Annotated in this window: 106 protein-coding genes, 1 other RNA gene and 1 pseudogene (2 of these 108 cut by a window edge); 76 read left to right on the top strand and 32 right to left on the bottom strand. The window is 43.4% G+C overall.

Features of this window, described 5'->3' with window-relative positions; genetic code table 11:
* On the bottom strand, positions 1 to 43 hold the start of the coding sequence (locus M3I01_RS08470; protein WP_255895361.1) for a 6-carboxytetrahydropterin synthase. Its footprint begins 836 nt before the window's first position; 43 of the gene's 879 nt are visible here — the first part of the coding sequence; the start codon lies at positions 41 to 43; the stop codon falls past the left edge of the window.
* Between the two features lie 208 nt (positions 44 to 251).
* On the opposite strand from M3I01_RS08470, the gene ffs reads away from it, so the two are divergent.
* Both ffs and M3I01_RS08480 read left to right on the top strand, forming a co-directional pair.
* Positions 252 to 348, top strand: an RNA gene (gene ffs / locus M3I01_RS08475) — signal recognition particle sRNA small type.
* 114 nt (positions 349 to 462) lie between these two features.
* Complete coding sequence (locus tag M3I01_RS08480) at positions 463 to 1,002, top strand: Tn7 transposase TnsA N-terminal domain-containing protein (protein WP_255895362.1); 540 nt, start codon at positions 463 to 465, stop codon at positions 1,000 to 1,002.
* On the opposite strand, the gene M3I01_RS08485 is transcribed toward M3I01_RS08480, so the two are convergent.
* A protein-coding gene (locus M3I01_RS08485; RefSeq protein WP_275565027.1) for an IS3 family transposase occupies positions 999 to 2,149 on the bottom strand; the annotation gives its coding sequence in 2 pieces (ribosomal slippage) (positions 999 to 1,912 and positions 1,912 to 2,149; 1,152 coding nt in all). The genes M3I01_RS08480 and M3I01_RS08485 overlap by 4 nt on opposite strands.
* 253 nt (positions 2,150 to 2,402) lie before the next feature.
* Between M3I01_RS08485 and M3I01_RS08490 the strand changes: the two genes are divergently transcribed.
* The 31 genes from M3I01_RS08490 (at position 2,403) to M3I01_RS08640 (ending at position 38,669) form a co-directional block, all read left to right on the top strand.
* Positions 2,403 to 2,558, top strand: coding sequence for an ACT domain-containing protein (locus M3I01_RS08490; RefSeq protein WP_275565097.1), 156 nt, complete (start codon positions 2,403 to 2,405; stop codon positions 2,556 to 2,558).
* Positions 2,559 to 2,856: 298 nt separating this feature from the next.
* On the top strand, positions 2,857 to 4,410 hold the full coding sequence (gene tagH / locus M3I01_RS08495) for a type VI secretion system-associated FHA domain protein TagH (RefSeq protein WP_275565028.1): 1,554 nt from the start codon (positions 2,857 to 2,859) through the stop codon (positions 4,408 to 4,410).
* Positions 4,407 to 4,913 carry a type VI secretion system lipoprotein TssJ gene (gene tssJ / locus M3I01_RS08500; protein ID WP_255895365.1) on the top strand — a complete coding sequence of 169 codons (507 nt, stop codon included), beginning with the start codon at positions 4,407 to 4,409 and terminating at the stop codon, positions 4,911 to 4,913. The genes tagH and tssJ overlap by 4 nt, the downstream gene beginning before the upstream one ends.
* Before the next feature lie 6 nt (positions 4,914 to 4,919).
* Positions 4,920 to 6,242, top strand: coding sequence for a type VI secretion system baseplate subunit TssK (gene tssK, locus M3I01_RS08505; RefSeq protein ID WP_255895366.1), 1,323 nt, complete (start codon positions 4,920 to 4,922; stop codon positions 6,240 to 6,242).
* A 23-nt stretch (positions 6,243 to 6,265) separates the two neighbouring features.
* Positions 6,266 to 7,588: a type VI secretion system protein TssL, long form gene (gene tssL, locus M3I01_RS08510; protein WP_255895367.1), complete on the top strand. Its 1,323-nt coding sequence runs from the start codon at positions 6,266 to 6,268 to the stop codon at positions 7,586 to 7,588.
* Positions 7,588 to 11,136 carry a type VI secretion system membrane subunit TssM gene (gene tssM / locus M3I01_RS08515; RefSeq protein ID WP_275565029.1) on the top strand — a complete coding sequence of 1,183 codons (3,549 nt, stop codon included), beginning with the start codon at positions 7,588 to 7,590 and terminating at the stop codon, positions 11,134 to 11,136. Before tssL ends, tssM begins: the two co-directional genes overlap by 1 nt.
* On the top strand, positions 11,136 to 11,846 hold the full coding sequence (gene tagF, locus M3I01_RS08520; protein ID WP_255895370.1) for a type VI secretion system-associated protein TagF: 711 nt from the start codon (positions 11,136 to 11,138) through the stop codon (positions 11,844 to 11,846). The genes tssM and tagF overlap by 1 nt, the downstream gene beginning before the upstream one ends.
* Positions 11,847 to 11,854: 8 nt before the next feature.
* The gene (locus M3I01_RS08525; RefSeq protein WP_255895371.1) at positions 11,855 to 12,589 is read left to right on the top strand and encodes a PP2C family protein-serine/threonine phosphatase; all 735 of its coding nucleotides are present in this window, start codon (positions 11,855 to 11,857) and stop codon (positions 12,587 to 12,589) included.
* Positions 12,590 to 12,591: 2 nt separating this feature from the next.
* On the top strand, positions 12,592 to 13,716 hold the full coding sequence (locus tag M3I01_RS08530; RefSeq protein ID WP_255895372.1) for a tetratricopeptide repeat protein: 1,125 nt from the start codon (positions 12,592 to 12,594) through the stop codon (positions 13,714 to 13,716).
* A gap of 24 nt (positions 13,717 to 13,740) precedes the next feature.
* Entirely contained in the window at positions 13,741 to 14,850 is a 1,110-nt protein-coding gene (gene tssA, locus M3I01_RS08535; RefSeq protein WP_255895373.1) for a type VI secretion system protein TssA, read from the top strand.
* A 105-nt stretch (positions 14,851 to 14,955) separates the two neighbouring features.
* Positions 14,956 to 15,468: a type VI secretion system contractile sheath small subunit gene (gene tssB / locus M3I01_RS08540; RefSeq protein WP_255895374.1), complete on the top strand. Its 513-nt coding sequence runs from the start codon at positions 14,956 to 14,958 to the stop codon at positions 15,466 to 15,468.
* A gap of 11 nt (positions 15,469 to 15,479) precedes the next feature.
* Positions 15,480 to 16,976 (top strand): type VI secretion system contractile sheath large subunit, encoded by a 1,497-nt coding sequence (gene tssC / locus M3I01_RS08545; protein ID WP_255895375.1) that lies wholly within the window; start codon positions 15,480 to 15,482, stop codon positions 16,974 to 16,976.
* A 68-nt stretch (positions 16,977 to 17,044) separates the two neighbouring features.
* On the top strand, positions 17,045 to 18,490 hold the full coding sequence (gene tssC / locus M3I01_RS08550) for a type VI secretion system contractile sheath large subunit (protein WP_255895376.1): 1,446 nt from the start codon (positions 17,045 to 17,047) through the stop codon (positions 18,488 to 18,490).
* Positions 18,491 to 18,492: 2 nt separating this feature from the next.
* A complete protein-coding gene (locus M3I01_RS08555) occupies positions 18,493 to 19,335 on the top strand; it encodes a type VI secretion system accessory protein TagJ (RefSeq protein WP_255895377.1) in 843 nt (280 codons plus the stop codon).
* Positions 19,336 to 19,347: 12 nt separating this feature from the next.
* Complete coding sequence (locus M3I01_RS08560) at positions 19,348 to 19,968, top strand: hypothetical protein (protein WP_275565030.1); 621 nt, start codon at positions 19,348 to 19,350, stop codon at positions 19,966 to 19,968.
* A gap of 55 nt (positions 19,969 to 20,023) precedes the next feature.
* The gene (locus M3I01_RS08565; RefSeq protein WP_255895380.1) at positions 20,024 to 20,326 is read left to right on the top strand and encodes a hypothetical protein; all 303 of its coding nucleotides are present in this window, start codon (positions 20,024 to 20,026) and stop codon (positions 20,324 to 20,326) included.
* Positions 20,323 to 20,568 (top strand): hypothetical protein, encoded by a 246-nt coding sequence (locus M3I01_RS08570; protein WP_255895381.1) that lies wholly within the window; start codon positions 20,323 to 20,325, stop codon positions 20,566 to 20,568. Before M3I01_RS08565 ends, M3I01_RS08570 begins: the two co-directional genes overlap by 4 nt.
* Positions 20,569 to 20,669: 101 nt before the next feature.
* Complete coding sequence (tssE, locus tag M3I01_RS08575) at positions 20,670 to 21,140, top strand: type VI secretion system baseplate subunit TssE (RefSeq protein ID WP_255895382.1); 471 nt, start codon at positions 20,670 to 20,672, stop codon at positions 21,138 to 21,140.
* On the top strand, positions 21,140 to 22,966 hold the full coding sequence (gene tssF, locus M3I01_RS08580; protein WP_255895383.1) for a type VI secretion system baseplate subunit TssF: 1,827 nt from the start codon (positions 21,140 to 21,142) through the stop codon (positions 22,964 to 22,966). The genes tssE and tssF overlap by 1 nt, the downstream gene beginning before the upstream one ends.
* A complete protein-coding gene (tssG, locus tag M3I01_RS08585; protein ID WP_255895384.1) occupies positions 22,963 to 24,051 on the top strand; it encodes a type VI secretion system baseplate subunit TssG in 1,089 nt (362 codons plus the stop codon). Before tssF ends, tssG begins: the two co-directional genes overlap by 4 nt.
* 12 nt (positions 24,052 to 24,063) lie before the next feature.
* A complete protein-coding gene (locus M3I01_RS08590; protein ID WP_255895385.1) occupies positions 24,064 to 25,731 on the top strand; it encodes a serine/threonine protein kinase in 1,668 nt (555 codons plus the stop codon).
* A complete protein-coding gene (gene tssH / locus M3I01_RS08595; RefSeq protein WP_255895386.1) occupies positions 25,728 to 28,379 on the top strand; it encodes a type VI secretion system ATPase TssH in 2,652 nt (883 codons plus the stop codon). The genes M3I01_RS08590 and tssH overlap by 4 nt, the downstream gene beginning before the upstream one ends.
* Positions 28,372 to 29,007 (top strand): hypothetical protein, encoded by a 636-nt coding sequence (locus tag M3I01_RS08600; RefSeq protein WP_255895387.1) that lies wholly within the window; start codon positions 28,372 to 28,374, stop codon positions 29,005 to 29,007. The genes tssH and M3I01_RS08600 overlap by 8 nt, the downstream gene beginning before the upstream one ends.
* 285 nt (positions 29,008 to 29,292) lie before the next feature.
* Positions 29,293 to 29,769 carry an Hcp family type VI secretion system effector gene (locus tag M3I01_RS08605; protein WP_255827558.1) on the top strand — a complete coding sequence of 159 codons (477 nt, stop codon included), beginning with the start codon at positions 29,293 to 29,295 and terminating at the stop codon, positions 29,767 to 29,769.
* 104 nt (positions 29,770 to 29,873) lie between these two features.
* The gene (locus M3I01_RS08610; RefSeq protein ID WP_275565031.1) at positions 29,874 to 32,069 is read left to right on the top strand and encodes a type VI secretion system Vgr family protein; all 2,196 of its coding nucleotides are present in this window, start codon (positions 29,874 to 29,876) and stop codon (positions 32,067 to 32,069) included.
* A gap of 5 nt (positions 32,070 to 32,074) precedes the next feature.
* Complete coding sequence (locus M3I01_RS08615; RefSeq protein WP_255895388.1) at positions 32,075 to 32,584, top strand: DUF6484 domain-containing protein; 510 nt, start codon at positions 32,075 to 32,077, stop codon at positions 32,582 to 32,584.
* Positions 32,584 to 33,678, top strand: coding sequence for a DUF2169 family type VI secretion system accessory protein (locus M3I01_RS08620; protein ID WP_275565032.1), 1,095 nt, complete (start codon positions 32,584 to 32,586; stop codon positions 33,676 to 33,678). Before M3I01_RS08615 ends, M3I01_RS08620 begins: the two co-directional genes overlap by 1 nt.
* Positions 33,675 to 34,724, top strand: coding sequence for a hypothetical protein (locus tag M3I01_RS08625; protein WP_255895390.1), 1,050 nt, complete (start codon positions 33,675 to 33,677; stop codon positions 34,722 to 34,724). The genes M3I01_RS08620 and M3I01_RS08625 overlap by 4 nt, the downstream gene beginning before the upstream one ends.
* Positions 34,717 to 36,366, top strand: coding sequence for a PAAR-like domain-containing protein (locus M3I01_RS08630; protein ID WP_255895391.1), 1,650 nt, complete (start codon positions 34,717 to 34,719; stop codon positions 36,364 to 36,366). Before M3I01_RS08625 ends, M3I01_RS08630 begins: the two co-directional genes overlap by 8 nt.
* Positions 36,367 to 36,368: 2 nt before the next feature.
* Positions 36,369 to 37,457: a hypothetical protein gene (locus tag M3I01_RS08635; RefSeq protein WP_275565033.1), complete on the top strand. Its 1,089-nt coding sequence runs from the start codon at positions 36,369 to 36,371 to the stop codon at positions 37,455 to 37,457.
* Positions 37,458 to 38,669, top strand: coding sequence for a hypothetical protein (locus M3I01_RS08640; RefSeq protein ID WP_255895394.1), 1,212 nt, complete (start codon positions 37,458 to 37,460; stop codon positions 38,667 to 38,669).
* A 99-nt stretch (positions 38,670 to 38,768) separates the two neighbouring features.
* Here M3I01_RS08640 and M3I01_RS08645 read toward each other — a convergent pair whose 3' ends face one another.
* Entirely contained in the window at positions 38,769 to 39,716 is a 948-nt protein-coding gene (locus tag M3I01_RS08645; RefSeq protein ID WP_255895063.1) for an IS30 family transposase, read from the bottom strand.
* A 123-nt stretch (positions 39,717 to 39,839) separates the two neighbouring features.
* On the opposite strand from M3I01_RS08645, the gene M3I01_RS08650 reads away from it, so the two are divergent.
* The 3 genes and pseudogenes from M3I01_RS08650 to M3I01_RS08660 form a co-directional block, all read left to right on the top strand.
* A complete protein-coding gene (locus tag M3I01_RS08650; RefSeq protein WP_275565034.1) occupies positions 39,840 to 40,721 on the top strand; it encodes a hypothetical protein in 882 nt (293 codons plus the stop codon).
* Positions 40,722 to 40,747: 26 nt separating this feature from the next.
* The gene (locus M3I01_RS08655; protein WP_255895396.1) at positions 40,748 to 41,278 is read left to right on the top strand and encodes a hypothetical protein; all 531 of its coding nucleotides are present in this window, start codon (positions 40,748 to 40,750) and stop codon (positions 41,276 to 41,278) included.
* Between the two features lie 93 nt (positions 41,279 to 41,371).
* A pseudogene (locus M3I01_RS08660) lies at positions 41,372 to 42,294 on the top strand (IS30 family transposase); the annotation flags it as partial.
* A gap of 97 nt (positions 42,295 to 42,391) precedes the next feature.
* On the opposite strand, the gene M3I01_RS08665 reads toward M3I01_RS08660, so the two are convergent.
* The 5 genes from M3I01_RS08665 to M3I01_RS08685 all read right to left on the bottom strand — a co-directional run bounded on the left by M3I01_RS08665 (position 42,392) and on the right by M3I01_RS08685 (position 46,251).
* On the bottom strand, positions 42,392 to 42,778 hold the full coding sequence (locus tag M3I01_RS08665; protein WP_255895397.1) for a DUF6463 family protein: 387 nt from the start codon (positions 42,776 to 42,778) through the stop codon (positions 42,392 to 42,394).
* 24 nt (positions 42,779 to 42,802) lie between these two features.
* Positions 42,803 to 43,420, bottom strand: coding sequence for a TetR/AcrR family transcriptional regulator (locus M3I01_RS08670; RefSeq protein WP_255895398.1), 618 nt, complete (start codon positions 43,418 to 43,420; stop codon positions 42,803 to 42,805).
* Positions 43,417 to 43,929, bottom strand: a complete 513-nt coding sequence (locus tag M3I01_RS08675) for a DUF2867 domain-containing protein (protein WP_255895399.1) — start codon at positions 43,927 to 43,929, stop codon at positions 43,417 to 43,419. Before M3I01_RS08675 ends, M3I01_RS08670 begins: the two co-directional genes overlap by 4 nt.
* A 573-nt stretch (positions 43,930 to 44,502) precedes the next feature.
* Complete coding sequence (locus M3I01_RS08680) at positions 44,503 to 45,243, bottom strand: MipA/OmpV family protein (RefSeq protein WP_255895400.1); 741 nt, start codon at positions 45,241 to 45,243, stop codon at positions 44,503 to 44,505.
* Positions 45,244 to 45,387: 144 nt separating this feature from the next.
* Positions 45,388 to 46,251: a sterol desaturase family protein gene (locus M3I01_RS08685; RefSeq protein ID WP_255895401.1), complete on the bottom strand. Its 864-nt coding sequence runs from the start codon at positions 46,249 to 46,251 to the stop codon at positions 45,388 to 45,390.
* Positions 46,252 to 46,531: 280 nt separating this feature from the next.
* Between M3I01_RS08685 and M3I01_RS08690 the strand changes: the two genes are divergently transcribed.
* Together M3I01_RS08690 and M3I01_RS08695 are read left to right on the top strand one after the other, a co-directional pair.
* Positions 46,532 to 47,143: a TetR/AcrR family transcriptional regulator gene (locus tag M3I01_RS08690; RefSeq protein ID WP_275565035.1), complete on the top strand. Its 612-nt coding sequence runs from the start codon at positions 46,532 to 46,534 to the stop codon at positions 47,141 to 47,143.
* A 215-nt stretch (positions 47,144 to 47,358) separates the two neighbouring features.
* Positions 47,359 to 48,081 (top strand): substrate-binding periplasmic protein, encoded by a 723-nt coding sequence (locus M3I01_RS08695; RefSeq protein ID WP_255895403.1) that lies wholly within the window; start codon positions 47,359 to 47,361, stop codon positions 48,079 to 48,081.
* A 161-nt stretch (positions 48,082 to 48,242) separates the two neighbouring features.
* Here M3I01_RS08695 and M3I01_RS08700 read toward each other — a convergent pair whose 3' ends face one another.
* Complete coding sequence (locus M3I01_RS08700) at positions 48,243 to 48,674, bottom strand: Lrp/AsnC family transcriptional regulator (protein WP_255895404.1); 432 nt, start codon at positions 48,672 to 48,674, stop codon at positions 48,243 to 48,245.
* Positions 48,675 to 48,846: 172 nt separating this feature from the next.
* Between M3I01_RS08700 and ctlX the strand changes: the two genes are divergently transcribed.
* A complete protein-coding gene (ctlX, locus tag M3I01_RS08705; RefSeq protein ID WP_255895405.1) occupies positions 48,847 to 49,767 on the top strand; it encodes a citrulline utilization hydrolase CtlX in 921 nt (306 codons plus the stop codon).
* A gap of 77 nt (positions 49,768 to 49,844) precedes the next feature.
* Here the strand turns inward: ctlX and M3I01_RS08710 are convergent, their stop codons facing one another.
* The 3 genes from M3I01_RS08710 to M3I01_RS08720 form a co-directional block, all read right to left on the bottom strand.
* Complete coding sequence (locus M3I01_RS08710; RefSeq protein WP_255895406.1) at positions 49,845 to 50,213, bottom strand: methionine-R-sulfoxide reductase; 369 nt, start codon at positions 50,211 to 50,213, stop codon at positions 49,845 to 49,847.
* Positions 50,214 to 50,369: 156 nt separating this feature from the next.
* Positions 50,370 to 50,771 carry a GFA family protein gene (locus M3I01_RS08715; RefSeq protein ID WP_255895407.1) on the bottom strand — a complete coding sequence of 134 codons (402 nt, stop codon included), beginning with the start codon at positions 50,769 to 50,771 and terminating at the stop codon, positions 50,370 to 50,372.
* A gap of 182 nt (positions 50,772 to 50,953) precedes the next feature.
* The gene (locus tag M3I01_RS08720) at positions 50,954 to 51,817 is read right to left on the bottom strand and encodes a helix-turn-helix domain-containing protein (protein WP_255895408.1); all 864 of its coding nucleotides are present in this window, start codon (positions 51,815 to 51,817) and stop codon (positions 50,954 to 50,956) included.
* 150 nt (positions 51,818 to 51,967) lie between these two features.
* On the opposite strand from M3I01_RS08720, the gene M3I01_RS08725 reads away from it, so the two are divergent.
* The 8 genes from M3I01_RS08725 to M3I01_RS08760 all read left to right on the top strand — a co-directional run bounded on the left by M3I01_RS08725 (position 51,968) and on the right by M3I01_RS08760 (position 60,895).
* Complete coding sequence (locus tag M3I01_RS08725) at positions 51,968 to 52,912, top strand: phytanoyl-CoA dioxygenase family protein (protein ID WP_275565036.1); 945 nt, start codon at positions 51,968 to 51,970, stop codon at positions 52,910 to 52,912.
* A 325-nt stretch (positions 52,913 to 53,237) separates the two neighbouring features.
* A complete protein-coding gene (locus M3I01_RS08730; protein ID WP_255895410.1) occupies positions 53,238 to 54,257 on the top strand; it encodes a LacI family DNA-binding transcriptional regulator in 1,020 nt (339 codons plus the stop codon).
* Between the two features lie 335 nt (positions 54,258 to 54,592).
* Positions 54,593 to 55,648, top strand: coding sequence for an ABC transporter substrate-binding protein (locus M3I01_RS08735; RefSeq protein WP_255895411.1), 1,056 nt, complete (start codon positions 54,593 to 54,595; stop codon positions 55,646 to 55,648).
* Positions 55,649 to 55,732: 84 nt separating this feature from the next.
* Positions 55,733 to 56,551: an ATP-binding cassette domain-containing protein gene (locus M3I01_RS08740; RefSeq protein WP_255895412.1), complete on the top strand. Its 819-nt coding sequence runs from the start codon at positions 55,733 to 55,735 to the stop codon at positions 56,549 to 56,551.
* Positions 56,548 to 57,807 (top strand): sugar ABC transporter permease, encoded by a 1,260-nt coding sequence (locus tag M3I01_RS08745; RefSeq protein WP_255895413.1) that lies wholly within the window; start codon positions 56,548 to 56,550, stop codon positions 57,805 to 57,807. Before M3I01_RS08740 ends, M3I01_RS08745 begins: the two co-directional genes overlap by 4 nt.
* Positions 57,808 to 57,830: 23 nt before the next feature.
* The gene (locus M3I01_RS08750) at positions 57,831 to 58,562 is read left to right on the top strand and encodes an SDR family oxidoreductase (RefSeq protein WP_255895414.1); all 732 of its coding nucleotides are present in this window, start codon (positions 57,831 to 57,833) and stop codon (positions 58,560 to 58,562) included.
* On the top strand, positions 58,563 to 60,197 hold the full coding sequence (locus M3I01_RS08755) for an FGGY-family carbohydrate kinase (RefSeq protein WP_255895415.1): 1,635 nt from the start codon (positions 58,563 to 58,565) through the stop codon (positions 60,195 to 60,197). It begins immediately after the preceding gene.
* Positions 60,198 to 60,199: 2 nt separating this feature from the next.
* On the top strand, positions 60,200 to 60,895 hold the full coding sequence (locus M3I01_RS08760; protein WP_275565037.1) for an HAD family hydrolase: 696 nt from the start codon (positions 60,200 to 60,202) through the stop codon (positions 60,893 to 60,895).
* Positions 60,896 to 61,004: 109 nt separating this feature from the next.
* Here the strand turns inward: M3I01_RS08760 and M3I01_RS08765 are convergent, their stop codons facing one another.
* Positions 61,005 to 62,108, bottom strand: a complete 1,104-nt coding sequence (locus M3I01_RS08765) for an ABC transporter ATP-binding protein (RefSeq protein WP_255895417.1) — start codon at positions 62,106 to 62,108, stop codon at positions 61,005 to 61,007.
* A 16-nt stretch (positions 62,109 to 62,124) separates the two neighbouring features.
* Positions 62,125 to 62,907 carry an IclR family transcriptional regulator gene (locus tag M3I01_RS08770; RefSeq protein ID WP_255895418.1) on the bottom strand — a complete coding sequence of 261 codons (783 nt, stop codon included), beginning with the start codon at positions 62,905 to 62,907 and terminating at the stop codon, positions 62,125 to 62,127.
* Positions 62,908 to 63,095: 188 nt separating this feature from the next.
* Between M3I01_RS08770 and M3I01_RS08775 the strand changes: the two genes are divergently transcribed.
* The 13 genes from M3I01_RS08775 to M3I01_RS08835 all read left to right on the top strand — a co-directional run bounded on the left by M3I01_RS08775 (position 63,096) and on the right by M3I01_RS08835 (position 81,385).
* Positions 63,096 to 63,971: a carbohydrate ABC transporter permease gene (locus tag M3I01_RS08775; RefSeq protein ID WP_255895419.1), complete on the top strand. Its 876-nt coding sequence runs from the start codon at positions 63,096 to 63,098 to the stop codon at positions 63,969 to 63,971.
* Positions 63,971 to 64,822: a carbohydrate ABC transporter permease gene (locus M3I01_RS08780; protein ID WP_255895420.1), complete on the top strand. Its 852-nt coding sequence runs from the start codon at positions 63,971 to 63,973 to the stop codon at positions 64,820 to 64,822. Before M3I01_RS08775 ends, M3I01_RS08780 begins: the two co-directional genes overlap by 1 nt.
* A 2-nt stretch (positions 64,823 to 64,824) precedes the next feature.
* Positions 64,825 to 66,972, top strand: coding sequence for an alpha-galactosidase (locus M3I01_RS08785; protein WP_255895421.1), 2,148 nt, complete (start codon positions 64,825 to 64,827; stop codon positions 66,970 to 66,972).
* Positions 66,973 to 68,721, top strand: a complete 1,749-nt coding sequence (locus tag M3I01_RS08790; protein WP_255895422.1) for an IlvD/Edd family dehydratase — start codon at positions 66,973 to 66,975, stop codon at positions 68,719 to 68,721. It abuts the gene before it with no gap.
* Positions 68,721 to 69,494 carry an SDR family NAD(P)-dependent oxidoreductase gene (locus M3I01_RS08795; protein ID WP_255895423.1) on the top strand — a complete coding sequence of 258 codons (774 nt, stop codon included), beginning with the start codon at positions 68,721 to 68,723 and terminating at the stop codon, positions 69,492 to 69,494. Before M3I01_RS08790 ends, M3I01_RS08795 begins: the two co-directional genes overlap by 1 nt.
* Entirely contained in the window at positions 69,494 to 70,468 is a 975-nt protein-coding gene (locus M3I01_RS08800; RefSeq protein ID WP_275565038.1) for a 2-dehydro-3-deoxygalactonokinase, read from the top strand. The genes M3I01_RS08795 and M3I01_RS08800 overlap by 1 nt, the downstream gene beginning before the upstream one ends.
* Complete coding sequence (locus M3I01_RS08805; RefSeq protein ID WP_255895426.1) at positions 70,465 to 71,118, top strand: 2-dehydro-3-deoxy-6-phosphogalactonate aldolase; 654 nt, start codon at positions 70,465 to 70,467, stop codon at positions 71,116 to 71,118. The genes M3I01_RS08800 and M3I01_RS08805 overlap by 4 nt, the downstream gene beginning before the upstream one ends.
* 28 nt (positions 71,119 to 71,146) lie before the next feature.
* The gene (locus tag M3I01_RS08810; RefSeq protein ID WP_255895427.1) at positions 71,147 to 72,016 is read left to right on the top strand and encodes an SMP-30/gluconolactonase/LRE family protein; all 870 of its coding nucleotides are present in this window, start codon (positions 71,147 to 71,149) and stop codon (positions 72,014 to 72,016) included.
* Positions 72,017 to 72,019: 3 nt separating this feature from the next.
* Positions 72,020 to 73,990 (top strand): beta-galactosidase, encoded by a 1,971-nt coding sequence (locus M3I01_RS08815; RefSeq protein ID WP_255895428.1) that lies wholly within the window; start codon positions 72,020 to 72,022, stop codon positions 73,988 to 73,990.
* Positions 73,991 to 74,099: 109 nt separating this feature from the next.
* Entirely contained in the window at positions 74,100 to 75,323 is a 1,224-nt protein-coding gene (locus tag M3I01_RS08820; RefSeq protein ID WP_255895429.1) for an ABC transporter substrate-binding protein, read from the top strand.
* 270 nt (positions 75,324 to 75,593) lie between these two features.
* Positions 75,594 to 75,842: a hypothetical protein gene (locus M3I01_RS08825; RefSeq protein WP_255895430.1), complete on the top strand. Its 249-nt coding sequence runs from the start codon at positions 75,594 to 75,596 to the stop codon at positions 75,840 to 75,842.
* Positions 75,843 to 75,959: 117 nt separating this feature from the next.
* Positions 75,960 to 80,471, top strand: coding sequence for a PAS domain S-box protein (locus M3I01_RS08830; protein WP_255895431.1), 4,512 nt, complete (start codon positions 75,960 to 75,962; stop codon positions 80,469 to 80,471).
* Positions 80,468 to 81,385: a GGDEF domain-containing response regulator gene (locus tag M3I01_RS08835; protein WP_255895432.1), complete on the top strand. Its 918-nt coding sequence runs from the start codon at positions 80,468 to 80,470 to the stop codon at positions 81,383 to 81,385. The genes M3I01_RS08830 and M3I01_RS08835 overlap by 4 nt, the downstream gene beginning before the upstream one ends.
* A 105-nt stretch (positions 81,386 to 81,490) precedes the next feature.
* Here the strand turns inward: M3I01_RS08835 and leuA are convergent, their stop codons facing one another.
* Positions 81,491 to 83,179, bottom strand: a complete 1,689-nt coding sequence (gene leuA, locus M3I01_RS08840) for a 2-isopropylmalate synthase (RefSeq protein ID WP_255895433.1) — start codon at positions 83,177 to 83,179, stop codon at positions 81,491 to 81,493.
* Positions 83,180 to 83,372: 193 nt separating this feature from the next.
* Between leuA and M3I01_RS08845 the strand changes: the two genes are divergently transcribed.
* Both M3I01_RS08845 and ribA read left to right on the top strand, forming a co-directional pair.
* Positions 83,373 to 83,846 carry an Lrp/AsnC family transcriptional regulator gene (locus M3I01_RS08845; protein WP_255895434.1) on the top strand — a complete coding sequence of 158 codons (474 nt, stop codon included), beginning with the start codon at positions 83,373 to 83,375 and terminating at the stop codon, positions 83,844 to 83,846.
* 98 nt (positions 83,847 to 83,944) lie between these two features.
* On the top strand, positions 83,945 to 84,559 hold the full coding sequence (gene ribA / locus M3I01_RS08850) for a GTP cyclohydrolase II (RefSeq protein WP_255895435.1): 615 nt from the start codon (positions 83,945 to 83,947) through the stop codon (positions 84,557 to 84,559).
* 93 nt (positions 84,560 to 84,652) lie between these two features.
* Here ribA and M3I01_RS08855 read toward each other — a convergent pair whose 3' ends face one another.
* Positions 84,653 to 85,855, bottom strand: a complete 1,203-nt coding sequence (locus M3I01_RS08855; protein WP_255895436.1) for a DEAD/DEAH box helicase — start codon at positions 85,853 to 85,855, stop codon at positions 84,653 to 84,655.
* Positions 85,856 to 86,066: 211 nt separating this feature from the next.
* Here M3I01_RS08855 and M3I01_RS08860 point away from each other — a divergent pair, with 211 nt between their 5' ends.
* Both M3I01_RS08860 and M3I01_RS08865 read left to right on the top strand, forming a co-directional pair.
* Positions 86,067 to 86,627 (top strand): DUF1415 domain-containing protein, encoded by a 561-nt coding sequence (locus tag M3I01_RS08860; RefSeq protein WP_255895437.1) that lies wholly within the window; start codon positions 86,067 to 86,069, stop codon positions 86,625 to 86,627.
* 79 nt (positions 86,628 to 86,706) lie between these two features.
* Entirely contained in the window at positions 86,707 to 87,540 is an 834-nt protein-coding gene (locus M3I01_RS08865) for a CvfB family protein (RefSeq protein ID WP_255895438.1), read from the top strand.
* Positions 87,541 to 87,594: 54 nt separating this feature from the next.
* Here M3I01_RS08865 and M3I01_RS08870 read toward each other — a convergent pair whose 3' ends face one another.
* A complete protein-coding gene (locus tag M3I01_RS08870) occupies positions 87,595 to 88,542 on the bottom strand; it encodes a ketopantoate reductase family protein (protein WP_255895439.1) in 948 nt (315 codons plus the stop codon).
* Positions 88,543 to 88,625: 83 nt separating this feature from the next.
* Between M3I01_RS08870 and M3I01_RS08875 the strand changes: the two genes are divergently transcribed.
* Complete coding sequence (locus M3I01_RS08875; RefSeq protein ID WP_255895440.1) at positions 88,626 to 89,111, top strand: YajQ family cyclic di-GMP-binding protein; 486 nt, start codon at positions 88,626 to 88,628, stop codon at positions 89,109 to 89,111.
* Between the two features lie 71 nt (positions 89,112 to 89,182).
* Here the strand turns inward: M3I01_RS08875 and M3I01_RS08880 are convergent, their stop codons facing one another.
* A complete protein-coding gene (locus M3I01_RS08880; RefSeq protein ID WP_255895441.1) occupies positions 89,183 to 89,494 on the bottom strand; it encodes an MGMT family protein in 312 nt (103 codons plus the stop codon).
* 61 nt (positions 89,495 to 89,555) lie between these two features.
* On the opposite strand from M3I01_RS08880, the gene M3I01_RS08885 reads away from it, so the two are divergent.
* From M3I01_RS08885 to M3I01_RS08905, 5 genes are all read left to right on the top strand, one after another.
* The gene (locus M3I01_RS08885; protein ID WP_255895442.1) at positions 89,556 to 90,026 is read left to right on the top strand and encodes an FxsA family protein; all 471 of its coding nucleotides are present in this window, start codon (positions 89,556 to 89,558) and stop codon (positions 90,024 to 90,026) included.
* Between the two features lie 128 nt (positions 90,027 to 90,154).
* Positions 90,155 to 90,445 carry a co-chaperone GroES gene (locus M3I01_RS08890; RefSeq protein WP_255895443.1) on the top strand — a complete coding sequence of 97 codons (291 nt, stop codon included), beginning with the start codon at positions 90,155 to 90,157 and terminating at the stop codon, positions 90,443 to 90,445.
* Positions 90,446 to 90,504: 59 nt separating this feature from the next.
* On the top strand, positions 90,505 to 92,148 hold the full coding sequence (gene groL / locus M3I01_RS08895; RefSeq protein ID WP_255895444.1) for a chaperonin GroEL: 1,644 nt from the start codon (positions 90,505 to 90,507) through the stop codon (positions 92,146 to 92,148).
* Positions 92,149 to 92,499: 351 nt separating this feature from the next.
* Positions 92,500 to 93,342 carry a response regulator gene (locus M3I01_RS08900; RefSeq protein ID WP_255895445.1) on the top strand — a complete coding sequence of 281 codons (843 nt, stop codon included), beginning with the start codon at positions 92,500 to 92,502 and terminating at the stop codon, positions 93,340 to 93,342.
* A 2-nt stretch (positions 93,343 to 93,344) separates the two neighbouring features.
* Positions 93,345 to 94,085, top strand: coding sequence for a Crp/Fnr family transcriptional regulator (locus tag M3I01_RS08905; protein WP_275565039.1), 741 nt, complete (start codon positions 93,345 to 93,347; stop codon positions 94,083 to 94,085).
* A 148-nt stretch (positions 94,086 to 94,233) separates the two neighbouring features.
* On the opposite strand, the gene M3I01_RS08910 is transcribed toward M3I01_RS08905, so the two are convergent.
* Positions 94,234 to 95,667: an OmpA family protein gene (locus M3I01_RS08910; protein ID WP_255895448.1), complete on the bottom strand. Its 1,434-nt coding sequence runs from the start codon at positions 95,665 to 95,667 to the stop codon at positions 94,234 to 94,236.
* A gap of 30 nt (positions 95,668 to 95,697) precedes the next feature.
* Between M3I01_RS08910 and M3I01_RS08915 the strand changes: the two genes are divergently transcribed.
* Both M3I01_RS08915 and M3I01_RS08920 read left to right on the top strand, forming a co-directional pair.
* Entirely contained in the window at positions 95,698 to 95,847 is a 150-nt protein-coding gene (locus M3I01_RS08915) for a hypothetical protein (RefSeq protein WP_255895449.1), read from the top strand.
* A gap of 707 nt (positions 95,848 to 96,554) precedes the next feature.
* The gene (locus tag M3I01_RS08920; RefSeq protein WP_255895450.1) at positions 96,555 to 97,460 is read left to right on the top strand and encodes a DMT family transporter; all 906 of its coding nucleotides are present in this window, start codon (positions 96,555 to 96,557) and stop codon (positions 97,458 to 97,460) included.
* A 65-nt stretch (positions 97,461 to 97,525) separates the two neighbouring features.
* Here M3I01_RS08920 and M3I01_RS08925 read toward each other — a convergent pair whose 3' ends face one another.
* The 10 genes from M3I01_RS08925 to M3I01_RS08970 all read right to left on the bottom strand — a co-directional run bounded on the left by M3I01_RS08925 (position 97,526) and on the right by M3I01_RS08970 (position 107,212).
* Positions 97,526 to 97,696, bottom strand: a complete 171-nt coding sequence (locus M3I01_RS08925) for a hypothetical protein (protein WP_176335524.1) — start codon at positions 97,694 to 97,696, stop codon at positions 97,526 to 97,528.
* Between the two features lie 29 nt (positions 97,697 to 97,725).
* Positions 97,726 to 98,670 carry a class I SAM-dependent methyltransferase gene (locus M3I01_RS08930; RefSeq protein ID WP_255895452.1) on the bottom strand — a complete coding sequence of 315 codons (945 nt, stop codon included), beginning with the start codon at positions 98,668 to 98,670 and terminating at the stop codon, positions 97,726 to 97,728.
* A 160-nt stretch (positions 98,671 to 98,830) separates the two neighbouring features.
* Positions 98,831 to 100,210, bottom strand: a complete 1,380-nt coding sequence (locus M3I01_RS08935; RefSeq protein ID WP_255895454.1) for a PepSY-associated TM helix domain-containing protein — start codon at positions 100,208 to 100,210, stop codon at positions 98,831 to 98,833.
* Between the two features lie 139 nt (positions 100,211 to 100,349).
* Positions 100,350 to 100,760 carry a DUF2946 domain-containing protein gene (locus tag M3I01_RS08940; protein WP_394358974.1) on the bottom strand — a complete coding sequence of 137 codons (411 nt, stop codon included), beginning with the start codon at positions 100,758 to 100,760 and terminating at the stop codon, positions 100,350 to 100,352.
* Between the two features lie 92 nt (positions 100,761 to 100,852).
* Entirely contained in the window at positions 100,853 to 101,221 is a 369-nt protein-coding gene (locus M3I01_RS08945) for a DUF2750 domain-containing protein (protein ID WP_112138327.1), read from the bottom strand.
* Positions 101,222 to 101,346: 125 nt separating this feature from the next.
* Positions 101,347 to 102,363 carry an adenosine deaminase gene (locus tag M3I01_RS08950; RefSeq protein WP_255895456.1) on the bottom strand — a complete coding sequence of 339 codons (1,017 nt, stop codon included), beginning with the start codon at positions 102,361 to 102,363 and terminating at the stop codon, positions 101,347 to 101,349.
* Between the two features lie 151 nt (positions 102,364 to 102,514).
* Positions 102,515 to 103,582, bottom strand: a complete 1,068-nt coding sequence (locus tag M3I01_RS08955) for a BMP family ABC transporter substrate-binding protein (RefSeq protein WP_255895458.1) — start codon at positions 103,580 to 103,582, stop codon at positions 102,515 to 102,517.
* 70 nt (positions 103,583 to 103,652) lie between these two features.
* The gene (locus M3I01_RS08960) at positions 103,653 to 104,585 is read right to left on the bottom strand and encodes an ABC transporter permease (RefSeq protein ID WP_112138334.1); all 933 of its coding nucleotides are present in this window, start codon (positions 104,583 to 104,585) and stop codon (positions 103,653 to 103,655) included.
* A 9-nt stretch (positions 104,586 to 104,594) separates the two neighbouring features.
* Positions 104,595 to 105,662 (bottom strand): ABC transporter permease, encoded by a 1,068-nt coding sequence (locus M3I01_RS08965; protein ID WP_255895459.1) that lies wholly within the window; start codon positions 105,660 to 105,662, stop codon positions 104,595 to 104,597.
* Complete coding sequence (locus tag M3I01_RS08970) at positions 105,659 to 107,212, bottom strand: ABC transporter ATP-binding protein (protein ID WP_255895460.1); 1,554 nt, start codon at positions 107,210 to 107,212, stop codon at positions 105,659 to 105,661. Before M3I01_RS08970 ends, M3I01_RS08965 begins: the two co-directional genes overlap by 4 nt.
* 524 nt (positions 107,213 to 107,736) lie before the next feature.
* Here M3I01_RS08970 and M3I01_RS08975 point away from each other — a divergent pair.
* From M3I01_RS08975 to rlmM, 3 genes are all read left to right on the top strand, one after another.
* Positions 107,737 to 108,813: a GGDEF domain-containing protein gene (locus M3I01_RS08975; RefSeq protein WP_255895461.1), complete on the top strand. Its 1,077-nt coding sequence runs from the start codon at positions 107,737 to 107,739 to the stop codon at positions 108,811 to 108,813.
* Positions 108,814 to 108,925: 112 nt separating this feature from the next.
* Positions 108,926 to 109,588, top strand: a complete 663-nt coding sequence (locus M3I01_RS08980) for a TIGR01621 family pseudouridine synthase (RefSeq protein ID WP_255896125.1) — start codon at positions 108,926 to 108,928, stop codon at positions 109,586 to 109,588.
* Positions 109,589 to 109,634: 46 nt separating this feature from the next.
* Complete coding sequence (rlmM, locus tag M3I01_RS08985; protein ID WP_255895462.1) at positions 109,635 to 110,687, top strand: 23S rRNA (cytidine(2498)-2'-O)-methyltransferase RlmM; 1,053 nt, start codon at positions 109,635 to 109,637, stop codon at positions 110,685 to 110,687.
* Positions 110,688 to 110,790: 103 nt separating this feature from the next.
* Here the strand turns inward: rlmM and M3I01_RS08990 are convergent, their stop codons facing one another.
* Both M3I01_RS08990 and M3I01_RS08995 read right to left on the bottom strand, forming a co-directional pair.
* Positions 110,791 to 112,461, bottom strand: coding sequence for a L,D-transpeptidase family protein (locus M3I01_RS08990; protein WP_255895463.1), 1,671 nt, complete (start codon positions 112,459 to 112,461; stop codon positions 110,791 to 110,793).
* Positions 112,458 to 112,745, bottom strand: a complete 288-nt coding sequence (locus M3I01_RS08995) for a YkgJ family cysteine cluster protein (RefSeq protein WP_112138347.1) — start codon at positions 112,743 to 112,745, stop codon at positions 112,458 to 112,460. Before M3I01_RS08995 ends, M3I01_RS08990 begins: the two co-directional genes overlap by 4 nt.
* Before the next feature lie 181 nt (positions 112,746 to 112,926).
* Between M3I01_RS08995 and M3I01_RS09000 the strand changes: the two genes are divergently transcribed.
* Entirely contained in the window at positions 112,927 to 114,165 is a 1,239-nt protein-coding gene (locus tag M3I01_RS09000; RefSeq protein WP_255895469.1) for a diguanylate cyclase, read from the top strand.
* A gap of 86 nt (positions 114,166 to 114,251) precedes the next feature.
* Here the strand turns inward: M3I01_RS09000 and gatB are convergent, their stop codons facing one another.
* Positions 114,252 to 115,343 carry the 3' portion of an Asp-tRNA(Asn)/Glu-tRNA(Gln) amidotransferase subunit GatB gene (gene gatB, locus M3I01_RS09005; protein ID WP_255895471.1) on the bottom strand. The gene runs 354 nt beyond the window's last position, so 1,092 of the gene's 1,446 nt are visible here — the last part of the coding sequence; its start codon lies beyond the right edge, outside the window; the stop codon is at positions 114,252 to 114,254.

Consider the following 115,343-nt stretch of genomic DNA (forward strand, 5'->3'; position numbering starts at 1 on the left):
ACGATAAATCTACATGGGTCAGGTTTTTTACAAATAGCTTCAACGTGCGACTCCTCAATGCTTAATGGCGGGTATCTTACCGTAAATAAATAAGTCGATATAGAGTGGTGCAACGTAGGAAAAAGCACTAGGACAATGAAATAGAGGTATTTTTTTAAGTATTTGAAAATACGTAAGAAAGGCGGTTGATATTTCAATTTGGCTGCGTATAATTGCGCCCCAAGGTCAACAAGCCTCCTTTATGGTGTCTCTGCTGGTCCCCTCGCAACGATAAACCGTGAACCTGGTCAGATCCGGAAGGAAGCAGCCACAGCGGTGGACTTGTGTGCCGAGGTGCGGCTGGTAGAGGTGCCACCTTAATCTCTCCCTTATTAATTGAAGCATAAGCTGTCAAATTTGCACTATATGGTGTCATAGTCTATTTTTAAGTTGTTATTTAGTTACAACTTAAAGGTATGGGTTATGTACAATCGCAACCTTCGCAACCTTCGCAACCTTCGCAACCTTCGCAACCTTCGCAACCTTCGCAACCTTCGCAACCTTCGCAACCTTCGCAACCTTCGCAACCTTCGCAACCTTCGCAACCTTCGCAACCTTCGCAACCTTCGCAACCTTCGCAACCTTCGCAACCTTCGCAACCCAAGTCCCAATAAAAATATCTACAAATTCGTTAGTAGGAAAAACCGTTCAACTATTATGTGTGAGAGCGGTTTAGAGTTTGACGCTTGCTTTCATCTTGAATTTTCTTCTTCCATTGCTGCATTTGAATCCCAGCCCACCGGCATAGAGTATCAAGCGGACAATAAAGTTCGCCGTTATACACCGGACTTCAAGATCGTGAAGGATACAGGTGAGATTGAATATATTGAGATAAAGCCTGAACAAATTCACTCTACTCAGAAGTTTCGCGAAGAGTTTGAGTGCAAAAGGGCTGCTTACAACACTCTGGGATACAAATTAATTCTGGTGTCTGAGAGGCATGGTATGGACCCAATTTCCTAGACAGTTTCTAGCTCCGTAAAATACCGCTTCTCATATTGCAGTGGCGATAATCCATTATTTGATCCATGGTGTCGCTTTGGATTATAAAAGCATTCGATATAATCAAAAACCTCTGAACGAGCATCACTTCTTGTTTTGTAGGTTCGATTGCGTACTCTTTCTTTTTTTAACAATGAGAAAAAGCTTTCCGCAACAGGATTATCATGGCAGTTACCACGGCGACTCATACTGGCTTCCAGATTATTATCTTTTAAGAAGGTTTGCCAATCTTTCGAGGTATATTGAGCGCCTTGATCTGAGTGTACCAATACTCTTTTTGTGGGGCGTCGTCGCCAAATCGCCATGAGTAAAGCATCAATAACGGACTCTGCTGTCGCCCTTGATCTCATCGACCACCCTACGATCAATCTAGAAAATAGATCAACAACGACGGTCACGTAAAGCCAGCCTTCTTTTGTCCGGATGTACGTGAAATCGGTCACCCATACTTGATCTGGTTCTGGGACAATAAACACTCTATTGAGTGTATTTGGGGCTGTATTACGTTTAGATCCATGATGAAAAACAGGGCGACGTTTATAGCCTATTAGTGCTTTTAAGCCCTCGCGGCGCATCACCCTTAGCACTCGATTCTTTCCACAAGACTTGCCTTCTCCCTTTAGGTCTTTGGTGATGTTGCGGTAGCCATAAACACAACCACTTTTAAGCCAGTGCGTTTTAATGTCGATGGCAAGTTGGTCATCTTCTTGTTCTCGTCGACTTTTTGGACAACTTAGCCAAGCATAAAAACCGCTCCTATGGACTTGCAGCGTTCGACACAAGACAATAATAGAATAGTCATGGAGCCGTGATTTTATGAACGTGTACTTTTCTTTGACTCCCCGGCAAAGTACACGGCGGCCTCCTTTAGAATGTCCCTCTCTTCGGTCACCCGTTTAAGTTCAGCTTTGAGTTGCTGAATCTCCGACAGAGCTGAATCGTCCGCTTTTCTATTCGCTTCAGGTTTGCTGTATCGGGCAATCCAATCATGCATACTTTTGTAACTAACGCCAAGTCGCTCAGCCACTTCTGCAATCTTATAGCCGCGCTCAGTGACTTGTTTAACAGCTTCAATTTTGAACTCATCGGTATAACGTTTTCCACTCATAATTCACCTCATGTTTACTTATTATTATATAGCTATGAGATGTCTATTAAAGTGGGTCCATACCACACGCTAGATTTTAAAGTTGTTAAGGTAAGTGGCGAAATTGAATACATCGAAGTCAAACATGAAGAGTTTGTTTTGAAGTGTAATGCTTATAATGATTTAGGTTATAAGTTGCTATTGATCTCTGAAAAACAAATACGCCAAAATTCTAAAAATATTGATGGAAAAAGCCATGTCATAGCTTCTTGTACTGAGTTTTATTGGGGAAGGTCGCCCCGGTCTTGTTGAGCGTTTGTCCGATACTATTTCACGTCATCTCGGTAACTGGTTAGAAAGCCGTATGGTGCATCTAGCGGATAAGTTTGCCAGTATTTTAACCGTATCTGTTGCCTTGGAACACCAATAGGCACTGGTCAATGCACTGCGTAATTTTGAACAGCTTGTAGTGACATAGTTAATTAGGCAAGCATAAAGCAACACTCTTTTAAGGTTTCTCGCTTTGAAAGTTTTGTGTAGGTTCTTGCCTGCAAAATGTAAAGACTGCTTTAAAAAAATGAATGTTTTGCGCGGGAGTTAGATTTAATAATGTAACTGATGTTAAAAGTGTACCCGTATAGAGGTGAAGGTTGAGTGTGGTGCAAAGTGTCTCGGTTCTTCGTTCGTCTTTGATTAAAGCTTTTGTGTTTTTAAAGGGTTAATTATTCATGGATTTGAAGCTTACTGCTCATCAGGGAAAAGAGTTACTAGGTAATCGCTCTAGTGTTTTAGTGGATGCTGATGTCTATTCCATTGGCCGTGGAAGCGACAATTCTTGGGTATTGCCCGATCCTAGACTTCATATTTCTAATAAACACTGTGTGATTCATCGTAAGAATAATGAGTTTCATCTCACCGATATCAGCACCAATGGTGTTTATCTAAACGGTTCATCTGACCCTCTTGGACGTGGCCGAAGCCAAGTGTTAAAGCAGGGTGATGTGCTAGTGATTGGTGAGTACACTGTTTATGCCGATATAATCGGAAGTGATGCTTATTCAGAAAGCTTGGCCGAAACACCAACCCACCAAGAGTTGGATCAAAGCACTATTATTGCGGAAGCTATGCAAGAAGCCGAATCGCGTGATATGAAATCCGCATCGGTGTCTGACGTTGTTCGAGATGTACTGACTCATACTGATCCTGTCAAAGCGGACCAAGATTCTCATAAAACGGCGGTCAGTGAATTAGTGAATTCAAGCGTAGCCCCGGCTAGTGCCTTATCACCAGACCCTACAATCAGTGAGCTGCTACGGCCCATTGCGCCAGAAAAAGCCTACTACGTACCGCCTAAAGTGCAGTCTGCTGCTCAGCCAGATCAGAAGCATGACACTGAGACGCCTCATGCGAAAGATAATAGTCATGATGCCATTCCTGATAACTGGCTCGATTTAGTGGCTGGAAATGAAAGTGAAACAGCAGCAGTTCATGAAGAAATGTCTCAAACTGCAGGACCTGTGGCGCAAGCTGAAGGGGGTGAGGTAACGAGCCAAGCGAGTGTTTTGACAACGCAAGAGTTGGGTTCGCTTGAAAAAACAGAGACGCCGCCCAAAGCAGAGCCTTATGTTATGCCTACTAGTAAACCCTCGACGCAGGCTGCCGCTCAATCAACACCGGTATCTCAAGAGACATCAGAGAATAATGACTTGTTTGAGCTAATGATGAAGGAAGCAGGACTCCCTGAACACCTCTATAAAGGTAAAGACCATACAGAAATGGCACTGCAAATTGGGCGTATGTTAAGACAGTTTGCTCAAGGGACAACGGAAACGTTAGCCACTCGCAATATGGTAAAAAGTGAGTTTCGTTTACAGCAAACGATGATACGCCCCGTTGATAATAACCCTCTGAAACTGTCGCCATCTGGAGATGAAGCTTTGAAGACCATGTTGATGGCCGATTCGGCAGCGTATTTGCCTGCTGAAAATGCGATACAAGAAGGTTTCAAAGACATTCAAGCCCATCAGCTCGCGATGATGTCTGGTATTCAGGGGGCGTTTTCACATTTATTGAGTCGCTTTGAGCCACAAAAACTGGTGCAAAAGTTTGACGTACGCCCGCGTTATAACAAAGGTTTGCTGGCTCGAGGTAAAACAGATTATTGGCGTGAGTATCAAGATTACTACCAAGATATTTGTACGATGATGGAAGACGAGTTCCAAGATCTATTTTCTAATGAGTTTGGTAAAGCCTACGAAAGTCAGTTGAGGAAGTTGCGATGAAATCGAGACTTCTAAAGGGAATGGTTTTTAGTTGTTTGTTCTTGATAGGGTGCTCTTTAAATCCATTTTCCGATGCGGATGAAAATGCAGTGACGCTGGTGTTCAAAATAAAGGCGTCAGAGGACCTCAATCCAGATATACAAGGCAGACCTTCACCAATAGAGATTCGCTTGTATCAACTAAACTCTTTAACAGAGTTTCATCAAGCCGATTTCTTCGACTTGTTTACTGAGAAGCCTTTAGCCTCGAGTTTACTGGATACACGTATTTTTATTGTGAAGCCTAGTGAAGAGGTTTTTGTAGATACAGACTTAGACATAAATACACAGTTTATCGGAGTTGTGGCAGGTTATAGAGATTTAGATAACGCTATCTGGCATGACTCCATTCGAGTACGCGATGAACGGGGTTTTTTACTGCGTTTAATCGGTTCCCATAAGCGAATGACTTTACAGGCAAAAGCCAGTGAAGATCAGGTTTCCCTAATAGTTGAGCAAGAGTGAATTTGCATGAGTTGGCACAGGAAAGTTGCATGGCAGGAAGGGGCATTTATTCGGCCTCAGCATTTTCAGCAGCAAGATCGTCATTTGGAATGGAGTTTTGCTTCCCTTACGCATCAGTTACACAGCTATGGTTGGGGAATATCTGAATTAGAGTTTGATGTCGCTGCACTGCGTTTAGGGCACTTTGTGATTAAGAAATGTCGAGCATTTCTTCCCGACGGTAGCATCATTGATATGCCTAGTGAAGATGGCATTCCTGACCCCATCGTTATACAAGAGAAAGACGAAGGTCTACTCATATATTTGGTCTTACCTATTTGGCGGGCCGGTGCAAACGATATTGATCGCCAAAATGCGGATGACAGCAATGCGCGTTATCGCCTAAGTCATATGGAGGTACCGGATATCGTTAGCAGCTCTAATACCGCTGCCGACATCGAGCTTGCCAGTAAAAAAGTACGCGTTGTTACTGAGCGAGATGGACCGAAACAGTATTCTGCCATTGCAATCGCTAAAGTAAAATCGGTAAAAAATAAAGCGATAGAGCTTGATGAGCGCTTCATTCCTGCAGCGTTAGACGTGCAGTCGAGTGCAGCCTTAGTCAACATTGTTCGGGATGTTCAAGGGTTAGTGCAGAAGCGTACGATTTTGTTGGCAGAGCGTTTGAAGTCTTTAGCTGATGGTAATGGCGTTGAAATGGCTGACTTTCTGTTGCTGCAGATGTTGAATCGGTATCAACCTATTTTAGAGCATTACTTAGCAGCAGACAGTGTTCATCCCGAACGTGTCTATCAATTGTTTGCTCAGCTTGCTAGTGAGCTAGCAACATTTACGCATCAAGATAAGCGTTTGGCGTCCGCGCCACCTTATTTGCATGATGATTTGCAAGTAACGTTTGAAAGCTTTGAACCATTGTTGCAGCAGCCGTTGAGCTTGCTATTAGATCAAAGTGCCATCCAGATAGAGCTTGAGAACAAAGGCTTTGGGATTCGCATTGGCTATATTCCTCAGCTTGAATCCAGTGCAAGTTTTGTCTTGTGCGCACGAGCTGAAATGCCGAATGATGAGTTACGTCGTCAGTTACCTATGCAGGCAAAAATTGGCTCGATCGAAAGAATCAATAATTTGGTCAATAAGCAGCTGCCTGGTATTCAAATTGATCCTTTGGCCTCTGCGCCTCGACAAATTCCATTTTATTCTGGCGCTGTGTACTTCGAACTCAAGACGCAAGGCAAGTGGTGGCAAGATGTTGTTGATAGTAAAGGCCTTGCATTACATGTAGGTAGCCAGTTCCCAGGTATTTCCTTGGAACTCTGGGTTATTAAATAACGACTTACAGGAAGAGTTTGAAAATGGATTTTAATGGTAATCGCACTGTCATCATTCCTATGCCTGGCGGGCAAACTTCCCTTTCAGAGCAAGCACCCTCTACAAGTGCGCAGGGCGACGTTAATTGGTCAGGGTTATTTGATGACCCTGAAAAATTCACGTGTTCAGGGCTTAATCGCCTAGAGAGTACTGCATTTAAGTTGCTGTCTTTGGTGCCTGCTATTCGTAAGTCTCAAACCAATCCTAGCTTGGCTTTGTTACGTCAACAGATCGTTGAGGAAATAGAGGTCTATGAAGGCTCCGCTCGTAAAGCGGGGATCGATGCTCGCACAGTGATGATTGGTCGCTATGTTTTATGCACGGTATTAGATGAGGCTGTATTGAATACCCCTTGGGGTGGGCAAAGTGATTGGCAAAATGATTCATTACTAAGCCTATTTCATAAAGAGACGTGGGGTGGCGAGAACTTTTTTGTCATGCTTGAGAATCTTGAAAAAGATCCCGCGGGCAACATTGATCTGCTTGAGTTGATGTATGTCTGCCTTTCGCTGGGCTTTGAAGGGCGCTATGCCGTTGAGGAAGATCGTGCTGGTAAGCTTATGCAAATCAAATCACGCTTGTACCGGTTAATCAGTACTCAGCGTAAGGATCCAGCACGTTACCTTTCAGCAAACTGGCAGGGTGAAAGTATGAGTAATCAAGGGCTGCGTCGGTTTGTGCCGTTGTGGGTCTTTGTTGCCGTGCTTAGTGGTGTCTTAGCGCTACTTTTGTTTATTCTGCTGTATGCTTTAAATCAGTCCTCTAACCCGCCTTACCACCAGCTTACTGGTTTATCTGAACAGACGGTTACAACGCTGGATCGTCCGCGCATTATTGATGTCTCGGCACTGCAGACGCTTCGAGAATTCTTGAAACCTGAGATAGCGCAGGGTTTGGTTAAGGTGGAAGAGCGCAACGCTAATGTACGAATAATTATGCAAGGTGATTTATTTTTTCGCTCAGGCCGTGCCCAACTGACGTCTAAATACGACACTCTGGTGAGGCGAGTCGCTCAAGCGTTACTTGAGGTCGAAGGTTCTGTATTGGTAGAAGGTCATTCCGATAACCAGCCGATCAATACACTTCAATTTCCATCAAACTGGCATTTATCGAAAGCTCGAGCGGAAGCAGTAGCAACTGAATTGCGCGACTATACAAACGAAAATCAACGCTTTAAGTCTGAAGCAAAAGCCGACAGTCAACCAGTGGCAGATAACAGCACCCGTGATGGTCGAGCTCAAAATCGTCGAGTAGAAATTGCTTTGCTTTCCAATGTGATTTGGCGTTCCCAAGGAGGGAGTAACTAATGCGTTTTATGACGTCATTCCTACGTCTTTTTAAGGGCCTGTTGTGGCTGCTTGCACTGGTTATTGTTGCCATATTGATTTGGTTTGTTCTGCCAATGATCAGTATCGGTGGCAGTACGCCTTTTGGATCATCTATGACACGTATTGTCGGCATAGCGTCTATGTTTGCTATGGCGGGGGGCTACAAGCTGAAGCAATATATTGGTCGCAAGCGAAATAACGCTGCGTTGGCCAAAGAGATGACTGAAAAGCCAGATGTTCCACAAGCAGCGGTTGGTGAGGCAGAAGTCGCTGAGCTGAAAGGTAAATTCGAGTCTGCTCTAGAAGCGCTTAAGAAGGTAAAAACCAAAGAAGGCGGACGAGGAAGTTATTTATATGTTTTGCCTTGGTACGCGATTATTGGTCCGTCAGGTGCGGGTAAAACGACCGCTCTATTAAACTCAGATTTACATTTCCCTTTAATGGATTCCGTTGGCGCATCGGTAAAAGGGGTGGGCGGTACCAGAAACTGTGACTGGTGGTTTACTGATGAAGCAGTATTGCTGGATACCGCAGGGCGTTATACGACTCAAAATAATCAAAGTGAGTTAGATGAGGCTGAATGGAAAGGCTTTTTAGGGTTGTTGAAAAAGTTCCGATCTCGTAAGCCGATTAATGGTTTGATTGTCTCTTTTCCCGTGGATTATTTTTTAAGATTGCCTGAATCTGAGTTGATTGCTCACGCTAAGTTTATTAAACAGAGAATCCAAGAGTTCCAAGAAACCTTTAAAATTCGTTTTCCTGTCTACGTTACGCTCACTAAAAGCGATTTAATGCCTGGTTTTAGTGAGTATTTTGACGATTTAGGCAAAGAAGATCGAGCTCAAGTGTGGGGTATGACGTTCCCTGTCAGTGAAGATCAAGAACAGGATGTTGTACCTGATTTCTTAACCGAATACCGTACTTTGCAAGAGCGAATTCAATCGCGAGAGTCTAGCCGACTGCAGGCGGAAAGTGATGTGAATCGCCGCGAGCTAATCTATGTTTTCCCTCGTACATTAGGGTTGCTGCAAGCACCTATTGCGACCTTCTTGGGCGAAATATTCAAACCAACACGTTATGAAACGCAACCTTTGTTACGTGGTGTGTATTTCACCAGTGGTACACAAGATGGTACGACGCTTGACCGCGTCATCAGCTCATTGGGTGCGAATTTCGGCCTTAAGAGCGATACCTCATCCCATCGTGCTGGCAAGGGTAAGGCATACTTCCTGCATAACTTAATGACAAAGGTAATTTTCAAAGAGTCGGGTCTTGCAGGCGTTAACATTAAACAAGAGCGACGTATGTTGTGGATGCATTTGGCCGCTTATGGTGCCGCAGCACTAATGACATTAGGACTCTCCAGTTATTGGATCTATAGCTACTTCGATAACAAACAGCTGATTGTGCAAGTGGGGCAGGACATTGCGGCAGCGCAGGATGAAATTAGCAATATCAGTGCTTACGATCATAACCTGATGGCGCCTCTGCCAGCGTTAGATAAAGTGCGCAATATTACGACAGGCTATGTTGATAAAGATGCTAGCCGTCTGCAGTCGGTATTCCAAATGGGCTTGTATCAAGGTGATAAGCTGGGTCAAGAGGCGATAGAAGCTTATAAACGGCTGCTTTATAAAAGCTTCTTGCCTCGCATTATGGCGCGCTTGGAAGAGGCTATGTACCAAGAGCGAAGCAGTGCAGATGCGCTTTATGAAACATTGAGGGTTTACTTGATGTTATCTGACTCGCAGCATTTTGACGCGGATGTGGTGAGTGGATGGTTTGAACGGGATTGGCAGAAAAGTTTGCCCAATGCTCGTCAGCAAGAGCTGATTAACCGTTTGCAAGAACACTTGAATGCCTTAATGGAATTTATGCCTGCTCTGCCAGCGCTGCAGCCTAACGAGGAGCTGATTGCCAGTGCGCGTACCATTTTAAGTAAACAACCGCCCGCGCGCCGTTTTTACGCCCATCTAAAACAAGATGGTTTAAATAACCCTGAACTGGGTGAGTTTCGACTGGTAGACGCTGTTGGTGCGGATTCTATTTATTTATTCCGTTTTAATAACGGGCAGAAGCTTACGGCAGGCATTAATGGGTTTTATACCGCAACTGCGTATCAACATTACTTTATTAAACAACGCCATATCCTGATTCAAGATCAACTTACGGATGAGTGGGTGATGGGGGATGAGTATGGTTTATCGGCCGTTGGTGTGAATGGCGACCGATTATTCAGACAAGTTGAGCGTTTGTATTTAGAGGATTATTTGTCTCAGTGGCGTGGCTACATTGAAAGCATTGCGTTTAAGCCAGTGCGTTCTAACCAAGAAAGCCTGTTGCTTCTAAAGCGATTGTCTCGTGATGATTCCCCCCTGATAGGGTTGTTGCAAGGTATTAAAAAGCACACCTCAGCTGAAGCGTTCTCTGTGTTGCCAACAGAGTCAACAGAAGGCGTGATGAGTAATGTTTCATCGGTCTTAACTTCGATTAACAATAAAGCGCCTGTTGAGCAATTTGAGAGGCCAGAAAACCCAGTTGTTACGTACTTTAAAGACCTTAATTTAATGGTTGAGGCCAGTGAAGGGAGTGCTCCGCCAATTAATGAAACACTTAAGCTTTTGGATGAGCTGTATGTGTATATGAGTGCAATGGATGGCTCTTTAAATCGAGGTAAGGCGGCTTTCCAAAATACGTCTGATCCTAATGGACCTTCTGCTGTCCTGCGTGAAATAGATGTAGAGGCTTCTCGTTTCCCTCAGCCATTAGCCGGCTTCATTGGCCGAGTGACCGATAATGCTCGTCGATTAACGACCACCGATGCAAAAGGCTACATGGAGCGTCGTTGGGAAAATGATGTGGTTCAGCAATGTAAAGCGATGATTGAGGGGCGCTATCCGTTCGACAAATCCAGCAAAAGAGAAGCAACATTGGATGATGTGAGCGCTTACTTTGGTCCAAGTGGAATTGTAGAAAGTTATTTTGACGAAGTGATGATTGATTATGTCGACACGACTCGCCGTCCTTGGCAGTGGAATACGACAAATGGTATTAGCCTTGGTTTTTCCGATGAGGTGTTAACGCAGCTTGAAACAGGCCGGGTGATTCGAGATACCTTTTATCGTAACGGGCACCCCAATCCAAATATCAACTTTGAGTTGAAGCCTATCAGCATGGACAAGTCTATTTTGCGGATGAGCTTAATAATTAACGGACAGCAAATGACCTATGCGCACGGTCCTCAACGAGGGAAGCGCTTTCAGTGGCCTGAGTCTGATGGGCATGCCGAGCGTGGTTTGGCTCGCTTAGTCATTGTCACAGGTGATGGTCAAGAATCGATTACTGAGCAAGGGGATTGGGCGCTGTTTAAGTTATTTGATCGGGCTAAAATTCGACGTGTTGACAGCGAGCGTTACCTGCTTGGTTTTACCCTTAATAACACTTATTCAATCTCCCTTGAGCTACGTGCTGGGAGTGTTTATAACCCGTTTCTAATGTCTGAGTTACAGCAAGTGAGGTGTCAATAATGTCAGTCTTAAAAGTAGGTATATATGGTAAGGTGCCTGCCCACCCAGATTTTATATCTGACACCCTTCATGCCGACATTTCTAATGAACTGTATGACTGGGCACAAACGGTTATGTTTCACAGTCGTGAGAAAATGAGCGAGAGCAAATGGCTTCCAGCTTATTTAGTGTCGCCGATTTGGCGCATGGTTGTGCCAAAAAATGAGCTTCGTACGCACGAATGGGTGGGGGTTATGGTCCCCAGTGTTGATGCTTTAGGGCGATATTTTCCGCTTTTTATAGTATTTGAAACAGAGTTCAAGTCGTTGACAGTCGAATGGTTGTTTAAGGAGTGCACTGATCTGTTTAAAGTCATGGAAGAGGTGGCTATGAGTGCGCTACAGCAGCAGCTTAACTTTTTACAACTTAAAAGACTTTTAGCTAATAAGCTTGAAGGCTTTAATTTTGGTCAAGAGCTAGTGCTACCAAACTCCCTAAATTCTGAGGCATTGGAGTTTAGTTGTGAGCAACCTTCCACGTCTAATAATGTGTTTTTACAGCGGCCATTGGCGCAGTTAGACGGCGTTCTTTTGTGGACTTCAAGTGATATCAATAAATATCAAAAACCGTTTTTTAAATGCCGTGACTTACCAATACCAAGCGAATATGAGTTTTTGTTAACTGGTACAGCAGTAAGTATTCAAAGTAAACATAAAGCAATGCAAAGCTAAGGTTAACTATGACTAAGCCAAGTTGGACTGGGCACGGACAAACGGATATTGGACCACTTCGTAAAGAAAATCAGGACAGCCTAACGGCTCTTGATCAGATTGGCGTTTGGTGTATAGCCGATGGAATGGGCGGCCACAAAGAAGGTGGCATCGCCAGTCATTTGGCCACGCAAAGTCTTGAAGGCTTACAGCGCCAACAGTTCGCCTCTATTGAACAAGTGACTCAAGCGGTTAAAGACACGATTCATGAGGTGAATCAGTCTCTTTGTGCTATGTCCAGCAGCTTTTATGAGCAGGAGGTTATAGGAACGACTATCGTCATTTTAATTATTCATGATCGCCAAGCGAAGGTGCTATGGGTGGGCGACTCTCGTCTTTATCGCATGAGAGATCTGGCGTTTGAGTTAATGACGGAAGACCATACCCAGTTTCAAGAATTGGCCAATCAAGGTGTCTTAGATATGTCGAATTCTGATCACCCTAGTAATCATATGTTAACCAGAGCGTTGGGTGCGAGCGCCTACTGTGAAATTGAAGAGCTTGATATTGAGCTAGGCGACAGTGATGTCTTTATGATGTGCAGCGATGGATTGTCAAACATCATTAGCCAACTTGAGATGGCAAAAATTATTTATTACAGCGAAGATAAAAACCGAGCCATAGCTAACTTGATCAACATGGCCATAGCAAAGCAAGCGACCGATAATGTCACCGCGTTAATTGTAGATAAAGAAGGGACGTGACTATGAGGGTAGTATTGTACAGTCTCTCAACTTTATTGGTGTTATCAGGGTGTTCGGCTTTTCAGAACGCTGAAGATCGTGCGCTTAAAAGCTGGCAAACTGTCACTGTAGCGGATCAACAACAGATTGAACCGAGCATCGACAGCTATATTGGCATGGAGCGTATTGGTGTAATAACACTGACACCTTCCTCTGAAAGTCCAAGTGATCTTATAGAAAAAGCGAAGCAGTGGGTTTATGTGTCTGCGGATTATGATCAAGCTCGTCTTGAGTTAGGTAAAGTCTTCTATCAAGATCAAGATAATTCGGAAGCGATCGATTTTTACAATCAAATATCTAGCGAATTAGCTGTGTTAGCGGTTAATGAAGGATTTGACCTGAATGCGGATAAGGTCGTTTATATCACCAAAGCAAATGATAATTTGAAAAGCATTGCTGAACGATTTTATGGCAATACAGGTGGGTTAATATTCTTGATGCGTTTAAATAAGCTTTCTGGAATAAACCTAGATGAGAAAAGACAGCTTTGGATTCCCCTTAAAAAGAAGGTTTCAAAACCTTTACCTATTAAAAAAGCTTACAAATCCAGCTTGCCCAATCGAAAGGAAAGTGTAAAAAAAATCGATATGAAAACAGTGCCTACAGCTAAAAAAGCTGACGTAGTCGTTCTTTCTGAGCCGGAAAAAACAATTTTATTAGATAAAAGTTCTAATGAAACTGGTGCTAATCAATCACCAGAAATCGACAATTTAAATGAGCACCCTCAGCCGAATGAGGGGAAAATAAAGCATAACTTTAAGGAAGTTCTTGCTGAGTCTAAAAAAGAGGTAAAAGGTTTGTCTGAATATCGTAAAGGCTCACCCAAGACAGCTTATTCTCTGTTAGTCTCTGCATCAAATCTTTCTATCGAAGGGCGACAAGTCCTAAGTGATTTAAAGCGTGAATTAATTGAACAGCCTTATGCTCGTGGTCTAACGTTTTATCAAGAGCAAAAGCTTGAGCAAGCCGTTAACGAGTTTGATCAAGTGCTAAGTGTAGATCCAACTTATTCACAGGCAAGTGTCTACCGAGCGAGATGTATGCAATTGCTAGAAAGGTTGAAAACGATTCAAGAATCAATTGACTGAACAAATTCGTATGACAGGGATGGTATGGAACTTAGTAGCGTACTTACGCCAATCACCCAAGATGCTCCTGCTGGATTTGATATCCGCGAACACGCAGACTTTAGTGAGCAATATTTTACATTACGTGACCTGCGTAACCGTATTCGAGCAGAAGAGCGACAAGTTGTTCAGCTGGAGGACTTACAAGGCCTGACTGCTGAATGGGAGCCTATCAGAGACGAATGTCTTGTTGTGTTGTCTCAATGCTCAAAGGATGTGGAAGTACTTGCATGGCTTATTGAAGCCAGCATCCGATTAGAAGGCTTCCAAGGTCTAGCTCAATCCTTAGAGTTAGCAGATCAGCTTATCCGTCAATATTGGGGGGACATGTACCCTCGCCCAGATGAAGATGGCATTCAAGCGACTCTTTATCCGTTAAGTGGCTTAAATGGTGACAACGGCGAAGGCACCCTAATTATGCCGATTCGCATGGCACCTTTTATGTACAGTAATGAGCAAGAGCCAGTTTTGGTATGGGATTATATCAAGGCCTGTGAGCTGGCCCAAATTCAAGACCAAAATAAACTAAAGCGTCGAACAGATAGTGGTGAGAAAACCATTGCCCAGTTACAAAAATTGGTTCATGGCAATGACCTAACGGCAATACGTGCCACCGCTGATGCAGTGCACGCTGCCAAAGAAAGCTTTATTTCCCTAGAAAGCTTTTTGAATGACATGTGCGGCTTTGATGCACCGCCAACGTCTGCCATAAAAAATACGCTGTCGGTGGCTCAGGAAGCCTTGAAAGTTATTGCTCATATTGAAGCTCGTTCTGTAGATCCTGAAGACATACCGGAGTCAGAAGAGGTTGAGGAAAGCGATCAGATTGAATCAAAACCAATCACGCGCGTAGGCGCAATTGATCCTGCCAGCTATTACCCAGCCTCTCGAGAAGAGGCCTTGGTGATGACCTCAAGACTTAGTTTGTTTTTTGAAAATACAGAGCCTCATTCACCATTGTCCCACCAGATGAAACGGGTAGAGCGTTGGGGAAGAATGAGCTTGGCTGAGTTAATGGAAGAACTATTGGACGATGATAATGCACGGCAACAGTTCTTCCGCCTAATTGGCTTAAACCCGAATACCGGGAGCTAATTAAATTGTATGCGCGATTGAGTGGTACGCGTATCAGTTCGAGATGTTTGTTCAAGCACTTAAGCCAGAGCAAATACGAAATAAAGGAATAGTCGAGGACGAAACATGAGTAGTGAAAGTATTCACAAAAAGTTAGAACGGGTTCGTAAGCCACGAGTTCATATCACTTACGATGTTGAAACAGAGGGCGCCGTTGTTGTTAAAGAGCTGCCGTTTGTAATGGGGATCATGGGGGAATTCACCGGGAATAATCCAGGTGCGCCATTGAAGAGCCTAAAAGATCGTAAGTTTGTACAAATTGACCGTGACAATCTAAACGATGTGATGGCCAAGCTTGAACCTGGTTTAGCGTTTAAAGTCGATAATAAATTGACCGATCAAGAAGGCACTATTCCAGTCGATTTGAAGTTTCGTTCGATGAATGACTTCGAACCTGGTCAGGTTGTCGAGCAAGTTGAGCCATTGAAAAAACTGCTGGATACACGTAACAAACTGCGTGACCTGCTGACTAAGGCCGATCGCTCTGAAGAGTTGGAGTCTTTGCTAGAGCAAGTGTTGCAAAGTACTGATAGCGTACAGAGGCTTTCCAATGAACTGCAAGACAGTGATGTAAACTAGAGGCAACAGGGATGACAGATACTACAGCAACACTAGACCCACAGACGCAAACCCAAACGCTTGAGCAAACAAGTTTACTTGATCAAGTGATCGGTGCGACCAAACAAACTGAGAGCACGGTAGCGAAAGATCTACTTAAAACATTAGTAGATGGTGCGATGGAAGGTACTGTGGTTTGGGATCGAAATATCGCCAAGACCATCAATCAAGCGATCGATCTACTGGACCATAAGCTTTCCGAGCAACTTAATGAAGTCATGCACTCAGAAGAGTTTTTAGCATTAGAAGGTTCTTGGCGTGGTCTTAGCTATTTGGTGCATAACTCTGAAACAAACTCTGCGTTAAAGCTGAAAATGCTGAATCTTAGTAAACGTGATCTTTATAAAGACTTAGATCGTGCTGTTGAGTTTGATCAAAGCGAAATGTTTAAAAAGATTTACGAAGAAGAGTTTGGTACGCCGGGTGGTGAGCCGTTTGGCGCTATGATTGGCGATTATGCGTTTGATAGCTCTCCAAATGATATTGAACTGTTGTCGAAAATGTCTAACATTTCAGCTGCAGCATTCTGTCCTTTCATTGCATCTGCTGGCCCTCAGCTGTTCGGACTGGAAAGCTGGACTGAATTATCACGTCCACGCGATCTAGAAAAAATCTTTGATTCTAAAGAATATATTAAATGGCGTAGTTTCCGTGATACAGAAGACTCACGTTTTCTATCATTAACGCTGCCACGCGTCTTGGCTCGTTTGCCCTATGGCGACAAAACCAAGCCTATTGATGCGTTCGGTTATGAAGAAGCACCGATTGATCAAAGTGGTACAGCACGTGTGAGCGATCATAATGATTACTGCTGGATGAACGCAGCTTATGTCATGGGTTCGCGTATGACACATGCCTTCTCAACAACAGGCTGGTGTACTGCTATCCGTGGTGCAGAAGGGGGTGGTCGCGTAGAAGATTTACCGACGCATGTTTTCACTAGTGATGATGGCGACTTGGATCTTAAGTGTCCAACCGAAATTGGCTTGACGGATCGTCGTGAAGCGGAGCTATCGAAACTGGGCTTCCTTCCTTTGTGTCATTATAAAAACACAGATTACGCTGTGTTCTTTGGTGGACAAACTGCTCAAAAACCAAAAATCTACGACCGTCCAGAAGCGACCGCTAATGCGGCGATCTCTGCTCGTCTACCTTACATGATGGCTACCTCTCGCTTTACGCATTACCTGAAAGTAATGGGGCGAGACAAAATCGGTTCCTTCATGGAAAAAGACGATGTGGAATCTTGGTTAAACCGCTGGTTGCTTAACTATGTGAACAACAATCCGGACTCAGGACAGGAAATGAAAGCCCGTTACCCGCTTCGTGAAGCGAAGGTTCAGGTGACTGAAATTCCAGGTCGTCCTGGGTCTTACAACGTTGTCGCGTGGATGCGCCCTTGGCTACAACTGGAAGAGTTGACTGCATCTATGCGTATGGTTGCGCGTATCCCTCAAATGGGCAACTAAGCTAGATATGGCATAACGAGGACTGCAATTTCAGCAATTAGCAGTCTTCGTTCAAAGGAGATCAAGCCATGGATGCGCAAGGCGTTTTTCATCAGAAAATCCAGATATCACGAGCAGAATCCGCTTCCCAATATGCTTGGGTCAATGAGCTCATCAATGCATTAAGCCTTGATGAGCTTGATTATGTGCCAAGCAAGCAGGAAGTGATTCACCTGTTGGCAATACACATCGCTAAGCTTGATCGCCTACTGCAAACTCAGTTAGATGAAGTATTACACCATCCTCAGTTTCAAGCGCTAGAAGCAAGTTGGCTCGGCTGTCATTTTTTGCTAAACCAGATTGGTTTGAGCTATCAAATCAAAGTGAAAATGCTGAATGTGTCTTGGTCTGAGTTGAATCGTGATGTGATGCGTGCGATTGAGATTGATCAGAGCGAAATCTTCAATAAAGTGTATAACGGTGAATTTGGTATTGCTGGTGGTGAGCCCTTTAGTACCATGCTGTGTAATTTCGATGTGGCGTTGAAACCGCATTATCACGGGGTTGATGATCTTCGCTTGGTGGATGGTTTAGCGCAAGTCGCAGCGGCTGCTTTTTGCCCGTTTATTTTTAATACACATCCGTCTTTATTAGATCTGGATGAGTTTACTAATATGAACTCACTGCTGAACCTACAGCGTACCTATCAGCAATTGGATTTTATGCAATGGAAAAGCCTACGTCGTAAAGAAGATTCACGTTTTATTGGGCTAACACTTCCGAATATTTATTTGCGTCGGCCTTATGAGCATAACCCTACTCGTACCGATCAATTTGTTTACCAAGAGCGTTTATCTCACCGCTCGGACCGATTAAAGACAGGCGCTGTTTTTGCTTTAGGTGCGGTCATGGCTCGTTGTTTTGCTAACACCAGTTGGTTGGCAGAAATTACTGGCGAGCGCTATTTTGGTGGTGGCGTAATTGCTAACCCTAATGAGCATAGATCTGAAGCGGATCTTGAATCGATTGTCGCAGCTGAAATCATGATTCCAGATAATTTAGAGCGAACGCTTACGGAGTACGGTTTTATTTCGGCTTGTTACAGTGCTAACGGTGGCTCTGGTGTGTTCTATAGTGCTCCGTCGATTCAAAGCCCGCCGGTTTATACCAGCGAACAAGCCAATATCAATGCCCGATACTCGGCCATGTTGCAGTACGTGTTATGCACTTCACGCTTTGCGCATTACCTTAAAGTGATCGTACGGGATCATGTGGGCTCTTTTTATACAGCTGAAGAGTGTCGCCGTTTTTTACAAAGCTGGATCATGAATTATGTGATGGCAACCGATGAGGCGAGTGATGAATTACTTGCTCGTTATCCACTCCGAGATGCTCGAGTATCTGTTAATGAGAAGGCGGGTGTGAGTGGTAACTATACATGTGTGGTGCACTTAAAACCGCACTTTCAACTAGAAACAATTGAAACCTCAATACAGTTTAGTGCTGAGGTTGTCTCCAACAGAGTGACAGGATAATCATGGATATTAAAGGAATTAGCGAACTGTATGATCAAGGGGATCTTTCCTCTGCACTGACACATGCCAAGACATTTGTTCGAGATAATCCGGAAAGCAATGAAGGTCGAAGCCTATTGCTGCAGTTTTATTTGTTTGTTGGCGAAGTCGATAAAGCCATCAGTCAGCTTACGATTCTAGAAAAAAAATACCAAGATGACCTGCCTTCGTTTATGACACTTAAAGTGATGGCAGAAATGCTTAAAGCAGATAACCAGCGTCGTGCTTTCTTTTCTTCATTGACCACTATGCCAGCATTGGGCGAAGCGCACGAAGCGTTCTTGCAACCAAGTTTTGCTTTGATGAAAGGTGTTGCTGACGGTTCCATGACCAAAGCTCAGGCTCAGGAATTATTGGCCGATCGACCACAGCCATTATTTGAATGTAAGTCAGGTGAAGAAACGCTGACCGGCGAATTGATTGAGCCGGATGATTTAACGGCGTTTGCCTTAGAAGTGTTTGTGGCGAATCAAGGTTATGCATGGCTTCCTTGGCAAGAAATACAAAGTATCGAGTTTTTCCCTTATGAAAAACCGATCGACTTGTTATATCGCAAAGCAATGGTGTATTTGTTACCACAAGACGGTGGGGAAGCACAGCCAATGCACGTGTTTGTTCCGACAATATATGCTGGCACCAGCAGCACGGACACCCAAGCCTCCTTGGCTCGCGCGACCGACTGGGGTGCTTGCTCGACAACAGAAATTGTTACTGGTATTGGTCAGAAGTGTTGGTTGATTGGCGATGATCTGGTACCGATTCTGCAGATACAGTCATTATTGAAGTTAAACAATTTGCATAGGTAAGGTACGGCTAAAATGGAGGTTTTGATTCCTATTGTTTTTCCTGATTATAGGGTAACAGTTGAAGTAAAAAAGGAAGAGGTTGATGTGCTACCTTGGGTAACATTTGATAACTTTAGTTTTAAATACAAGGACAAAATCTCCAATTTAGGGCATGCCGGTATTCTATTTATAAATGGAAGAAGTGGTGTAACTAAATATTATGAATATGGAAGATACGACCCTCAAAAAAAAGGGATTGTTCTAAAGGCTAAAAATCTTCCTGATGCAAAAGTTATTGATGGTGAATTAGATACAAAATCTATTAAAGAAGCGCTTTCTTTTATATCAAGAGTATCAGGTCAATCTGGACGAATTAGTGGTGTATATATAGAGGTTGAAGATGAGTATGGTAAGGCGTTGGAATATGTAGAAGCTCGAAGATCTAAAAATACACTAAAAAATAGGAAAGAATACGACCTTCTTAGGAATAGCTGCATTCATTTCGTTAAAGAAACAGTTGAAGTAACTGATGCTATTTCTCCTTGGATGGTTGGTCCAAGGCCTAACTCTTATATAGGTGAGTTTAGAGACGATTATCCAGATCTCGATTTTTATAATGGAAAATTAATAATTGAGGGAGTAGGAGAATATTAATGTTAGAGAAATATAAAAAACTATTTTTTTATTTTATTTTATTTTATTACTTTTTTTGTCTGGTTGTGATGTTGAAATTAGTTCTGATAAACCAGAAAGATCAGCAAAAATTCCTGCTGAGGCATTTTGGTTAGGGGGCCCTGATGCGGGTTTTTACATATTGGTAAAGCCTTCAAATAATAAGGATGTTTATTTGTCTGAGATTTATTACGAAAGTGGAGATTTGGCATATGAAGGTCTCATGATTTTATATCCAGTTGGCTCTGAAGGTATCGATGTTTCTAATGAGGCGTTATTTAAGTTTTGGGATGGGGACAGCCTTTATTTAAATAATGACTTGTATTTAAAAGCGCAATGAATAGGAAGCTGAAGTGCTTTATAGCCTTAGAAACAGGCTTTTCAGAAGATAAAATTTTAATTAAAACAAGACTTTACCATGAAATTTGTTTGGATGGTGACGAGGCGGAAGAGTTTATTGAAGTGTTTGCTGAAGCATTTGATGTGGATATGAATTTTATCGATACTTTAATAAAGAAGGCCTTGACTCACTCTCCATTTTTAGTTCTATATTTGGAGTTGGTAGCAATCAGCATAGAGTAGATGAAATAACGGTTGATATGCTTGTGCAGGCGGCTATAAATCGAAAATGGAATTAAATTTTTTTGATGCTTTTAAGTGTTTTTTCTTTTGGAAGGACTGCTATGACAAATGATTCACTGCAATTGCCCTTTATTGAGCTGATTCAGGACGAGGCCCCTGAAAGTAAAATCGATCGGCATCGTCCTGAGGTTGAGTATTACATTCAGTATAAAAACAGTGTGATGCGGGATCTGCAGGAGTTATTAAACAGTCGCTGTCGTTCGCTTAACCCATTTTCAGAAGTAAAGGGTGATGTTTTGTTGACTTATGGCGTAACAGACTTTGCTCATATCAATATTTCGTCATTGAGCGGGCGTGATGAGTTGCGCAGGAAAATACAGGAAACATTGCGTCTAAATGAGCCGCGCTTAAGTGATATCAATGTCACGCTTAGTGAAGAAAAAATCGAAACCAATAGCTTGGGTTTTTATATTAAAGCAAAGCTTATGTTTTACGGGGAGTCGGAAGCCGTGATGATTACTGCTTTATTCGAACCCGCGCTAAAAATGTTTAATTTCAGGTCAGGAAGATAATGAAACAAGCACTAATAGATGTTTACCAAAAGGAGTTAAGCTACCTTAAGCGACGTGGTGAAGCGTTTGCTAAAGAGCATCCTAAAATTGGTGCGCGTTTGCATATCACGGAGGATAATGCTCGTGACCCTCATGTTGAGCGTATTATTCAGGGTGTCGCTTTTCTGAATGCACGAATTCGTAAAAAGTTAGATGACGAGTTTCCTGAATTGTGTCAGACGCTATTGGATGTGATTTATCCGCATTATTTACGTCCATTGCCAAGCTATAACATTATTAGCTTTGAGCCGGAAAAAAACCTTACCAGTGTGTCGCATGTTCCTAAAGGTTTAGTGGTCGAGCACAGTGGACAGAATTCAAGTGAGTTATGCTTCTTTAAAACGATATATGATGCGCAGATTTTACCGTTTAAAGTGGGTAGCGCGCGCTTACAAACCTGTCCTGTCGAAGCACCGAACCCCGGAAGTTTCAACGATATTAAAGCTGTTCTGAGTATTAGATTGGACGCAATCAACAGCGCTGTTCAAGCTGAGAAACTTGATTTAAATACAGTTCGTTTTTACATAAAGGGAACACGTCACTATAGCTTTGCGTTGTATGAGCTTATTTTAAATCACAGTCTGAAAATAGCGGTAGCGAAAGGTCCGCATGACCCTGATGCTGTATTCTTAGATGTGAAAACTGCGCTCAAAACAGTAGGGTTTGAAGAAGACGAGGGCATGTTGCCTTATCCCGAGCAGTCGTTTGTTGGTTATCGACTACTGACCGAATATTTTGCTTACCCAGAAAAATTTTTATTTTTTGATGTTGATATCAGTGAAGCTCAAGGTGTTTTGGATGGGCAGCATATTGAGCTGTATTTTTATCTAGACAAAGCCTTGCCGGATATCGAAGCGACGGTAGATAAAAACAACTTTGTGTTAAACGCAACACCTCAAATTAATTTATTTGAAAAGCGCTCTGAGCCGTCATTATTAGATTTTTCAATATACGAATACCCAGTGATTGCTGATGCCCGTCATCCGGATCGAGATGAGATTTACAATATTGATTCACTGTCCATTTCAGTAGACGGCGCCAATATTGATTATATCAACCCCTTCTTTGGCGTTAGTGCAACGCCAAATTCTGAGTTGAGTGAAGTTCGTTGGCACACACGTCGTGAAGAATTAGAGCAAGGTAATGTTCGCAGTTTATTTCATTTATCACTGATAAATTTAGAAGCGGCGCTTAGTAAAAATAAAGGCGGTATGTTTATTGCTAGTTTGACTTGCTCAAATGGTCGATTACCGTATGTCATCAACCAAAGAGAAAGCCAGCCGAATCTTTTACCGCGCTCTGGCTCGGCAGCAATTGGTAGAATTGTCAGCGAGACTGCCTTTACCGATACTGTTCGTCCGCGTATCGATGATGATATTTATTGGCAGCTATTGTCTCATTTGAATTTGAATCATATTTCCCTGACTGCTGGGGCGTTAGGCTCTAATGCCTTCCAGAAAATTCTCTCGCTGTATAATTTTAATGAGACTGGTGAAAACGAAAGCGTGGTTAATGCCGTCCAAATTCAGTCTGTATCCCCAAGTACTATGCGCATTCTTGATGGCACTGGTATCCCGTTTTTCTGTCGAGGTAGTCAAGTGACTTTGCTACTAGACGAGTCTCGTTTTGCGGGTAGTTCACCGTATTTATTTGCCGCGGTGCTTGAACGCTTTCTTGGTCTTTATACGCAAATTAACTCTTTTGTGCAGCTAACGGTTGAGTTGCAAGGCAGAGAAATGCCGTTATGCGTTTGGCCGCCACGCAGTGGGGATCAGGCACTATTATGATGAATGCCTCTGTTTCGTATGCTTTACCAGATATCAATTTTTTCCAACGACTTCGACTTCTGGAAGCCGATGCTCGTAAAAGCAATGAACTGGCTGATGCCCCCATTGGGTACGATTACCCGCTGTATCGGGAGTTTGTGGATTTTTGCGTCATACAATCCTTGGTTTCACCGTATGCGGCCAAGCAAAAAATTGAGATGGTGCCTGCTGAACATGGCTACCAGAAACGCATGCTCCATGTGGCCTGCTTCGGTTTAACCGGCTCGTCTGGTGTTTTACCTCAGCACTATACCGAGATGCTTGCTCAGCGTAATCGGGACAAAGATACGGCATTAAAAGTGTTATTGGATGGCTTCAATGCCCGAGCTATTAGCTTTTTATATCGTGCTTGGCAGAAGAATCGCTTAGCCATTTTAGAAGAGCAAGCTGGGAAAAATCCGCAGAGTACTCAGATTCACCTTGCCCGAAAAATGATGATGAGTTACACCGGGCTTTGCCATGGCGAATCGGTATCTGAAAGCGTTGAGCATAGCTCTGTGGAAGAGTCCGCCGATGACGGGCTAAATGTGCCGAGTTGTGAAGACATTGCCTACTATTTTTCGGGCTACTTTAGTCAACGACCTCGTAATGCCAATGCTCTACGTAAAATCATTGGCCATGTCTTGGGATGTGATGTGTCCTTAAAACAGTTTTTTGGTCGCTGGTTCGAGCTTGAACCGAGTCAGCGCAATGTTTTAGGTAAGGCTAATTGCGCATTGGGTCAAAGCTTTGTTGCGGGTGGGGCTATTTACGAAGGGGGTTTTAGTATGCGATTACGCACAGAGCCACTGGATTATTCTGCATTTCAGCGCATTAGACCCGGCGGTGTTTTGTTTGAGCGTCTTAAAGAAGTCTTGTTTTCCTTTCTTGGGGCCGACTATTGGGTAGACCTTCAGGTTGTATTGAAAGGAAACGATCGGCCAGCACTGCAAATAGGAGAGGGCTCTAGCTCGCAACCTTTTTTAGCGCTTGGTGAAGGACTCTGGTTATCCAGTGAGCCGGCTGACCATGATGTTGCAGATACTGTTTATAACTTAAATCGTTAATCTGGTGTGACCATGAATCAACTTGGACGATATGAATTAAAAGAATTGATCGGCGAAGGGGCGATGTCTCAGGTGTATAAAGCCTATGACCCCGCGTTGCAGCGTACGCTGGCCATCAAAGTATTAAAACCTGATTTTGCGCAAGACAAAGAGCGCCTAAGCTACTTCTTAAACGAAGTGACCATCTCTGGAAAGCTGAATCACCCCAATATCGTACAGATTTTTGATGTGGGTGAAGTCGATGATGTACCGTTTATTGTGATGGAGTTTGTCGACTGTGAAAGCCTTGATGAATGGTTAACTCGACAGCGCGAAGTCCCCTTGGAAACGGTGATTGATATTGTTGGCCAACTTGGTGCCGCTTTAGAATACGCTCACTCAAAGGGTATTGTGCACCGCGATTTAAAACCGAGTAATGTACTGATCGAATCGAATGGTCGTGTTCGCTTGACCGATTTTGGCGTTGCATATCTGCATGAGCAGACCGATGTTCAACAGGCCGAAGAAGGCGAAGCGATTGTTGGTACGCCTTACTATATGTCTCCTGAGCAACTGGCAGGTAAAACGCCCGATCAACGCAGTGATTTGTACTCCCTTGGGGTCGTCATGTATCAATTGGTGTTTGGTACCTTGCCTTTTGAAGCCTCGACCATTCGCGATTTGTTTAATCTTATTCAAACCTCAGATGTGAACTTACACACATCTCGTTGTCCTCATGCGGTGAAAAAAGTCATTCGTCGCTTGCTGCATAAAAAGGCCACGTTCCGTTATAACAATGCCAAGGAGCTGCTCAGACAACTAGAAGCATTGGATTTAGAATTGGCCAATCAAGCCAGCAAATGGAGTGAGCGCATTACTGCTACGTGGCTCTATACCGCCGTAGTGACGGGAACCTGCAGTATTTTGTTAATTGGGTTTTTGTTATTCACGCTGAATGATTTATCAAAAAATCTGACACAAGTACTAAGCGATTACGGCAGCATGTTGGTACAGCAGACAAAAGAGCAAGTTGATGAAGCCTTACTACTGAATGATGGTTTGGCTTTAACTGTTTCAGTAGAGCGTATCGCCTCTAATGAACAAATAAATTACTTATACATCACCGACCACAGTGGCATGATCAAAGCGTCTAGTGATGTGCAAAGTATTGGTACCACCTATCGAGCGCCTGCTGAGTTGCAGCCATTGACTGAACTTCAAGGTAGCCGAGTTTCGCAGTTGCCTCCCAGTGTGAATAATGGCGAGCGGGTGTATAACTTCAAAGCGCCAATTTTGTTTAACGACAAGGTAATTGGCAGCGTCGTAATGGGGCTGTCAGCACGTTCGATTGACGATGTATGGTGGCGCACAACGTCTGTATTAGTCTGCTTTATTTTACTTGTCTGCGTGTTTATTTCTGCACTGGTATTCTTTATTTGCCGCTTTTTTACCAGCGAATTTAAGCATTTAGGCAAAGCCATGCAGAGTCTTTACGTCGGTAATTACTTCACTCGCTTACCGGTGAGCAAAATAGACGAAGTGGGCTATGCCAAACGTCAGTTCAATGAGCTGGCAGAGCAAATGGAAACCTTTATTAAAGAATCCGATCCAGATATTGAGCAAGCACAGCTGAGCGAATCTGAGATCGAAACCGATGGCAATAAAACTGTTGTAATCCGCAAAACAGAGGATGTTAAATGAACACACGAGCACTAATTGGTAAATTATCCGTAACCAGCCGAGCCGCTTTTGAAAGCGCTGCATCCTTAGCGGTCACTCATAAGCATTACGCCGTTGAGCTTGAGCACATTGTATTGGCGCTTACGCAAGCGCCTGCAACAGGTGCACGTCAAGCGCTTAGCCGCTACAACGTCAATGTCGATCAGCTGCAAGGTAATATCTTGACGTTCTTTGAACGCTTTGACAAAGGTCATACAGGCGCGCCGTCGTTTTCCCCCAATGTGGTTGAGTTGATTCGTAAAGCGTGGCTATTGTCGAGTCTTGAATACGGCGATGAAGACGTCGCGGGCAACGCATTACTGGTTGCCTTGTTTAAAGAGCCTGCGATGGCATTACAATTGACCTCTCAGCTTCCTGCATTGGCTCAATTTGATCAAGAGGACTTCGTTCGCAATGGTCCGAATCTTGTCAAACTTGAAAACCCGAATGCTGGAGGGAGTCAAGGTGCTCAAGCCGATGGGGCGGCTGAAACCAGTGTTGGCAATCCTGCTCATGGGGACAGTGCACTCGCGTCTTATACGCTTGATTTAACAGGGCGAGCGCGCTCAGGTGAGTTAGATCCAGTGGTCGGCCGTGAAGCGGAAATTCGTCAGGTGATTGATATTTTGTGTCGTCGCCGTCAAAACAATCCCATTCTGACAGGTGAAGCCGGTGTCGGTAAGACGGCCATCGTAGAAGGATTAGCGCAGCGTATTGTCGATGGTGATGTCCCGGACTCTTTGCAAGATGTCGATATCCGTATTCTTGATTTAACGCTGCTGCAAGCTGGAGCCGGTGTACGAGGGGAATTTGAGAACCGCCTTAAAGGGGTTATCGAAGAAGTTAAGCAGTCGCCTAAACCAATCATTCTCTTTATTGACGAAGCGCACACTTTAATTGGTGCGGGCAATTCTGGTGGCCAAGGTGATGCCGCTAACATCTTGAAGCCTGCCTTGGCACGAGGAGAGTTGCGTACCATCGCCGCGACCACTTGGGCAGAGTATAAAAAGTACTTCGAAAAAGACGCAGCACTAACGCGTCGTTTCCAAGTGGTAAAAGTGGATGAACCAAGCCCTGAGAATGCCATGCGTATGCTACGTACGCTAGCGCCGCATTTTGAAGCCCATCATCAAGTCATGATCTTGGATGAAGCTATTCGCGACGCCGTATTATTGTCGAAGCGTTATATCTCCGGCCGTCAGATGCCAGATGTTTGTGTATCGGTACTGGATACCGCGTGTTCACGCGTCAATCTAGAACTCCGCAATGCCCCCGCTGCGCTGGATAATTTAAATGCCAGCTTAGATCAGCAGCAACGTGAACTGTCTGCATTAGAACGTGAGCACAGTCTTTATGGTGGCTTTGTCGAAGAAGTTGAAGTGCTGCGCGCGACGATTGATCAACTGGAATCTGAGAAAGTTATCGTTGAGCAGGCATGGCAAAAGGAAAAGACGTTAGTTGATCAGATTGTAGCGTTACGCCAAGAGATCAGTGACGCTGATGCTGAACCAGCGTTGGAATTGGCTGCTTCGAAAGAAGAGTTGACCGCCCATCTGGTTGAATTAGACGTTCTGCAAGGTGAAGCGCCGTTGGTTCGCCCTCATGTGGACAGCCAAGTGATTGCAGAAGTCATTTCTTCATGGACAGGCATTCCTGCGGGTCGCATGGTTTCTAGTGAGATTCAAAAGGTTCTGACGGTTCAAACAGAGCTGCAAAAGCGCATCATCGGCCAAGATCATGCATTGGATGCGGTCAGCCAAAGTGTACGTATTGCCAGTGCTAAGCTGAAAGATCCGAAGCAGCCAATTGGCGTATTTATGTTCTGCGGCAGCAGTGGTGTCGGTAAGACAGAAACCGCGTTGGCGCTGGCGGACTTACTGTACGGCGGCGAGCAAAATCTTACGGTCATCAATATGTCCGAATTTAAAGAAGAGCATAAAGTATCACTGTTGATGGGCGCGCCTCCTGGCTATGTTGGCCACGGTGAAGGGGGTGTACTGACCGAAGCCGTTCGTCGTAAGCCATTCAGTGTTATTTTACTCGATGAAATGGAGAAAGCGCACCCAGGTGTGCAAGACATTTTCTACCAAGTTTTTGACAAAGGCAGCATGAAAGACAGTGAAGGGCGTGATATCGACTTCCGCAATACACTGATTATTATGACCTCTAATGCTGGAACCGAGACCATTTCTCAGTATTATGCTGACCCTGATACCGCGCCAGCACCAGAGAAGCTCGAAGGTCTGATTAAAGACGAAATGTTGAATTACTTTAAACCTGCTTTCTTGGGACGTACCCGATTGGTACCGTTCTTACCGCTGACTGACGATGTGATGGGCAACATTATTCGTCTACAGCTAAATCGTGTCGGCCAGCGTTTAGCTGAGCAATACAAGGCTCAATTTGAGTTCAGTGATGGTGTAGTGGACACCATCGTAAGTCGTTGTAAAGAAGTGGATACAGGGGCGCGTAATGCGATTCACATCATCAATCGTACCTTGTTGCCTGAGATTTCAATGTATGTGCTCGAATCGATGGGTGAAGAGCAAAGCATTATAGGTGTCACCATTGATATGGACGATAACAGTCAATTCACTTACCAACTTCAGCGGAGCCCTAAAAATGTGTAGTGTATTGAAATGCTTAGCGCCACATTGCTTTTCATTCGGTGTATTAGGGATGTCTGTGTTATTTTCAGGGCAAGCGTTAGCGGCAGAAAATGATAACTTTCGTGTGGCATTACCTGAAGGTTATGAAGTGACGTCTTACCAAGCGAATGAGAATTTAGACGGTGGTTTGGTTAACTTTTCCGCAAATAATGCTGACATGCGTTTGCGCTTACAAAGTTATTTAACACAATACATGCCTTCAGATTTACAGAAGCTGGCTTCATCAAACCCTTCAAACTTCGCGAATACGATTTTAGCGACAAGACTTAAAAAAGATTGTGTAAATTATAAGGTAAGTGTTGGCCAGGTTCGACGCTACAATGATGGCCAGCATATTAACTGGTGGAGTGTATGTGAACAGGTAAACAGCGATAATCTCTACGAATTCGAACGTGGTCGATTATATATAAGCAATTTTGGCTCATATATATATAGCCATTACGAGACAGGAAAAGGTAAAGACTTTCAGTTTTCCGTAAAGGAAGTTAAATGGTTTGATAGCTTCCTTGCTAACAGCGCTTTGTGCGAGAGTGGCAAAGATTGCGGATTAGAAGGTAAGCTTGTCGATAAAATATTTGTTCAAAAATAAATGTTGGGGAAATGATTTTTCCTTGTGTTTGAATAATAAATGTAGGTTAGTTAATAAAATATGTATTAGCTAAAATAGTAAGACAAGGATGTCTGTTCTAATATGTCTTTATATTAGAACTCCCCATCCTGTTATTGTTTTTTCCAAAATTACTAACTACTAAAGATTTATTTCATAAAATAAAGTGAAATGATTCCAATGCTTAATTTTTAAGTTATCGGGGTTGTTTTATTTTATGGGGTAAAAATCCAGTAAATTAATTTTTAAAAAAGGAAGTGTAAAACCATGGCAATCTATCTAAAAATCGATGGTATTGATGGCGACGTAACAGCAGCGGGTCATGAAAAATGGGTTGAATGTGACTCATTAGATTGGAACATCAATCGCAGCTTATCTACTAAGCCCGGTCAAGGTAAAGATCGTGAGTCAACAACACCTGTTATCGGTGAGATCACAATAACAACGAAAATGGATAAAACCTCTCCGTTGTTCTTTGTGGAGTCTTGCGTTGGTCAAGGTAAAAAAGCTGAAATTCATCTTGTGCAAACAACTCCAGAAGGCATCGAGACGTACATGGAGTACACGCTGACTAACACGCTTATTAGTGGTTACAACGTTGTATCTAATGGTGATCGTCCTGTAGAAGCTATCGCTCTTAACTTTACTAAAGTGGAAATGAAATACACCTCTTGGGATGAGAAACATCAGCCAGAAGGCAGCGTACCATCGGGTTACGACTTGGCTACAGGTACACGTCTGTAAGCTATGTTTACAAACCGCAGCCCATGGGCTGTGGTTTGTTTTATAGCGCATTTGGTTTGGATTGTTTAATTCTTATTTCTTAATTAGGGACAACAAGGACGTATATGGCTGATTTCTCCCAAAAAGGTCGCCTTTTGGCCATCGACTCGCCGCTTGGGCCAGACACATTGCTATTAACTCGTTTGGTCGGGGAAGAGAAGGTTTCGACACTGTTTGGCTTTGAGATCGAAGCATATTCCTTACTAAAAGATATTCCGCCTGCGCAAATAGTAGGTAAAAATGTCACTTTAAAAATTTCTCTTACCGATGACGATGCGTTATTTCAAGCGGGTAGCTATCGCTATATTAATGGCTACGTACAGAGCTTTCGTCAAGATGGTAACAAATTACAAGATTTACAAAGTTACACGGCCGTTGTAGTACCTTGGTTTTGGTTTTTAACACAAACCAGTGACTGCAAGGTTTTTCAATTTAAAACAGTGAAAGAAATCGCTTCAGCGGTCTTTGCTGAAAACGGTTTTAGTGACTTCTCCTTTCGCTTGGCGGGCCAACACCCCGCACGCGAGTATTGTGTTCAATACAAAGAAAGTGACTTTGACTTTTTATCCCGATTATTTGAAGAAGAAGGTATTTACTATTACTTCGAGCATTCAGCGGGTACGCACACCCTAGTTATCAGTGATCACGTCGGTGGCTACGGTCAATGTGATGAAGCGGCTGTGGATTATCGCAGTGGTACACAGACAGCGCATTCCGTTCATGGTTGGAATCACCGTTACGAATTTCGTACAGGCGCTTACGCCAAACGTGATTACGATTTTAAAAAGCCTCGCAACACGCTTCAAACCGGCGAAAACGCCAGCATGCAATTCCCCGGCGTGGGCAAGTATGAACACTTCGTATACCCTGGACGCTATGAAGAAAAGGGCGTAGGCGATGGTTGGACGCGTTTACGTGTCGAGTCAGATGAAGCACATCATGACATTGTTCATGGTGAAAGTGGCTGTCGCAGCTTCACTTCTGGTCATAAGTTTACCCTTTCTCGTCATGATGATTCCCCAAGTGAAATCGCCGAATACGCACTGTTATCGGTGCGACACGAAGCTCAGGATTATTCTTACACGGTGGATGACGAAGCGGAAATTCAATACGAAAACCGCTTTCAGTGTATCCCATCGGCGACCGTTTACCGCCCACGGATGACGACCGGTTGGCCAAAAATGCAAGGCCCGCAAAATGCCATGGTCGTGGGGCCGCCAGGGGAAGAAATCTACACCGATGAATACGGCCGCGTCAAAATCCAGTTCCCATGGGACCGCTACGGCAGCTACGACGAAAACAGCTCCTGTTGGGTGCGTGTCAGCCACAACTGGGCGGGTAAAAACTGGGGGGCTATCTTCCTGCCACGTATTGGGCAAGAAGTCATCGTTGATTTTATGGATGGCGACCCAGATCGTCCTCTCATTACAGGTCGTGTCTACAATGCGGACCAAATGCCGCCTTGGGACCTACCTGCCAATAAAACACAAAGCGGTATCCTGACGCGCTCCACTAAAGAAGGCACCGCCGCGAACGCCAACTGGTTACGCTTTGAAGACAAAATCGGCGAGGAGCAGGTGTTTCTTCATGCCGAGAAAAACCAAGACATCGAAGTCGAAAACGATGAAACCCACTGGGTGGGTCACGATCGCACCAAAACCATCGACAACGATGAAACCGTATTTGTGCACCACGACCGTACCGAAACTGTCGACAACAACGAAACCATCACCATTGGCGTTGATCGTACCGAGACGGTAGGCAACAACGAAACCATCGGCATCGGCGTTAACCGTACCGAAACCGTCGGGGCAAACGAAACCATTGCCATCGGTGCCAACCGAACGGAAACCGTGGGCAGTAACGAAGTGGTGACGATCTCCCAAAACCGCATGCACACTACGCTCATGGCAGAAGTTAAATCTGTGGGCTTAGCTCGTGTGCATTCTGTAGGTCTAAATGAAACCAACACTGTGGGTGTGGCGCAGCAAAATACCATAGGCATGAATCAAACCAACACAATTGGTCAAACACAGTCGACCAGTGTTGGTAAAAAAATGAGTGTGGATGTCGGAGAAGAAATCATCATTCGCACAGGAAAATCGTCCATCCACATGCTTGCCGACGGCACCATCACCATTTCTGGCGTTAATATCAAGATTGAAGCGGAAGAGAACATCAATACCGTTTCAACCAAAGACACCAATATGAAAGCCAGTGGCCTGATCACCCAGAAAGCCAAGAAGATTTTGGAGAACTAATTAGCATGAGTGAAGTGAATGGCCAAACAACTGGCTCATCAGCGAAGGCTGAAGTGCAAACCGAAACAGCTTCAATACAAGACAACTGGGTAGAATCTGCCGTTAACTCGGGGCCGCAAAGACATGTGCAAATCAACGTTCCTGTTCTGGGAACCCTACTTGGCTACGACGAAGAGGGTGCTCCTTATGTTTCTCATGAGTACAGTGACCTTCCTTATATCAAAGCATTATCAACTGTGAAGTTGAAAGAGAAAGACATTGAGCGGCCTGTAACACTGATTTTTAACCAAGGTGATGCAAGTAAGCCTATTATCATTGGCGTGATTCAAGATCCTGCATTTGAAACAGATGAAGAGCCACTTGTTTTAGAAAATGAGCATGGTATTGAACTGAAATGTGGCCAAGGAAAAATTGTGTTAGATCCTACTGGCGGTGTATTTGTCCAAGGTAGCACGATTAACACACAAGCCTATGGTACAAATCAGCTGAAAGGCGGTGTGGTGAAAATTAACTGATGGAACTAAATAACTTTACCAACCTACAAGCGCGATATGTCGGCAGTACGTTAAAAGATGGACGCGAAGTGATTGTGCTAGTGGCAAAAGGCACTTGGAGTATTCCCAGCCAAGGAGAAGCGCCGACGCCGATATATGATAATCCAGTTGAAGTCATGGTGGCGGACAGCACATTGGGCGATCCGGCCTCCAGCCCCACGCTATATGAAAATGATCTCGCACCGATTAAGCCCAAATGCGATGTGGTGATGCATGCGTGCGCATATAGTCCTAATGATGAGGCCGTGGCAGAGCGTATGGTCAATCTAGCCGTTGCCGATCAAATTAATAAAAGCATTCGTGTGTTTGGCCCACGTGCATGGAAACGTACAGTATTAGGCGCAGAGCCTGATACAGCACAGCCTTATCTCAAGCAAGAAATACGTTATGACCTTGCCTTCGGTGGTGTCGATATGACGGACTATGATAGCAAAGGAAAAATGCATGAATGTGAAAGCAATCCTATTGGCATAGGGTATGCGCCAAAAACGCCACTACAAGACATAGTAGGGACTTCCGCTCCACAACTTGAGGCGGTTGACCAGTCTATTAAAAGCCCTGATAAAAAACATTATCGCCCAATGGCATTTGGCCCAATCGCACGACGATCACAGCCTCGTTTAAGCTTTGGCGGCACCTATGACCAAAACTGGCTCGATAATGTCAGCCCGTTTTTACCCGATGACTTTGATGAGCAGTATTATCAATTTGCGCCTCAAGATCAGCAAATGAACTATCTGCAAGGAGGGGAAAAGGTCACATTAGTTGGTGTGACACCGGATCAGTTTCGTCAGTTTCAGCTACCAACGACACAGCTTTATATGGCCGTTATCAAGTCTGGTGGACAAGAGGAAATATTAGACTGTCACGCGGATACCTTATTTCTAGAGCCTGAGCTTGGACGTTTCAGTATTACTTGGCGCGCGTATGTTCCTATCGAATACTACCCAGGGGAAATCGACAAACTTATTGTTGGGCACCCTACACCCGGTTGGCGCCGAGCACGAGCTAAAGGAAAAGAGTACCGATCATTAAAGAGACCTAAGGCCGTATGAATCAAGAACACACTTTACCGGTTACGTCAGACTCCCCTTTATATATCGAAGACATCGGTTTTTATTCATCATTAGGGTGTGGTTGGGAGATTAACGGTGCTGCGATGATGCTAGGCTACAACGGTCGCTATGACGAAGTGGCTCGCTGTGCATTAGATCGTAAAGTCCGCGGCTATCGTCGTTTGACTAGCTTACTCAAGGACTCGATTCGGGAGATCGATACCAAGGACGTTGGGTATGTTTTGCTGTGTACCAGTGAGCCTACGCGCGTGGGCCTGATCGCAGATATTCATCTAAAGCAGCTAAGCGAAGCGTTACTCGATGATGAAGAAATTCGTCAACGAATCGGCGGTAAACCACTTTCTGTTATAAACAACGGCCGTGCTTCTTTGGTATATGCCTTTGAAAAAGCCAATGCCGTTCTAAACCAAAGTGTCGATAAAGTATTAGTGTTGTTTGTTGACACTTACTTAATGAGCGGGACTTTATCTGCGCTTGCTAATCCCCCTTACAGAGAGCGTATACCTCATAAGCTAAGAGTCCTGATACCTGAGCGCAACAGCGATGGCTTTATCCCTGGTGAAGCGGTCGGTGGGATGATCTTGAGTCGACAGCCTCATAAAGCCGATTTAAAAGTGCTCGGCACCAGCATTCAATATGAAAGAGCCTTGATCGACACATCCGACGTATTGAAGGGGCAAGCGCTAACAGCGGCTTATCGACAAGTCTCTGACAGAGCTGCAACGCCTCTACACGAATGCCGTTACCGTATGGCGAGCATCTCTGGCGAGCAATATTTCTTTAAAGAGGCGGGCTTGGCCCAGACCCGTGCCCTGACGCAAAAAACCGAATCGCAACCACTGTGGCTGCCAGCCAGTTACATCGGTGAAACTGGTGCAAGTGTTGGGTTAGGGATGATTACGATGGCTCGCTATGCCAATCAGCGTAGCATGGCCCCAGGCGCCCATGTGATCGCCCACTGCAGCAATGATGACAGTGCTCGCGGTGCTTTTATAATGGAATACACAGGAGAGCATCATGGCTAACCAAGTTTTTGCTAATGGATTAGAAATCGCTTGTAAAGCGGCGGCTGGTTTATCCCCTGCCGCGTTTCCAGATCCTTGTTTCAGTCCCTATCTTATCCCGTACCCGAATACGACATTTGCGAAAGATCTAGCCAATGCTAGTACCACGGTCTTTATCACGAATAAACCTATCGCTCTGAAAGATCAATCTTTCTTTGCGACCAGTACCGGTAATGAACCTGCGACCAATAACTACGCCAAAGGCCTAAAAACCCAAGTCATTACAGGCAAAGGCTACTTCCGATCATGGTCTATGGATGTATTTGTGGAGGGTTATAACGTATGTCGTCATACCGATAATATGACCCATAACCACGGCTCTGATCCAGGGAATACAGGTAACTGGCAATATTTGGATACGCCAGATGACAAAGCAGCTTGTAAGGCTGATAGAAAGCGTGTTGAAGACGAGTGCGGTGTTTCTAAAAAGGATAATGATCGTTTTAAGAAGCGCCAAGAAAAAGCCTCAAAGCGCAAAAAGAAAAAATCAGCTTCCTCCTCCAAGGCTAGTAAGCCACGCAATATGACATGGAAAGACAAACATTGTACTGGAGTGATGATCAAACCGACCAATATTAAAGAGTTAGAGGATAGGCTTAGTGAATTAAAAGAAGAAGCCACCGGTATGATTGCTGACATAGAAGGCGTCTTAAAAGATTATGCCATTGAAGCAGGAAAGGATTATGCCATCAGAGCTGGGGCGAAGCATGTTGGCGCACTGGGGTGTACAGTACTCTCCCCAGCAGGGACGGCAGCCTGCGAGATTGGTGTAGGCGTATATAATGTGCTGGATGGTGTATGGACGGCAGGCAGTACCGCGGTTGGAGTGTATGGGATGCGCTTTGAAGCGGGTACATTGGTTGATCAAGCGCGTACTTCAAAAAAATACATGAATAAGCTGGCTGAGTATGAATCACAGCTGAGTCGTGCAACCAGTCAAAAAGAAATTGATCAATTAAAATCTGATTTCTGGGAGTCTTTCCGCGCAGACATGAAAGAGTTCGTCGAAGACAATGAGTGTCTTAAAACGCGTAAATGTATGTTAGTGCCCTATGACTCGGGTCAAAAAGGCGGAAAGCACGGTAAAGAGGCCTCTTCAAACGTCGCCAAGACCAGCAGTGCGGGTAAGACCAATGCAGATGATCTGTTTGGCAAGCTAGGCAATGCCTCGACAGGCGGTTGCTGCCCTGGCCAAACGGGCCACCACCTACTCCCCGAGGCGTGGTTATCGGACAGTAAGTGTGGTTACAGCAAGTCAGTACACAACAAGGCGCCAACAGTATGTGCGGAAGGGGTGGGGCATAGTGACGGCACCCATGGAACGTTTCATACGAAAACGGATGAAGTGTCAAAGAAGCATTTGGGTGAACAAGTTTCTATAGATCAGGCAATTAACCTTGCACAAGAAGGCCACCAGAATGCGGTGAATACAGACTTTGGTGAAAGGTGGTTTGGGAAACATTGTGACCCTGACTGTATTAAAGCCCAGCTGCAAGCATTTTATAAAAGTATGGATTGCAAGCCCACTGTAAAAGATAAAGTGGGTGGTGAAGGTGCTACTAGCGATTCGAGTACTAGTACAATAGGTAATCAAGGGTTGTAAAAATGTCAAAAAATAATATTGAAGACGAAAAATATAATATTTTTAATGAGTTCATAATTCATGACTGTGCAATATTATCAGAGAGTTATTATTGTGCTAGCGCTGAGGAAGTTATACCCGAAGAAGAGTTTGACTATTATTCATCACGTGGTAAAACCATGCTAGGTTATTATCTCACGGATTGGCAAAAAGATACTAGCCCTCCAGAATGGGGGGGGAAAGTATGGCCAAGGCACTCCTTTTTTAATACTCGAGTTATAAATACAGCCCCTTATGAATATCTAATTATGGACGATGCAGGCCAAGGGTTCTACGGTGGCCTTGGCGATAATAAGTTTGCTGAAAAACAGCTATCGCCCAAAACGCGCTTTCATCAGCTAGCAAAAGTCGATGACCAAGTGTATGGCGTTGGCTGGGGGCGCGATGTGTTTAAACGCTTAGGCCCTGAGCAATGGGAATGTATCTCCACAGAGATTAAAGCTCCCAGTGGTAATGGCTGTGGGTTTGAAGACATGGATGGGTTTTCAAAAAATGATTTGTACGCCGTAGGCGGAACTAATGATATTTGGCACTTTGATGGTGAGAAGTGGCGTTATATTGATGTTTGTGATGAACAAATGTTGCCGCTCTCCGTATGCTGTGCCGAAGACGGTTATGTCTACATCGGCTGCGCATGGGGGATTGTCCTACGTGGTCGCGGTGAAGAATGGGACGTATTCCATACCGATAAAAATATAAAGTTCTGCGATACCGTTGCTTATAAAGGCCGTGTATTTTTCGGCAGCGAAAATGGCGTGTTTGTATCACAACAAAATACAGAAGCCTTTAGCTGTCAGCCTTATGACTTTGAAGGGCAAATTGCCCCATTAAATGCGCGTCGTTTGGATGCAGGGCATGGCCTATTGCTTGCGGCCAGCCTTAACAGTGTTGCCTTGTATGATGGCGAACGTTGGCAATATCTCTATGGCGGCGGTCCATCGCCAAAAGAAGAAGCCATGCTGCTTGAGATGTTGACGCAAGAAGCCGAGCAAGACCTAGATGAACTGACAGAATTAGCGGACAAGCTTAAATCCGCGAAGGGGCAAGGCTAAATGGCACTGTCCCCTTGGCTATTTGCCCATGTGAAACATGATGCGCCCTATGCGTGGTTTCGTTGTCACCATGGGCTCTTTTCGTCACAGCTAACGCCGCAGCATATTGAAGAGTACGAGCATAAGCTGGCAGAGTACTTGCAGCTTGTTCGGTTAGATACAGAAGGTAAGGCCGATTATCTTTCGGCCATGGAGCCGGATACATGGGGCGCCGTGTTTATTCTGACGGTCGTCGCGATAGAGCAACACAATACTGAGCGTTTTACCGTCATATTAGATGACATCGCCGAGCGTGATACCCAATACAATGAGTTGGTCTCTGCTCTGACATGGTTGCCCATAGGGCGAAGTGTCAAAGCCATTAAGCAAACGCTCAAGCACGCCTCGGCAAAAGTTCGCGCCTGTGGCATTGAAGCATTGAGCATTCTCAAACAGCCCCCTGACGAGCAAAGCTTATTGCATTGGCTAACGGCCGGAAGCGATGAAGAGCGTGTTGCAGCGCTTCAGTTAATCGGTGACCTAAAAGCCACGACACCTGCTATCGCGCAACAGCTTGGTCAGTTGCTAACTATTGAAAAGGCCAATAGTACGGAGGTCTTTTATGCCATCCGAGCGGCGCTACGACTGGGTAATAAAGACTTCGTAAAACGGTTAACGCCATATCTAGAGCAGCCCAACGAGCATTTTAATGAAGCCGTTATCGCTGCGTTTAGTGTGCTCTCGAAGGCTGACATTGAGCAGCAGTTCGACCAATGGTTTCACACAGGCTTGCCGCTAGAGCAGCGTTTATTCGCTTTGATGGTGGCGGGTTTACCGCATCGCATGACGGAAGTGTTAGAAGCAATTAACGATCCGGCTTACAACCAACAAGCCGGCATGGTGTTTAGTGTGATCACTGGAATGCATTTGGATGATGCAAGCTTGTCTCTGGATGTCGCCAGTGATTTTGAGCCCCAAGCCGCGAACAGTGATTATGCTGATTTACCCATGCCGGATCCGATCCTCGTCCCCAACTGGTGGCGACAGCATGAACAAGCGTTCGATCCGAATAATCGCTACCTCGGAGGGCAAGCACACTCGCCCGAAGGCCTCATTGATCTGCACCAAAGCGCACGACAATACACCCGTTATCTAGCGGGGCAATTTGCAGCGTATCAACAACCTAACTTCGTGGCTGATAACCTCAGAGCACGACTTATAAGAGTGTATTAATACTTTATATTCTGCTTCTTGTTACTTCTGTATGTTATTTTAAAAAATTTTAAATCTTTATATGCCTAAATTCAGATAATAAGTGCGACACTTTTTATTTCAAGCAACTAAGCACATTTCTTTAAAAACCATCGCTGGTTGCTTGAACCCTAGACACTTTTTTGGACGATAGTTTATTCGTCTCATCGCGAAGTGTATTCTCTCTTCTGTAACTTCTCTTAAATCAGTGCCTTTGGGTACATACTGCCTTAAAAGTCCGTTGCTATTTTCATTAGCGCCACGCTCCCAAGAGCTATATGGATGAGCAAAATACACTTTCGTATTTAATGCTTCAGCTATCTCAGCATGGTAGGCAAACTCTCGGCCATTATCGGCTGTGATCGTGTGTACATGATCTTTAAACGGCATCAATAACTCTATAGTCGCTTGAGTCACATCTTTAGCTGATTTCGAATCCACTTTCTTTATGAGGTAAAAGCGCGTCTTTCTTTCTAACAAGGTGACGATAGAACCTGTTCCATGTTTGCCTAAAACAGTGTCTATTTCCCAATCACCAAAACGCTTTTTTGTCTCTACAATGGCTGGGCGCTCATCAATAGAGACCTTGTTTTTAATCACTTCTGCTTTCGTTCGCTGGCCTTTCCGGTAGCGTTTTTTTCCTTGTCTCAAATGGCGATAAAGTGTCCCTTTGTTTCTTTTGTCATCATGGATGTACTGATAAATCCATTCATGACTAACAGGAACACCACAGTTTTTGAGTACGTCAGAGACTTGCTCAGGACTCCAGTCAATTTCAATTAAAATACGAATAAAATCAATCGTCTTTGATGATATACGATATTTAGCGGATGTTTTTCGCCGTATTAAACAAGCGCTTTGAGCTTTGTCAGGGCAATATTCTGTTACTTTTTTATTCCGCTTTAGCTCACGATAAACCGTCGCTCTATGACAATTCAGTGTTCGTGCAATATTTGCCACTGATATTTCTTGTCCTAAAAGAGCGGAAATCTGGTATCTTTTGCCTTCGGTCAACTGCTGATAATTCATGTTGGTACTGCTTCATTCTGTGGTAAGAAGAATCATACCAACTTCAGCAGTTGGCTTCCTCTACACCTCTATTGCAGTGTCGCACTTATTATCTGAATTTAGGTTGATCTAGTTGAGAGTGATGTGTTTGATAGAAGCATAGATGAAAACCTAAATAGGTATATAGAAGAGGCTATTTTCTTTTTTAAAAACTCAGAGTCTGATTATAGTTTTGTTATCGAGAATAATCATGGAGAAAAATCAGACGATTTGTTTTTAAGTCGTCGTTCATATTTAGTTTATCAGACCCAGCTGTACCGATACGCTAGTGGTGATGATTTTGATTTCTGGTGGAAATGCTTTTCTATATTTTCTAAAGTGAATAAGACTTTCATCTATAAGCTTATGTGGTTGAAGAATAACGTAAATAAGTATAACAGATGGGGAGAATTTTATAATAAGTTCAAGATATCTAGGGATATTCCATTGTTGAGCTATATTGTAGCATGTGATCCAAATTTATCTGATAGAGAAATTCATGCAAATAATTTTTTATCTGAGCTGATAGAAAACAGGAAGTATTTTAACGGTGATACACAAAAAGACTTTGTAAGAGCAATGCTATACGACTTAAAAGATTTGAACTTTGATTCTAATGGATTGTACTTTGAACAGTGTGAATACTATTTTAATAAGCATCTTACTTCACCTGAATACATTGAAATTTTGGAATGTAGAGGGATGAATAATGAGGCTAATATTGAAGTCGTTGATTTATCTGCTAAGTTGAAAAATGCTCTAAATGATGAAGTACCTGACAATGAAATTTTTGACAAAAAATATATGTCTGAGCTTTTTGAAAGAATTAATATGATTTTTAAAGGACAGCTAGACTCTTTGGGTATTGCGTGTTCATCTTTATCAGAAGCTAAAGAATCGAAAAAAATGTTTTGCCTTTACTGGCTTTACCCTGATTTTTTTCAAGTGAAACAGCCTGTAACTTACTTGATAGCAGTCAGTTCTTAAATAAAGAGTTAGAATTTGTTTTTTTTATGGATGAAGAGAAAGAGCTTAAGGAGATAAGTGATTTAAGATGGGGGTTTATTGACAAAGTTTTCAAATCGAAAAAGGAAGACTTTAAGTCAAGATATCCACTTGATTCAATCTATGATAATGCGGCTGCTTTATCAGCTTACGGGTCAAGAACGCCAGACGTTTTTCAATATTTATTAACGCTACTAGAAGCTGATATAGATATTGTTTCAATATCAGCTAAGGGCGCGATAGTATCGAATGCATTTGCTCTTTCTTCAAAGGAAAAACTCTCATCCAAAGCTTACTACACGAGCCAATCGGTTGAAGATTTATTTGATATCTCTTTTGGGGTTTTCTTTAAAAGCCCATCTGTCGGTTATGTCAAAATAATCGTGAAAGCGCTTTACTGTTGGGAGTTGGATAATGTCAATCGTTGGTGTACTAATAAAAAGAGCAATCAAGAGTGGTTTTCAAGATTTGATAATCTAGATAACTCGTTCAAAGGCTTAAAAAAAGAAACTATTAGGTTTGTTAATAGTAAATCTTAGATTTCAAGAATAACCGACACACTTGGTATAGGTAAGAGAGTTAGTTGCCTATAGGCTTCGAATTCTCACACAATCCACCCAAGTCGTCCAAAAATGAACAACCAATATAAGCAACTGACGCTAAAAGAACGATACCAGATTGAAGGTCTAAATGAACTAGACTTTTCGGCAAGAGTCATCGAAAACAAGATGGAGCGAAGTAATAAAACGATTGCTCGTGAACTGAGACAATGCCTCAATAGTAAATATTTTGCTGAGACAGCCCACACTCATGCCGCCATGATTAGAGCTCAGACTCGCAAGTTTACAAAACGAAGTCAGGAATTGATCGATAAAGTAGAAGGCTTACTCAAATTGAGCTTCACTCCAGAGCAAATTGCAGGGCGGCTAGCCAGAGAGATACCAACACTAAAAGTCTGCTGCAATACAGTCTACAACATTGTGTTTGAGCAAAGGTGGAGCCATAGATTGGCAAGACAAGGAAAGCGCTATAAACCACGCAAAGACACGACGGCAGGTGCTCACTTAATTCCTAACCGAGTCGATATCGACCAACGCCCCAAGCAGGTTGATGATAAAAAAGAAATAGGTCATTGGGAAGGAAACACTGTCTACGGTCAAGACGGTTACTTAGTAGCGTTAACGGAGCGAGTAACAAAGCTCTTATTGATCTGTCGTGTTAAGAACAAGACGAAAAAATTGGTTTCTAAAGCCATTAAAAAGCTGTTAAAGCCTTTTAAGCATATTTGTCATAGCATCACGTTTGACAATGGAGGCGAGTTTGCTACCATCAAAGTATTGTCAAAGCACTAAAATGTAAAACCTACTTTGCTAAACCTTATCACTCATGGCAACGAGGTCTCAATGAAAATACCAATGGTCTGTTGAGGTGCTTTTATCCTAAGGGATTCGCCATCGGTCAGCTGACAGAACAGGAGATTGCAGACACTCAAATGCTAATAAATTTTAGGCAGAGAAAATCGCTGAACTATCTCACACCGATTGAAGTATTATTAAAACACACAAAAGGTAACTCTCTATTGCACATCAAGAATTCAGTTTTTGTGAAAAATGAGATGCAGATGAAATGTTTTCCCTTTGTTTATTAGGCCTTTATAAAGGAGTCTTATTGTTTTTTTTAATTCCTAGTAAAAGAATAAAGCCTTGAATAATAAATAAATAAGCGCCGGAAACGGGCATGATAATTGCGATTAACATCCCTATTATAATAAAGCCCCAAGCTAATGATATTGGTGGTATAAAGCCTTCATTCAATGCTTTTTGAAGCATAATACCAAATAGAATCCAGAAAAAGCCTGAAAGTAAAAACCAAACTATTGCCTCTCGATCAAATAACATTTGTCCATTGATAACTGTGCTAGAAAACCAATGATCTTGATGCATTTCTATTAGGGTATTCCAACCTAATGCCAATCCAATAAGGCTATGGATGACACCTGTTGCTACTAAATAATGACCTGAGTATTTCATGGCTTTCATTTTTTTATCCTTTAATGGTTTAAATCAAACTGATTTCATTTGCTCGCTTGTATTGGCAAGCGGAGGTGTTGGTAAAAACGCTTTTGATGCCATAGCGGTTACTCTCAAAACGGTTTCTAACGTCGGTGTAGGGTGCACTTGTTGCATGCCTAAAAAGTTTGCATAGGCCATCAACGCTATGTCTTTTGCTGTTTGTTTTTCCACCCCTAGTTCAAGGTAGCAGCTGGCTAAATAGTCTTGTCTTTGTTGGTCTATTTTTCCTAAATGCTGGGCGATGCTCTTATCTTTTAAGGCCCACGCTCTGATATGCATTTCGGCCAGTATATTGTGACTAGCAATGACTTGATCCAGTTTGTTAAGACGGTCAAGGGCGGATTCTTGTGTATTGGCTTGAGCTATAAAATCCAGCGTCATTTTTTGATACCAATGTTCCATTAATGCATCGATAAAATTTTCTCGGTTTTGAAAATGGTGATAAAAAGAGCCTTTCGTGACGCCTTTTAAATCGCATAAAGGGGTTATTTTTAATGAATCCGGGCCTTTTGTAACCAATACTTCTAAGGCAAATTCAAGCCAATCAATTTGGCTATTTTTACCCTCATTATGATTTTTTTTGCTGTTTGTTTTTTGATCGCTTTTCATATTCTGTTGTCTTTTATTGCATTGTTAATAACAGTACGAGCTATGACATAGTGAAAGGGCAAAATACTATTGACATAGAGGCGCCCAATGAAGGTTTTCTGATTCACAAGGGTCGATATGATGACCTGATCGGACTGTTTTAAAACAGACAGGTAAAAACTCATGTGTCTGTCTTCAGAATAGGAAATAATTTCATTTTCATACTTTTCACTAATTGTTAAGAATCCCGCTTTGTCTCCAATAGCGAGCTCGTCACTCGTGGGTCTTAAGTTATCCGCACCAACGGTGAACCCAAATAGTTTGACTATTTTGTTACGAATACGCATTAAAACGGTTACCCACGTAGGCATATAAGCAAAAATACTATGTTGTAATTGGCTTGGTGTGAGCGTTGTTTTCTCGATGCGTACACTTAGAGCTTCACGAAAGTAAGGTGCTTGAGCTTTATTTGCTAAACGATCACTTAACGGCTTTTTAAGTGATCGTATATTGGGAAAAAGCCATGACATATTATGTCCTCTAAGTTACATACCATACTGTATGGTATGTAACTTAATTTGAATCTTCTTCTGAGTAAAGCTTTTTATTTTTAATCGGTGTGTTGTGGGTTAATAGGGGCTTTAAAACTCACAACGGGTGGTGATGAACCGTGGTCACCAAAGGTCATTGCGTAAATGAATGATTACCAAATTAAAATAGTAAAAACAGAAGGGTGCTTCTAATGGCATGATCATCAAGATACCGATGAAACCTTTATCGCTTTGGAGAGGACCCTTCGTATAGATTCTCGTGATGGGCACGTCACTTTGAAGAGTGGAGAAATGCATGTCGTCCCTAAGGGGATTGAGCGCAAACCATTCGCGGACAGTGAGGTGAAAATGAAACGGCTGGCCGCACTGCAACAATGATGTATGGATATAGAGTCGCTAATACCAGCGTGAGGTCGTTTTTTGATACGGCCTTCGTCGTCTGGACTTAAACAAAAAACGACTCTCCTATCAGTGACTATGAATAAAATAGAGCCAGAATAAAGCTAAACTGGCTCTTCAAAAAACTAGAGGTAGTATTCAATTTCCAAGGTTTTAAAAGGAATATATCAATATAACTTCAACGGCCGTTTTATGATTTTTTGTAACGATGGGACTTGCCTCTACGCTATCACTAAAGCGAATGTGCGTAAGATCGGATGTAACCGTGAAACTTTTCGATAGAGGCTTGATTATGCTTACGCCATAAGACATATAGCTAGTGCTTTTAGAGGTGTGTGTGGCGATAGCGCCACTAGTGCGAGCAGATTCGACCATAGAAACGGAATACAAGTGCTGGCTTAACTTTTCACTATTGTACGTATAGCCAATCGAGCCTATTAAGGTATAAGAACCATGATAAAGAGGTACACTAATTAATGAATTAGCAGAAAAACCATCAGATTTTCCTGATAAGTCTTGTTCTAGTTCAACTTTGAGAACCCCCAGTTCAATGGCAACTTTAGCGGTTAAGCCTCCTTTACGCTCATCTAGCTTTTTAATATTGTTGTCATCTGAATTACTAGGATCAAAAAAAGATTCGTTGTAGTTTAGAGAAAAATCTATTTCTTTTGAAGCATGGTAGCCAATGGAAGTTCCTTGGAGGAAAAAACTATCGCTGTCATAAGAAAGAAAAGGAAGGCTTTCTACACCACTATCAACCCCTTTATAAATTGAAGTTGAGTAATTGCTAAAAAAACCTAATTCCAAGTTGCTTGAATGATTTTGGGCTAAACAAGAGCCTGTTGAAAAGATGGTTAATAATACTAAAATTATTTTATACGTGTGTTTATACATAACGATACTCCATTACCTTCGTGTGTTTTTTAGGTCGCAGTCACTGACTAGCGCAGACTTTTAGTACAACAGGCCTCATACATCATTTGAGAGATCAGGTACGTTTAGTCCTTAGGAAAAGGACGGTTTTAAATAACGTTTGGGTTAATCTCCACGGTCTTTTGGCTTCCAGCCAGGTCGATAAAATAGAAAGCCAACGGCATCGCTTATTTTCTTAGTCCTCAGAATGTCTTTGATGATTTTCCAAAATTCATAAAAATTAATAATCAGTGGATTCCAAGAACTAATAGGTGTCGTAATGCCGTAAACGACTTTTTCTTGTTCTGATTTATACGTGCCAAATAGGCGATCCCATATGATTAAAATGCCGCCGTAATTTTTGTCGTGATATGGCTTGTTAGATCCATGGTGTACTCTATGGACAGATGGCGTATTAAAAACCCGATCCACCCACCCCAGTTTTCCAATTTTTTCTGTATGGATCCAAGTCTGATAAAGAACAACAATAGACAATGCGATGAAGGTTTGGATTGCGCTGAATCCTATTAATATCATTGGCACAAAAAACAGCCACTCAACCATGCCCTCTACCCAAGCAAGGCGAAGACCAGTCGTTAAGTTAAACTCAGGTGAAGAGTGGTGAACGCTATGATACGACCATAAAACACGCACTTGGTGTTCACATCGATGCATCCAATAATAGGTGAAGTCGGCCATTAGAATAGCCATGACCCAGCTCCACCATGTTGTTGGAATAGTAGAAAAAGCGTAGGTTTGCGTGATGAATAACCCTAGAATAAAAACGAGCCCAAAGAGTGTTCGATCTAATAAATGGTTAACAACAGCAATGACGAAATTCGCAGTGGTTTCCTTTAAGCTCATGCGTTTTTTTATAGTAAAATCCCAGAGTGTTTCCGCTATAATGAGAAGAAGGAAAGCAAGTCCAATTACTTCTAATACACTGAGTACACCTGCAAACGCTTCAAATTGTTTGTCGATATAGTTCATTACTTTTCCACCTTATCTGTATTTTCTTCTGGAAAGAGATATAGAAACCAAAGGAGCCAGCAAAGGTTGAGTAAATCCAGTGCGCTGCCCGTGCCTTGAAAGTAGTTAAGAACCTCTGGGAGCTTGTATAGCCCAATGATCCCGAGAAATCCTAACCACCAATGTTTTTGCATAATCATAGTCATTACCCTATTATTAAAATCAAACAAAAAATGAATGAACGTACGTTCGTTGTAATTTTAAGCATGACTATGCTGATAAATCAAGTTAGAGTCAATATATGAAAAAAATACTGAATAAAAATCTCAGCCGAGATGAATCTACTCGAAAACGTCGTGAGTTAATTCTAGAGACCGCGATAGAGTGCTTTGTGAATAAAGGCTTTCATCAGACGAGTATTCGAGACATTGCCAACAGTGCGTCTATTAGCCTTGGGGGTCTTTATAATCATTTTGATAGTAAAGACGCTCTTATTGCTGAAATAGCGGTTCTTGAAGCGATTGAGCTTGAAAAATTTGAAAGGATACTCGCAAAGTACAGTGACCCTCTGGTCGCAATAGAAAAATTTTCTATTGCATATTTGCACTATATCCAACAGCAACCTAATGCGACTTTGACCGTTGAAATAACGACTGAAGCGATACGAAATCCTATTATTGCGGAAGGCTTTATAACGAACAGAAAAAAAATATCGGAAGCCATATCAAGCGTTTTATCTAGGGGAGTTGAGCTCAAGCAGTTTGACCCTATCATGAACGTTGATGAGGTAGCTGAACTTATCATCGATTTGGTAGAAGGGTTGGGATTAAGGTCTGCTTTTTTAGGGAAAAAAACCAGTAAAATATCCAAAGCATCCTTACAATATATGATTAAAAAATGTGTAAGTGCCTAATAATTATTTTTTATTGAATAATTTTTTTCTAGACATTTAAACGTTGTAGGCGTGAGTTTAGGTTGGCAAGGGTATGCGAAGCAAAATGGATAAGCAGTGGAGTCGATAAAATCTAAGGAAAGTAGAAATGTTATATTTTGTACATTCATTTACTTTTTCAAAGTATCAAACTAATTTTATTAAACCTAACCTGATATTGTTTATAGGAAAATAAGATGAAGAAAATTGCATTATTTCTTTCACTGTTCATTTTCAACAACGCTTACGCTTTAGATCAAGTTACTTTTGCCATTGGAGAGTGGTCGCCCTATACATCTGAAACAAATAAAAATGGAAAACTCGCAGAAAAAATCATTGTCGAATCTTTTTCCTTAGAAGGGGTAAAGGTCAATCTTACTTATAACAAATGGTCAGAAAGTTATGAGCAAGTAGAAAATGGACAAAGTGATGGTACTTTTCCTTGGTATCTTTCAGAAGAGCGAGCGGGAAAATTTATCTTTAGCGATCCCATTCTAGAAGATAAACAAGTATTTTTTCACCTAAACTCTACCGACTTTAATTGGTTTGGCTACACGGATCTTGTTAAATACAAAGTAGCAGGCACAAAAGCGTTTTCTCATGTTAAAGAATTACAAGATAAAGGTATTGAACCTATTATTTCGGAGGAAGAACCAGACAGTTTTCGTAAGGTATTAAGCGGGGAGGTAGATGTATACCCAGCTTCATTAATTGTTGGTACACAAACAATTAAAACGCTTTTTTCACCAGAGGATGCAGCGAAATTTACCAGTCACAATATCCCTATGACCATTGATAATATGTTCTTACTTGTCTCTAAGAAAGTGGATAATGGCGCAGAAATTGTTCAAACGTTTAATTCTGGTCTAATGAAGCTAAAGGGGTCAGGGCGCTATACTGAAATACTTAGCGAACTATAACCATTAAACAATGAAAAACTGATTTCGTATGTCCATTCTTATTAGGGGGCGTGTGTATCTAAAGTCTTAATGTTTTTAAGGCTTTAGATAAAGGGCTTATTATTTGTTTATGACGTAACGTTTCTTTTCACTTATTTAGTGAAGCTGAGCGTTACGTTAAATTACATGCTAGAAAGCAGTAAGCTGGTCTCACTGTTCAAGATACCGTCTACTTCTCTTACTCTGCGCAACACTCGATCAAACTCACCCAAGCTAGTGGTTTGCAATTCTGCCACTAAATCCCAAGCGCCATTAGTTGTATGTAAAGTCACTAATTCGGGAATACCGCGTAGTTTTTTGATGACTTGTGAGGTGGATTGCCCTGCGACTTCGATCATCATCATGGCGCGCACGGTTTCTTTTTCAATTTCCTTATGCACTCGTACAGTAAAACCTAATATCACGCCGCTGGAAATCAGTCGATCAAGGCGATTTTGCACGGTGGCTCGGGACACTTTCAGTACTTGAGAAAGATAAGAAATAGAAGCTCGACCATCTTTGCGTAGCTCGGCGATCAAGGCACTGTCTAATGAGTCATAAATATAAGGGGTCATGATTACCACTGAGAAAAAATAGGATTACAAACAAAATTTAGCAATTAGATAAGTATGGCTTATCAAAATGTAATAAAACGTATCGAATTTTATAAATAGCTGACATTTTAAACAACACTAGCACTCTTTAAGATGAGCATCCACTCCACTGACGTGATGAGAGATGTGTTGCATGACAGACGCTATTGTTCATTCCCAATCCCCAGAAGCTATTGTGATGGTTCGTCCTCACTGTTTCGTTTCCAATCCTGAAACCATGGCGGACAACGCTTTCCAGCGGTTGTCTCACACGGAGTCCGCTGCGATATCCGCTTATGGCGAAGTGACTCAAGCGGTGGAAACATTGGCTGCAGAAGGCGTGACGGTGCATTTGTTTGAAGACACAAGCGCCGCAACACCAGACTCTGTGTTTCCTAACAATTGGTTTTCTACGCATCATCACGGCACCTTGGTTAAGTACCCAATGTACGCACCCAATCGCCGTCAAGAGTACCGCCAAGATATCATGGATTATTTAACCCAAGTGTATGATTATTCTCACGTAGTCGACCTGCGTGATGCGGCCAACCAGCACGAATTTTTAGAAGGTACAGGGTCCATTGTGTTTGATCATCGCAATAAGGTCGCGTACGCCGCGGCGTCGAAACGCACTCACGAACGTTTGTTTTATTCGCTGTGTGAATCAATTGGTTTTCAAGGCGTGTTGTTCGATGCAGCGGATGAAAACGGCATTCCTGTGTATCACAGTAATGTTTTGATGTGTATTAGCAGGCAGTTTGTCATGATCGGCATGGACATGGTGGCGCCAAAAGACCGCAAAAGGCTTTATTCGTTATTTGAACAGGGTGGTTTGACTGTGATCGAGTTAAGCCATCAGCAAATACGAAATTTTTGTGGCAATGCCATTGAATTAAAAGGGAAAGCAGGGCGTTTACTGGCATTGTCTTTAACGGCATTTAATGCACTGACAGATTCGCAAAAAATGATTATTCAACAATCGAATAAATTGGTGCCATTAGCGGTATCCACTATAGAATCGGCTGGCGGCTCGGTGCGTTGTATGATCGCCGGTATTCATCGTCGAATAGAGTAAAGCTTGCTAGAAAAAGGGTAAGAATTACCACAGGTAACGTGCGGTATCTGTCTTGCACGTTACCCTAATGGCGGGAGTTAAGCGTTGCTTTTGAATTTCATGGAAATGGAGTTCACGCAATGACGGATATTGTTTTCGGTGAGTCTTTCACCTTCGAACACATGGCCAAGGTGACCTTCGCAATTGGCGCAAACGATCTCGATACGACGACCATCCGCATCTGGAATACGTTTCACAGCGCCTTTGATTTCATCGTCAAAACTTGGCCAGCCGCAATGGGAAACAAATTTATGTTCAGAGGTATAAAGTGGTGCATCACACTGGCGACAAACGTATAAGCCGCCTTCCATTGTGTCTGTGTATTCTCCAGTGAACGGGCGTTCTGTGCCTTTATCAAGAATCACACTGGCTTCAGTTGGCGTCAGCTTGTTGTAGGGTTTACTCATATCAATTCACTCTCTTGCCGCTGTGATGGGACTTAATTAATGTAAATTATGTCATGCCTTATCTTAGGATACTAAGACAATAAAATGAACGATGAGTTCTATTCGGCCATAAAAAAAGGAGCAATCGCTCCTTAGATTACGCATTATTTTTTACGATTATACCGCTGGGCGTTCTTCGTATTTCGGCTTGTCATCGTTTATGTCATACCATTCCGCTTTTGAGCCGACAAAAATATGGGAGGAGGGTTTGCCGTCAATTTTGGTATCGAGTGTGCCGATGCGTAAACGCAGTAATTCTGGCATGTGTGGGCGACGACTATAAAGTGGTGACGCACATTGTTTGCAAAAGACGCGGAAAACATCCGGTGTTGACTCGTATTCCGCTAGTAACTCTTTGCCTTTCAAAAGAACAAAAGCGGTGGTGGGAATGGCAGCATTGGTTGCAAAAGCTGAGCCGTTGGCTTTGCGGCACTTTTGACAGTGACACTGCATAATGTCACCCAATTCGCCGCGTATCTCGTATTGAATGCCATTACATAAACAGCTTCCAGATAACATAATCTTCTCCTGATTTTTTTTGGTGCTTAGCTTACTTCATGAAAATCTTAAGCCGTTAAAGTAACATTGATTATTGCAACCGAACACCTCTGTTTTTAAATAGTATCGAGGGTTTAACAATGTTTACACATAGTTGAATTCGGGGCTTAGCGTGTTTTATCAAAGGGCGATAATTTGCTTATTCAGCTTGCTTTGTTTCGCCATTGCTTACGAAATTGTAGTGGCGAAAGATGTTTAAATTTTTTAAATTGGCGATTGAAATTGGACTGATTTAGAAATCCGCTTTTTTCGGAAATGATGGCGACAGGTTGCTCGCTGCTGATGAGTAATGAACAAGCGTGTCCGATCCTCACTTCATTAAGGTATTGATTGAAACTTTGGTGCATATTGGCTTTAAAAAACCGTACAAAGTGGCTGGAACTCATGGCGCTTACTTTGGCCGCATCGGCTAAGCTAATATTGTCTGCAAAGCTGTCGTGTATCCAACGGAGAACTTGGCTTAGTCTGCGTTGTTGGCTTGCGTTGGTGTGTTGGGAGTGAAACTTTGAACTAGCGAGTGCCTTATGCGGCTCACTTTGTAGACATACTAGCACTTCTAATAGCAGTGTTAGTTTTCGCGCATCATTGGCTTGAATCATTTCTAGAAACCGAGGCCGGAGTCGGCGAGCAATGTCTTCTGAAAACTGGGCACCTTGATGTGCCTGATTGAGTTTTTCCTTTAGCGAATTCAGTTCTGGGAATAATGCTACCACGTTGTCGATCCAATGATTGCTGAACCATAAAACGATCACGCTAATGGGTTTATTGCTGTCGATTTTGTCTTGAGAATGCCATGTATGTGGCAGGTTTGGACCTATCAGCGTTAGATCGTTGTCTGTGTATTCTTCAATATGGTCTCCAATATAGCGTTTTCCTACGCTGTTTATAGAAAGCGTTAGTTCGTATTCTGGATGGAAATGCCACTCAAAGGGAATGGAGTCCAGCTCTCTTAGTAAAAATTGCCAAGAAACTTGCGCCTTAGGTAAAAATTCTAGGTGGGCTTTCATTGCATTATTGACACTTATTAATCATTGATATCGTTAATAATGATCAGATAGTACTTAAATACAAGTGTATTTTGCTAAAACAATAATCTGACCTCATTACACTTAACTTAAGAAACACAGCATTCAAAATAAAAATATGAGGTACATGAGATGTCAGATAATTTAAATACACCAGGGAATCGTTCTGTAGGTCATCATATTGGCGTTGCTCTTAGTGACATCAAAAAAACGAGACCATTGCGAGTGTTGTCGAAAGCTCAGTTTCGCCATTGGCAAGAAAAAGGCTACGTGGTTATTCCTAATGCAGTTAGTGCATCCGACGTGAAAGACACTGTCGACTTTCTTTGGGAATTTCAGGAAATGTCGCCGTCCAATCCAGACAGTTGGTATGCGCCTCAGCGGTTAGCTCATGCAATGACAGAGCTTAATAATTCTGGAATGGTCGAGGCTTATCATCATCAAGTGTTGTGGAATAACCGACAAGCACAACGGGTGTATGACAGCTTTGTTGATATTTGGGACAAAGAAGCTCTATGGGTCACGATCGACAGGGCCAACTTGAATCCCCCTAATCGAGCTGGCCGTGAGTTTTCAGGCTTTATTCATTGGGACAGCGATACATCACAGACACCGTTACCGATTAGTGTTCAGGGAGTATTGGCGCTTTCTGATACAGATGAAGAAACCGGTGGTTTTCAATGTGTTCCCGAATTGTATCGTGATCTTGCTGTTTGGCGAGAAAGCCAACCTCTAGATCGCAATCCCTTTAAACCGGACCTAACTGGCTATCAAGCCGAGTCTGTTCCAATGAAAGCGGGTGACTTATTAATTTTTAATGGATTGCTGCCTCATGGCATTCGCCCGAATACGTCTAACCGAGTGCGCCTTGCGCAATATATCTCGATGAGCCCAGCAATGGCCGATGACTCAGTGCGTGATTGGCGATTAGACTGTTTTGAACAAAAATCTACCCCAATGGGCTACGCCTTTCCCGGAGACCCAAGAAAGTGGGAAAGAGAGAAATATACAGCGGCCACATTAACGACTTTAGGTGAAAGACTGTTAGGTCGGCGACCTTGGGGCTTTGTCTCATAAGTCACAGTCCCACAGCAATACGGCGGTTTTAAAGCGCCGTATTGCGACATGATCTGGTTGCTAGCAAATATTGAATGAAAGCGAGCGACGGATTATGTGAATTGGTTGATTCTACTGACCGTGCACTTCTCTCCATGTTGTTGATATAACGTCTAATCTACAATTCTCCCTTCTTATTACGTTTTGAGTGTCCCGATGCATATTCAAAGTTCTATTTCAAATAGCGGTTAAACGTTTAACAAAGTACTTGATTGATTAAATATTTGTCTGCTAGTCTTAGTGCTGTTAAACGTTTAACTAAAAAAATTAAAAAGGTACGTTTGCAATGAGAAAGCCTTCAATCCGCGAAGTTGCTAAGTTAGCTGATGTGTCGACAGCGACGGTTTCTAATGTCTTTTCGGGCAAGAAACCAGTCAATGACGAGCTTAAAGAGCGCGTTCGTCTGGCTGCAAATCAACTCGGCTATCAAATGGATCGTGCTGCCTCCCAATTGCGTTCACAACGGAATAAAGTTGTCACGGTTTTGGTGCCAAATATCACCGATACGTTTTTTGCTACCATTGTTTCCCATCTTGAAAACCTTGCTTTTGAACATGGCTACGACGTTATTGTGGCGAGTTCACATGATCGTGATGATGTTGAAACATCGCGTATTAAAGCGTTAATGAGCTGGCGGCCTGCTGGTATGATTGCTATTCCATGCTCAGGTCAGCTATCGGAATCACTTCTTAGCTTAACATCCCATTGTCCAACGGTCTTGATTGACCGTGTTTCCGTCCATTCAGCGCCGTTTGATACCGTTACGATTGATAATCGTGCTGCAGGGGATTTAGCCTGCCAGCATCTTGCAAACGCAGGCCATGAGAACATCTTGATAGCGGCGTCAAATTTGTCTTTTCCTCCTATTCGTGAGCGTGTTGAAGGGGCTTTCTTGGCAATGGAGAAGTCCCAGTTAGCCAAACCAAATGTTATTGAACTGGGGTCTGATTTAGAAGAAGGCGCTGTAAAAATAACGAACTGGTTAGAGCGCAATCCTAAGCCCACGGCGATATTAGCGCTAACAAACGTAACGACACTCAGTACGCTTACTGCATTAGCTGAATGCAATATTAAAGTCGGTCAGGATATTTCGTTGGTGGCCTTTGATGACTACGCTTGGATGTCGGCACGAAGTACCAGCTTAACTGCGATACGTCAGCCTGTAGCCGAGGTCGCCCAAAATGCGTGGTCTCGATTGTTAGAACGCATTGACTCAGAAAGAATAAATGTCGATCCAAAGGCCACTATTTTGGAAGCGACGCTTATTCAGCGCCACTCTGTGAAAAATATGTCAGTAGAAAATTAAGAATGTTGAAGTGGGAGGTTCACGCTAGTGATCCAATTTGGAAAAAATAGAAAAATAAGTTTAGGAGGCTAAGATGCAGAATTAATGAGTGAGAACTAGAATCGGTAATACAACGTTTTACCTTAACCAATTAACCCTGCATCTTCGCGAAGGTCAGAGCTCAATAAAGATGTCTAACCACCTTGCATGACTGTTACAGCAGTGATGAAAGGCGCGGATAGTGTATTACATCTGAGTTTCTTAACCAATAGCGTTAGTGAGGGTAATGAAGCAACAATCATGATTTGGTTGTTGTGGGCGATTTTCGCCTAAAATTATTGATCGGAGTGTAAGTAATGAAAACTATAGCAACAAAAATAATCGGTTTTACTACGCTTGCCGCTACCTTTGGAACGTTCGCAGTACAAGCTCAAGCGGCGTCGACAGTAGCGTTTTTGATGCCGGATCAGGCATCTACTCGATATGAAAAACATGACTTTCCAGGCTTTAAAGCCGCCATGGAAAAACTGTGTTCTGACTGTAAGTTGATTTATCAAAATGCCAATGGCGACGTGTCTTTACAGCAGCAACAATTTAATTCAGTGATTACACAAGGGGCAAAAGTCATTGTCCTGGATCCTGTCGATTCCAGTGCTGCGGCTTCTTTAGTGAATTTGGCGCAAAGTCAGGGCGTTAAAGTGATTGCCTATGACCGTCCTATTCCAGGAAAAGCGGCCGACTTCTACGTGTCCTTTGATAATAAAGGCATAGGTAAAGCCATTGCAGAAAGCTTGGTTCAGCATTTAGAAAAAATGGGCGTGCCAAAAGATAAAGGGGGTATTCTTCAGATTAATGGGTCTCCTACCGATGCCGCTGCGGGTTTGATCCGCGATGGTATTGATGAAGGGCTGGATAACAGCGGATACACCACGATTGCCGAGTACGACACACCAGATTGGGCGCCACCAAAAGCGCAAACATGGGCGAATGGGCAAATTGCACGGTTTGGTTCAGATATTTTAGGTGTTGTCGCGGCTAATGATGGTACGGGTGGCGGCGCTATTGCTGCGCTAAAAGCCGCTGGTGTGGATCCTCTTCCTCCTGTAACCGGTAATGATGCGACTATTGCTGCTCTGCAATTGATTATTGCGGGCGATCAGTACAATACCATTTCTAAACCGTCTGAAATTGTGGCGACAGCGGCCGCTAGTATCGCGGTTCAGATGCTAAACGGCATTACCCCTAAGGCAAGAACGACTTTATACAACACACCATCTGAACTTTTTGTTCCAGAAGTGGTGACACGCGAAAACATTAAAGAGATTGTTTTTGACAGTGGCGTTACCTTCGCTGGTGATGTTTGTACGGGTCGATATTTAGCCGGTTGTAAAGAGCTTGGTATTTGGCGCTAACGATACGCTAATACTTTAATGCTCCGCCGCTCATGACATCATTTGAGCGGCGTCTTTCCTAATCTAACTCCTATGGAGCAAATCATGTCTTCAAGCACTTCTGCGCGCTCAGAGGGTCGTCAGCCCATCTTAAGTCTGCGTAAAGTTTCTAAAAATTTCGGTGCGGTTGCTGCGCTGACAAACATCGATCTCGATGTCTATCCTGGCGAAGTAGTGGCCTTAGTGGGTGACAACGGTGCCGGAAAATCCACTTTAATTAAAACCTTAGCGGGAGCGCACTCACCAACGTCTGGCAGCATTTTTTTCGAAGGAAAAGAAGTGGTGATGGAAGGGCCAAGTGCGGCGTTGGATCTGGGGATTGCGACGGTTTTCCAAGATTTGGCATTGTGTGAAAACTTAGACGTTGTCGCCAATATTTTCTTAGGACAAGAAAAAACACCGTGGCACATGGATGAAACGGAAATGGAGGTCACTTCTTGGACACTTTTAAACGAGCTGGCGGCACGTATCCCCAGTGTTCGTGATGTCGTGGCGTCCCTTTCTGGTGGGCAGCGTCAGACCGTGGCGATTGCCCGTTCTTTATTGTCGAATCCTAAAATCATCATGCTTGATGAGCCAACCGCCGCGCTTGGGGTTGCACAAACTGCTGAGGTTTTAAACCTTGTCGAGCGAGTTAAAGCAAAAGGACTAGGCGTTATTATGATCTCGCACAACATGCAAGACGTCAGAGCGGTTGCGGATCGTGTGGTGGTATTGCGATTAGGTAAAAACAATGGCGTTTTTGCGGCGGATGCATCCAATGAAGAACTCATCGGTGCGATTACTGGCGCGACGGACAATGCGGTTTCAAGAAGAGCAAAACGTTTGGCAGAAGCGGATAAGAAAGTCGAGGAACTACAATGAGTGATTCAATACAAAAAACCGATAATAACGTGGGTCTTTTAGACCGTAGTGACAGTCGTGTAACGCATGCAAATGGCTTTTCTGGAAGTCTTCATGCCTTTGTTGATCGTGTTAAATCCGGTGATTTAGGGTCTTTACCTGTGGTGATCGGTTTGGTTTTGATTTGGGGGATTTTTACGGCGATAAATCCTATTTTCTTGTCTGCGAATAACCTAGTGAATTTGCTATTTGATTGTTCGACCGTCGGTGTGATTGCCTTAGGCATTGTGTGTGTCCTCATGCTAGGTGAAATAGACCTTTCTGTTGGTTCGATGAGTGGTGTTGGTTCGGCTTTACTCGGTGTTTTGTGGGTGAATCAAGGTTGGCCACTGGCGTTAGCCATTGGGGCAAGTTTGTGCGTTGGCGCCATGATGGGGTTTGGTTATGCCTATTTGAGAACCAAAATCGGTATGCCAAGTTTTGTCTCTACGCTGGCTGGGTTGTTGGCGTTATTAGGCTTCCAACTTTTTTTATTGGGTTCTACCGGTTCTATTAACTTGCCATATGGTTCGTCAATGGTGGATTTCGGTCAGTTGATGATTATGCCTGCATGGGCGGCTCATTCATTTGCACTGATCCCTGGCATCGTCATTTTGGTAATGGGCAAGCGTGTTCGCAATAAGCGACAAGCATCGAACCTGTCAGCCAAAAGCTTGAGCAGCATATTGTTAAAAGCATTGCTTGTAACGGTTGCACTAGAAGCGACAGCGGCTTACTTGAATCAATCTCGTGGCGTGCCATGGATGTTTGGATTATTTGTTTTATTAGTAATCTGCATGGACTACGCATTAACCCGCACTAAGTGGGGTCGTTCGATGTTCGCGGTGGGCGGCAACGCTGAAGCCGCTCGTCGTGCAGGCATTAATGTGAAAGCCATTTATATCAGTGCGTTTGTATTGTGTTCTTCGTTGGCGACGTTAGGTGGTGTGTTAGCGGCATCTCGTTTAGCCTCAGCGAGTCAGCAAGCGGGTACAAGCGACGTGAATCTAAACGCAATAGCCGCGGCAGTTATTGGTGGTACTAGCCTATTTGGTGGTCGTGGTTCTGCGTGGTCTGCGCTGCTGGGCATTATTGTTATCCAATCTATCTCTAATGGCTTAACACTACTCAATTTGTCGTCTTCCCATCGTTACATGATCACGGGGGCGGTATTGGCCATTGCGGTAATCATTGACAGTTTGGCCCGTCAAAGCCGTGTTTCTCATGGTAAAGCGTAACGTTATCGTTAAGGAGTAAATTAATGAATACTAATTTGGAAGGAAAAGTAATAGCGATAACGGGCGCAGCGTCTGGTATCGGCTTGGCTTGTACAAAAGCGTTTATTGCAGAGGGTGCAGACGTGGTGCTTATTGACCGGTCGGCAACGGCGCTTGAAAAAGTTTGTCAAGAATTGGGTGATAAGGCTATTCCTCTGGTCGTGGACCTTATGAAAAAAGAAGAAGTGAATAGCATGCTAGAGCGTATTTTAGCGCTAACCGGTGGCCGCTTGCATGCTTTTCATGCGAACGCCGGCGCCTACGTGGGGGGTGTTTTCGCGGATGGCAACCCTGATGAGTGGGATCATATGCTGAACCTAAACATTAACTCTGTGTTTCGGTCTGTGCATGCGGTCTTACCGCATTTAATCGCTCAAAAGAGTGGCGACATTATCGTGACAAGTTCCATCGCAGGGATAGTTCCTGTCGTCTGGGAGCCTATTTATACCGCGTCAAAACACGCGATTCAGGCATTTGTTCATACACTTCGTCGTCAACTGAGTGTTCATTCTGTTCGAGTCGGAGCTGTTGCTCCAGGCCCTGTTGTTACCGCGTTATTGGATGATTGGCCAAAAGCGAAAATGGAAGAGGCACTGGCTAATGGCAGTTTAATGCAACCAGAGGCGGTGGCCGATTCTGTTGTCTTTATGCTAACGAGACCGGCCAATATTACGATTCGAGATTTGGTTATTTTACCTAACAGTGTGGATTTATAAATGAGTCGCTTAATTCATGACGCATCCGCTTCTTATGTGGTTGGTGTCGACGTTGGAACAGGCAGTGCTCGTGCTGGCTTGTTTGATTTGCAAGGTAATATGTTACATGTCGCTAAACATGAGATTACGACATTTCAAGATGCAAATGCACGGTATGAACAATCGTCCGAAAACATTTGGCAGGCCGTTTGTGCGTGCGTGAACGCGGTTGTTAAAGCGTCGGGATTGCCCGTCGACACTATTGTCGGCTTGTCGTTTGATGCAACGTGTTCAATGGTCGTGATGGGTGAAAACAACCAGCCATTGCCTGTTGGTGAGCACGGTATTACGGATCGTAATGTTATTGTTTGGATGGATCAGCGGGCGACGCAGCAAGCCAGTAAGATTAATGAGCTTGGGCACAGTGTTTTAAACTACGTTGGCAATCGCATCTCGCCAGAGATGCAAACCCCGAAACTATTATGGTTGAAGACACATTTGCCAGAAACGTATCACAGTGCAAAACATTTTTTTGATCTTACCGATTATTTAACCTATCGAGCTTCAGGGTCACAGGCTCGATCTATTTGTACCGTGGTGTGTAAGTGGACGTATCTCGCCCATGAGAGCCGTTGGGACGAATCGTATTTTGACGCCATTGGCCTAGACGATTTATCGGATACTCAATTTGCTAAAATAGGTACCGAGATTGTTGCGCCGGGAACATCCTTAGCACAAGGGTTAACGCCTAACGCGGCAGAACAGCTTGGATTAAAGGCTGGGACGGCTGTGGCAGCAGGATTAATTGATGCCCATGCTGGCGGTGTCGGTTCGCTTGGGGCATTAACGGAAGACGGTATTGCAGCGCCTGCCGAGTGTTTAGCGTATGTGTTTGGTACGTCTGCCTGCACATTGACGACGTCGTCTAAGGCGGTCAATGTGCCTGGCGTTTGGGGGCCGTACTTTTCAGCGATGCTGCCGAGTATGTGGCTGAACGAAGCCGGGCAGTCTGCCGCAGGCGCAGCGATTGACCATTTGGTTTTGATGCATCCTGCATCGATCGACGCGCGATTATTAGCAAAAGAAGCGGGTATTCCATTAAGCGTCTGGCTGTCGAAGCAGGCTAAATTGAAAATACTTACTCTTAGCGATGCGGTTAATCTGGCGGCAGGGGTGCATGTTGTTCCTGAGTTTTTGGGCAATCGTGCACCGTTTGCAGACCCCAATGCTCGGGCGATTATGGCGGGTCTCAGCATGGATAAATCCATTGATAGCCTTGTTGCACTTTATGTCGCGGGTATCTGTGGTCTGGCGTATGGATTGAGACAAATTATCGAAGCTCAGGCAGCACAAGGTTTGAATATCGCTCGTGTTGTCATCAGTGGCGGAGCTGGGCAAGACCCATTAGTTCGCCAGCTCATAGCCGATGCAACGGGGAAAGATGTGGTCGCTCCCAGTGCTGATGAGCCTGTCATGCTAGGAACAGCCATGTTAGCGGCGGTTGCGGCAGGGGCTTATTCGAACGTGGAGGATGCGATGAAAGCAATGTCGTCTTTCGGAGATCGATATTTGCCGGCTGCTGAGGATATTCGTCAATTACATGAGGCGCGATATCTTGCCTTTACTAAGTTGCAAGCCATTGCTCGGGAGCTGTAAACGTGTTGAACGTTACTGAGGAAACGCTATCGAAAATGCTGGACTTGATTATTTTTGACTGCGATGGCGTGTTGGTCGACAGTGAAATTTTGTCTATTGAGGTTTTGCATGATTTGATTCTCAAGCAAGGTGGAAACCTGACGAAGGAGGATGTCATTCAGCAGTTTCAAGGCCGCAGTATGAAGTCGGCCCGGGATGAACTATCTGCATCGCAAGGGGTTGAGCTAACCGACGCCTCTATTACGGAAATGAACGAGTATTTGTTTGCTCGCTTTCAACAAGAGCTGCAACCCGTTTTAGGTATTACCGCGTTTATTGAGTCGCTAAATTTGCCGTATTGTGTTGCATCGTCTTCTCATCCCGAGAGGATTGACGCGAGTTTAACCGCGACGAACCTTCGTCATTACTTTTCAGGAAAGGTGTTTTCATCGACCATGGTTAAAAATGGAAAACCAGCACCGGATTTATTCCTATTGGCCGCTGAAAAGATGGCATTTTCCGCGGAACGTGTACTAGTCATTGAAGACAGTCCTGCCGGCGTTCAAGCAGCGAGAAATGCTGGCATGTTGTCTATTGGACTGACAGCGGGATCTCATGCTAAACACCCAAATCATAGGAAACGGCTTATTGATGCGGGTGCTAATTGGGTTGTGAACAGTTACGACGAAGTCGCGAAAATCATTTGGACGTTATCTTAATGACACTATTGCTAACACAGTTAGTAACCAGTTAAAAACCAAGATAATAAAAATACCTTCATACAAAGTATGAAGGTATTTTTTTGTTTTTACTCATACTGTAGGTTTATTATCGGGCTGGAACAGGGCGATTAATGAGTGCTTCGCCATCACGATTGAATAAGTAACAGTCTTCTTTTTTGATACCGACTTGGATATGTTCTCCGTTGCGAGTGAGGTTCGAGCCGCTGACTTCAATGGTGAGTTTATGCCCTTCGAATTGACCATAAAGATAGGTTAGACCACCAAGGTGCTCAGCCACATCGATATCAATGTTCAGTGTGAGGTCCGCTTCTTGAATGTTTTCTTTTACATGCTCTGGACGAATACCCAGCCTTACCGTTTCATTGACCGAAATTTTGGTGCCGTCTACTTCCAGTTCTAGTTTTTGTCCCGCAATGTCAATAGCGACAAGGTCATTGTTGTCAATGCTCAATATTGTTCCATCGAGAAAATTCATTTTCGGCGAGCCAATAAAGCCTGCGACAAATTCATTGGCTGGGTTGTGATAAAGCTCTAATGGTGAACCAACTTGCTCTACATTACCAGCGCGCAATACGACGATTTTGTCAGCCAGTGTCATGGCTTCAACTTGGTCGTGTGTCACGTAAACCATGGTGGCTTTGAGTTTATTGTGAAGCTGGGCGATTTGGATGCGCATGTCGACGCGCAGCTCGGCGTCTAGGTTAGACAGCGGTTCGTCAAACAAGAAAACCTCTGGCTGACGAACAATGGCGCGACCAATGGCCACACGCTGACGCTGTCCTCCAGACAATTGTTTTGGTTTGCGGTCCAATAATTCGTTAAGTTGCAAAATATTGGCGGCATTAGACACTTGTTCCTTGATTTTCTCAGGAGCGACGCCGTTCATGCGCAAACCGAAGCTCATGTTTTCTTCGACCGTCATGTGAGGGTAGAGCGCATACGACTGGAATACCATGGCCACACCGCGATCGGCAGGCGCAACGTTGTTCATGTTGACGTCGTTGATTTCAAGTTTTCCGTCGGTAATGTCTTCAAGTCCTGCGATTAAGCGCAGTAGCGTGGATTTACCACATCCAGATGGACCCACAAAGACCACAAACTCCCCGTCTTTTAGATCCAGATCAACACCATGAATGGTTTCAATATCTTGAAACCGTTTGATGACGTTTGTTAGTTTTATCGTCGCCATAATGGATTTTCCTATGCTAGTTAGAGGCCATGGCCCCCATTCGGATGGATACTTTCTTACAAGCGTCTTTGACCAATGTTTGAAAGTGTTGAAAGCGTGCGTCGTCTACTCGAAATTTTGGCGCAGTAATACTCAGCGCTGCAATGGGTTCGTTTCTGTGATTTAGAATGACAGAAGCCGCGCATTGAATACCTTCTTCGTGCTCTTCTAAATCTAAGGATATCTTGCTTTTACGAATTTCTATGAGTGCTTTTCTTAGCGTAATTTCGTCAATCAAAGTCGTTTCTGTGTGTTTGATGAAGCTTTGTGTTCTGATCGCTTCGGCCAATAAATCTTCGCTGAGAAACGCCATCATGGCTTTGCCGACACCCGTGCAATACGCTGGGCCTTTTTTGCCAACGGCGGAAAAAAGTCGCAAGCTTTTCTGGCTTTCCAGCTTATCGATGTAAATGACTTCCCCTCGATCAAGCACCGCAAGGTGAATGGTTTCACCAGTTTCGTTCCATAAATGTTTCATTTGATCCGCGGCAATGTCACGTACGTCTATTTTCGACCAGGCTTGATGGGCCAATTCCAATAAACCGTAGCCCGGATGGTAGAGCTGTGTCACTTCGTCAAAGCGTATCAGACCTTTCTCTGTCAGTGACGTTAGCGTTCGATGCGCAGTGGCTTTAGGTAAATCGGTTTTATCGACTAAATCGGCAAAGCGTAATGGCACAGGCGTCATACAAACTTCTTGCAACAGGCTGAGTGCTTTGTCCAGCGATGAACCTCCGCTCTTAGTTTCTACGTCTGCCATTGTTATTTTTCCTTGTTTATTTAGAGGTTGAATTGACCGTAATGATGCGGCTATGAAAAATGTTCTAAATTGAGTATTGCAAAAAATGGAACTTTATTCCATTATTTTATTAGGCGAGTTATCTGCTTTACGTTCAGGTAACCGATGGGACAATAAATTTATTAATAAAAATAAGAGGTGTGTGAGCCATGCAGAAATTGCATAGCAGACAACAACAATGGATGCCGGCTTTATTCTTAGCACCAGCGGTCATCATGTTTGTGGTCTATGTTATCTTTCCTATTCTCCAGAGTATCTGGTTGAGCTTTTATGAATGGGATGGCATTGGTGAAAAAACCTTTGTCGGGTTGAGTAACTATGTTGAGTTGTTCGATGATTACCAATTTTGGGTTGCATTAAAAAACAATCTTTATTGGATGGTTTTCTTCATGTTGGCCCCGCCGATTGGTTTGGCTATTGCCTTATTTCTGAATCAAAAAGTCATGGGTATACGCCTTGTTAAATCCATGTTTTTCTTCCCATTTGTTATTTCGCAAGTCGTCGTCGGTTTAGTGTTTTCTTGGTTCTACGACCCTTCATTTGGCTTGTTTAATAAGGCGATTGGCTTGTTTGGTGTGGAGCCGGTAGCGGTGTTGTCTGATGAGAATTGGGTGACATTTGGCATCATAGTCGCGGGGCTTTGGCCGCAAATTGCGTACTGCATGATCTTGTATCTCACCGGTTTAAATAATCTCAATCCAGATCAAATTGAAGCCGCACGTTTGGATGGCGCACATGGCTGGAAAATGTTGCGCCATGTGATTCTTCCTCAGCTAAAACCAGCCACTTTTATTGCAATTGTTGTGACGGTGATTGGTGCGTTACGTAGCTTCGACCTTGTGGCGACCATGACCAGCGGCGGACCGTTTGGCTCGTCCAGTGTGCTGGCTTATTTCATGTATGAGCAGTCCATCTTTAATTATCGCGCAGGTTACGGCGCGGCTATTGCGACTGTGTTGTTCCTGATTATGGATATTTATATTGCCTACTTCTTGTGGCGCATGCTGAAGAGTGAGAAAGCCTAATGTTTCCTACGCCTATTGAAAAAAGATCGTTACCTTTTAATTTGAGTTATCGAGTTGCCGTGTGGATTTCGCTGTTCCTTTGGTTGCTGCCACTGCTGGCTGTTTTGTTGACTTCTGCGCGCTCAACCGCCGACATTAACGCCGGTAATTACTGGGGCATTCCGTCTGAATGGATGCTGTTTGAAAACTACACCATGGTGTTCACCGAAACGCCGATGTTTCGGTATTTGTTGAACTCCATTTTGATCACAGTGCCCGCAGTGATTGGCGCGGTGGCCTTGTCTACCTTGGCGGGTTACGCGCTAGCCAAGTTCAAGTTTCGTGGCAATGTTGCTCTATTCGCGGCTTTTATTGCGGGGAACTTTGTACCTTTTCAAATCCTGATGATTCCAGTACGAGATTTAACCATCGGTATGGGGTTGTACGACACCGCATCGGGTTTGATTCTGTTTCATATCGCTTTTCAAACCGGTTTTTGTACCTTGTTCATGCGTAATTTTATTGTTGGCTTACCGGATGAATTGATCGAAGCCGCACGCGTAGAAGGCGTGAGTGAATGGCAGATTTTCTGGCATGTCGTTTTGCCTTTGGTACGTCCTGCTTTGGCGGCGTTGTCGGTGTTGATTTTTACCTTTATCTGGAATGATTATTTCTGGGCGTTGGTGTTGGTACAGAGCGATGAAGTACGTCCTATTACCGCCGGCATCAGTGCGTTAAAAGGTCAGTGGATGGCGTCTTGGCAGTTGATTGCAGCGGGTTCCATCATCGCTGCGTTACCACCGGTTATTCTATTTTTCGCCATGCAACGTCACTTTATTGCGGGCTTAACATTGGGCGCGACGAAAGGGTAATCATGATGAAAAATAATGTAAACATGAACTTTTACCGCCAAGATCAGCAGGGCAAAACGCTGGTAGTGGCTTGCCCAGAACAGGGTGCGCCGGAGTTGGTGTTTTTTGGTGATGCATTGCCTGCCAATACGGATTTACCGAATTTATATCTATCTAAGCAAATGGCGACGCCACAGGCCATGATTGATCAGCCAGCACCAATGAGCCTGATCCCAGAAGCGGGGCGAGGTTGGTTGCAATCGCCCGCTATGGAAGCCAGCGCGGAAGATCGCCCCGTGTGGGCGGCGTGTTGGTCATTAATCGACGTGAATGAATCCCAAACCGGTTTGGTGATTCGTTTAGAAGACAAAGTGGCTCAGCTTTCAATAACGCTAAACATTGGCTTGTTGTCATCTGGCGTGTTGCGTCAACAGTTGACCTTGACCAATCAAGGTCGTGGCGATGTGGTGGTTCAGCGTTTGGCGTGTACTTTGCCCGTGGCGAGTCATTTTGTTGAACGCATGGGGTTTTATGGCCGTTGGTGCCAAGAGTTTCAGCAAGAGCGCAGCGACTGGCAGTCGACTTGGCTGCAAGAAAATCGCAATGGCCGTAATTCTCACGCCAACTTTCCAGCGGTGATTGTCGGCGAACAAGGTTTTGGCGAACAGCAAGGCGAGCTGGTCGGTGCGCATTTAGCGTGGAGTGGAAATCACAGATTAAAAGCCGATTACACAATAGAAGGCCATCGTTATTTACAGGCGGAAGCCTTGTATTTGCCGGGCGAGATCGTCTTGTCGACAAATGAAACGCTTTTTACACCAGAATTATTGGCCAGCCACAGCTCAGTGGGTTTGAACTTGATGAGTCAGTTTTTTCATCAAGAAGCTCGCCAGCGTTTGCAGCTTACGAAACCTCGTCCTGTGCATCTCAATACGTGGGAAGCATTCTATTTTGATCACGATATGACTCAACTGAAAGCCTTGGCAAAAACCGCGGCAGACGTGGGCGTGGAGCGTTATATCCTCGATGATGGTTGGTTCCGTGGTCGTGATCATGACAAAGCGGCGTTGGGCGATTGGTTTGTAGATGAAACAAAATACCCAGACGGTTTGATGCCGCTGATCCGTTACGTCAAAGACGATCTCGGTATGGAATTTGGTTTGTGGTTCGAGCCCGAAATGGTCAATCCAGATTCCGATCTATTTCGTGCGCATCCTGATTGGGCGTTGCAATTACCTCAATACGACGCGGTATTAGCACGAAATCAATTGGTACTGAACCTCGCCAAACCAGAAGCCTATCAATATATTCGTGAACGCTTGTTTGTCTTGTTTACGGAGTATCCGATTGATTACGTGAAATGGGACATGAATCGAGATTACACCCAACCAAGTGGTGACATTGCGCCACAAGCCCATGCCCAAGTGAATGCTTTGTATCGATTGCTGGATGAGATCAACCAAGCGTTTCCAGACATGGAAATCGAAAGCTGTTCGTCCGGCGGCGCGCGAGTGGATTTTGGTATTTTGAATTACACCAAGCGTTTTTGGGCGTCCGATTGCAACGACGCATTAGAGCGCCAGAGCATTCAGCGGGGTTTTAGTTATTTCTTTCCGCCCGACGTCATGGGGTCACATATTGGCCCAGATAAAAGCCATACCACCAGCCGAATTCACGGTGTGGCGTTCCGAGCGGGTACAGCCATGTTGGGACATTTGGGCATCGAATGGAACTTACTCGACGCGAACGAAGCGCAAAAATCGACGCTTGCGAATTGGTTGTCTCATTACAAACAGCATCGTGACATTTTACACAAAGGCAATAACTGGCGTTTACCAAGCGCCGATGGGCGTGCACAAACGCAATGGGCATTGAGCGAAGACCGTATGCAAGGTTTGGCGGTTTACAGTCAACTTAGTATGCCAAAACAAGCGCAAACCTTACCGGTGCGTTTGCCTAATTTATTGCCTGAACAGCATTATCGAGTTGAGGTGTTAGAACACAGTCCATTGCCAGGCCACCTTATGAAAGCCTTACCGGCATGGTGGAAAAAAGACCTTATTTTGAACGGTGCGAGCTTGAGTCAGGTTGGGTTGCAGCTGCCCATTTTAGACCCTGAATCCCTTATTTTATTAAGTATCCAAGCTGTGCCTATGACGGAGAATATCTGAATGAGCAATGACAATATTGAAGATAAAAAGAAAGATAAAAAACCATTACGCAGTCAACAGTGGTACGGAAAACTAGACAAAGACGGCTTTATTCATCGCAGCTGGATGAAAAACCAAGGCTTGCCAGATCACAGCTTTGACGGTCGTCCTATCATTGGTATTTGCAATTCGTGGAGCGAACTGACGCCGTGCAATGCGCACCTTCGTGAATTGGCAGAATACGTGAAACGCGGTGTATGGGAAGCGGGCGGTGTGCCACTTGAATTCCCTGTGATGTCATTGGGTGAAACACAAATGAAACCGACCGCTATGTTGTTTCGTAATTTGATGAGCATGGATGTCGAAGAATCCATGCGCGCTTACGGCATGGACGGCGTTGTGTTATTGGGCGGTTGCGACAAGACCACACCAGCGCAATTAATGGGCGCGTGTTCGGTCGATTTGCCAACCATCGTTGTGTCGTCTGGCCCTATGTTGAACGGTAAATATCGCGGTAAAGACATTGGTTCTGGCACAGACGTTTGGAAATTCAGTGAAGCCGTACGCGGCGGCAAAATGAGCCTAGACGAATTTATGCGTGCCGAATCGGGCATGTCTCGCTCGCGTGGAACCTGTATGACCATGGGCACCGCGTCGACCATGGCGTGCCTAGTGGAAGCTTTGGGCATGTCGTTACCTGAAAACGGTACTTTGCCAGCGGTGGACGCGCGTCGTCAGGCGTTGGCGCACATGACTGGCGGGCGTATTGTCGAGATGGTCAAAGAAGACCTTAAACCCTCTGACATTCTGACCAAATCTGCTTTTGAAAATGCCATTCGTGCGAATGCGGCGATTGGCGGTTCCACCAATGCGGTGGTGCATTTATTGGCGATTGCCGGACGAGTTGGGGTGGATTTGACCCTAGACGATTGGGATCGCATCGGGGCAGAAATCCCTTGTTTGGTGGATTTAATGCCATCGGGTCGCTTCCTCATGGAAGATTTTCATTACGCGGGCGGTTTCCCCGCCTTGATCCAGCGCTTGAGTCATCTGTTTGATATGACGACGAATACCGTTTGTGGCGCGAGCTTGGGCGAGATCACCGAAGGCGCGGAATGTTTTAACGAAGACGTTATTCGTCCTCTTGATAATCCCTTACGAGCCAATGCCGGCATTGCGGTATTGCGCGGTAATTTGTCACCACAAGGGGCGATTATTAAACCAAGCGCGGCGACGCCAGAATTACTGCAACACACCGGCAAAGCCGTGGTGTTTGAAAATATCGAAGACTACAAAGCGCGTATCGATACGCCGGAATTGGACGTGGATAAAGATTCTATTTTGGTTTTAAAAGGCTGTGGGCCAAAAGGCTATCCGGGCATGCCAGAAGTCGGCAACATGGCCTTGCCAAGTAAGTTATTAGAACAAGGTGTTACCGACATGGTACGCATCAGTGATGCACGCATGAGCGGCACCGCGTTTGGCACCGTCGTGCTGCATGTGGCACCGGAATCCACCATGGGTGGGCCATTGGCGTTGGTACAACACGGTGATGAAATTACCCTTGATGTAGAAGGACGTGGTTTGCATTTGCACATCACGGACGAAGAAATGGCACGCCGTAAAGCCGCATGGCAACCAGAAAAAAGTGATTACCATCGCGGTTACGCAAAATTGTACCTCGATCACGTAATGCAAGCCGATCAAGGTGCTGACTTGGATTTCCTCGTCGGCAGCAGTGGCTCGAAAGTGAGTCGGGAGTCCCATTAATGATAAATAATAAAAACATGACAATTTATCCCAGCTTGGCCGGTCGCCATGCGCTGGTAAGTGGCGGGGCGTCCGGCATTGGTGAAGCACTGGTGCGAGCGTTGGCGCAGCAAGGTTGTTTGGTGAGTTTTTTTGATATCGACCAAGCGGCAGGTGATGCGTTGGCAAAAGCGTTGAATGCGCAGGGTTATCAGGCGCATTTTGATCTGGTGGATTTGACGCATATCGAGACGCTGAAAGACACCATTCATGGTCGCATATCGGCGTGGGGTGCGATTCGAATCTTGGTGAATAACGCGGCGAATGATCATCGTCATACGTTGCAAGAACTGACGTCGGAACAATTTGATCAATGTATGTCGGTGAATTTGAAACATCACTTCTTTGCTGCACAAGCGGTGGCCCCAGCGATGGCGGCAGCCGGTGGCGGCAGTATTATTAACATGAGTTCCAATTCCTGGATGCTTGGGTTAGCGGGTTATCCGGGGTATGTCACGGCAAAAGCGGGCATTTCTGGTTTAACAAAAGGCTTGGCTCGTGAGTTGGGCGCGCAAAAAATTCGTGTCAATACGGTGTTGCCCGGTTGGGTGATGACGGAAAAACAAAAGCGATTGTGGCTAACGCCAGACGCCGAAGCAGAGTTAATGACGCAGCAATCATTGAAAGAAAAAATTGAGCCGGAAGATGTGGCGGATTTGGTGTTGTTCTTAGGCGCAGACGACAGCCGGATGATTTCTGGACAAAGTCTGGTGGTTGATGGAGGACGTTTGTAATGACCTCCTCAAAAACGATTTCACCGACTATTAGTGACAGCGCGAGCTTTATCGCGGTCGATTGGGGAACCACCAATTTACGTGCCTTTTTGATGAGTCAAGATGGTGACATTCAGGCACGACGTGACAGTGACCAAGGTATGTTGAAGCTTGATATGTCGGAGTTCGAAGCCGTATTAGCCGATTTATTAGGCGACTGGTTAACACCCAATTTACCCATTTATATGTCGGGCATGGTCGGTAGTCGTGGTGGTTGGCAAGAAGTGCCGTACTTACATTGCCCGATAAAGCTCAGTGATTTGTCAAAAAATCTGCATTGGTTAAAAACCGATTTGCCTAATCCCATTGCGATTGTTCCCGGTTTGCAAGGAAAAGGCATCGCGAGGTATCACGATGTGATGCGTGGTGAAGAGACACAATTATTAGGCGCAATGGATTGGTTGGAAGCGCAGGGTCGGACCGAGGAAGCCCCTGTTTTTTGTTTGCCCGGAACACACTGCAAATGGGTGCAAATCCAAAACGGCCATGTGACACAATTTTCGACTTCGATTACGGGTGAGTTGTTTGCGCGTCTCAACGATGAATCCAGTTTGGTCAAAGGGCTGCCTAAGTCGGATGAGTTAAACGAAAGCGCGTTTAATCAAGGTGTATTGGCCAGCCAACAAAACGGTGGCATTTTGCATCACTTGTTTAGTGCTCGCAGTCGATTTGTGTGCGGTGAATTGGCCGCCGATGAAGTGAGAGATTATTTGTCGGGCGTGGTGATTGGGCATGATGTGAATGACACTTTACTGGCGTTCGAGTCGGCGTCACTGAGCACGCCAGAAAGCCCGGTTGTTATTGTCGGAAGCAAAGCATTAAGCGCACGTTATGCGTTGGCGTTGGCTTCTCGTCATCTTAAATCTGAGTTTTTAGACGCCAGCGAGGCGAGTATTCGCGGCTTAAAACGTTTGGCGAATAAAGGAGCGAAATGAACATGACACATTCTTTTGATGCACTGATGCAAGAGTTTCCCATGGTGGCCATTTTACGAGGCATTCGAAAAGACGAAGTGGTTGAGCATACCCGTGTTCTGATTGACGCGGGCTTTCGTTTGATCGAGGTGCCGCTGAATTCGCCAGAACCGTTTGTCAGTATTCGCTTGTTGCAAGAGACCTTTGGTGATCAGGCGGTGATTGGGGCGGGGACGGTATTGACCATGGCGCAATTAACCGAATTGGTTGCCACGGGTGCAAAATTAATGGTGTGTCCACACACGGATCCAGAACTGATTAAAGCCGCGAAAGTGGCGGGGTTGTTCGCCATGCCGGGTTTCTTTACCGCGAGTGAAGCATTTGCGGCGCTGCACGCGGGCGCAGATGCGGTGAAATTATTTCCGGCAGAAGCCTTGCCAACGATCAATGTGGTGAAAGCCTTAGGCGCGGTGATTCCAGCCGACACTTGGTTGTGTCCGGTTGGCGGCGTGACACCAGACAATGTGGCCGATTATTTTAATGTGGGCGCGCGAGGCTTTGGCTTGGGTTCTGCCTTGTACAAAAAAGGGCAATCCGTGGAAACGACGAAGGCCAATGCACAGGCTTTTGCGGCAGCTTGGAAGGCTTTTCAAGTTGGTGCTGTAAACTAGAAAAAAGGCAACGAGGAGAATAAAAATAATGAAGCAAATCAGTACTCAGCGCCATCAATTAGCGGAAGGGCCATTTTGGAGCCAAGCCGAGCAAGCCTTATATTGGGTCGACATTCCCGCTTGCCAAGTGTGGCGTTGGCACCAAGCGTCGAATGAGACCCAACATTGGACACTGCCGAAAAAAGTCTCTGCGGTGTTTACCACTCAGAGCGATCGTCTGTTAGTCGCTCTGTCTGATGAAATTGCGTATTTAGATAAAACCACGGGCGAGTTAGAACACCTGTGCGATTTAGACACCGATATTGCTGGCAATCGAAGTAACGACGCTAAGTGCGACCCGAATGGTGTGCTTTGGGTTGGCACTATGGACGACGCCGAAAAGGTCGCGTCGGGTCGACTGTGGAAAATCACACCCGAAGGCAAAAAAACGCTTATGTTAGAAGGCATTGGCATTGCCAATACACTGGCGTGGGACGAGTCACGCGGGCGCTTTTATTTTGGCGATTCCATGACCCGAAAAGTACACGCTTTTCCGTATCCTGAATTTTATGACGTGCGCAAACAGACGCCATTTTTCGAAGTGAAAGAAGGCATTGGCGCGGACGGTTCTTGTCTCGATGCCGACGATTGTTTATGGAATGCAAACTGGGATGGTGCTCGCATTGTGCGCTATAGCCCTGATGGCGAAGTACTACAAACGATTGAATTGCCTTTTTCTAAGCCAACGTGTTGTGTGTTTGGCGGCGAGAATGGCATGACCTTATTTATCACGTCGGCCAGTGTGGCAACGAATGATGAAACGTTGGCGAATCAACCGTTGGCAGGTCATGTGGTGGCGATCGATTTAACCAAAATGAACATTGCCGGTGCGCCAAGCCAGCCTTTCGCAGGAGCATAGAAGATGAAATTAGGCGTTTGTTATTACCCTGAACATTGGCCAAAAAGCCGTTGGGTGGAAGATGCGCAGCATATGCAGCGCATTGGCATTGAATACGTTCGTATTGGCGAGTTCAGCTGGAGCACGATTGAACCAGAACCCAATGAGTTGCATTGGCAATGGTTGGATGAATCATTAGACATTCTTCACGCTCATGGCTTGAAAGTAATTTTAGGCACACCTACTGCGACACCGCCAAAGTGGCTGGTGGATCGTCATCCTTCTATGTTGGCAAAAGACGAGCAGGGGCGAGTGCGAGGCTTTGGCTCTCGTCGGCATTACACATTTGCCAGTCTGGAGTATCGAGAAGAGTGCCACCGAATAGTGACGTTAATGGCCGAGCGCTATGGTCAACATCCTGCCGTGGTGTCTTGGCAGACCGACAATGAATACGGCTGTCACAACACCATTTTAAGCTATGCCGAAACGGATTTGGTCGCGTTTCGTATTTGGTTGGCAGAGAAATACGGCACGATTGCGGCGCTAAACAAAGCGTGGGGCAATGTCTTTTGGAGCATGGATTATCGTTCGTTCGATGAAATTGAATTGCCGAATTTGACCGTGACCGAAGCGAATCCTTCTCATCGTTTGGACTTTCAGCGTTGTTGTTCAGACCAAGTGGTTGCCTTTAATAAGCTGCAAGTGGCTATTCTGCGAGAGCATTCTGCGGGGCGTGATTTGGTTCATAACTACATGGGCTTTTTTACCGCGTTTGACCATCATAAAGTCGGTCAAGATTTGGATGTGGCGAGTTGGGATACCTACCCACTGGGCTTTTTGGATCAAGAAGCCATTTATACCGAAGAAGAAAAGCACGCGTATTTACGGGTTGGTCATCCTGACTTTGGCGCGTTTCATCATGATTTGTATCGTGGGTGTGGAAAAGGCCGTTTGTGGATCATGGAGCAACAACCAGGCCCAGTGAATTGGGCGCCACATAACCCAACGCCGGCAAATGGCGCCGTGCGTTTATGGACGTGGGAAGCCTTTTCTCATGGTGCGGAACTTGTCTCGTATTTCCGTTGGCGTCAGGCGCCTTTTGGGCAAGAACAAATGCACGCGGGTTTATTGCGACCGGATGCACAAGAAGCCGAAGCCGCACAAGAAGCCGCTTTAGTTGCCGCGGAAGTGAAGGTGTTGGCGGAATCCTTGGGGCTGGATGCTGAAGCGTTGATGTCTTTGCCGAGCGCAGGGAAAGTCGCGTTAATGTTTGATTACGACGCTTGTTGGTCGCTGGATATCCAGCCTCAATCCCGCGCTTATCGTTATTTATTCTGGTGTTATCGCTTGTATGAAGCCCTGCGTGAGCTTGGCTTATCTGTCGACATTATTCCCAGTGATGCGTCTTTGGATACTTATGAGTTGCTGGTTTTACCGGCACAGGCGCATGTCTCCTCAGGGTTACAGGCAAGGCTGAATACATTTAAAGGCGTGTTGCTAGCGGGACCTAGAACGGGCAGCAAAACCGATAGCTATCAAATTCCTGACAACCTTGCACCAGGGCCGTTGGCGAGTTTATTACCGCTGACAGTAGAGCGTGTTGATGCGTTACCTAATCACACTCAGCCAGCAGTATCTGGCCGTTGGGGCGCGGGCAATCTAATGCATTGGCATGAACAAATTAAAACGACACTGCCTTGTTTGTTAAAAGATGATGGTGGCAACCCTGTGTTGATGGGAGAAGGGCGTCATTTTTACCTTGGTTCTTGTATCGACAATGGCTTATTAAAAGCGAGTTTGAGCAAATTGGCAGATCTCGCAGAGCTAACGACTCAATATCTACCTAAAGGCGTTCGAGTTCGTGAACGTGGCAAGGTTATTTTTGCCTTTAATTACGCGTCTCATGAGGTGTTTTTTGAACCAGAAGGGGCTGAGTTGATCATTGGTCATCGTCATTTAGCGGCGGCTGGAGTGTCGATTTGGAAAAAGTGTTAAAAAAGCTAAAAATAAAATGGAACTTAGTTTCTTTTATTGATTATGCGTTAAAATTGATTAATAATGAAACCTAGTTCCAATTAATAAAATAAAAAGAGGGCTTAGTTAAATGAAAAAAATCCAATCGTTATTAGTCGGTGCCATGGCATTGACCGCGGTTTCCATGGCGAATGCTGGCACCTTGGTGATCAACTCAGATCAAGCGGATCCAGCGCCGAAAAAAGCATTTGCTGAAATCGTGCAAAAATTTGAAGGGGAAAACCCGGATATCACCGTCAAATACAATTTGTATGACAAAGAAGGTTATAAAACCGCCATCCGTAATTGGTTGTCGACCAGTCCACCAGATGTTGTTTTCTGGTATGCGGGCAATCGTATGAAGGCGTTTGTTGATCGCGGTTTGTTTGAAGACGTGAGCGATGTTTGGAAAAAAGAAGATCTGAAAACAAACATGCCCTCTGCCACACCGGCGATGACGATCAATGATAAACAGTGGGGTATTCCTTACACTTATTATCAATGGGGTATTTATTATCGAAAAGACATTTTTGATACGTTAGGACTTTCTGAACCAAAAACATGGGATGAATTTCTCGCGGTCAACGCCAAGCTAAAAGCCAATGACATCGCGCCCATTGCGATTGGTACTAAGTATTTGTGGACCGCTGCGGGTTGGTTCGATTATTTGAATATGCGCACCAATGGTTTGGATTTTCATATTGATTTAATGGATGGGAAAATCCCTTACACGGACCCTCGTGTTCGTAAAACGTTTGAACACTGGAAGGTATTGGTGGATAACGGTTACTTCCTAGAAAATCATGCGTCTTATTCTTGGCAAGAAGCACAACCATTTATGTACAACGGCAAAGCGGCAATGTATTTAATTGGTAACTTTATTGCGCCAAACTTCCCAAAAGAGCTTGATGGAAAAATGGGTTTCTTCCAGTTCCCGCAAATTGATCCAGCGGTTGGTATGGCAGAAGACGCGCCAATGGATACGATTCATATTCCAGCGAAAGCAGCGAACAAAAAAGACGCACGTAAATTCTTAGAGTTTATGGCGCGTGCTGACAATCAGACTTTGGTGAATGCGGCGTTATTGCAAATTCCACCGCATAAAAAAGCCCATGCGCCTGATAATTACTTTTTAAACAAAGGCGTAGAGATGTTGAATAATTCGTCTGGTACGGCTCAGTTTTATGACCGTGATACGGACCCAAGCATGGCGCAAGAAGGTATGAAAGGCTTCCAAGAATTCATGGTAAAACCTGAGCGTCTTGATGCAATCTTGAAGCGTCTTGAAGGTGTGAGAAAGCGTGTTTTTAAATAACGGGTAATACAGATCATCGCCTTTAGCGGTGTGAATTCGAGGTTATGTTATTTCAAAAACCAGCTTCAACTTATTGAAGCTGGTTTTTTGTTTGTTGTGTATTTGTCCTAGAAAAAAATCAAGTGGTAAAGACGGTGAATCTGAGTGCTTGTTTATTCTTCTTTTATTAGGGGAGGTGGGAAAAAGTGATACTGGTGGCACTTTAGGTTTAATCTTTGGTTGGTCTATGGTCTAATTTTTCTAAATAAATATCTTATTAGGAATAATATTATGTCGCTTAAAACCTCACTTTCTTTCGCTTTAGTGGTAACCGCCGCCTCCACATCCAGTTATACCTTGGCGTATGACGACTATTGCACACCTAAGTTAGATGCCTACCTAAAAAACACTCAAAAAACCGTTGATTCTAAGTACATTTCAGAACGCCAAAGAGATGTCGCTCAAAAAATCCTTGATAAGGTGAAGGCGAGCCGTAACGAGACAAAAGACTGTGTGCTAATCGATAAGCTGTTGCCGTAATTATTACTAACTTTTCATAGCAGAATGGGCTTTTTCTGATATGTTTTAATGTATCGAGTAATTGGCATTGGTGCTTTACTCACAGTATTTGAAAATGTGATGAGATGGAGAAGCTGAATGGGTAAATTAGAGGCGGCTTTAAAAGTCGCTAAATCTCTTATGAGAATGCCTTGCGCTGGCCTCGTTTTTCAAGATGGTAAGGTCCTGTATTCGGGAGAGGTTACTGGTCTTAAATGGGACGACTTTTCTCGTGGGCTTTCTTACACACAGCTGTTGTCTTCTTCTCGCTTTCTTGATGTTCAAAGTGCGCCCTCTGTCCCTTTGGCTTTTTCTAATTTTCCTTGTTTATCCAGTGTGATTGTTGAACCTTTAGCACGTTATAAGGCGAGTTTGTTTTTTTTAAGCGATGAGCCTTCTTTACTGGAGGCTGCTGATCTAGAAGAACACATGACTACCTTGCTTGATTTGTTCTCGACTTTATTAGAAACCACGTCGCCACCTCCAGAAGCGGGTCAGGCACTTATTAGTTACAAAGACTTAATTCGACTAAACAATAACGTGCCCGTTTTAATCGCATTGGTGAATAAAGATCTTCGTTATGAGTTTATCAATGACACTTACGAGCAGCGTTTTTCAATACAGAAAGACAACGTAGTAGGTAGGCATGTGAAGGAACATATTCCTTTTGATAGTAACCCAACCATTAAAGCTAGGTTTGAAGAAACGTTACAAGGCAAGCCTTCGCGCTTTCAATATGAAGTGCGTCAAGGTAGTGATAATGAGCTGAGGTTCATTGGTGCGTATTGTGTACCCCGTATAGATCAAGGCGAAGTGACAGGGCTGTATTTGTGTATGCAAGATGTCACTGCACAACGAAGAACGCTGCATACTTTAAAATGCTTACATGAAGTGACGGCAAACACTTGTTTGTCATTAGATGAAAAGTTGCAGCGTATTTTACAGGTTGGCGCTGAACAGTTTGCTTTACCCATTGGGCTGATTAGTTCAATAGAAGGTGAGTCCTATCGTGTTGAATACAGCCATACTCCTAACGGTGAGGTGCTTCCTGGTGCCGTATTCGAGTTAGGCAATACATATTGTGTGCATACGCTTGGAAGTGATTTACCAACGTCTTATTTTCATACCGCTATGAGCGATATCAAAGAGCATCCTTGTTATCAAAATTTTGGCTTAGAAGCGTACATAGGTATTGTTGTTTATGTTGGCGGAAAACGGTGGGGGACGTTGAATTTTTCAAGCCCGAATCCGAAGAAAAAAGCGTTTGGTGACGATGACTATGAAGTGATGAAGTTGCTTGCTCAGTGGGTTGGTAATGAAATCACTCGACAGCAGAGTGAGGTAAAACTAACAGGGGCTGAGCGCCAGCAACGTCTCATTTTAGAGGCGGTCCATGAGGGAATATTTGGTGTAAATAACGAAGGTGTTATTACCTTCGCTAATTCGGCTGCGTGTAAAATATTGGGCTATTCTTTAGACGAGTTACTGAATAACACCTTGTTTACGTTGCTTTCTCATCGAGATGAGAATGGTGCTCTTTACTCTTCAGAATTAAGCCCTATACATAAAACATTGAAAACCGGTGAAAGTAGTCAGGCTCGTGGCGAATATTTTGGCCGTAATGGTGATGTTTCTTTCGTGTGTGAGTATACCTGTATTGCGATGCGGTCAGAGCAGGGCGATGTGGAAGGCGCTGTTATTTCATTCCAGGATAGAACTGAGCAAATGGACGCTGAGTCTGAATTTCACGAACAGAAAATGCTTTTTGAGTCATTGTTTTTGAATGCCCCTGAGGCCATTGTCATGGTAGGGAATGACCGTAAAATTAAAATGATTAACCCTGCCTTTACGGAATTGTTTGGTTACGATCTTGATGACGTTTTGGAAGAAAGCACTAAAATGCTGTACGCCAATGAAAGTGATTTCATAAAACGAGGTAGCGCTTATGGCGATGACCCAAAAAGTGTCTTAAATCGTTATAGGGTTAGTTACAAAAGTAAGCAGGGTCATATTATTCATACTGAAACGATTGGCAGTATGGTGCCTAATCCTGACGGCGGCTTAGGAGGGTACATTGGCCACATTCGTGATGTTAGTGAGCGCTTAGAAGTCGAGCAAAAAATGATCGACACTAATTTGCGCTTGTCTATTGCTGCCGATGCGGCAGGCATTGGTGTGTGGGAACTTGATTTAGCCGATCATACACTTCATTGGGATGATTGGATGTACCGCCTGTATAGCGCAAGCAAAGAAGAGAATGTATCCCCACTCCAAATTTGGGAAGCGTGCGTTCTTCCAGAAGATAAAGTTCGATTAGAAAAGGTCTTAGCTCTTCTAGAGGAGGATGTTGTAAACGGCAAAATAGAAAAAAACATGTCTTCCATTTCTAAGTATTTAGATACGGACTTTAGAGTTGTACGACAAGATGGTCAAAACCGTTATTTGAAGTCTAATGCCGCTGTTGTTTTCGATGAGGCTGGGAAGCCCTCTCGTCTTATAGGGGTCAATATGGATATTACCTCAGGCAAAGAAACGGAAGTTGTTTTACGCGAAGCAAGCAAGCAAGCGATGGCGGCAAGCAAAGCCAAAAGCGACTTTCTCGCGACGATGAGTCATGAAATTAGAACGCCATTAAACGGTGTTTTAGGCATGGCAGAGCTGCTTTCTTCCACAAGGTTAGATTCAGAGCAAAATGAGCAACTGCGAATTTTGAAAGAATCGGGAGAGAGTTTATTAAGCCTTATCAATGATTTGTTGGATTTCTCGAAAATTGAAGCGGGCCATCTTTCTATTGAGAAAATGGATTTTGATTTGGAAAAATCCATTTATGATATTGCACGCTTATTAATGGTTAAAGCGGAAGAAAAAGGCATCGATTTACTGATCGAGTATGATGATAATTGCCCGCGTTTTTTGGTGGGCGATGTTTTTCGTATAAAGCAAATTTTGATCAACTTAATGAGTAATGCGATTAAGTTTACGAATGTTGGTCATGTATTAGTATCAACAAAAGGTGTGGTTAATCAGCAAGGCATCGTATCAGTGACTATTAATGTTACCGATACCGGTGTTGGCGTTGCTAAGGATGTTCAGTCATGTCTATTTGATGCTTTTGTGCAGGCAGACAGTTCAACGACGCGTAAATTTGGCGGTACGGGTCTAGGGCTTGCGATTACCAAGCAGCTGATAGGGTTGATGCATGGTGATATCTCATTGTTAAGTGAATTGGGGGTGGGATCGACTTTTACTGTTCATTTTACTTTGCCAGAAAGTCATGCAATGCCCAAGATAGAAACCGTAGTTAATGAATCCTTGTTGGTAGGTAAGAAAGCGTTAGTAGTTGATGATAATGAGACAAACTTAACTATCTTAAGGAACCAATTAAAATCCTGTGGCATTGATGCGGATATGGACATTAGTCCTGTTGATGCTTTGTTCCATATCAAACAGGCGATAGACAGTGGTGCGCCATACGATATTATTGTTTTAGATTATATGATGCCTGAGTTAGACGGCTTGATGTTGGCTGAATTGATTCGTGTTGAAAGTAAGTCGCTGGTTCAGCCTATTCTATTGATGACATCGTCGGCTGGTGTGTTATCTCAAGAAGAGTTATCTGTCGCGGGTATTAATGTGTGCATTGCTAAGCCTATGGGCGGGGCGTCATTGAAAAAAGGTCTGATATCAGCCCTGTCTTCTGGTTCCATAGGGCAACAGTTTTCTAGTGGGGAGTTGTCTCGATCTGATAATGAGCAAGATAAAAAATTTGATAGCAACGGCGGCGCTTTAAGAAAAGGTGTTATCTTGGTTGTCGAAGATATGAAGGCAAATATGGCAGTTGCCCGAGGTATTTTAACGAAATTAGGCTTTGATGTTTTTGAGGCGGAAGACGGGGCGATTGGTATAGAAAAGTGGGAGGCTCATCATCCGGATTTGATTTTTATGGATTTGCATATGCCGGTTATGGATGGACTTTCTGCAATGCGACGTATTAGGCAGGTTGAGAAAAGCGGTGATGGAAAACGTGTTCCGATTGTCGCGTTGACCGCGGATATTATGCCAGCAACACTATCAGAAGTGCTTCGTGCAGGCGGTGATGGATTAGTACCAAAACCCTTTAAGCAAAAAGAGTTAATAGAGATGTTGGATAAATGGTTGTCAGTTGATCAGTCGTCAGTTGTTGTTTCGGAAGATAAAAGTGAACCGATAGAGACATCTGTTTTTGATGTTCAGTCTAATGAAGTGATTGATGTTCAGTCTAATGAAGTGATTGATGAGTCAGTACTTAATGATTTGAAATCGATTTTGGGTGACGATTATTTATTGTTAATTGACGCATTTTTTAGTGATGCTGATGGCATCATTGATTCTTTTAACAAGATGGTCGAAAAAGTAGATATGCCTGACTATACTTCTGTGTCTCAGCTCTCTCATAGTTTGAAATCGATTAGCCAAAATGTAGGCGCTATGACCTTATCCTCTATGGCAGCTCAGCTTGAATTGGAGAGTCGTCAAGATGACGTGCCGAAATTGCAGGCTAAATTAGGTGCATTAATAGTGATGTACCAGAACGTTAAAAACGAACTTCAGCGCATAGCGGCAGGATTATGAAAGTATTAATTGTTGATGATACAAAAACCGATCGCTTATTACTTAAGCTGCATTTATCGAAGCTGGGTTACGAGGTAATAGAAGCGGCGAATGGACAAGAGGCGATAGAACAATTTGTTGAACATTCGAATGAGCTTGACCTTATTTTAATTGATGTTCAAATGCCGTATATGAATGGGTTTGAAGCAGTAAAATCCATTCGTGAAATACAAGAACAGAAAAAACAAGAGTGGTTACCTGTTATATTTTTAAGCGCCAGTGCTGAAGATACCGATATTGAAGAGGGTATTTTGGCTGGTGGCGATGATTACCTTATAAAGCCAATTAGCCAAAAAGTTCTTTCTGCAAAAATGTTGGCGATGAACCGAATTGCAGGCATGAGACGCCGATTGGTGGAGTCCAATCGTATTCTTAATGAATTAGCGACTACAGACCATTTAACAGGCTCAGCGAATCGTCGTGCCTTTGAGTCTATCCTGGAGCATGAAATGTCTTCTAGTCGCCGTTATGGTAATCGTTTAGCGTGCGCTATTTTTGATTTAGATAAGTTTAAAGTGATAAATGACACTTTTGGTCATGATGCTGGAGACGCTGTTTTGGTTGAGGTGGTTAATCGAATTAAAGCGAATTTAAGAGAAGGTGACACTGTTGGACGCTTAGGCGGAGAAGAGTTTGGTATTATTCTGCCTAATGTTGAGGAGGGTGAAATTCTTGCTGCATTTGACCGTTATCGTTGCATTGTGGCGGATCAGCCAGTCGTACATGACAGTATCAATATTGCAGTTACTGCCAGTATTGGTGTGGCTGTTTATGCAGGAGAGGAAGAGAGTAAAGAGGTTTTGTTGAAGCGTGCAGATGAATCACTGTATGAAGCTAAAGAGACGGGGCGTAATCGAGTCGTTTATCATCCTTAGTTTTTCTTATTCTGTAAATGGGTTCTTTTGTTACTTAAATTTTCAATAAAAAAGCCGAAAATCATTCGATTTTCGGTTTTTTTATGTCCAGCTGATGGCGATTAGTTACGCAACCGCTGCATCTTTACTCTGATTGACTTTCTGGTTCACTGTTGCCAACAGTGCTTGAATGGAAGCAGAAACAATGTCGTTATCAATCGCAACACCGTTAAAACGATCACCATTAATATTAGCCTGAACATAAGCAATGGCTTGTGAGTCGCTGCCGACAGTTAAGGCGTGCTCTTGATACTGAATAATGTCGACACGCATGTTGAAGTGCTTGCCTAAGGCTTCGCTAAACGCAGACAGCGCGCCATTGCCATTGCCTGTTATTCTCACCTTGGTGTCATTGGAGACAAGCTCGGCATTAACCGTATCAACATCATCTTTTGCTAGATCGTATCGACCCAAGTTGTAGGGCGTGGTACCGGTCATAAAGCTGCTTTCGAACAAGTCTTTCATGGATTCAGCATTGACAACACCACCGGCTTGTTCGGCAAATTTCTGGACAATTGGGCTGAATTCAACCTGTAACCAGCGCGGTAATGCCAAGCCAAACTCTTGTTCAAGGGTATAGGCGATACCGCCTTTGCCTGATTGGCTATTCACACGAATAACTTCTTGGTAGCTACGACCCACATCGCGAGGATCAATTGGCAAGTAAGCCACGTCCCAAGGTTTATCGTCGGTCTGGTTGGCCAAGCATTTTTTAATGGCATCTTGATGAGAGCCAGAAAAAGCAGTGAACACTAATTCGCCAGCGTACGGGTGGCGCGGGTGAACTTGTAACAAGGTGCAGGCTTGAACAACACTTATGATGCGGTCCATATCGCCTAATGCTAATTTTGGATCAATGCCTTGGCTGTATATGTTCATGGCCATAGTGACGATGTCCATGTTGCCTGTGCGTTCGCCATTGCCTAACAAAGTACCTTCAATGCGATCTGCGCCAGCCATAATGCCTAGCTCTGCCGCTGCGACACCGCATCCACGGTCATTGTGAGTGTGTAAGCTGACGAACATACAGTCGCGCTTTTTAACGTTGCGGCAGAAGTATTCAATTTGGTCAGCGTAACGATTTGGAGTAGACACTTCGACGGTTGCTGGTAGGTTGATAATTACTTTGTTATCGGGTGTTGGTTGCCAAACGTCCACAACAGCGTCTACCACTTCAATGGCGTAATCAATTTCGGTGCCAGTGAAGCTTTCAGGAGAATATTGGAAAACCCATTCTGTTTCTGGGTGTTTTTTTGCGTGTTCTTTGACACATTTTGCGCCGTCTACTGCAATCTTCTTGATGCCTTCCATGTCCATGCGAAAGACTTGCTCACGCTGTGTTTTTGATGTTGAGTTATAAACATGGACGATGGCTTTTTTAGCGCCTTTTAATGACTCATAAGTACGTTCAATCAACTCTGGGCGTGCTTGAGTTAATACTTGAACATAGACATCGTCTGGCACTTGGTCTTCTTCAATTAACCAGCGAACAAAATCAAAATCTAACTGAGATGCTGCAGGGAAGCCAACTTCAATTTCTTTAAAACCAACATCAACCAATAGAGCGAAAAATTGTTTCTTTTGTTCCACGGTCATTGGTTCTACCAATGCTTGGTTGCCGTCACGCAGGTCAACACTAGACCAGATAGGCGCTTTGGTGATGTCATTGTCAGGCCAAGTGCGATTTTTGATAGCGACGGGTTTAAACGGTGTGTACTTTTTATGGTTGAAAGCTGTGTGGTCAAAAGATGTCATTATCTTTCCCTTCTTCATGTTGTAGAGCGGGTAAGCTCGGTAGTTATTTTATTCACTTGGTTAAGTGTTTTTCAATGTTTCTATCATAGCGAATTTTATTGAGTAAAAGATTGCGTTTTTTTATGGAAATATCATGTTAAATAGCATTATATTGCGTAACGATTATTAAAATTAGCAGCTTAGGGCTATTTATATGGGTCTTGATAAGATTGATTTGAATATTTTGCGGGAATTACAGCAAGATTCTAGCTTAACAAACCAGGAGTTGGCTGATCGTGTAGGCCTTTCAGCATCGCCTTGTTTGCGGCGTGTTAAAGCTCTAGAGGAAAGTGGGGTTATTGATCGAAGTGTTACTTTACTCGATGAAAAGAAACTGGGTTTAAAGTTAACCGCTTTTATACAAATCAGCATGGATCGTCATACCCCTGACCGGTTTGAAGTATTTGAGTCTATGTTGGCATCTTATCCTGAGGTAAAGTCCTGTAATTTGGTGACAGGGCAGTCGGCTGATTATTTATTGGAAGTGGTCGTAGAAGACATGGAGCGTTATCAAGAATTTCTTCTTGGTCGGCTAACGCGTATCGCGGGTGTGACAGGCGTTCATTCGAGTTTTTTATTACGAAGAATCATAAATCGAACTTCACTCCCTCTGGATCATTTGATTTAGGAGGTTATTTCCTTATTTAGCATTGATATTTTAGCTTTTGACCAGATTAATGGGCGTTATACTTGTTAAAGTAAAAAAGTCCCTAGAGAGAAGTAGTTATGAGCGATTTGACAATAAAGCGTCGAGTGATGATCCCAATGAGGGCGGGCGATGTGATGGCCGAATTCATTTCTTTTAACGGAGATGATTCTGGCAAAGAACACATAGGGATATTTTTCGAAGGAAAGCAGGAAAAAACGGATAATAATGTGCCTTTAGTTCGTTTGCATTCAGAATGTCTAACGGGTGATGTCTTTGGGTCTGGTCGTTGCGATTGTGGTGAGCAGCTTGATGAAGCCATTGACCGTATTAATGAAGAAGGTGGTTATATTCTTTATTTACGACAAGAAGGGCGAGGTATTGGTTTATACGCCAAGTTAGAAGCATACGCATTGCAAGACCAAGGCTATGATACTTATCAGGCGAATGAAATGTTGCATTTACCCGACGATGGTCGAGACTTTGGCATTGCTGCCGACATGCTACAAGCGTTAGGTGTTTCAAGCGTTCGTTTATTGACCAACAACCCTGATAAAGCGCAGCAATTGACTGATAATGGCATTGATGTGGTTGAACTGGTTCCAACAAAGGTTCACGTAAATCAGCATAATCGTTTGTATCTAGAAACCAAGGCTAAGCGGAAGTTTCATACATTGAAATTTGACCCTATCTAATTAGAGGTTTGAATCAGAGCGAATGCTTAACATATTGACTGAACGTAAAAAGGCGCTTTGATAAGCGCCTTTTTTGTTTTAGTCGTAGATTCTTTATTTTTTTGGTGCTGGTTTTTTCTTTTTCTTTTTCGCGCTCGGTGAACGAGCTTTTGTCTTTGGTTCAAGTCCTTCAATACGGCCAAATTTAATGTTAGCTTGCATGAATCGCTGAATTTTTTCGATCATCGGTAGGTCATTGATATCGATTAACGAAATGCAATCACCTGGTTCCCCTTCACGAGAGGCTCGTCCAGCGCGATGGATATAGGAATCGGCTTTACGTGGGAGACGAAGGTTGACCACGGTATTGATCTCTGGAAGGTCGATTCCACGAGATGCCACATCGGTTGCCACCAATACTTGCAAGCGCCCGCGTTTCATCTGCTTCATATGTTCGCTGCGATCACCTTGTTTCATTTCGCCGTGTAAACCGTCACACATTAAGCCCATTTTACGGATGCGCTGTACCCAGATATCAACGTGTTCGCGGTTGGAAACAAATAAGACTGCTTGTTGGACACGCTCTTGCATTAGTAGGTGTTTTAAAACGGCTTCTTTGTGTTCTTCGCTGTCAACTCGATAGGCAACTTGTCGAATTTGACTGGGTACGGTTCGAGAAGACTCACCTAAACGGATTTGTTGTGTTTCACTGTTCAGTAAGGCGCTTGCAAAACGCCCCATTTTTTCGCCTTCTAGGGTGGCAGAAAACATGAGGGTTTGGTGCTCTTTTGGTAATTCTTTGGCGATATGATTAATGGCGCTAACAAAGCCCATGTCCAACATGCGATCTGCTTCGTCGATGACGAAGTAAGAGACGTCAGTTAGGTCTAGCCATCGTTTTTCGTCGAGCTCTACTAATCGTCCAGGTGTAGCGACAAGAATGTCGCATGGCTCTGATAATTGTTGTTGTTGCATACCGTAAGGCGTACCACCAATAATAAGGTGAGACTGAATGCGGGTATGTTGTGTTAGTTGCTGTACTACATTAAAAATTTGACGTGCTAGCTCTCGACTTGGCGCCAATATTAATACTTTAGGAGCGGTTGTGGATTGTTCGTCTCGGTCCAGAATATGCTGAATGGCCGGTGCACAGAAGGCAATGGTTTTCCCCGTCCCTGTTGGTGCAGTAGCAAGGAGATCAGAGCCGTCTAAGGCGATCGGAATAGCTTGTTCTTGGATTTCTGTTGGGGTCTCAAAGCCAAGGTCACTTATGGCTCGTTCTATGGTGAAATCCAAATCTAATTCAGCAAATGACATGTAAACTCTCTGTAGCGGGATAAATGGCGCGACCTCTATGATACTCGTAATGAGTATGGACGTATGGCCACTATAAATGGGCTGTATTGTTAATCATGATACCTTGTTTTTAAGGGATTCGAAATCGAAACCTCAGGTGATGCTCTTATAAGTTAGACCCTTTGTACGCTTTGTTCTAAAATACAAAAAAATATTGATAAGAAGGCGCGTTATGCTGCTATCGGATGAGTTAGTTACCACTCAAACAATGAAGTGGGTAAAAGATTTTATTGTGGCGTTAAATGTTTGTCCGTTTGCTAAGCGCGAAGTGGAGAGAGAAAGTATTCGCTGCATGGTTTTGCGATCTAAGAAAATAGATGTGGCATTGGAAGAGCTAATGTCGGAAGTTCAGTGGTTGGATGAACATCCTGAAACAGAGACGACACTGCTTATTTTTCCAACGTTGTTTCAAGACTTTCATCGTTATTTAGACTTTGTTGAAGCGGCTGAAAACTTAATGTTCGATCAAGGTTGCGAAGGTGTTTATCAGTTGGCGACTTTTCATCCTAATTATTGCTTTTCAGGAACAGAGCCAGACGATGTTTCGAATTACACCAATCGTTCACCATACCCTATGCTGCACTTATTAAGAGAGGGCAGTATGGATAAAGCGATTGAGTTTTATGGTGATACGTCCCAGATTCCGAATCAAAATATTGAAAAAATGGAAGTACTTGGGAAGTCCAAGTTAGACGATATGTTTGCTGTTTGTATGGCAGTCGATAAAGACTAACTTGAGATTTCAAACTATCAGTATTGCGCTTACTCATGAAGTGCGTATAGTGCGAAAAAAATTGCTTGCCGGAGAATTCATGGCTACTCAAATTGGACGCTTAAATACATTAAGAGTCGTAAAAGAAAAAGATTTTGGTGTGTATTTAGACGCTGATCAATTAGGTGAGATTTTGCTGCCTAAGCGATATGTACCTAAAGGCCTGTTGGTTGACCAAGATGTAGAAGTGTTTGTTTATTTAGACTCGGACGATAAATTAATTGCGACAACGGATTTACCAAAGGCTCAAGTGGGCGAATTTGCCGCTTTAACGGCGGTAGCGGTCAATCAGGTCGGTGCTTTTTTTGACTGGGGTTTACCAAAAGATTTGTTGGTGCCTTTTAGTCAGCAAAAAAATCGAGTAGAAGAGGGTGAAACGCATTTACTTTTTATCTACCTAGATAACATCACTAACCGTATTGTGGCAACAACAAGAGTGGATGCGCTGCTCAATCGTGAAGAAGCACCGTACAAAGTAGGCGATAAAGTTTCTATTATCATCGGTGATAAAACCAATATTGGTTTTAAGTGCGTTATTGATAATCGCTTTTGGGGTGTTTTGTTTTTTGAAGATGCTTTTAGGCAGCTCCGCAAAGGTGAAAAAACCACTGGTTTTATTAAGCAGATGCGTGAAGATGGCAAGATTGACTTGAGCCTTCAAGAAGTGGGTTATAAGAAAGTTCGCAATATTTTAGATGATATTTTGGATTACTTAGATGCGCAGGGTGGAGAGTCGCCATTAACGGATAAAGCGTCACCTGAAGCTATTTATGCTGTTTTTAAAGTCAGTAAAGCGACCTATAAAAAAGCGATTGGTGCACTCTACAAAGAGAAAAAAATTCAACTTACAAAAGAAAAAATCACCAAACTGTAAGTTTTTTTAAAATGGTTAGATCGGGTTTTAAATTTTTGAGCCCCAAAAAAGCTGCTAAGTAATGCTTAGCAGTTTTTTTTGTGTTTCTTCACGCTGCTCTGGAAAAGCGACGCCATTAAACAGCAGTTGTTGAATAGGTAGGTCTATCGGGCTGTTGCTTAGAAGAAAGCCAGAAATGAAACTGTTTTCAGTTTGTCGTTGTAATCTGATGTCTTCGTGCATCGAGGATCGATTTAAGCGTGTCAGCTGAGCGATGGTATTTACCCTGTTTTTAAGGTTTTCAGGGGTTAGATGTTGGCTTTGTTCGGCGTAGCTGAATTTTGGATGAGCAAATATATTTGCTAATTCAGATAATGTTGCGCTGACTAAGGGTTTGAATTCATCGTTTAGAATGTCGCCGTTGTGTATATTGAAGATCGCGGTAATAGGGTTAATGACCGCATTGACTGCCAGTTTTTCAATCATCCTTTGACGAATATTAGTGACAGTTAAGCTGTCAATTGGAAATGTTTTGGCTGGTGTTGATGGTTGCCATTCGCCAAAGTAAGTATCACCTAAACCGGTATGTTTAATGTGATTGGCTTCTATTTTTAAAACCCCTTCACTGGTTATTCCTGCCCATAGCGTTTGGTTATCCGATAAAACGTTCTGTAGTTCTTCTTGAGCGCCTATGCCGTTACACAGGCAGGCAATGTTCGCATCGTCTGTAATGTGTTTAGCGACTTTTAGAAACGCATCTTTTAAGTCAAATGATTTTGTGCAGAGTAATACATTGTCGTATTGCTCACTTAACTCATCGGCGGCAAAGCTTTTAATTTTGTGTTTTGTTGCTGTGATTTGTTGCTGGCCGTCTTCATTGGTTAGTGATTCCAGCGTTATTTTTTTACCAGGATTCTCTGACCGATACACTAGATGGACTTTATTGCCGAGTTTTTCTAGCTTACAGGCCCAAAATAGGCCGATAGCGCCAGCGCCGATGACTAACCAAGGCGTGTTCTTCATAATAGTTTTCCATTAGGTGTTTTATTTCAATCCCTGTTATTATCGCTCCAAAATACCTATTTGAACATGAAAAGGAGCAGAAAATGCCATCATTTGACGTAGTATCTGAACTAGATTGGCACGAAGTCAGTAATGCCGTGGATCAAGCTAACCGAGAAATTGTCACTCGCTATGATTTTAAGGGTGTAAAAGCCAGTTATGAAATTAAAGATAAAACCAGTGTTGTGATGGAGGCTGAGGCGGAACCTCAACTTCGTCAGATGTCTGATATTCTAAATCAAAAATTGGTTGGCCGTAATATCGATTTAAAAAGTTTAGAAAAAGAAGATGTCGTAAAAGGCAATATGCGTGCATCGCAAGCCGTTAGAATGAAAGAAGGCCTTGAAACGGACGAAGCAAAAAAAATCGTAAAATTGATTAAAGAAAGTAAGATCAAAGTGCAGGCGCAGATTCAAGGCGATCAACTTCGTGTTACTGGTAAAAAACGCGATGAATTGCAGCAAGTCATGGCGTTGCTACGTAGTGCTGATTTAGCACAGCCGGTTCAATTTACTAACTTTAGAGATTAAGTTTTTAGACGTAATTTTTCTAGAATGTCAGTTGCTAAAGGGGGGGTAGTATTTTCTAGCACCCCTTAATTTTATGGATGTTCATTTATGGACAGCCTTGTACCAATGATAATCCACCCCTCTTGTTCAAGTCTTGCCCTTTGTCTGATGTAGGCGTCTGTATTTTCCGCGAAACTGATTCTTCGTTGCGAGTTGACTACTCTGTGCCAAGGTAATTTAGTGTCTTTGGGAAGATTTTTCATTAAACGACCGACTTGTCGTGCATAGCCTGGAAAGCCTGCTTGCTTTGCCAGCTCTCCATAAGCAATGCATTCTCCTGACGGGACCTCGTTTAAAATAACGAGTACTTGAGATTTAAAATGGTCCATCGCTTGATTAGTCACACATTCGCCCATAGATAGGTGTTATTCGTTGAATTCAAGTATCAAATTAAAGAAGGTGATTATGAGATTTGCTCTTTTACTTTTTATTCTAGTGCCCATTATTGAAATGACGGTCTTGATCCAAGTCGGTAGTAAGATTGGCGCATTGGCAACCGTTGGTTTGGTATTTCTTACCGCTATTGTAGGTGTCACGCTCATTCGTAAGCAAGGATTAGAAACATCTTTAAAAGCGCAAGAAAAAATGCGCCGTGGTGAGTTGCCTGCCTCAGAAGTTGCTGAAGGCTTAATGTTGGTTTTTGCTGGACTGTGTTTGCTTATTCCGGGGTTCATGACGGACGCTATTGGCGCATTATTACTGGTTCCGCCACTAAGGAAACTGTTCGCTGCCGGTTTGGTTCTTAAGTTCATTAGTTCAATGATGGCTCGTGGTAATCAATGGCGTGGTGGGCAAGGTTATGCATCACGACAAGAAGGAGAGATCATTGAAGGTGAATACGCCAATGAAGATAATGATTTAATAGATAAAAAATAATTTTTCGAGTGGGTTGAAATACGAATTACTAACCGTATATAAAGCCGATGAGAGATTCTTGTGTATACCATGAGATTTTAATCCTGCCAGGGGAATCCTGGTGTTGTTTTAATTGGAGAAAATGATTGATGAATATTCGCCCTTTGCACGATCGTGTTGTTGTTCGCCGTAAAGAAGAAGAGACAACAACCGCATCTGGTATCGTTCTTCCTGGTTCTGCAACAGAAAAGCCTACACAAGGTAAAGTTTTGGCTGTAGGTACGGGTCGTATTCAATCTAATGGTGACGTTCAAGCGTTAGCTGTTAGTGTTGGTGACACTGTATTGTTTGGCCAATACTCAGGTCAGACAGTGAAAATCAATGGTGAAGAACTACTTATTATGAAAGAAGACGAAATTTACGGTGTTGTTGAAGCCTAAGTTGTCTTTGTGGTTCATATTCGATTTGCAATATTTAAAACAGTTTAAAGGTATTAAGAATGTCAGCTAAAGAAGTTAAATTCGGAGACAGTGCACGCCAGCAAATGCTGAGAGGTGTGAACGTTCTTGCAGATGCAGTTAAAGTTACTTTGGGACCTAAAGGTCGTAACGTAATTATTGAAAAATCTTTCGGTGCGCCACTTGTTACTAAAGACGGTGTGACTGTTGCGAAAGAAATTGAACTTGAGAATAAGTTCGAAAACATGGGCGCACAAATGGTGAAAGAAGTTGCTTCTCAAGCCAATGATGTTGCTGGTGACGGAACAACAACAGCAACAGTTCTTGCTCAAGCAATTGTTACTGAAGGTCTTAAAGCGGTTGCAGCTGGACGTAACCCAATGGACCTTAAGCGCGGTATCGACAAAGCGGCTGCAGCAGTAGTAAAAGAAATTGCTGCGCTTTCTACGCCTTGTAAAGATACTCGTGCCGTAGAGCAAGTTGGTACTATCTCTGCTAACTCTGATTCTTCTGTTGGTAAAATCATTGCGGAAGCAATGGAACGCGTCGGAAAAGAAGGCGTTATCACGGTAGAAGAAGGTTCTGGCTTTGAAGATGAACTTGCTGTGGTAGAGGGTATGCAGTTTGATCGCGGCTACCTATCTCCTTACTTCATCAACAACCAAGAAACAATGAGTGCGGAACTAGAAAATCCATTCATTCTTCTTGTTGATAAGAAAATTTCAAATATCCGTGACTTGCTACCAATTTTGGAAGGTGTCGCTAAAGCGTCTCGTCCTTTATTGATCATTGCAGAAGACGTTGAAGGCGAAGCGTTAGCAACCTTAGTTGTTAACAGTATGCGCGGTATTGTTAAAGTAGCCGCTGCTAAAGCGCCTGGCTTTGGTGACCGTCGTAAAGCAATGCTTGAAGATATTGCCGTTATTTCTGGTGCTACCGTTATTTCTGAAGAAGTAGGTTTGAGCCTTGATACAGCGACTCTAGAGCTACTTGGTACGGCTAAACGCGTTACGCTAACGAAAGAAAGCACAACAATTGTTGATGGTGCTGGTGTTGCAGCAAACATCACTGGTCGTGTTGATCAAATTCGTGCTGAAATTGCTAACTCTTCTTCTGATTACGATAAAGAGAAGCTTCAAGAGCGTGTCGCTAAATTAGCTGGCGGTGTTGCCGTTATCAAAATTGGTGCAGCAACTGAATTGGCAATGAAAGAGAAAAAGACACGTGTAGACGACGCTCTTCATGCAACTCGCGCAGCGGTTGAAGAAGGTGTGGTTGCTGGTGGTGGTGTTGCACTGGTTCGTGCGCTGACTAAAGTTGTTGACCTTAAAGGTGATAACGAAGATCAAAATGTCGGTATCGCTCTAGCTCTACGTGCGATGGAAGCGCCAATGCGTCAAATCGTAACAAATGCTGGTGCAGAAGCTTCTGTAGTAGTTGATAAAGTAAAACAGGGCAAAGGTAACTACGGTTACAATGCGGCAACGGGTGAATACGGCGATATGTTGGAAATGGGTATTCTAGATCCAGCTAAAGTAACGCGTTCTGCACTTCAAGCGGCTGCTTCTGTTGCTGGTCTGATGATCACAACTGAAGCTATGATCGCTGATATACCAAAAGAAGATGCTGGCATGCCTGATATGGGTGGCATGGGCGGAATGGGTGGCATGGGCGGCATGATGTAAAAAATAGAGTGTAAGCTCTGTTTCGTGTAACCTAAGCACTGAATAAACGAAAGCCCGAATAGAAATATTCGGGCTTTTTATTTGGTTTTTTAATAACACTATTGATAATTGTTGTATGTTAGTGTGGCTTACTTATCGATTAAAAATCCCATCTACAAGAACTAGAATTGGATACCAATTCTAGTTCTTGTAATACAGTATTCAATACTGTGATTGTTCTTCATTCAAACGCTGAAAGATTAGCAACTTCAGATACTGCTATCTTTATATACGTAGAGAATTGCCAAAAACAAGTATTTCAAAGTGTTACTTTGAAAGGCTCACTTAAAACTTCATTAATGGAAGTTAGATATGATTAGTAAAGAAGATATTCTAAAAGCGCATATTCTCATCGTCGATGACATTCAAGCTGATGTTATTCTCTTAAAGGATATTCTCCACGAAGCTGGCTATAAGAACATTAATACAACGATAACACCTTCCACAGTAAGTGATTTGCATCACGCAAACGGCTATGACCTTATTTTATTAGATATGCAAATGTCAGATATGAACGGGTTTGAGGTGATGGCTGAGCTAAAGTCGAATTTATGTGATGATTATTTACCTATATTTGCTATTACCACTCAACCCGAAGACAAGTTGCGGGCAACGGCTGCCGGTGCAAAAGACATCATAACTAGACCGTTTGACATTTCTGAGATAAATCCGAGAATTCAAAATCAATTAGAAGTACGATTATTGTATAAAAAACTTGAAAATTACAATCAAGTATTAGAGTTAACAGTTCAGCAGCGTACTGCTGAACTGAGTGCTAGTGAAGCCCGCTACCGTTGCTTGATTGAATTAGCTTCTGATTGGTATTGGGAGCAAGATGAACATGGTTCTTTTACTATCGTTTCAGGGCCTGTCAGAGAAATGCTTGGTATTCAAACTGACCCTGGTGATGATAGCCGCCCTGAAGTTGAACAGCCAACGTGGAATGAATCAGAGAGAGAGGAATTACGTGACAAAATTGACAGCCGTCAACCCTTCCTAGATTTTGTTTTTAGTTGTGTTAATCCGGACGGAAGAGAGCAAAAATTTCAGGTGAGTGGTGAGCCTATGTTTAATCAATCAGCACGTTTTATTGGATACAGAGGTATTGGCGTTGAGCTTATCGTTAGTAATAATATGTCTGAACAAGGTAAGTAACGATGACATTACCTAATAAAATAATGGACGCTTATAATCCTAATCAAAATCATTTACTCGCGGCACTTCCTCTGAGTCAATTCGACGATTTGTCCGCTCATTTAGAGCTGCACCTAATGCCACTCGGTCAAATGCTCTATGAGCCCGGCGAAAAATTAGAATATGCCTACTTTCCGATAACATCTATTATCTCATTACATTATGTTATGGAATCAGGTGCTTCAGCTGAAACTGCCGGAGTAGGTAATGAAGGTATGGTCGGAATTCCCTTGTTTATGGGAGGTGATAGTACAGCTAGTTCAGCGGTGGTCCAAACCGCTGGATATGCATATAGGCTCACTAACAAGGTCTTAATGGAGCAATTCAACCTCGCTGGTTTCTTACAGCGTTTATTATTGCGCTATACACAAGCATTAATGACTCAAATGTCACAAACAGCAGTCTGTAATAGACACCATACTGTAGAACAGCAATTAAGCCGATGGTTATTGCTCACATTGGATCGTATGCCTTCTAATCAGTTAGTCATGACACATGAATTAGTTGCTAGTATGCTTGGTGTTCGTCGCGAAGGGATCTCAAAAGCGGCAGGGGAATTACAGCGTCTACGTCTTATTAGCTATCGTCGAGGTCATATAACGGTATTGAATAGAGCGGGTTTAGAGACTAAAGCCTGTGAGTGCTATACGGTGGTGAAAAACGAATTAGAACGTTTATTGTCTGATACGCTATACCGTCAATAAATATAGCTAGTAAAAATAAATAATTTATTCAGTTGATAGTAAGGTAAGGCTATTAAAAATTGATCAATTATCTAAGTGTAAAATTATAATGTGATTTTAATTATTAAAATCCGCAGAAGGCGTTATACTTCCTGCGGATTTTTTAATATTAATTAATAATCAGTATTTCAACTCTTCTATTTTTATTTCGACCGTCTATTGTTTCATTATTAGCAACAGGCTTTTCCTCCCCAAAGCCTTCAGAAGTAATGCGCTCAAGTGGGACTCCGCCAACCTCATTAAGAAACTTCATTACTTTATCTGCACGCAGTTTAGATAATTTCAAATTTGTTACGTGATAACCATTAGCATCAGTGTGCCCTGTAACTAATATTTTGGCATTAGGGTACTCTGCAATGGCTGAGCCTATTTTTTGTAAAAGTGAAAAGTTACGAGAATCTATTTCACTTTGTCCTGATGCAAAATAAAACCCTTGTGCGCGAATTAAAATATTATCTTTTTCTCGGTAAACATTGGCTTCATCTGCATTAAATAAATCTTGGATGAATGTGAGTTTTTTATTCTTTTCTAACTCAAGTTTTTCCCGTTGTTGATTGTTGCCTTTATATTTTGATTGTAATGCATTAAAATCTGCTTGCTTTGCCGTTAGCATTTCATCTCGTTGTTGAGCTAATTCATTACTGTCTTGTAGTACTTGACTAATTGTACGTGCAATTGTTTCCGTTAGATTTTTGGCTGATAAGTTCAAAGGTAACTCCATATTTAATGGCTTAACAGCTTTAGATAACTGCTTTTGGTGCCATAAAACAATGTCTTCTGAACTGAAATTATTCGCTCTAAATGCTTTAATAGTACTCGTTATCGAGATACTTTTTTCTGCTAACCAAATTGCTTGAGCTGCATGCCATTCTGCTTTTTCTTTACTCGTTTTATCGGCATTTAGCATCGACAAGGTTAAAGCGAGTTGATCCTCAGCCATCTTAAAGGTTTTTTCGGCGTATGTATCAGCATCAGCAGCACGTGCTTTAGCAAGGTACTCTTTAGCCTCATCTACGGTGGCCTTTTTTAAAGAAATTAGTTCTAAGCTCTGATAGTTCTGTATCATTGTAGCTCGATGTAATTTGGCACTTGCTATATCTCCTTGTTCTAAATCAAGCGTCATTTTCATGAATTCAACTTCAAGCTCTGACAATTTTTTAGGTGATTTTGTCAGAGCTCCATTTTCAATGGCTTGCGTTCTAGCATATAAAACATTGGAAAATATATTTTCAGCATTTTTAGCATTCTTTTTTGCTTGGTTAAGGTAGCCTTCACCACGTACAGCGGCTTCGACTGCTTTATAGTCATCTTTAATTGCTAATTCGTTAGATTCCTTTGAGGCATCAACAGCAAGTTTAAAACTATGCTGTGATAATAAAGCTAACATTTCTTGGTCGGAGTTATTTATAGATTGAGCTAGTATCGTGACTGATTGGTACTTATCTTCAGCCTCTGATTTGGTAAGCTCTTGCTTTGTGGCACAAGCACTAAGTAGCGTAGTTAACATTACTGTTAGTAATATTGGTTTTAGTAAAGTCTTCATGTTATTCCTTGATAAACGATGAGTTTTATTATGGATAGCTTCAACGTTATGCGTTTATTAGACAGCATCATTCCATTGGATGGTCTGCAAATTGTTTCTGCTGATTTTTCTACAAATAGCAATAGCTTATTGTGGAGTATCCATGATAATTGGGGAGGGATGGGTGAGTCTGTACGCTAGCGCACACATAATATTCTTGTTTAAATAAGCAAAGTAACTTTGGCTTATAGTGTTTGAGTTTTGCAAAATTTTTACTAGCGTATTATTAATATTAGTTTCAATTTTTATAAAAATAATTTCACGTAATAATATATACTTGGATTGAAATTTAGGGGGCGGCAATTCATAAAATAAGTGCAGCACCCATGGTTGAGTAGGTGATGAAGGATCAACTGCCGGTTGGTTATACTTTACTAAGTCGCCCAATAAAGAAGTATTTATCCAAGTGGTTGATCGAAGTCCAACGATACTAGATTCACCATTATTTGCAGCTAGGCCCTGAATCACGGTGACATCTCAAGAAGGCGTTGCTTTCATTGCAGTACCATTTTTCGAGAATTGAATAGGATACCAATGATCAAAAATATTACCCAAAAGAAGTGAGTCAGAAAACAGAGGCTGGACGAATAAATGCACCCTCTTGCTGAAACTGGATAGAGTTCTACTTAGAGAAAAAATGGAGGCCTGAACAAATTTCAGGCTGGACTCCCCAGCGTTTGCTAGACAATAGTAGATACTGGAAAATCCAATGTGCCAATTGAGTTGCTGTCTCAAAGGGGTGGGACTCTTAAACGATACCATTCTAATGTCTTATTTTTTTGACTATTTCCAAGTAATGATGGCAGTTATACTGCTTTTCTTTTCTAATCGCAGAGATGCAAAAAAACATGAAAGATCAGTCATCATTGGACGCTAAGGTTATGATTAAGGGCTACGCCTTGGCCTTAATTGCGATCATGGTGTGGACGGGGTTTATTCTAATCTCGCGGGCAGGCGCATTGGCTTCGCTGTCTTTACCAGACATGATGATAGTGCGATTTGGTACGGCGTTTGTGCTGTTTTTTCCCTTTATTTGGATTCACCGAAAAGTCATTCTTCAATGGCGAATGATAGCGGTCGGCGCTATCGGTGGGTTGGCTTATTCGCTCTCCGTTTTTAATGGTTTCCAATACGCTCCTGCAACTCATGCGGCTTTATTATTGCCAGGGTTGATGCCAATTATGATTGCTGTACTAGCTTATTTTCTGGCTGGAGAGCGGCACTCTCGGTTTGCTTGGATGGGAATAGGAATCAGCAGTTTAGGAATTTTAGCTCTGTTGTTAGAAACCTTGTTGTCCGGTGTTTCTTATTGGCTGGGTGATATCAGCTTTGTCATTGCGTGTTTATTCTGGGGTATATTTACCGTCCTGTTAAGGCGTTGGAAATTTGCCCCGTGGCACGCTACGTTGGGTGTTATTACAGTGACCACTTTGCTTTATACGCCTTATTACTTCACTCAAATGTCTAGTGCGTTTCAGGGCGTTTCCTATAGCATGATTGGGCTACAGGCCTTTTATCAAGCGGTTATGGCGATCGCAGTGCAGTTTGTTTGCTACGGTAAGGCGGTACATATTTTAGGTGCTACTAAAATGGGTGCGCTGATGGCTATAGTGCCGTTACTTGCGAGTATGTTCGCGGTTCCATTATTTGGAGAGCAAATTACTGTTGGTCTTATTATCGCTCTGGTTTGTATTTCGGTCGGTACAATAGTGGGGAATTTATTACCTATTAAGCGACCTCCACTGAAAAATTGACGTTTCAGTGGTTTAGTAATAATAAAACGGTAATAAAAAATGATTACCGTTTTATTTAGTGAGTTTTAGTCTTTTTTCTCGATGGTGATTTCTAGTGTTTTGGAGCTGCCAGCAAACCATTTTTGAACATAAAGCGTTCCCATGATAGGCGCTTTCCCTTCTTCTGGGATTTCTTGATAGCGCACGCTGTTTTTGGTTTCTTTCTCGTATTCAAATGTCACGGTTGTTTTAGACATTGTGCTTTCCTTTGTTTTGTTAGTGTTCGTTATGATTTTTTCTTTTGGAAAATAAGTGCTTTTAAGCCGCTTTCGATATCAATGTCGAGAAACTCTGGTGGATTATCAAGTCGATACTGGTATTCCAGACTGGGGGCTTCTTCTCTCATGCCATCAATGAGAAACTGCGCTGGAATGGTTGGATCGTTTACACAGGCAAGCACTTGACCATTTTCTGTGAGCAGCTCTGGTAATCGGCGTAATATTTTTTGATAGTCTTTTGTTAGTGCAAAACTGCCACGCTGAAAGGTGGGTGGGTCGATGATAATTAAATCGTATTCGCCGTATTTTTTAATTTTTCCCCATGACTTGAAAATATCATGAGCAAAAAACTTAACGTTGTTTAAATCGTGCTGATTGAGTCGGTGGTTTTCTCTTCCTCGACTAAGAACGGCTTTTGCCATGTCTAAATTGACAACAAAATCGGCGCCGCCTGCGATAGCGGCAATAGAAAAACCGCAAGTATATGCGAATAAATTGAGAACTCGTTTGTCTTGGCTGTTCTTTTTTACCCAGCGTCGTCCGTATCGCATGTCTAAAAAAAGACCAGAATTTTGGTTCTTTCCTAAATCAAGTTGAAAAAGTAACCCTTCTTCGTTAATGACTTGGTGCTCTTGATAATTGCCCCATAAGCACTCTGTAGGGCTTCTCTCTCGACTTCGATGCTGAAGCAGGAGCGATTGTGCTTTGCTCTCTGTCCATTCTTTTTTATTCGTCCAATTGATAAATTCATTATTTAATTTATCTAATGAGTCAGGTGTCGGTTCCTTGAAAAGAGAAACTAATACTTGGCCTTCAAGCCAATCTACCGTGATGTGTTCAAGTCCTGGGAAGCAGCGGCCTCGGCCATGAAAAAGTCGTTGGGTGTCTCGTGGCGGCGATATAAGTTTGAGTAACACCTGTTCTGAAAGGGTGGCGAGTGCTTGTGAGTCCATAGGGGTTGTTTTCTGGCGGCAATTTAATAAGGTGTGTATTTTACTGATAACAAGGCGAGAGGCCAGAAGAAACCCTAAAGAAAAGCGCTTTTGAAAGAAGGATGCGTTAAATAAAAGGTTCACCGAGCGTTATAAAAAGCTCGGTGAACGATTGATTATTTTATTGACGTTTCCAGCGCCAAATATCAATCAATAGAAAAACCAGTAGGCTGACGCCCATAACCGGTAAGCTGACGCCTAAAAATAGAGTGACAAGAAGGGTCAGTGTTTTTTGAATGGCCGAAAGCTTCGCCCATGCTTGAAGCAAAGGCTTAGAGGTTGACCCTGCGGATGGGCGACGAACCCACCACATTTTATAGCCCCATATAATCATTAAGCACAAAGACAAGCCGAATACTGTCAGTATGACTTGGTTGATGACGCCAAACAAAATGCCCATGTGAGCATCAATTCCCCAGCGAATTAATTTAGCAACCAGCGGAAAGGTAGCAAAATCAGCGCGGCTCGTCACTGTCATAGTGGTTGCATCAATAGCAACACTGTCGACTTGGGTCGGCCAAGAGCGGTCTATTTCACGCACGAACCAGGCTTTGCCTTCACCTTTAGAGGGTTTTATTTCAAGCTTGTTGGCATCGATGCCAGCATTGCGCGCCGCTTTTAACACACCATCAAATAACAAATCTGGATTTGAACGAATGTCAGGAATGTCGACTTTTGGCTCTGCATCGTGATGATGAATGTGGTCAGCGTGCTCATCTGATGTGATAGCTACATTACTTGCGGCTAAATCTAAAGAAACAGAAGGGGTAACCCAGCCAATATTTGCGCGTAATGTGCCAATGTTACCGCCAGCCCATTTTGACCAGGTGAGGCCGGTGACAGAGACAAATATTAAACCAATGAAGATACACAAACCTAATTGGTAATGGCGTCTGCGTTTGCGCAAATGTATTGTTTTCGATGCAAATTCAGGCTGATTTTTCTTCCCGCCCTTGTACCACAGAAATAATCCACCCAATGCTGAGATCCAAAGCCAGGACGCTGCCAACTCGCTGTAATAGCGACCTACTTCCCCTAGGAGTAGTTGGCGGTGAAGAAAGTCTATAGTGGTTCTCAGTGGTAATACACCGCTGGTTCCGTACACAGGTAGATTGCCTTTTAAATCCAATGTGACAGGGTCAATAAACAGTGCTCTTGAGCCAGTTAGGTTAGCGGTGGGGTCCAAGAACATAATTCGTGTCGTGTCACCTTGATCTGGGGCAGGACGAACCGCAAATAAGGTTAAGTCGCTGCTGAGATGCGATCTTGCAGCGATAATTTGTTCCGCAAGTGTTTTATTTTCTCCAACGCTTTGTGTTGTCAGTGCCTCTTTGTAGATAGCATCCTCAATCTGAGGAGAAAGGACATAGAGTGTTCCTGTCAAAGCGGCAATAAAGATAAACGGCCCGATAAAAAGGCCGATATAAAAATGCAGTCGCGTAATCAGCAATAGCATGGCATTTGAAGGCTCTGAGACCTTATTCTGTGTGCTTGTCGACATGATAAATATTCTCGTATTAGAAAAGGGCATAACCACGCCTCTGAGCTTAAGCTCATTTTTCTAAAGTAATAAAAACACACGAGTAAGTAATTATTCTGTGTTCAAACAAAATAATTAACGTCGTGTAGTGTTTGGTGGGTTAGATTGTAATGGCAGGCGGTGCTCTGGGCTGGATCGACGTGAAAGGCACGGGGTATGTGTGCGAAATGGTCATCGTGACTATCGTGGGATAGCGACTTTGTGTGAGAGGAATCAGTTCGAAAGCTTTGGCGTCGATCCAGTTCAAATGAAAGAGAAGCGAGCAATAGCCACAGGCTTCTAAGACATTGGTGCTTTCTCCTTCCGCGTGGTGTCCATGATGGCCGTCATGAGCAGAGCTGTTGCTTGCTTTTTGAGGCATCATTTGAGAATGGTCGTGTTCCGCCGTCGACATGTTCTCTGTCGCCATGACCTCCATCGCCATGTTTTTTATGATCGTTGGTTCAGGCGAGAAGGCGTTGGCTACTTGCGAGTAGAGGGGAGCGAAATAAATAAGAAAAACGGCAAACAAGCAAACACACACTGCGGACTGTGTGTGTGCTGTGTTAGGTCGTTTTAATTGAAAATGCATGACGCGTCTGGTTTTTTCTACAAAAAAAGGTGCTATCTCTGTAGGTCGGCCGCATGCTCTTCAGCAGAAGAAACGATGCATTCACCGGCAAGGTTTGGAGCAACGCCGACAGAGAATTTGTCATTTTGCATGCCAGGCAACCATTTTTCTAACCAGTCAACAGAGTTTATTTCTAGACCTTTGAATCCTTCGTGATCTTTTTCACCCCACTCAGATGCGAGCGCTTCTGTTGGCCAAATGGGTAATACTTTATCGGTACCAAGATCGATGATTAAGCAGCCCTCCGCATCGGAAAGTGTCCAGATGGATTGCTCTTTTTTGATCAGCTTTAGCATTTGATCGTAGCGCTCGCTGCTTGTTAGGCGGTAAAAAGTATCATCAATGGCGAGTGTGTTTGACATAGATAGGGCTCGGTAGTTTAAAAATGCGAATCTTACCATAATAAAATTCAGAGATTAAAAAGAATGACTGCTGATCATTCTTTTTAAGGTGTTTCTGTAAGGCGACTAAATGTAACTGGGGTTATTTATTCGAAGAGGGCGTGCAGCTGTTTTAAGTGTCTTTCTTTTGAGGTGTCTTCCATCCAGCTGCCAGTGATGCCATTTTTGGCCAGTTGCAGCAGTTCTTCTTTGTTGATACCAGTACGACGGATTAAAGAGGCATAATTGTCATTCATATAGCCGCCAAAATACGCTGGATCATCGGAATTGACTGTCGCGTTTAGGCCGAGTTTTAGCATGTGTTTAATAGGGTGGTCTTTCATGTCATTAACGACACAAAGCTTTAGATTAGAAAGCGGGCAAACGGTTAGTGTTAGGTCACGCCTTTTGATTTCTTCGATGAGCTTAACATCTTCCAGTGCTCTATTGCCGTGATCTATTCTGTCTACGCCGATTTGATTTATGGCTTGCCAGACATAATCTGGCGGCCCTTCTTCTCCCGCGTGAGCGGTTACTTTTAAGCCGAGGTTTTTACAGGCTTCGAAGACACGTAAGAATTTTTCTGGCGGATGACCAAGTTCCGAGCTGTCTAGACCAACACCATCAACCCAGTTAAGGAAGGGCTTTGCCTGTTCAAGTGTTTCAAAAGCGCTTTCTTCACTCAGATGGCGCAGAAAAGACATAATAAGTTTAGAGGTCATGCCCCATTTTAGTTGGGCGTCTTGCAGCGCGTTATAAATGCCTTTTATTTGCACGTCGAACGGTACGTCGCGAGATAGGTGGCCTTGTGGGTCGAAAAAAATCTCCACATGAACGACGTTTTCGCTGTGTACTTTTTCCAAATACGCCATGGTTAGGTCGTAAAAGTCGGTTTCATGAAGCAGTACGGACATGCCTTGATAATAGAGATCTAGGAAGTCTTGTAGGTTGGTAAATTGATAGGCCGCTTTGAGCGCGTCTACTGTGTCGTATTTCAATTTAACTTGATTGCGTTGTGCTATGGCAAACATCTGTTCGGGCTCAAAGGTGCCTTCAATGTGTAAGTGAAGTTCGGTCTTCGGCATTGTCTTTGAAAGTTCGACCAGTGTGTCAGTTGTGTCCATAGTATTACCTTTATTTGGCTGTATTAATGCTGTGTTGAATTCTTAAATATAGCAATAAAAACTAAGATGAAAAGAAAGGGTGTTCGTCGATTGATATCACGATTCAAAAACGGGGGAATATACAGCCAGCGCCGCTGGCTGTATATAAGGATTAGCGAGGAATTTCGTCGGTAATGCCTTCTACGTACCAATTTACTTTAGCAAGTTCTACGTCTTTTAACGAATGGTTAGCAGGAACGGCGATGTTGCCTTTGTTGTCTTTGATTGGGCCAGTGAATGGTTTGAATTCGCCGGATTTTATCATGGCGTAAGTCGCATCAATTTTAGTGCGAACATCTTTAGGAAGATTTGGGTTAATCGACGCCAGTGTTAGCATATCATCTTGAAACCCACCCCAGAAATCTTGAGACTTCCATTTCCCGTCCATAACCGCTTGTGTGGTTTTGACATAATAAGGTGTCCAGTTATCGCGAACAGAAAAAATGTGAGCGTTTGGCGCGAATTTACTCTGATCAGAGGCTTGACCAATAGCGCGTAAACCACGTTTTTCAGCGGCAATAAGCGGAGCTGGACTGTCTGTGTGTTGTAGCATCACATCCACACCTTGATCCATTAGTGCATTGGCCGCGTCGGTTTCTTTGCCTGGATCGTACCAAGTGTTCGCCCAAACAATTTTTATCTTCACATCAGGATTAACGCTTTTTGCGCCCATGTAAACAGCGTTAATATCACGAATAACTTCAGGTATTGGGAATGAGCCAATGTAACCAATGGTGTTGGTTTTCGTCATCATGCCTGCCGTTACGCCAGAGACATAACGACCTTCATAAGTGCGAAGTGTGTAAGTGCCTAAGTTTTTAGACAGTTTATAGCCAGTAGCGTGTTCGAATGTCACGTTAGGGAAGCGTTTTGCTACTTTTACGGTTGGGTTCATAAAGCCGAAAGACGTGGTGAAAATAAGATCATTTCCTGCTTTTGCCAATTGAGTGATAACTCGCTCAGCGTCTGCGCCTTCTGGTACGTTTTCAACGAAAGTAGTTTTCACCTTATCACCGAAATGTTCTTCAAGGCCTTTACGCCCCATATCGTGTTCGTAACTCCAGCCTAAATCACCAACAGGCCCAACATAGACAAAGCCAATTTTTAACGGGTCTTCTGCTTGAGCAAAGCTTGCTCCAGCCAAAAGCCCTAGGCTTACCAGTAAACTTTTAAATTTCATTTTTAGCTCCTTTTGTGCCCGAAGGCATTTTTTTATGTAATGTTGAAAAATTAGGGTTTAAATCTAAATTCTAAGCCATGTTTCTCGGGTCAAAAGGTTTGCCTAAAGACCGAGGGGCGAGCAGTTTTTCTTTAAACTGATCTGCGCTGATGATGACCATAACAATAACGGTTGCTACATAAGGCATCATGGCGAGTAGGTTTGGCGAAATCGACCAGCCTAACCCTTGAAGTACCAAATGCATAATACTAGCCAATCCGAATAAATAGGCCCCCAGCATGATTCGTCCTACGCGCCACGACGCAAAAACAACTAGGGCTAGGGCAATCCAACCGCGGCCGGCGGTCATATTTTCAACCCACATGGGGGTGTAAACAAGAGACATATAGGCGCCTGATATCCCCGCCATAACACCGCCAAACATGACGGCTAAATAGCGTACTCTTAGCACCTTTATACCGATGGCGTTGGCAGCGTGAGGGTTTTCGCCGACAGCTTTGAGAACGAGGCCGATACGAGTTTTATTAACAACAAAAATGAGCGCAAAGGTCATGACAAAGGATAAATATACCAAGATGTCATGGCTAAACAATATGCGACCCAAGAATGGAATGTCAGATAAAAATGGAACAGCGATAGGTTGGAATCCTTGAACCGTTTGACCAACGACACCAGAACCTATAAACGCGCTCAATCCTGTACCAAAAATAGTTAAGGCAAGGCCTGTAGCCACTTGATTTGCCCCTAGGTGAAGTACGAGTACGGCAAAAATAAGGCTCATAAGGCAGCCCATTAACATGGCGGCGAGAACGCCTAATCCAGCGCTTCCTGTTCCGTAGGCGGCTAAAAAACCAACAACAGCGCCCATTAACATCATGCCTTCTTGGCCGAGGTTGAGTGCGCCAGATTTTTCACAAATAACCTCACCTAATGCAATAAAGAGAAGTGGTGTGCCGGTTTTAATGGCGGCAAACAAGATTTGTACAATAAGATCTGAGTCCAAAGTGTGCTCCTAGTTTGTCGCTTGTTTAGAAAAGGCGAGACGATTGTTGATGAAAAAATCACATGCCAAGAGAAAGAACAATAAAACGCCCTGAAACATGCTGACGACGGCAACGGGAATGCCCATTTCTATTTGTGCTAAATCACCACCCATATAAAGTACCGCCATAAATGCCGCCGCAAGAATGGCGCCGATAGGATGTAATCTTCCCAAATAGGCGACAATGATGGCTGAATAGCCATAGCCAGGAGACACATTAGGTACTAATTGTCCGATCGGCCCAGTGGTTTCGCTGACACCGGCGAGTCCTGCTAAAGCACCAGCAAATAACATGACAAACCAACTTATTTTTTTGCTACTAAATCCTGCGTAGCGAGTGGCCGCTTCGTCTGCACCAAAAACGCGTATTTGAAACCCTAGGTGGGTTTTACTTAAAATAAACCAACCGACAACACCGGATAGAATAGCAAAAACGATGCCGAGGTGAGTTCGGCTGCTTTCAAATAGCGTGGGCAGTAAGGTGGCGTCAGAAAATAAGGCGGATTCTGGGAAACCAAAGCCTTCAGGGTCTCTTAGTGGTCCATGAACGGCCCAAATAAGAAGGTATAGGGCGATGTAGTTGAACATAATGGTGGTTAAAATAAGGTTCGAGTTATAACGTAACTTTAAGAAAGTCGGAATCGCGGCCCAAATCATGCCGGATACAACGCCAGCTAATAAAGTGATAGGAAGTGCAAAAGAAGATTCAGAATTTATAAAGTAAAGCGCCATAGCGGAGCCGCCTAACGCGCCAGCGAGTAATTGTCCTTCTGCGCCGATGTTCCACATATTAGCTCGGTAGCATAGTGATAAGCCAACGGCACAAAGTAGTAGCGGTGCCATTTTCACGAACATCTCACCAATATTGTAACTGTCTGCCAAAGGTGCAATTAAGAGTACATGTAAGGCTTGAGAAGGCGACTTACCAATGGCTGAAAATAAAATGCAGCCAAAAATTAAGGTTAATGCGATGGCAAGCAGTGGGGAGACAACTTTCATCAAAGAACTTGACTCGGTGCGAGTTTGAATGCGAATCATGCCTTGGCCTCTGATGTTTGAGCCGTTTTACTGTTGATAAACGTGCCGGCCATCCATTGGCCTATCTGGTCTATGTTGGTATCTTGTGTTTTTACCACGGGAGACAAATGACCATCGCAGACAGCAGACATTCGATCTGCTAAAAGGAACAGTTCGTCTATGTCTTCGGAAACAAGCAGAATAGCGGCGCCTTGATCACGAAGTTCTAATAGTGCCTGATGGATGGCGAGTGCTGCACCAACATCGACGCCCCATGTTGGGTGCGCACAAATAAGGACTTTTGGTTTTTGGCCGATTTCGCGCCCCATGATGAATTTTTGCAAGTTACCACCACTTAAGCTTTTGGCTTCTGAAAATTCGCCGTGACATTTGATCTTATATTTAGCAATGAGTGCGGTGGTGTAGGTCTTAATGCTTTGCCATTCGACGAGTCCATTTTTTATAAAGCCTTCACTGTGAGTCAGTAGTGTATTTTCGGTTAAACTCATGTTAGGAACAGCGCCTCGGCCTAAACGTTCCTCAGGTACATAAGCCATACCAAGCTTGCGGCGTTCTCCAGCATGTAAATGGCCGATATCTCGTTCACAAAGCGAAAGTGCGTGCTTTACATTGCGGTTATCTTCACCGCTGATAATCGCCAAGAGTTCGTCTTGACCATTGCCAGCAACCCCTGCAATACCCAATATTTCACCGGATTTCAATTCGAAATTAATATTTTTTAACGCTGTGCCAAAAGGTTGCTTGGATGGTAAAGATAAGTTGTTGACGCTAAGAAGGTCTTCTTTGCCTTCTTTTTTTGCGTAGCCGGCATCCTGTTCGGCCAGATCGCCCACCATCATTTTTGCAATAGAAGCGGGTGTTTCTTCATTTGGAACACAGGTGTCGACGACCTTTCCTCCACGAAGAATGGTGGCTTTATGGCAAACTTCTGTCACTTCGTGCAATTTATGGCTAATGAATAAAATGCTGCAGCCTTCCTTGGACAGTGTTCGTAGAACACCAAATAGCCCTGCCACTTCTTGCGGTGTTAGCACAGAAGTAGGTTCATCTAAAATAAGCAGTTTTACCGATTGGACAAGGCAGCGCATAATTTCAACCCGTTGTCTTTCGCCAATGGAGAGTGAATGAACATATCGGCTTGGATTAACATTCAAGCCGTACTCTTTAGAGAGTTGGGTAATTCTTTCGGCTAAATCGCCGATGTTACTCAATTGGGCTTTGCTTAAGCACAATTCTATATTTTGACTGACGGTCAGTGTTTCAAATAAAGAGAAGTGTTGAAATACCATTCCAATGCCTAAATCGCGAGCAACAGAAGGCGATTTAATATTAACTTCTTTACCATTCCATATTAAAGCGCCTTTATCGGGTGCAACAACGCCATAAATGGTTTTTACCAACGTGCTTTTTCCTGCGCCGTTCTCTCCTAATAGTGCGTGAATTTCACCTGGCATCAGGGTGATACTGATGTTGTCATTAGCAAGGCAGCCTGGGTATTGTTTAGTGATGTTTACAAGCTCAAGGCGTGATACCGAGTCGTGTACTTTCAATGTTCCAGCACCTTTTTTAGCATTAAATTAAATTTCATTTAAGACGATTGTTGTGTTGTCATTCGTCTGCTTGTTCTGCTCAATGCAAACTCTAGATTAGGCTAGACTTTACGTTTTTGCACCGTTATGGCGCCTTTGTCTTTTTTTGGTGCGCTGGTGAGCTAAGATTCTCCTTTTGGCTGACTGGCTGGCGTTTTCAATAGCTCTTGCTTTAGGTCGCAATACCTTAATCAATATCCATGCCAGAAATGTTATTAAAAATAACGGATTAGAATACGGAAAATCAACGTATTTGTCTTTAGACATTGTTTTTAATACTAATATTATTAAGTGGTTCTAATCTTTGTAGTAAAGCGGCTTTCATTGTTTGAATTAATAGGAAAAAAGGATCACTTTCTGTAGAATTGTGCAGATGGTTTTTTACTCTATAGTAGCCTATGTTGTGGCGAATATAGCGATTCAAGTTTGATTACTTTTAATACAAACAATAAGTGCGGAATGCTGTGTTTTTTTCAATAAAAAAAATGACAAAAAAGCTCCTGAACCTTGGCTTCATCGATGAGTTTGGCAACGATCTTAATCAGAAACATGTGGTGAATTTTTCTTACCTTATGTTCTGCGCTAGCTGTTTGTTCATGGTTATTATGTTTTTTTATCGCCAAATGCCTTCTATAGCCTTTTTTTCTTTTGTGGGTCTGGTCGTTGGTCTAGTCGGTCTACGCTATAACTATATGGGGCTTTTTTCTCGCGCCCAACTCTTGATGCCGATTGTTAAAATCGGGCAAATAACCACTCTTAGTCTGTTTTACTTTGGCTCCGCTAGCGGTTTTCATTGGCTTTTTGTCAATGTTATTGCCTATTCTTTTATCGTGTTTAGAGCAGATCAGCGTTTCATTAAATATTGGGTTGTCGTGGGTTCTTTGGTGTTGTTTCTAGTGTGCGAATTTTTGAACACTAAGGGGTTGTATTTGACATCGCCAGATCAAAGTATTGTTTTGACAGCAGTGTTCCTCTGTGTGTGTTTTTACTTTGCTGTTGTTATTAATCTTGTGATGAGTCGGTTGAAAGCGGTAAACAGCCATTTGCGTACTTTGGCCGAAATAGATGAATTAACAGGGTTATCTAATCGACGAAAAGTGTTAGCAGACGCTGTTAACATTTTTGCGGACTCCGTTATCAATCGAGAGTCTTGTGTTTTCTCCATTGTCGATTTAGATCACTTTAAGAAAATTAATGACACTTACGGCCACGAAGCGGGTGACTTGGTATTGGCGCAAGTGGCGGCGATGATGGCGTCAGTCATTCGACCTCAAGATGAAATAGGTCGCTATGGTGGTGAAGAGTTCATTGTTATCATGCGCAATACCAATTTAAAGCAGGCCGAAGCTGTTATGGAGCGTTTACGGTACTCTGTCGAGAATATGTTGATAGAAACCGACCAAGGTATTGTTATCCCCGTTACTATTAGCGCAGGTTTGGCGTCTATTGCGCCAAATGTGTCTCGTTATGAAGAAATATTGGCTCAAGCAGATAAGAGCTTATATGTTGCTAAGCGAAACGGACGTAATCGAATTTCGTTGCAACTTAATTATCAGAATTAAAATATATTTACTTCTTTATGTTGACATATGAGTTGTCCACTTTCTCTGTGGATAAACTTGTTGGCTAATCTATTTTTCCTTTATTTATTCGTGGTGAGGCAGGGTTCTGCAAATATTATTTCGTACTAATGACTATTGGATTATTGATAAGCCTGCCGGGATGAGTTTCCATGCAGAGTCAGAGGGACTCGGCGTCATGCAGTCTTTGGCGGCGGCTTATCCAAATCAGGCTTTTTTCCCAGTACATCGTCTGGATAAAATCACTTCTGGACTACTGATTGTTGCTTGTCATGCTAAGGCGGCGGCTGTATTTGGCAACATGTTTGAAAAGCATGAGGTGGAAAAGCGTTACTTGGCTTTGTCTGCACGTAAACCAAAAAAGAAACAAGGGACGATTTCTGGTGGAATGCAGCCAAGTAGGAGGGGGCAATGGAAGCTTTCTCAAGATAATGAAAATTTGGCAAGCACGCAGTTTTTTTCGGCTTCTTTTCAAGGCTGTCGACTGTTTATAGTCAGGCCTTTGACGGGTAAGACGCATCAGATTCGTGTCGCGTTGAAGAGTTTGGGATCGCCTATTTTAGGCGATTTTAGGTATGGTGGAGAGGAGGCAGATAGAGGTTATTTGCACGCTTACGCATTGCAGTTTGATTGGCAGGGTGACATTAAGCGTTATGTTTGTCTTCCTGTGTTTGGGGAGCGCTTTTCATCTGAGTTATCTGATTTTGTTGTAACTCAATTTGATGAATCTTTATTGAAGTGGCCCTCTAGAAAGTAATTAACATGACTCAGCAGAGGTTAAATCTGGTTGAGAAGGAATTTTAATGAAAAATGTTTTGGTTTACTGTCGTCAAGGTTTTGAAAAAGACTGTGCGGCAGAGCTGTCTGAAGTGGCAAGTAGCAAGGGTTTTTATGGTTACGCTAAAGTAGTACAGGACGCAGGTTACGTTGTGTATAACTTTGATCAGGAAGATGCTGGCGAGATGCTGATTCAGCAACTAGATTTTAATCGTCTTATTTTTGCACGCCAAATCATTGCGGTTAATGATGTGATTGAGTTGGAGCAGGGAGAGCGAGTTGAGTCTTTGTTGGAGGCCGCTCGTCAGTTGCCTCTCGCTGAAGAAATTTGGATTGAAACGGCCGATACTAATGAAGCGAAAGCGCTGTCTAGTTTGATTAAGAAATTAGACAAGCCTCTTCGAGAAGGTTGGAAAAAATCTGGTGTGTTGCGTAATAAAGCGGTGGGTGTACGACATCATGTCTTTATGCTGGATGGTGAGGCTGCTTATCTAGGTGTGTCCTATGCGGCTTGTCGTAGCGAGTTTCCAATGGGAATCCGTCGGTTGCGTTTTCCAGCCGCAGGGCCGAGCCGCTCTACCCTAAAATTAGAAGAGGCGCTCTTGCAATTTATTCCAGAGCGAACGCTTGAAGAAGATCTGATTGAAGGTATGACGGCGGTTGATTTGGGTGCGGCACCTGGTGGTTGGACCTATCAGTTTGTTAAAAGAGGCATTCATGTTATTGCCATTGATAATGGTCCGATGCAAAAAGAACTCATGTCTACTGGATTGGTGGAGCACGAGAAGGCTGATGGTTTTAAGTATAAGCCACCTTATACGGTTGATTGGTTGGTCTGCGATATGGTCGAACGCCCAATAAAGGTCGCGGAGTTGATGGCTAAATGGCTAGCGAATGGATGGACAAGAAGGGCTGTTTTTAACTTAAAATTACCGATGAAAAAGCGTTATCAAGAAGTGACTTTGTGCATGCAAACCATAGAGGAGATGCTTAAGAAAGTGGGTGTACGTTATAAGTATCAAGTGAAGCATTTGTACCATGACCGCGAAGAAGTAACCGTTTGTATTATGGTTAAATAATCTCCAGTTTATTGTTTCTAATAGCATAGTTTTCAATAAAAAACCTATAAGCGTTTGATGCGCTTATAGGTTTTTTGTGTGTTTTGGGTAGGGCAAAAGCGTGTTAAATTGAATCTCTAGCGCGAAACGCAGCGTATCCCATCGCTTCTTCCATAAGGGCGTCTCTTTCATAGATATCATTGCGGAATTCCAGCATGCCGTTAGCATTAGGTACCACGGTGAAATAAACCAAATAAACCGGAATGTAGGTAGGTAGAGAAATGACGGTGTTGCTTTCGTTTTTCAGCGCTTCGGTCATTTCATTAAACTGTTTGCTGCCTTTGGTGATCTCTCTTGCAAATTCAGCTGGATTTTCTAGTCGTACACAACCTGAGCTAAACGCTCGATTTTCTGCGCGAAATAGATGTTTTGACGGTGTATCATGTAAATAAATTTCGTTTTTGTTTGGAAACATGAACTTATATTGACCTAGGGCGTTTCCTTCATCTGGCTCTTGTTCAAAGCGAAAAGCCAATTTTTCTTCGCTGATGTCTTGCCAGTTTATTTTTGTTGAGTCTAGCTCTTTAGCGCCAATGCTCCAGCTTGAATACATTTTGTAGCCATGCTTCACAAGATAGTTAGGATCTGCTTGTAGTTTAGGTAGTAAGTTTTCTCTGGCAATGCGATGCGGAACGCGCCATGTAGGGTTGGTGACCATATAAGTCATCAAACCCTTGAATACAGGTGTTTTTCTGTCAGGTTTACCTATAACCGCTTTCATTGAAGTGAGTTCACCGTTTAGGTGCATGTCCACGGTGTAGTTGGTTAGGTCTACCCAAATGCGATTGGCTTCTAATTCACTGGGTAGCCAGCGCCATCTTTCTAGGTTGTAGGCAATTTCTTTTGCTCTTACTTTTAAGGGGGTGTTAAGCATTTCGATGGTTTTTGAGCCTGCTGCGCCATCCGCCATAATGTGATGGCGGCGTTGAAAGCGAATAAGGGCTTCCTTCAGGCGCAAATCAAATTGCTCTTCATTTACTTTTCGAGTTGAGAAACGAATGTCACCAAGCTGAACCAGTCGAGCTCGTAGTTGTGCAACACGAGGTCCTTCGTCACCTGCGGATAAAGGAACACCAGCATTAACAAAAATATCTTTTTCTTTTTCGGCCAAATCTTGGTAATACACTAGCCATTTTTGCAGAACTTGATATTGCGGGCTTCGAGGTGCGAGTAAAGGAAGAGAGTTGACCATATCTGTTGCAGAATCAAAGTACAGAAGATCTTTCCAGTTGTTATTGGGGGCATCCAGTTGCCAATTAGGGTCAATCAACTGAGGTTCGTAGCGGCCATTGCTTAAATCGTGAGCGTAGCTGGCTAATGCAATAGTCGTAATGACATCCATCTCGGCCAATTGTTGAGGTGTTGGTTGCTTTAGGTCTAAGTACTCTTTGATGATGGCGGTGTGGTAATGGATAGGGTTAAGGCCATGAGTGTAAGACTGCTCAAGTATGTCGACTAATTTGTATATCGACATGTTGATTTTTTTGTCTTGTATCCATATCGGGTCATAACCGCGTGCCTTGTAGACTTCAAGTACGCTGTGGTTGGGAAGTGCTTGACCTGCAACAGGAGTAAATGCGTTTAATGTTAAAGACACTTGGTCTTTTACACTGCTTTCTATCTGCGATTCACTTGGCGGTATCACAATAAATTGCTTGTTTGAATTAGATGTGGAACAGGCGCTAAGTAATAAACTGACACAAAGTAAAGGGAGTAGTTTTTTGGCTGGTGTCATTGGTCTTTCCTTTTTAATAAACTAGTGTGTATTGGGCTCGTATCGACTTCCATGAGCGTCAAAATAGTAATGGCTTCTTCTCTGTTATTGCCGCAGGCGTATTCTTCGGCGGTAAAATCTGTACAAACCTTAGGTCTTGATGCGTCTCCAAAAATAGCGCATCGGTAGTCGTCTAAAAGTTGTATGCAAGGCTCTCCCGCCATTTTTCCATTGGGCATTCCTGGAATTGGGGAGGTAATAGAGGGTGCTGTGCAGCAAGCACCACAGCCAAATCGACATTGCATATTAAACGACCCTATTCAGAAGGCGCTAGTGTAAATAAAATTCAGAAGAAATGTACTGTTCATTTACAAAATGACACGGGTGATACAATTTTAGAGTATCAGAATGGCGGGTCATAGGGGATAATGAAAAAATATACTCCAAAAAAGCGCTGATGCTGCTTTTAAATACGGGATTGTGCGAATGATAGTAGAGCGAAAAATATTGGTAGTTGAAGACAGTCCTGTGGTGCTGAAGGTTCTTCATCATTTACTGTCTCGAAACCCCATTTTTACGCCGGTTTTGTGTGCTTGTTATGAAGAAGCAGAAAGTAAGTTAAGTGGTGCTGAGGAAACGTATTTTGCCGCTATTGTAGATCTTAATTTACCTGATGCTGAAAATGGTGAAATTGTAGACCTCGTACTTTCTCATAAAATACCCTGCGTGGTTTTGACGGGTAACTTTGATGATAAATTGCGCCTTAGTCTTTTGAATAAAGGTGTTTTGGATTACATTACCAAAGACAGTCGCTACTCATTTAATCACGTTATTAAAGTCGTTGAGCGCTTAAGTAAGAACCAAGGAATTAAGGTTTTGGTTGCTGAAGACTCTTCTACTAGTCGACTTTTTATTCGTATTCTCCTCGAGCAGTACCGCTTCAATGTTATTGAGGCGGAAAATGGTCAAGAGGCATTGGCTAAGTTGGAGAAAGACCCCGATATTAGGATGTTGATAACCGATTATAATATGCCGTTGGTAAATGGCTATGAATTGGTTCGTATGCTTAGGTATAACGCTCGGTTTCAGGATTTAGTAATTATTGGACTTTCTGCGGAAGGGGATAACGCGTTATCTGCTAAGTTCATAAAAGCGGGCGCTAATGATTTTCTTAAAAAACCTTTTTATCATGAAGAGTTCCATTGTCGTGTCGTTCATAGTCTTGAAGCGCAAGAGATGCTAGAGACAATACGTGACTTGGCAAATATTGACCCACTCACCAAGTTAAAAAATCGACGTTGTTTGTTTGATGAAGGTGAGCAGCTATTTAGTAATCACTCGTCTGATATGTCTGTGGCAATGCTGGATCTTGATCACTTCAAAAATATCAATGATACCTATGGTCATATTATTGGTGATCAATTGCTTGAAGCGGTAGGGCAAGATATTCGTAACGCCTTTCCAGGTGTTTTGGCTTGTCGCTTTGGGGGCGAAGAGTTTTGCGTTGTATCTAATACGGGTGGTTTGGATTTACATAATATGTTGGAGAATTTTTTGGATGGTTTGCGTTCAAAAGAATTTACAGACGCTAAAATTTTACTGACTTGTAGTGTGGGGATGTGTTGTCAGCCTAAGGATTCATTCGAAGAGTTAATTCGTGTGGCCGACAATAATTTATACGAGGCTAAGCGCTTAGGGCGAGATCGGATAGTGTCGGATCATTAACTGGTAGATGTGGTTAATAGTGACAAAAAAATACCGCGCTTATTCATATGGCGCGGTATTTTTTTGTCTAGATTTTCAGATGAAAATTAGCCTTTCAGCATTTTTGCGAGAATGGGGTTAACAAGGCCCGGATTAGCTTTGCCTTGTGACGCTTTCATAACTTGTCCAACAAAGAAGCCGATCATTTTCTTTTGTTTGTCTTCGTCTGCTGCACGATATTGCTCTACTTGGGCTGTATTCGCATCCAAAATGGTCTGGATTATGGTTTCGATGGCGCCAGTGTCTGTGACTTGCTTTAGACCTTTTACTTCGATAATGGCATCCGCCGAGCCCTCGCCTTCCCACATAGCTTGGAAAACATCTTTGGCTGTTTTGCCGTTGATCGTGTTGTCTTTGATGCGCACAAGTAGCTCACCAAAGGCGTGAGCGCTTACCGGTGAGTTGATTATGTCTAGCTGTTCTTGGTTGAGCCATTTACTGAGTTCGCCCATTACCCAGTTAGCGGTTAATTTTGCGTCTTTCGCAATGGCATTGGCGTTTTCAAAATAATCAGCCATAGCACGAGAAGACGACAGCACATGGGCGTCATATTCGCTTAGCTTATGTTCACTTTGGAAACGCGCCGCTTTTTGGCTTGGCAACTCAGGTAAGTTCGCTTTTATTTCGTCCACATAATTTTGCGTCAATACTATGGGTAATAAATCTGGGCATGGAAAATAGCGGTAATCGTTGGCGTCTTCTTTAGATCTCATGCTGCGAGTTTCGTTTTTCTCTGGATCGTACAGGCGAGTTTCCTGAATAATTCGACCACCATCTTCTAAAATGTCTGCTTGACGCTCGACCTCAGTGTGAATGGCTTTTTCGATAAAACGGAACGAGTTGACGTTTTTGATCTCGGTGCGTGTGCCGTACTCAGTCTGCCCTTTAGGTCGCAATGATATATTGACATCGCAACGCATTGAGCCTTCTGCCATGTTACCATCACAAATACCAAGATAAGTCACAATGGAGTGAATCATTTTGACATAGGCGACGGCTTCCTTAGCGGATCGAATGTCAGGTTCAGAGACAATTTCAAGCAAAGGTGTGCTGGAGCGATTTAGGTCGATACCTGTCATGCCTTGAAAGTCTTCGTGAAGAGATTTTCCGGCGTCTTCTTCAAGGTGAGCTCGCGTAAT

Origin of the sequence: Marinomonas maritima (assembly GCF_024435075.2) — a bacterium.
GTDB classification, from domain to species: domain Bacteria; phylum Pseudomonadota; class Gammaproteobacteria; order Pseudomonadales; family Marinomonadaceae; genus Marinomonas; species Marinomonas maritima.

Coding starts and splice junctions, on each gene's coding strand:
- M3I01_RS08480 (WP_255895362.1), top strand. CDS start 463: ATGTACAATCGCAACCTTCGCAACCTTCGCAACCTTCGCAACCTTCGC.
- tagH (WP_275565028.1), top strand. CDS start 2,857: ATGGATTTGAAGCTTACTGCTCATCAGGGAAAAGAGTTACTAGGTAAT.
- tssJ (WP_255895365.1), top strand. CDS start 4,407: ATGAAATCGAGACTTCTAAAGGGAATGGTTTTTAGTTGTTTGTTCTTG.
- tssK (WP_255895366.1), top strand. CDS start 4,920: ATGAGTTGGCACAGGAAAGTTGCATGGCAGGAAGGGGCATTTATTCGG.
- tssL (WP_255895367.1), top strand. CDS start 6,266: ATGGATTTTAATGGTAATCGCACTGTCATCATTCCTATGCCTGGCGGG.
- tssM (WP_275565029.1), top strand. CDS start 7,588: ATGCGTTTTATGACGTCATTCCTACGTCTTTTTAAGGGCCTGTTGTGG.
- tagF (WP_255895370.1), top strand. CDS start 11,136: ATGTCAGTCTTAAAAGTAGGTATATATGGTAAGGTGCCTGCCCACCCA.
- M3I01_RS08525 (WP_255895371.1), top strand. CDS start 11,855: ATGACTAAGCCAAGTTGGACTGGGCACGGACAAACGGATATTGGACCA.
- M3I01_RS08530 (WP_255895372.1), top strand. CDS start 12,592: ATGAGGGTAGTATTGTACAGTCTCTCAACTTTATTGGTGTTATCAGGG.
- tssA (WP_255895373.1), top strand. CDS start 13,741: ATGGAACTTAGTAGCGTACTTACGCCAATCACCCAAGATGCTCCTGCT.
- tssB (WP_255895374.1), top strand. CDS start 14,956: ATGAGTAGTGAAAGTATTCACAAAAAGTTAGAACGGGTTCGTAAGCCA.
- tssC (WP_255895375.1), top strand. CDS start 15,480: ATGACAGATACTACAGCAACACTAGACCCACAGACGCAAACCCAAACG.
- tssC (WP_255895376.1), top strand. CDS start 17,045: ATGGATGCGCAAGGCGTTTTTCATCAGAAAATCCAGATATCACGAGCA.
- M3I01_RS08555 (WP_255895377.1), top strand. CDS start 18,493: ATGGATATTAAAGGAATTAGCGAACTGTATGATCAAGGGGATCTTTCC.
- M3I01_RS08560 (WP_275565030.1), top strand. CDS start 19,348: ATGGAGGTTTTGATTCCTATTGTTTTTCCTGATTATAGGGTAACAGTT.
- M3I01_RS08570 (WP_255895381.1), top strand. CDS start 20,323: ATGAATAGGAAGCTGAAGTGCTTTATAGCCTTAGAAACAGGCTTTTCA.
- tssE (WP_255895382.1), top strand. CDS start 20,670: ATGACAAATGATTCACTGCAATTGCCCTTTATTGAGCTGATTCAGGAC.
- tssF (WP_255895383.1), top strand. CDS start 21,140: ATGAAACAAGCACTAATAGATGTTTACCAAAAGGAGTTAAGCTACCTT.
- tssG (WP_255895384.1), top strand. CDS start 22,963: ATGATGAATGCCTCTGTTTCGTATGCTTTACCAGATATCAATTTTTTC.
- M3I01_RS08590 (WP_255895385.1), top strand. CDS start 24,064: ATGAATCAACTTGGACGATATGAATTAAAAGAATTGATCGGCGAAGGG.
- tssH (WP_255895386.1), top strand. CDS start 25,728: ATGAACACACGAGCACTAATTGGTAAATTATCCGTAACCAGCCGAGCC.
- M3I01_RS08600 (WP_255895387.1), top strand. CDS start 28,372: ATGTGTAGTGTATTGAAATGCTTAGCGCCACATTGCTTTTCATTCGGT.
- M3I01_RS08605 (WP_255827558.1), top strand. CDS start 29,293: ATGGCAATCTATCTAAAAATCGATGGTATTGATGGCGACGTAACAGCA.
- M3I01_RS08610 (WP_275565031.1), top strand. CDS start 29,874: ATGGCTGATTTCTCCCAAAAAGGTCGCCTTTTGGCCATCGACTCGCCG.
- M3I01_RS08615 (WP_255895388.1), top strand. CDS start 32,075: ATGAGTGAAGTGAATGGCCAAACAACTGGCTCATCAGCGAAGGCTGAA.
- M3I01_RS08620 (WP_275565032.1), top strand. CDS start 32,584: ATGGAACTAAATAACTTTACCAACCTACAAGCGCGATATGTCGGCAGT.
- M3I01_RS08625 (WP_255895390.1), top strand. CDS start 33,675: ATGAATCAAGAACACACTTTACCGGTTACGTCAGACTCCCCTTTATAT.
- M3I01_RS08630 (WP_255895391.1), top strand. CDS start 34,717: ATGGCTAACCAAGTTTTTGCTAATGGATTAGAAATCGCTTGTAAAGCG.
- M3I01_RS08635 (WP_275565033.1), top strand. CDS start 36,369: ATGTCAAAAAATAATATTGAAGACGAAAAATATAATATTTTTAATGAG.
- M3I01_RS08640 (WP_255895394.1), top strand. CDS start 37,458: ATGGCACTGTCCCCTTGGCTATTTGCCCATGTGAAACATGATGCGCCC.
- M3I01_RS08645 (WP_255895063.1), bottom strand. CDS start 39,716: ATGAATTATCAGCAGTTGACCGAAGGCAAAAGATACCAGATTTCCGCT.
- M3I01_RS08655 (WP_255895396.1), top strand. CDS start 40,748: ATGGATGAAGAGAAAGAGCTTAAGGAGATAAGTGATTTAAGATGGGGG.
- M3I01_RS08665 (WP_255895397.1), bottom strand. CDS start 42,778: ATGAAAGCCATGAAATACTCAGGTCATTATTTAGTAGCAACAGGTGTC.
- M3I01_RS08670 (WP_255895398.1), bottom strand. CDS start 43,420: ATGAAAAGCGATCAAAAAACAAACAGCAAAAAAAATCATAATGAGGGT.
- M3I01_RS08675 (WP_255895399.1), bottom strand. CDS start 43,929: ATGTCATGGCTTTTTCCCAATATACGATCACTTAAAAAGCCGTTAAGT.
- M3I01_RS08680 (WP_255895400.1), bottom strand. CDS start 45,243: ATGTATAAACACACGTATAAAATAATTTTAGTATTATTAACCATCTTT.
- M3I01_RS08685 (WP_255895401.1), bottom strand. CDS start 46,251: ATGAACTATATCGACAAACAATTTGAAGCGTTTGCAGGTGTACTCAGT.
- M3I01_RS08690 (WP_275565035.1), top strand. CDS start 46,532: ATGAAAAAAATACTGAATAAAAATCTCAGCCGAGATGAATCTACTCGA.
- M3I01_RS08695 (WP_255895403.1), top strand. CDS start 47,359: ATGAAGAAAATTGCATTATTTCTTTCACTGTTCATTTTCAACAACGCT.
- M3I01_RS08700 (WP_255895404.1), bottom strand. CDS start 48,674: ATGACCCCTTATATTTATGACTCATTAGACAGTGCCTTGATCGCCGAG.
- ctlX (WP_255895405.1), top strand. CDS start 48,847: ATGACAGACGCTATTGTTCATTCCCAATCCCCAGAAGCTATTGTGATG.
- M3I01_RS08710 (WP_255895406.1), bottom strand. CDS start 50,213: ATGAGTAAACCCTACAACAAGCTGACGCCAACTGAAGCCAGTGTGATT.
- M3I01_RS08715 (WP_255895407.1), bottom strand. CDS start 50,771: ATGTTATCTGGAAGCTGTTTATGTAATGGCATTCAATACGAGATACGC.
- M3I01_RS08720 (WP_255895408.1), bottom strand. CDS start 51,817: ATGAAAGCCCACCTAGAATTTTTACCTAAGGCGCAAGTTTCTTGGCAA.
- M3I01_RS08725 (WP_275565036.1), top strand. CDS start 51,968: ATGTCAGATAATTTAAATACACCAGGGAATCGTTCTGTAGGTCATCAT.
- M3I01_RS08730 (WP_255895410.1), top strand. CDS start 53,238: ATGAGAAAGCCTTCAATCCGCGAAGTTGCTAAGTTAGCTGATGTGTCG.
- M3I01_RS08735 (WP_255895411.1), top strand. CDS start 54,593: ATGAAAACTATAGCAACAAAAATAATCGGTTTTACTACGCTTGCCGCT.
- M3I01_RS08740 (WP_255895412.1), top strand. CDS start 55,733: ATGTCTTCAAGCACTTCTGCGCGCTCAGAGGGTCGTCAGCCCATCTTA.
- M3I01_RS08745 (WP_255895413.1), top strand. CDS start 56,548: ATGAGTGATTCAATACAAAAAACCGATAATAACGTGGGTCTTTTAGAC.
- M3I01_RS08750 (WP_255895414.1), top strand. CDS start 57,831: ATGAATACTAATTTGGAAGGAAAAGTAATAGCGATAACGGGCGCAGCG.
- M3I01_RS08755 (WP_255895415.1), top strand. CDS start 58,563: ATGAGTCGCTTAATTCATGACGCATCCGCTTCTTATGTGGTTGGTGTC.
- M3I01_RS08765 (WP_255895417.1), bottom strand. CDS start 62,108: ATGGCGACGATAAAACTAACAAACGTCATCAAACGGTTTCAAGATATT.
- M3I01_RS08770 (WP_255895418.1), bottom strand. CDS start 62,907: ATGGCAGACGTAGAAACTAAGAGCGGAGGTTCATCGCTGGACAAAGCA.
- M3I01_RS08775 (WP_255895419.1), top strand. CDS start 63,096: ATGCAGAAATTGCATAGCAGACAACAACAATGGATGCCGGCTTTATTC.
- M3I01_RS08780 (WP_255895420.1), top strand. CDS start 63,971: ATGTTTCCTACGCCTATTGAAAAAAGATCGTTACCTTTTAATTTGAGT.
- M3I01_RS08785 (WP_255895421.1), top strand. CDS start 64,825: ATGATGAAAAATAATGTAAACATGAACTTTTACCGCCAAGATCAGCAG.
- M3I01_RS08790 (WP_255895422.1), top strand. CDS start 66,973: ATGAGCAATGACAATATTGAAGATAAAAAGAAAGATAAAAAACCATTA.
- M3I01_RS08795 (WP_255895423.1), top strand. CDS start 68,721: ATGATAAATAATAAAAACATGACAATTTATCCCAGCTTGGCCGGTCGC.
- M3I01_RS08800 (WP_275565038.1), top strand. CDS start 69,494: ATGACCTCCTCAAAAACGATTTCACCGACTATTAGTGACAGCGCGAGC.
- M3I01_RS08805 (WP_255895426.1), top strand. CDS start 70,465: ATGAACATGACACATTCTTTTGATGCACTGATGCAAGAGTTTCCCATG.
- M3I01_RS08810 (WP_255895427.1), top strand. CDS start 71,147: ATGAAGCAAATCAGTACTCAGCGCCATCAATTAGCGGAAGGGCCATTT.
- M3I01_RS08815 (WP_255895428.1), top strand. CDS start 72,020: ATGAAATTAGGCGTTTGTTATTACCCTGAACATTGGCCAAAAAGCCGT.
- M3I01_RS08820 (WP_255895429.1), top strand. CDS start 74,100: ATGAAAAAAATCCAATCGTTATTAGTCGGTGCCATGGCATTGACCGCG.
- M3I01_RS08825 (WP_255895430.1), top strand. CDS start 75,594: ATGTCGCTTAAAACCTCACTTTCTTTCGCTTTAGTGGTAACCGCCGCC.
- M3I01_RS08830 (WP_255895431.1), top strand. CDS start 75,960: ATGGGTAAATTAGAGGCGGCTTTAAAAGTCGCTAAATCTCTTATGAGA.
- M3I01_RS08835 (WP_255895432.1), top strand. CDS start 80,468: ATGAAAGTATTAATTGTTGATGATACAAAAACCGATCGCTTATTACTT.
- leuA (WP_255895433.1), bottom strand. CDS start 83,179: ATGACATCTTTTGACCACACAGCTTTCAACCATAAAAAGTACACACCG.
- M3I01_RS08845 (WP_255895434.1), top strand. CDS start 83,373: ATGGGTCTTGATAAGATTGATTTGAATATTTTGCGGGAATTACAGCAA.
- ribA (WP_255895435.1), top strand. CDS start 83,945: ATGAGCGATTTGACAATAAAGCGTCGAGTGATGATCCCAATGAGGGCG.
- M3I01_RS08855 (WP_255895436.1), bottom strand. CDS start 85,855: ATGTCATTTGCTGAATTAGATTTGGATTTCACCATAGAACGAGCCATA.
- M3I01_RS08860 (WP_255895437.1), top strand. CDS start 86,067: ATGCTGCTATCGGATGAGTTAGTTACCACTCAAACAATGAAGTGGGTA.
- M3I01_RS08865 (WP_255895438.1), top strand. CDS start 86,707: ATGGCTACTCAAATTGGACGCTTAAATACATTAAGAGTCGTAAAAGAA.
- M3I01_RS08870 (WP_255895439.1), bottom strand. CDS start 88,542: ATGAAGAACACGCCTTGGTTAGTCATCGGCGCTGGCGCTATCGGCCTA.
- M3I01_RS08875 (WP_255895440.1), top strand. CDS start 88,626: ATGCCATCATTTGACGTAGTATCTGAACTAGATTGGCACGAAGTCAGT.
- M3I01_RS08885 (WP_255895442.1), top strand. CDS start 89,556: ATGAGATTTGCTCTTTTACTTTTTATTCTAGTGCCCATTATTGAAATG.
- M3I01_RS08890 (WP_255895443.1), top strand. CDS start 90,155: ATGAATATTCGCCCTTTGCACGATCGTGTTGTTGTTCGCCGTAAAGAA.
- groL (WP_255895444.1), top strand. CDS start 90,505: ATGTCAGCTAAAGAAGTTAAATTCGGAGACAGTGCACGCCAGCAAATG.
- M3I01_RS08900 (WP_255895445.1), top strand. CDS start 92,500: ATGATTAGTAAAGAAGATATTCTAAAAGCGCATATTCTCATCGTCGAT.
- M3I01_RS08905 (WP_275565039.1), top strand. CDS start 93,345: ATGACATTACCTAATAAAATAATGGACGCTTATAATCCTAATCAAAAT.
- M3I01_RS08910 (WP_255895448.1), bottom strand. CDS start 95,667: ATGAAGACTTTACTAAAACCAATATTACTAACAGTAATGTTAACTACG.
- M3I01_RS08915 (WP_255895449.1), top strand. CDS start 95,698: ATGGATAGCTTCAACGTTATGCGTTTATTAGACAGCATCATTCCATTG.
- M3I01_RS08920 (WP_255895450.1), top strand. CDS start 96,555: ATGAAAGATCAGTCATCATTGGACGCTAAGGTTATGATTAAGGGCTAC.
- M3I01_RS08925 (WP_176335524.1), bottom strand. CDS start 97,696: ATGTCTAAAACAACCGTGACATTTGAATACGAGAAAGAAACCAAAAAC.
- M3I01_RS08930 (WP_255895452.1), bottom strand. CDS start 98,670: ATGGACTCACAAGCACTCGCCACCCTTTCAGAACAGGTGTTACTCAAA.
- M3I01_RS08935 (WP_255895454.1), bottom strand. CDS start 100,210: ATGTCGACAAGCACACAGAATAAGGTCTCAGAGCCTTCAAATGCCATG.
- M3I01_RS08945 (WP_112138327.1), bottom strand. CDS start 101,221: ATGTCAAACACACTCGCCATTGATGATACTTTTTACCGCCTAACAAGC.
- M3I01_RS08950 (WP_255895456.1), bottom strand. CDS start 102,363: ATGGACACAACTGACACACTGGTCGAACTTTCAAAGACAATGCCGAAG.
- M3I01_RS08955 (WP_255895458.1), bottom strand. CDS start 103,582: ATGAAATTTAAAAGTTTACTGGTAAGCCTAGGGCTTTTGGCTGGAGCA.
- M3I01_RS08965 (WP_255895459.1), bottom strand. CDS start 105,662: ATGATTCGCATTCAAACTCGCACCGAGTCAAGTTCTTTGATGAAAGTT.
- M3I01_RS08975 (WP_255895461.1), top strand. CDS start 107,737: ATGACAAAAAAGCTCCTGAACCTTGGCTTCATCGATGAGTTTGGCAAC.
- rlmM (WP_255895462.1), top strand. CDS start 109,635: ATGAAAAATGTTTTGGTTTACTGTCGTCAAGGTTTTGAAAAAGACTGT.
- M3I01_RS08990 (WP_255895463.1), bottom strand. CDS start 112,461: ATGACACCAGCCAAAAAACTACTCCCTTTACTTTGTGTCAGTTTATTA.
- M3I01_RS08995 (WP_112138347.1), bottom strand. CDS start 112,745: ATGCAATGTCGATTTGGCTGTGGTGCTTGCTGCACAGCACCCTCTATT.
- M3I01_RS09000 (WP_255895469.1), top strand. CDS start 112,927: ATGATAGTAGAGCGAAAAATATTGGTAGTTGAAGACAGTCCTGTGGTG.